General features: G+C 35.1%; 86 protein-coding genes, 3 tRNA genes, 10 pseudogenes and 1 riboswitch (2 of these 100 running past the window's edge). Of the genes and pseudogenes, 51 read left to right on the top strand and 48 right to left on the bottom strand.

What is annotated here, in order from left to right; all coding sequences use genetic code 11:
* The 3 genes and pseudogenes from ACWHVF_RS04505 to ACWHVF_RS04515 all read left to right on the top strand — a co-directional run.
* Nucleotides 1–746, top strand: partial view of a patatin-like phospholipase family protein gene (locus ACWHVF_RS04505; RefSeq protein ID WP_082861184.1) — the 3' portion only. It extends 37 nt beyond the left edge of the window; the window shows 746 of its 783 coding nt (coding positions 38–783); its start codon lies beyond the left edge, outside the window; it ends in the stop codon at nt 744–746.
* A 418-nt stretch (nt 747–1,164) separates the two neighbouring features.
* Complete coding sequence (ltrA, locus tag ACWHVF_RS04510) at nt 1,165–2,565, top strand: group II intron reverse transcriptase/maturase (RefSeq protein ID WP_447933206.1); 1,401 nt, start codon at nt 1,165–1,167, stop codon at nt 2,563–2,565.
* Nucleotides 2,566–2,700: 135 nt separating this feature from the next.
* Nucleotides 2,701–2,880 (top strand): annotated as a pseudogene (locus ACWHVF_RS04515) (patatin-like phospholipase family protein); the annotation flags it as partial.
* A 39-nt stretch (nt 2,881–2,919) separates the two neighbouring features.
* Here ACWHVF_RS04515 and wmk (ACWHVF_RS04520) read toward each other — a convergent pair.
* The 6 genes and pseudogenes from wmk (ACWHVF_RS04520) to mutL all read right to left on the bottom strand — a co-directional run bounded on the left by wmk (ACWHVF_RS04520) (nt 2,920) and on the right by mutL (nt 9,956).
* Complete coding sequence (wmk, locus tag ACWHVF_RS04520; protein WP_082861188.1) at nt 2,920–3,897, bottom strand: WO male-killing family protein Wmk; 978 nt, start codon at nt 3,895–3,897, stop codon at nt 2,920–2,922.
* A gap of 46 nt (nt 3,898–3,943) precedes the next feature.
* The gene (gene wmk / locus ACWHVF_RS04525; protein ID WP_064085541.1) at nt 3,944–4,852 is read right to left on the bottom strand and encodes a WO male-killing family protein Wmk; all 909 of its coding nucleotides are present in this window, start codon (nt 4,850–4,852) and stop codon (nt 3,944–3,946) included.
* 80 nt (nt 4,853–4,932) lie between these two features.
* The gene (locus tag ACWHVF_RS04530) at nt 4,933–6,126 is read right to left on the bottom strand and encodes a hypothetical protein (protein ID WP_447933207.1); all 1,194 of its coding nucleotides are present in this window, start codon (nt 6,124–6,126) and stop codon (nt 4,933–4,935) included.
* 169 nt (nt 6,127–6,295) lie between these two features.
* Nucleotides 6,296–6,969 (bottom strand): annotated as a pseudogene (locus ACWHVF_RS04535) (JAB domain-containing protein).
* 171 nt (nt 6,970–7,140) lie between these two features.
* Nucleotides 7,141–8,079, bottom strand: coding sequence for a WO male-killing family protein Wmk (gene wmk, locus ACWHVF_RS04540; protein WP_064085539.1), 939 nt, complete (start codon nt 8,077–8,079; stop codon nt 7,141–7,143).
* Nucleotides 8,080–8,147: 68 nt separating this feature from the next.
* A complete protein-coding gene (gene mutL / locus ACWHVF_RS04545; protein WP_447933208.1) occupies nt 8,148–9,956 on the bottom strand; it encodes a DNA mismatch repair endonuclease MutL in 1,809 nt (602 codons plus the stop codon).
* 206 nt (nt 9,957–10,162) lie between these two features.
* Between mutL and ACWHVF_RS04550 the strand changes: the two genes are divergently transcribed.
* A complete protein-coding gene (locus tag ACWHVF_RS04550; RefSeq protein WP_064085537.1) occupies nt 10,163–11,032 on the top strand; it encodes an Rpn family recombination-promoting nuclease/putative transposase in 870 nt (289 codons plus the stop codon).
* A 334-nt stretch (nt 11,033–11,366) separates the two neighbouring features.
* Here the strand turns inward: ACWHVF_RS04550 and ACWHVF_RS04555 are convergent, their stop codons facing one another.
* On the bottom strand, nt 11,367–22,490 hold the full coding sequence (locus ACWHVF_RS04555; RefSeq protein ID WP_447933209.1) for an ankyrin repeat domain-containing protein: 11,124 nt from the start codon (nt 22,488–22,490) through the stop codon (nt 11,367–11,369).
* Between the two features lie 101 nt (nt 22,491–22,591).
* Nucleotides 22,592–23,827, bottom strand: a complete 1,236-nt coding sequence (locus ACWHVF_RS04560; protein WP_064085535.1) for a hypothetical protein — start codon at nt 23,825–23,827, stop codon at nt 22,592–22,594.
* Nucleotides 23,828–24,422: 595 nt separating this feature from the next.
* Between ACWHVF_RS04560 and ACWHVF_RS04565 the strand changes: the two genes are divergently transcribed.
* On the top strand, nt 24,423–26,543 hold the full coding sequence (locus tag ACWHVF_RS04565; protein ID WP_128081719.1) for a host RNA manipulator TomO: 2,121 nt from the start codon (nt 24,423–24,425) through the stop codon (nt 26,541–26,543).
* 668 nt (nt 26,544–27,211) lie between these two features.
* On the opposite strand, the gene ACWHVF_RS04570 is transcribed toward ACWHVF_RS04565, so the two are convergent.
* A protein-coding gene (locus ACWHVF_RS04570; RefSeq protein WP_447933022.1) for an IS630 family transposase occupies nt 27,212–28,223 on the bottom strand; the annotation gives its coding sequence in 2 pieces (ribosomal slippage) (nt 27,212–27,772 and nt 27,774–28,223; 1,011 coding nt in all).
* 86 nt (nt 28,224–28,309) lie between these two features.
* Between ACWHVF_RS04570 and ACWHVF_RS04575 the strand changes: the two genes are divergently transcribed.
* The 6 genes and pseudogenes from ACWHVF_RS04575 (at nt 28,310) to ACWHVF_RS04600 (ending at nt 33,983) form a co-directional block, all read left to right on the top strand.
* Nucleotides 28,310–29,932, top strand: coding sequence for a TomO hydrophobic C-terminal domain-containing protein (locus ACWHVF_RS04575; RefSeq protein ID WP_064125484.1), 1,623 nt, complete (start codon nt 28,310–28,312; stop codon nt 29,930–29,932).
* A 221-nt stretch (nt 29,933–30,153) separates the two neighbouring features.
* Nucleotides 30,154–30,591, top strand: a complete 438-nt coding sequence (locus ACWHVF_RS04580; RefSeq protein WP_064125483.1) for an IS1096 element passenger TnpR family protein — start codon at nt 30,154–30,156, stop codon at nt 30,589–30,591.
* A gap of 644 nt (nt 30,592–31,235) precedes the next feature.
* Nucleotides 31,236–31,898 carry a TenA family protein gene (locus tag ACWHVF_RS04585; protein ID WP_064125481.1) on the top strand — a complete coding sequence of 221 codons (663 nt, stop codon included), beginning with the start codon at nt 31,236–31,238 and terminating at the stop codon, nt 31,896–31,898.
* A gap of 145 nt (nt 31,899–32,043) precedes the next feature.
* Nucleotides 32,044–33,418 (top strand): annotated as a pseudogene (gene tnpC / locus ACWHVF_RS04590) (IS66 family transposase).
* A gap of 82 nt (nt 33,419–33,500) precedes the next feature.
* Nucleotides 33,501–33,584, top strand: a pseudogene (locus tag ACWHVF_RS04595) (major capsid protein); the annotation flags it as partial.
* Nucleotides 33,585–33,686: 102 nt separating this feature from the next.
* On the top strand, nt 33,687–33,983 hold the full coding sequence (locus ACWHVF_RS04600; RefSeq protein WP_064124771.1) for a head-tail joining protein: 297 nt from the start codon (nt 33,687–33,689) through the stop codon (nt 33,981–33,983).
* On the opposite strand, the gene ACWHVF_RS04605 is transcribed toward ACWHVF_RS04600, so the two are convergent.
* Nucleotides 33,962–34,973 (bottom strand): IS630 family transposase gene (locus ACWHVF_RS04605; RefSeq protein WP_447933057.1). Its coding sequence is split into 2 segments (ribosomal slippage): nt 33,962–34,510 and nt 34,512–34,973, totalling 1,011 coding nucleotides; the frame shifts between segments, so codons are not numbered across the junction. The two genes, ACWHVF_RS04600 and ACWHVF_RS04605, sit on opposite strands and share 22 nt — an antisense overlap.
* Nucleotides 34,974–35,672: 699 nt before the next feature.
* Here ACWHVF_RS04605 and ACWHVF_RS04610 point away from each other — a divergent pair.
* The 3 genes from ACWHVF_RS04610 to ACWHVF_RS04620 are packed head-to-tail and all read left to right on the top strand — an operon-like array spanning nt 35,673 to nt 37,884.
* Nucleotides 35,673–36,599 carry a reverse transcriptase domain-containing protein gene (locus tag ACWHVF_RS04610; RefSeq protein ID WP_447933210.1) on the top strand — a complete coding sequence of 309 codons (927 nt, stop codon included), beginning with the start codon at nt 35,673–35,675 and terminating at the stop codon, nt 36,597–36,599.
* Between the two features lie 53 nt (nt 36,600–36,652).
* Nucleotides 36,653–37,132: a group II intron maturase-specific domain-containing protein gene (locus ACWHVF_RS04615; RefSeq protein ID WP_447933211.1), complete on the top strand. Its 480-nt coding sequence runs from the start codon at nt 36,653–36,655 to the stop codon at nt 37,130–37,132.
* On the top strand, nt 37,129–37,884 hold the full coding sequence (locus tag ACWHVF_RS04620) for an Rpn family recombination-promoting nuclease/putative transposase (RefSeq protein ID WP_064125550.1): 756 nt from the start codon (nt 37,129–37,131) through the stop codon (nt 37,882–37,884). Before ACWHVF_RS04615 ends, ACWHVF_RS04620 begins: the two co-directional genes overlap by 4 nt.
* Here the strand turns inward: ACWHVF_RS04620 and ACWHVF_RS04625 are convergent.
* Genes ACWHVF_RS04625 through ACWHVF_RS04635 form a run of 3 tightly spaced genes read right to left on the bottom strand, consistent with a single transcriptional unit; the run spans nt 37,877 to nt 39,649 of the window.
* Nucleotides 37,877–38,272 (bottom strand): cytochrome c-type biogenesis protein, encoded by a 396-nt coding sequence (locus ACWHVF_RS04625; RefSeq protein ID WP_064125549.1) that lies wholly within the window; start codon nt 38,270–38,272, stop codon nt 37,877–37,879. The two genes, ACWHVF_RS04620 and ACWHVF_RS04625, sit on opposite strands and share 8 nt — an antisense overlap.
* Nucleotides 38,256–39,287, bottom strand: a complete 1,032-nt coding sequence (locus ACWHVF_RS04630) for a hypothetical protein (protein ID WP_064125548.1) — start codon at nt 39,285–39,287, stop codon at nt 38,256–38,258. Before ACWHVF_RS04630 ends, ACWHVF_RS04625 begins: the two co-directional genes overlap by 17 nt.
* Nucleotides 39,288–39,289: 2 nt before the next feature.
* Nucleotides 39,290–39,649 carry a ferredoxin family 2Fe-2S iron-sulfur cluster binding protein gene (locus ACWHVF_RS04635; RefSeq protein WP_064125547.1) on the bottom strand — a complete coding sequence of 120 codons (360 nt, stop codon included), beginning with the start codon at nt 39,647–39,649 and terminating at the stop codon, nt 39,290–39,292.
* 284 nt (nt 39,650–39,933) lie between these two features.
* On the opposite strand from ACWHVF_RS04635, the pseudogene ACWHVF_RS04640 reads away from it, so the two are divergent.
* Nucleotides 39,934–40,916, top strand: a pseudogene (locus ACWHVF_RS04640) (IS630 family transposase).
* Nucleotides 40,917–40,958: 42 nt separating this feature from the next.
* On the opposite strand, the pseudogene ACWHVF_RS04645 reads toward ACWHVF_RS04640, so the two are convergent.
* Nucleotides 40,959–41,719, bottom strand: a pseudogene (locus ACWHVF_RS04645) (IS5 family transposase).
* A 243-nt stretch (nt 41,720–41,962) separates the two neighbouring features.
* Here ACWHVF_RS04645 and ACWHVF_RS04650 point away from each other — a divergent pair.
* From ACWHVF_RS04650 to ACWHVF_RS04675, 6 genes and pseudogenes are all read left to right on the top strand, one after another.
* Nucleotides 41,963–42,923 (top strand): annotated as a pseudogene (locus ACWHVF_RS04650) (IS110 family transposase).
* A 327-nt stretch (nt 42,924–43,250) separates the two neighbouring features.
* Nucleotides 43,251–43,784: pseudogene (locus tag ACWHVF_RS04655) on the top strand (terminase gpA endonuclease subunit); the annotation flags it as partial.
* Nucleotides 43,784–44,008: a gpW family head-tail joining protein gene (locus tag ACWHVF_RS04660; protein WP_064125532.1), complete on the top strand. Its 225-nt coding sequence runs from the start codon at nt 43,784–43,786 to the stop codon at nt 44,006–44,008. The pseudogene ACWHVF_RS04655 and the gene ACWHVF_RS04660, both read left to right, overlap by 1 nt.
* Nucleotides 44,008–45,066: a PDDEXK nuclease domain-containing protein gene (locus tag ACWHVF_RS04665; protein WP_082860948.1), complete on the top strand. Its 1,059-nt coding sequence runs from the start codon at nt 44,008–44,010 to the stop codon at nt 45,064–45,066. The genes ACWHVF_RS04660 and ACWHVF_RS04665 overlap by 1 nt, the downstream gene beginning before the upstream one ends.
* Nucleotides 45,066–46,451, top strand: coding sequence for a phage portal protein (locus ACWHVF_RS04670; protein WP_064125533.1), 1,386 nt, complete (start codon nt 45,066–45,068; stop codon nt 46,449–46,451). Before ACWHVF_RS04665 ends, ACWHVF_RS04670 begins: the two co-directional genes overlap by 1 nt.
* 59 nt (nt 46,452–46,510) lie before the next feature.
* Nucleotides 46,511–47,325, top strand: a pseudogene (locus ACWHVF_RS04675) (IS5 family transposase).
* Between the two features lie 100 nt (nt 47,326–47,425).
* Here ACWHVF_RS04675 and rsmD read toward each other — a convergent pair.
* The 8 genes from rsmD to ACWHVF_RS04715 all read right to left on the bottom strand — a co-directional run bounded on the left by rsmD (nt 47,426) and on the right by ACWHVF_RS04715 (nt 63,055).
* Nucleotides 47,426–47,974 (bottom strand): 16S rRNA (guanine(966)-N(2))-methyltransferase RsmD, encoded by a 549-nt coding sequence (gene rsmD / locus ACWHVF_RS04680; protein ID WP_064125164.1) that lies wholly within the window; start codon nt 47,972–47,974, stop codon nt 47,426–47,428.
* Nucleotides 47,975–48,090: 116 nt separating this feature from the next.
* Nucleotides 48,091–48,720 carry a WD_0853 family protein gene (locus ACWHVF_RS04685; RefSeq protein ID WP_064125163.1) on the bottom strand — a complete coding sequence of 210 codons (630 nt, stop codon included), beginning with the start codon at nt 48,718–48,720 and terminating at the stop codon, nt 48,091–48,093.
* Nucleotides 48,710–52,321, bottom strand: coding sequence for a type IV secretion system protein (locus ACWHVF_RS04690; RefSeq protein ID WP_064125162.1), 3,612 nt, complete (start codon nt 52,319–52,321; stop codon nt 48,710–48,712). The genes ACWHVF_RS04685 and ACWHVF_RS04690 overlap by 11 nt, the downstream gene beginning before the upstream one ends.
* 90 nt (nt 52,322–52,411) lie before the next feature.
* Nucleotides 52,412–55,423: a type IV secretion system protein gene (locus tag ACWHVF_RS04695; protein ID WP_064125161.1), complete on the bottom strand. Its 3,012-nt coding sequence runs from the start codon at nt 55,421–55,423 to the stop codon at nt 52,412–52,414.
* The gene (locus ACWHVF_RS04700) at nt 55,420–57,831 is read right to left on the bottom strand and encodes a type IV secretion system protein (protein WP_447933212.1); all 2,412 of its coding nucleotides are present in this window, start codon (nt 57,829–57,831) and stop codon (nt 55,420–55,422) included. The genes ACWHVF_RS04695 and ACWHVF_RS04700 overlap by 4 nt, the downstream gene beginning before the upstream one ends.
* A gap of 33 nt (nt 57,832–57,864) precedes the next feature.
* Nucleotides 57,865–60,351, bottom strand: coding sequence for a type IV secretion system protein (locus tag ACWHVF_RS04705; protein WP_064125159.1), 2,487 nt, complete (start codon nt 60,349–60,351; stop codon nt 57,865–57,867).
* Nucleotides 60,344–62,749 carry a VirB4 family type IV secretion/conjugal transfer ATPase gene (locus tag ACWHVF_RS04710; protein WP_064125158.1) on the bottom strand — a complete coding sequence of 802 codons (2,406 nt, stop codon included), beginning with the start codon at nt 62,747–62,749 and terminating at the stop codon, nt 60,344–60,346. Before ACWHVF_RS04710 ends, ACWHVF_RS04705 begins: the two co-directional genes overlap by 8 nt.
* 9 nt (nt 62,750–62,758) lie before the next feature.
* Nucleotides 62,759–63,055 carry a type IV secretion system protein VirB3 gene (locus tag ACWHVF_RS04715; protein WP_007548615.1) on the bottom strand — a complete coding sequence of 99 codons (297 nt, stop codon included), beginning with the start codon at nt 63,053–63,055 and terminating at the stop codon, nt 62,759–62,761.
* A gap of 108 nt (nt 63,056–63,163) precedes the next feature.
* On the opposite strand from ACWHVF_RS04715, the gene ACWHVF_RS04720 reads away from it, so the two are divergent.
* Nucleotides 63,164–64,699, top strand: a complete 1,536-nt coding sequence (locus tag ACWHVF_RS04720; protein ID WP_447933213.1) for a lysine--tRNA ligase — start codon at nt 63,164–63,166, stop codon at nt 64,697–64,699.
* A gap of 33 nt (nt 64,700–64,732) precedes the next feature.
* On the opposite strand, the gene ACWHVF_RS04725 is transcribed toward ACWHVF_RS04720, so the two are convergent.
* A complete protein-coding gene (locus ACWHVF_RS04725; protein ID WP_064124935.1) occupies nt 64,733–65,329 on the bottom strand; it encodes an RDD family protein in 597 nt (198 codons plus the stop codon).
* Nucleotides 65,330–65,353: 24 nt separating this feature from the next.
* A tRNA-Leu gene (locus ACWHVF_RS04730) sits at nt 65,354–65,436 on the bottom strand.
* Between the two features lie 114 nt (nt 65,437–65,550).
* On the opposite strand from ACWHVF_RS04730, the gene ACWHVF_RS04735 reads away from it, so the two are divergent.
* Both ACWHVF_RS04735 and ACWHVF_RS04740 read left to right on the top strand, forming a co-directional pair.
* Nucleotides 65,551–67,002, top strand: a complete 1,452-nt coding sequence (locus tag ACWHVF_RS04735; protein WP_064124936.1) for a replicative DNA helicase — start codon at nt 65,551–65,553, stop codon at nt 67,000–67,002.
* Between the two features lie 121 nt (nt 67,003–67,123).
* Nucleotides 67,124–68,185: a hypothetical protein gene (locus ACWHVF_RS04740; protein WP_064124937.1), complete on the top strand. Its 1,062-nt coding sequence runs from the start codon at nt 67,124–67,126 to the stop codon at nt 68,183–68,185.
* A gap of 46 nt (nt 68,186–68,231) precedes the next feature.
* On the opposite strand, the gene metG is transcribed toward ACWHVF_RS04740, so the two are convergent.
* Both metG and ubiG read right to left on the bottom strand, forming a co-directional pair.
* Nucleotides 68,232–69,869 (bottom strand): methionine--tRNA ligase, encoded by a 1,638-nt coding sequence (gene metG / locus ACWHVF_RS04745; RefSeq protein ID WP_064124938.1) that lies wholly within the window; start codon nt 69,867–69,869, stop codon nt 68,232–68,234.
* 45 nt (nt 69,870–69,914) lie between these two features.
* Entirely contained in the window at nt 69,915–71,084 is a 1,170-nt protein-coding gene (gene ubiG, locus ACWHVF_RS04750) for a bifunctional 2-polyprenyl-6-hydroxyphenol methylase/3-demethylubiquinol 3-O-methyltransferase UbiG (RefSeq protein WP_064124939.1), read from the bottom strand.
* A 74-nt stretch (nt 71,085–71,158) separates the two neighbouring features.
* Here ubiG and ACWHVF_RS04755 point away from each other — a divergent pair, with 74 nt between their 5' ends.
* From ACWHVF_RS04755 to ACWHVF_RS04765, 3 genes are all read left to right on the top strand, one after another.
* Nucleotides 71,159–71,350 (top strand): hypothetical protein, encoded by a 192-nt coding sequence (locus ACWHVF_RS04755; protein ID WP_179945563.1) that lies wholly within the window; start codon nt 71,159–71,161, stop codon nt 71,348–71,350.
* A 248-nt stretch (nt 71,351–71,598) separates the two neighbouring features.
* Nucleotides 71,599–73,341, top strand: a complete 1,743-nt coding sequence (gene dnaG / locus ACWHVF_RS04760) for a DNA primase (RefSeq protein ID WP_447933214.1) — start codon at nt 71,599–71,601, stop codon at nt 73,339–73,341.
* 300 nt (nt 73,342–73,641) lie between these two features.
* The gene (locus ACWHVF_RS04765; protein WP_447933215.1) at nt 73,642–74,607 is read left to right on the top strand and encodes a Fic family protein; all 966 of its coding nucleotides are present in this window, start codon (nt 73,642–73,644) and stop codon (nt 74,605–74,607) included.
* Here ACWHVF_RS04765 and ACWHVF_RS04770 read toward each other — a convergent pair.
* The gene (locus tag ACWHVF_RS04770) at nt 74,572–75,324 is read right to left on the bottom strand and encodes an IS5 family transposase (RefSeq protein WP_064124816.1); all 753 of its coding nucleotides are present in this window, start codon (nt 75,322–75,324) and stop codon (nt 74,572–74,574) included. The genes ACWHVF_RS04765 and ACWHVF_RS04770 overlap by 36 nt on opposite strands.
* Nucleotides 75,325–75,344: 20 nt before the next feature.
* On the opposite strand from ACWHVF_RS04770, the gene ACWHVF_RS04775 reads away from it, so the two are divergent.
* Both ACWHVF_RS04775 and ACWHVF_RS04780 read left to right on the top strand, forming a co-directional pair.
* Complete coding sequence (locus tag ACWHVF_RS04775; RefSeq protein ID WP_447933216.1) at nt 75,345–75,497, top strand: hypothetical protein; 153 nt, start codon at nt 75,345–75,347, stop codon at nt 75,495–75,497.
* Nucleotides 75,498–75,725: 228 nt separating this feature from the next.
* Nucleotides 75,726–76,808: an efflux RND transporter periplasmic adaptor subunit gene (locus tag ACWHVF_RS04780; protein ID WP_064124740.1), complete on the top strand. Its 1,083-nt coding sequence runs from the start codon at nt 75,726–75,728 to the stop codon at nt 76,806–76,808.
* A 20-nt stretch (nt 76,809–76,828) separates the two neighbouring features.
* Here ACWHVF_RS04780 and tnpC (ACWHVF_RS04785) read toward each other — a convergent pair.
* The 4 genes and pseudogenes from tnpC (ACWHVF_RS04785) to ACWHVF_RS04800 form a co-directional block, all read right to left on the bottom strand.
* Nucleotides 76,829–78,203 (bottom strand): annotated as a pseudogene (tnpC, locus tag ACWHVF_RS04785) (IS66 family transposase).
* Between the two features lie 151 nt (nt 78,204–78,354).
* A complete protein-coding gene (gene grxD / locus ACWHVF_RS04790; RefSeq protein ID WP_064125389.1) occupies nt 78,355–78,678 on the bottom strand; it encodes a Grx4 family monothiol glutaredoxin in 324 nt (107 codons plus the stop codon).
* A gap of 15 nt (nt 78,679–78,693) precedes the next feature.
* Complete coding sequence (locus ACWHVF_RS04795; RefSeq protein ID WP_006280012.1) at nt 78,694–78,912, bottom strand: BolA/IbaG family iron-sulfur metabolism protein; 219 nt, start codon at nt 78,910–78,912, stop codon at nt 78,694–78,696.
* 78 nt (nt 78,913–78,990) lie between these two features.
* Nucleotides 78,991–80,313 carry a malic enzyme-like NAD(P)-binding protein gene (locus tag ACWHVF_RS04800; protein ID WP_082860937.1) on the bottom strand — a complete coding sequence of 441 codons (1,323 nt, stop codon included), beginning with the start codon at nt 80,311–80,313 and terminating at the stop codon, nt 78,991–78,993.
* Between the two features lie 133 nt (nt 80,314–80,446).
* On the opposite strand from ACWHVF_RS04800, the gene pgsA reads away from it, so the two are divergent.
* The 8 genes from pgsA (at nt 80,447) to ACWHVF_RS04840 (ending at nt 86,713) form a co-directional block, all read left to right on the top strand.
* On the top strand, nt 80,447–80,989 hold the full coding sequence (pgsA, locus tag ACWHVF_RS04805) for a CDP-diacylglycerol--glycerol-3-phosphate 3-phosphatidyltransferase (RefSeq protein ID WP_064125388.1): 543 nt from the start codon (nt 80,447–80,449) through the stop codon (nt 80,987–80,989).
* Between the two features lie 111 nt (nt 80,990–81,100).
* Entirely contained in the window at nt 81,101–82,042 is a 942-nt protein-coding gene (locus ACWHVF_RS04810) for a hypothetical protein (protein ID WP_064125387.1), read from the top strand.
* A gap of 60 nt (nt 82,043–82,102) precedes the next feature.
* Nucleotides 82,103–82,810: an outer membrane protein assembly factor BamD gene (locus tag ACWHVF_RS04815; protein ID WP_064125386.1), complete on the top strand. Its 708-nt coding sequence runs from the start codon at nt 82,103–82,105 to the stop codon at nt 82,808–82,810.
* Between the two features lie 59 nt (nt 82,811–82,869).
* Nucleotides 82,870–83,610: a YebC/PmpR family DNA-binding transcriptional regulator gene (locus tag ACWHVF_RS04820; RefSeq protein ID WP_064125385.1), complete on the top strand. Its 741-nt coding sequence runs from the start codon at nt 82,870–82,872 to the stop codon at nt 83,608–83,610.
* 273 nt (nt 83,611–83,883) lie between these two features.
* Entirely contained in the window at nt 83,884–84,744 is an 861-nt protein-coding gene (locus ACWHVF_RS04825) for a peptidoglycan DD-metalloendopeptidase family protein (protein WP_447933302.1), read from the top strand.
* Nucleotides 84,745–84,751: 7 nt separating this feature from the next.
* Nucleotides 84,752–85,597 (top strand): SPFH domain-containing protein, encoded by an 846-nt coding sequence (locus tag ACWHVF_RS04830; protein WP_064125390.1) that lies wholly within the window; start codon nt 84,752–84,754, stop codon nt 85,595–85,597.
* A gap of 76 nt (nt 85,598–85,673) precedes the next feature.
* A riboswitch (TPP riboswitch) is annotated at nt 85,674–85,776 on the top strand.
* A complete protein-coding gene (locus ACWHVF_RS04835) occupies nt 85,765–86,040 on the top strand; it encodes a SemiSWEET family sugar transporter (protein WP_006280002.1) in 276 nt (91 codons plus the stop codon). Its footprint overlaps the riboswitch before it by 12 nt.
* Complete coding sequence (locus ACWHVF_RS04840; protein WP_064125384.1) at nt 86,021–86,713, top strand: thiamine diphosphokinase; 693 nt, start codon at nt 86,021–86,023, stop codon at nt 86,711–86,713. Before ACWHVF_RS04835 ends, ACWHVF_RS04840 begins: the two co-directional genes overlap by 20 nt.
* A 118-nt stretch (nt 86,714–86,831) precedes the next feature.
* Here the strand turns inward: ACWHVF_RS04840 and ACWHVF_RS04845 are convergent, their stop codons facing one another.
* Nucleotides 86,832–87,002, bottom strand: coding sequence for a hypothetical protein (locus ACWHVF_RS04845; protein ID WP_179945592.1), 171 nt, complete (start codon nt 87,000–87,002; stop codon nt 86,832–86,834).
* Between the two features lie 70 nt (nt 87,003–87,072).
* Here ACWHVF_RS04845 and ACWHVF_RS04850 point away from each other — a divergent pair, with 70 nt between their 5' ends.
* Complete coding sequence (locus ACWHVF_RS04850; RefSeq protein ID WP_447933308.1) at nt 87,073–87,195, top strand: hypothetical protein; 123 nt, start codon at nt 87,073–87,075, stop codon at nt 87,193–87,195.
* Here ACWHVF_RS04850 and ACWHVF_RS04855 read toward each other — a convergent pair.
* Nucleotides 87,152–88,163, bottom strand: a protein-coding gene (locus ACWHVF_RS04855; protein WP_447933057.1) for an IS630 family transposase whose coding sequence is annotated in 2 segments (ribosomal slippage) — nt 87,152–87,700 and nt 87,702–88,163 — 1,011 coding nt in all. Because the reading frame shifts where the segments join, the coding sequence is not laid out codon by codon here. The two genes, ACWHVF_RS04850 and ACWHVF_RS04855, sit on opposite strands and share 44 nt — an antisense overlap.
* A gap of 915 nt (nt 88,164–89,078) precedes the next feature.
* Between ACWHVF_RS04855 and ACWHVF_RS04860 the strand changes: the two genes are divergently transcribed.
* Together ACWHVF_RS04860 and lepA are read left to right on the top strand one after the other, a co-directional pair.
* A complete protein-coding gene (locus tag ACWHVF_RS04860; protein ID WP_064125507.1) occupies nt 89,079–90,482 on the top strand; it encodes a malonyl-CoA decarboxylase in 1,404 nt (467 codons plus the stop codon).
* Nucleotides 90,483–90,561: 79 nt separating this feature from the next.
* Nucleotides 90,562–92,358: a translation elongation factor 4 gene (gene lepA / locus ACWHVF_RS04865; RefSeq protein WP_064125508.1), complete on the top strand. Its 1,797-nt coding sequence runs from the start codon at nt 90,562–90,564 to the stop codon at nt 92,356–92,358.
* Between the two features lie 868 nt (nt 92,359–93,226).
* Here the strand turns inward: lepA and ACWHVF_RS04870 are convergent.
* Nucleotides 93,227–93,303 (bottom strand) — tRNA-Arg (locus ACWHVF_RS04870).
* Between the two features lie 148 nt (nt 93,304–93,451).
* Here ACWHVF_RS04870 and ACWHVF_RS04875 point away from each other — a divergent pair.
* The 6 genes from ACWHVF_RS04875 (at nt 93,452) to ACWHVF_RS04900 (ending at nt 97,890) form a co-directional block, all read left to right on the top strand.
* A complete protein-coding gene (locus tag ACWHVF_RS04875; RefSeq protein ID WP_006280146.1) occupies nt 93,452–94,225 on the top strand; it encodes an ABC transporter ATP-binding protein in 774 nt (257 codons plus the stop codon).
* A gap of 128 nt (nt 94,226–94,353) precedes the next feature.
* Nucleotides 94,354–94,521 (top strand): twin-arginine translocase TatA, encoded by a 168-nt coding sequence (gene tatA, locus ACWHVF_RS04880; RefSeq protein WP_006013840.1) that lies wholly within the window; start codon nt 94,354–94,356, stop codon nt 94,519–94,521.
* 166 nt (nt 94,522–94,687) lie between these two features.
* Nucleotides 94,688–95,344, top strand: coding sequence for an exopolysaccharide biosynthesis protein (locus ACWHVF_RS04885; protein WP_064125264.1), 657 nt, complete (start codon nt 94,688–94,690; stop codon nt 95,342–95,344).
* 97 nt (nt 95,345–95,441) lie between these two features.
* A complete protein-coding gene (locus ACWHVF_RS04890; protein WP_447933217.1) occupies nt 95,442–96,098 on the top strand; it encodes an exopolysaccharide biosynthesis protein in 657 nt (218 codons plus the stop codon).
* Nucleotides 96,091–97,464, top strand: a complete 1,374-nt coding sequence (cysS, locus tag ACWHVF_RS04895; protein WP_064125266.1) for a cysteine--tRNA ligase — start codon at nt 96,091–96,093, stop codon at nt 97,462–97,464. Before ACWHVF_RS04890 ends, cysS begins: the two co-directional genes overlap by 8 nt.
* 6 nt (nt 97,465–97,470) lie before the next feature.
* The gene (locus ACWHVF_RS04900; protein WP_064125267.1) at nt 97,471–97,890 is read left to right on the top strand and encodes a YqaA family protein; all 420 of its coding nucleotides are present in this window, start codon (nt 97,471–97,473) and stop codon (nt 97,888–97,890) included.
* A 32-nt stretch (nt 97,891–97,922) separates the two neighbouring features.
* On the opposite strand, the gene ACWHVF_RS04905 is transcribed toward ACWHVF_RS04900, so the two are convergent.
* The gene (locus ACWHVF_RS04905; protein ID WP_447933218.1) at nt 97,923–101,084 is read right to left on the bottom strand and encodes an ankyrin repeat domain-containing protein; all 3,162 of its coding nucleotides are present in this window, start codon (nt 101,082–101,084) and stop codon (nt 97,923–97,925) included.
* Nucleotides 101,085–101,215: 131 nt separating this feature from the next.
* The gene (gene gatB, locus ACWHVF_RS04910) at nt 101,216–102,640 is read right to left on the bottom strand and encodes an Asp-tRNA(Asn)/Glu-tRNA(Gln) amidotransferase subunit GatB (protein ID WP_064125269.1); all 1,425 of its coding nucleotides are present in this window, start codon (nt 102,638–102,640) and stop codon (nt 101,216–101,218) included.
* 619 nt (nt 102,641–103,259) lie between these two features.
* On the opposite strand from gatB, the gene ACWHVF_RS04915 reads away from it, so the two are divergent.
* The 4 genes from ACWHVF_RS04915 (at nt 103,260) to ruvX (ending at nt 105,477) form a co-directional block, all read left to right on the top strand.
* The gene (locus tag ACWHVF_RS04915; RefSeq protein ID WP_447933219.1) at nt 103,260–103,430 is read left to right on the top strand and encodes a hypothetical protein; all 171 of its coding nucleotides are present in this window, start codon (nt 103,260–103,262) and stop codon (nt 103,428–103,430) included.
* 19 nt (nt 103,431–103,449) lie between these two features.
* Nucleotides 103,450–103,599 carry a hypothetical protein gene (locus ACWHVF_RS04920; protein ID WP_162000089.1) on the top strand — a complete coding sequence of 50 codons (150 nt, stop codon included), beginning with the start codon at nt 103,450–103,452 and terminating at the stop codon, nt 103,597–103,599.
* A 143-nt stretch (nt 103,600–103,742) separates the two neighbouring features.
* Nucleotides 103,743–104,754, top strand: a protein-coding gene (locus ACWHVF_RS04925) for an IS630 family transposase (protein WP_447933063.1) whose coding sequence is annotated in 2 segments (ribosomal slippage) — nt 103,743–104,192 and nt 104,194–104,754 — 1,011 coding nt in all. Because the reading frame shifts where the segments join, the coding sequence is not laid out codon by codon here.
* 255 nt (nt 104,755–105,009) lie between these two features.
* Entirely contained in the window at nt 105,010–105,477 is a 468-nt protein-coding gene (ruvX, locus tag ACWHVF_RS04930; RefSeq protein ID WP_064125450.1) for a Holliday junction resolvase RuvX, read from the top strand.
* 44 nt (nt 105,478–105,521) lie between these two features.
* On the opposite strand, the gene ruvC is transcribed toward ruvX, so the two are convergent.
* The 12 genes from ruvC to pheS all read right to left on the bottom strand — a co-directional run bounded on the left by ruvC (nt 105,522) and on the right by pheS (nt 114,474).
* A complete protein-coding gene (ruvC, locus tag ACWHVF_RS04935; RefSeq protein WP_064125449.1) occupies nt 105,522–106,010 on the bottom strand; it encodes a crossover junction endodeoxyribonuclease RuvC in 489 nt (162 codons plus the stop codon).
* A complete protein-coding gene (locus ACWHVF_RS04940) occupies nt 106,011–106,838 on the bottom strand; it encodes a cytochrome c oxidase subunit 3 (protein ID WP_064125448.1) in 828 nt (275 codons plus the stop codon).
* A 47-nt stretch (nt 106,839–106,885) separates the two neighbouring features.
* Nucleotides 106,886–107,545 (bottom strand): TenA family protein, encoded by a 660-nt coding sequence (locus ACWHVF_RS04945; protein WP_064125447.1) that lies wholly within the window; start codon nt 107,543–107,545, stop codon nt 106,886–106,888.
* Nucleotides 107,546–107,589: 44 nt separating this feature from the next.
* Nucleotides 107,590–108,273 carry a TenA family protein gene (locus tag ACWHVF_RS04950; protein ID WP_064125446.1) on the bottom strand — a complete coding sequence of 228 codons (684 nt, stop codon included), beginning with the start codon at nt 108,271–108,273 and terminating at the stop codon, nt 107,590–107,592.
* Between the two features lie 116 nt (nt 108,274–108,389).
* On the bottom strand, nt 108,390–109,571 hold the full coding sequence (metK, locus tag ACWHVF_RS04955; protein ID WP_064125445.1) for a methionine adenosyltransferase: 1,182 nt from the start codon (nt 109,569–109,571) through the stop codon (nt 108,390–108,392).
* 64 nt (nt 109,572–109,635) lie between these two features.
* Nucleotides 109,636–109,712: transfer RNA gene (locus tag ACWHVF_RS04960), tRNA-Ile, on the bottom strand.
* 9 nt (nt 109,713–109,721) lie between these two features.
* Nucleotides 109,722–109,991, bottom strand: a complete 270-nt coding sequence (rpmA, locus tag ACWHVF_RS04965) for a 50S ribosomal protein L27 (protein WP_064125444.1) — start codon at nt 109,989–109,991, stop codon at nt 109,722–109,724.
* 10 nt (nt 109,992–110,001) lie between these two features.
* A complete protein-coding gene (gene rplU / locus ACWHVF_RS04970) occupies nt 110,002–110,304 on the bottom strand; it encodes a 50S ribosomal protein L21 (RefSeq protein WP_064125443.1) in 303 nt (100 codons plus the stop codon).
* Between the two features lie 190 nt (nt 110,305–110,494).
* Entirely contained in the window at nt 110,495–110,947 is a 453-nt protein-coding gene (locus ACWHVF_RS04975) for a P44/Msp2 family outer membrane protein (protein ID WP_064125442.1), read from the bottom strand.
* Nucleotides 110,948–110,950: 3 nt separating this feature from the next.
* Nucleotides 110,951–111,962, bottom strand: a protein-coding gene (locus tag ACWHVF_RS04980; RefSeq protein ID WP_447933057.1) for an IS630 family transposase whose coding sequence is annotated in 2 segments (ribosomal slippage) — nt 110,951–111,499 and nt 111,501–111,962 — 1,011 coding nt in all. Because the reading frame shifts where the segments join, the coding sequence is not laid out codon by codon here.
* A gap of 175 nt (nt 111,963–112,137) precedes the next feature.
* A complete protein-coding gene (glmU, locus tag ACWHVF_RS04985) occupies nt 112,138–113,430 on the bottom strand; it encodes a bifunctional UDP-N-acetylglucosamine diphosphorylase/glucosamine-1-phosphate N-acetyltransferase GlmU (RefSeq protein ID WP_064125176.1) in 1,293 nt (430 codons plus the stop codon).
* Complete coding sequence (gene pheS / locus ACWHVF_RS04990; protein ID WP_447933220.1) at nt 113,431–114,474, bottom strand: phenylalanine--tRNA ligase subunit alpha; 1,044 nt, start codon at nt 114,472–114,474, stop codon at nt 113,431–113,433.
* Nucleotides 114,475–114,619: 145 nt separating this feature from the next.
* Here pheS and ACWHVF_RS04995 point away from each other — a divergent pair, with 145 nt between their 5' ends.
* Nucleotides 114,620–115,343: the beginning of a hypothetical protein gene (locus ACWHVF_RS04995; protein WP_064125174.1), read on the top strand. Its footprint extends 1,040 nt past the window's final position; only the first 724 of its 1,764 coding nucleotides appear in the window; it begins with the start codon at nt 114,620–114,622; the stop codon falls past the right edge of the window.

Consider the following 115,343-nt stretch of genomic DNA (forward strand, 5'->3'; position numbering starts at 1 on the left):
TAAGGGGCATAATACCAGCCATTATTCTAGCAGAAATAGAAAAGAGAGCAAGAAAATCGATAGCTGAAATCTTTGATCTTATGGCAGGTACTTCAACTGGTGGAATTGTTGTAGCAGGGTTATGCAAGAAAGATAATCAAGGAAATCCCCAATATTCAGCCAATGATTTGGTTGAGCTCTACCAGAGATATGGATCATATATTTTCAAATCTTCATTCTTCAGGCGATCAATATTATCTTGGTTTAACTGCGCACAATACCCACATAAAAATATTAAATCTGTATTGGATAAATATTTTGGCGATGATATCCTTAAAAACACTTTAAGTAATGTGTTGATTACGAGTTACGATATTCAGAATAACTGCCCATTTTTCTTTAAAAGCTGGAAAGAAGGTAATATTAAGCTGAAAGATGCACTCAGAGCTGCAACGGCTGCACCTACTTACTTTACACCTAAATATCTTAAAATCAACCACAAGGAAATGGTATTAGTGGATGGAGGGGTTTTTGCAAATAATCCAGCGGCTTGCGCATATGCAAGTGGTAAGAGGTTATTTCCTAATGATGATATTATAATTCTATCAATTGGTACTGGCAGAACAGATAGAAGTATAAGGTATTCTAACTCGAGGAAATTTGGAAAGATAGGTTGGATAAAACCGCTGTTGAACGTAATGTTTGCCTCAAATTTAGATGCAGTAAACTATCAACGTGTGTCCAGAGAAGGTGAGTATGTTCAGTAGGAATTAAACCTACCGGGATAAAAGTCGGAGTCCCGTAGCTTGGGTAGCAGCATGTAGGGAAACCAAAATGTTGAAGCCTACCGACAACATTATCATAGGATAATGGCGAATTACCAGGCCGTAGCGAAAGCGAACACATAGGTGGCCTCGAAAGTTACAGGTCCTAAAGGCTGAGCCCACGTTGATAGGGTGAAGGCAATATGGATAGCTGAAAACCCGAATGATACGGCATATCTACTTTAGCGGGGTGATAGTGATGGCACGGTAATGAGGACATATGAAACAACTGGAGAAGCCCTACTCATCCCAGGGAGAAATACCTTGGAGTGGTAGGTTCTATAACTGGAAAACAGGAAATGAACCGAAGATGAAAGGGTGGCGGATGGGTGCGTAGTAGTGAAGAAGTGAGGTAACTCTCATGGAGCAAAGGCACCCTGCTAGTAGAAATCTTTTTAACAAAAGGAAGGTAAAGGTAAAAATGATAAAAATGCCAATAAAATTACAAGACCTGAGAAGGAAGATATATACCAAAGCAAAGGCAGAACCGGAATGGCGATTCTGGGGAATCTATGTTCACGTTTGCAAGATGGAGACACTAGAAGAAGCATATAAGCTAACAAAGAAAAGTAATGGGGCACCAGGAATTGATGGGGTGACATTCAAATCGATAGAGGCAGAAAGCTTAGAAAAGTATCTTCAGCAAATAAGACATGAACTAACAACCAAAACCTATAGCCCAAATAGGAACCGGAGAAAGGAAATACCAAAAGTTGGGGGAAAACTCAGAACGTTGAACATACCCTGCATCCGGGATAGAATAGTGCAAAGTGCACTAAAGCTAATAATTGAACCGATATTTGAATCTGACTTTCAGGACGGATCATATGGGTACAGACCCAAGAAAAAAGCGCATGAAGCAATAAACAGAGTAGAGAAAGCAGCAATCAAAGGCAACACAAAATGTATTGACGTAGATCTGAAATCCTACTTTGATAACGTGCGACATCATATTCTTATGGAGAAAATTGCCGGAAGGATAAATGATAAAGAAATCATGCACTTGATCAAGCTAATCCTTAAAGTAGGAGGAAAACGAGGAATAGCACAAGGGTCGCCGATCTCGCCTTTACTAAGCAATATATACCTGAATGAGGTAGATAAAATGCTAGAAAAGGCTAAAGAGGTGACTAAAGAGGGGAAATACCGACATATAGAATACGCCAGGTGGGCAGATGATTTAGTGATACTGATAGATGGACACCAGAAATGGGAATGGCTTGAGAAATCAGTGCACAAAAGGTTACAAGAAGAATTAGCAAAACTAGAAGTAGAAGTAAATAAAGAAAAGACAAAGGTAGTCAATCTAAAAGAGAAAGGGACATTCAGTTTTCTAGGATTTGATTTTCGAGAGAAAATTACAAAACAAGGAAAGTGGAGGGTACAAATAACACCAAAGATGAAAACACGGACGAGCTTACTTCAAAAACTGAAGGAAGTATTCCGTAGCTATAAATCACAACCAATAGGAAAGGTGATTCAAATCATTAATCCAATATTGAGAGGGTGGACAAACTACTTTAGGATAGGAAACTCAAGTCGAAGCTTCAATTATGTAAAACAATGGGTAGAGAAGAAAGCAAGACGCAATCTGATGCAAGCCAGAAAAGCAAAGGGATTTGGCTGGAAAAGGTGGAGTAGCAAATGGATATATGAGACTCTTGGTCTATATTCGGACTATAGAATAAGATATTACGTTCCGAAAGCCTTACCAGCACAATATGTTATAAACTTTGGTAAAGAATCTACTAGGAAAGCGTAGTGCGGGAAAACTGCATGCTGCGTTTGACGAGGCGGGAACTGGAAACGTAAATATGGGAATTTCGGATTGAGGCCCAGGATGAAAATAATGGATCAGCCACCAATCCCTAAAGAGGCGCGCCAGTTCTCGACCCTACTTAATCAAGTTATAGCTGATAAATATATACGTATACAATCGCAATTAAAAATAGCATCACCTGACATGGATAATATTACATCAAAAAATATCAGATCTCTTCAGCAAGAGGCAAATGCAATGGTAGAGGACAATCAGAAAGTGATAGAAAAATTCTGTATAGAAATATTAAATATATAACTATATTTACTTACATCTCAATATATTGTTTAACACAATTCAATTTTCACACTCATCAGCAGTTAGGCCACTTGCTCGCACAATAATATCAATAGCAACACCTTCCTTAACTAGATCTTTTGCAATCTTGATTTTCTCTGCTTTTTTAACCTTTTCTTTACCAGTTTGCATTCCTTCAGATAAAGATCTGGCTACCGTATCCAGTAATTCTTGATCCTCAATTTTTTCGCATTTACCTACAAACCTCAAAACTGGCTCATTTTCATATTCTGTTAGTCCAAGAGCTTTAATGTTAACTGATAATGTTTTTGCTATCTTATATAATATTTCAATTGGAATGTCTGTATATCCTCGTTCATAGTCGTGTATTTCTTTAGGTGTTGAACCGATTTTATTTGCCAAGTCCTCCTGAGTGTATTCCCGTATTAATCTCTGCTCTTTTATCCTTTTCCCCACTTTGTAGAGTATAGAATCAGTACAAATTTCTTTCTCTATATCATCATATTCATAAGTAGATAAGCGAGTCACTTGGGAAATAATATCAACTGAAACTCCTTCTTTCACTAGATTCTTTGCTACTTCTATTTTCGCTTCTTCTTGGCTAATTTTCTCGCTAATATATACAAACCTTACTAATGGATACAGCTTCTTGCGTAATTCCTGATCCTTAATTTCTCTATGTATTTTTGTTAGATAGACTATTTCTTTATCCTCATCTTCATACCAACTGTTTTCTCTTAGTACTGTTGGTTCTGGAAGTAGATCTATAACATTAACTGACAATGCTCCTGCTATTATATACGATTCTTTGATTGTAATAGCCTTGCACCCTAGTTCAAAGTTATGTATTTCCTTATGTGTTAAACCAATTTTGCTTGCTAATTTTGCCTGAGTATACCCTTGTACTATCCTACAACCTTCTATTTTTTTCCCTAGCTCGTAGCTTACTGAGCCAACATGCTCTGAATTATCATAGATAAATCCTCTAAAAGCTGTTTTTCCTACAGAAGCAAACATATATTCTATCACAAAAAAATCCACTATTGGCTAAGTTTTTATGAAATCACAAAAATTTCTCAATCATATAATTTGATAAGCCTGTCGTTTGCAAGATAATATCAACAGCAATTCCTTCTTTCACTAAATTCCTTGCAACTTCAATCTTCTTTTCCTCTCTGACCTTTTCTCTACAAACATGTATACCTTCAAATAAAGACTTGATTAGCATATCGCGTAATTCCCGACTCTCAATCTTTTTGTATTCTTCTATCAAGTTTGATAGCCTTTCTTCCGCTTCACTATCCTCATCTGATTCGGGAAGTAGATCTATGATACTGATTGATAATACCTTTGCTATTTCATCTAACATTTCAAGTGAGACAGCAGCTCTCCCTTGTTCATACTCGTATATTCCTTGATTTGTTATGCCAACTTTATTCGCTAAATCTTTTTGTGTATATCCTCGTATCAATCTCCACTCTCTTATCCTTTGCCCTACTTTGTATGGAACCGGAATTTTGTTCTCCTCATACTCACCAATAGATAGGTTAGTTGTTCGAGAGATAACATGAGCAGAAACTCCTACTTTCATCAAACCCCTTGCGACTTCTATTTTTACCGCTTTTCTGCTTCTTTCCTCACTCAAACGAATAAATTTGGTTAATAAATAAAATACCTCGCTTAATTCTTTATCCTTATACCCCTTTACTAAATTTAATATTTCTTCATCTTCAAAATATCTTTTTTCATTTGGTAGTGTCTCTCCACAAACTAGACCTTTAACATTTACTGATAATGCTTCTGCTATAGCATATAACTTCTTAATTGGAATTTTACGGTTACCTTTTTCATATTGCAGTATTGCCCAGTACTTTACACCAACCTTCTCTGCTAAATCCTTTTGAGTATACCCTCTCTCTAACCTCCAACTTTTCACTTTTTGCCCTACTTCATAGTCTAGACTTTTTTCCATGCAAAGAACCATATATAATATTTTCTACTATAGCTCAGATATAACAAAACTCTGGAACCTTAAAGTGGGCTGTAGACGCATTAAAGTTCTCTAAAGGTTTCTTTACTACCTTCACGTATTCTATTTACCCACGGAGACAATACTTCATTATTGCTAACCTCTTTTATAGCATACTTTTCATTCCATATGCCACATCTAGTGAAATTACCTCTCTCTACTGCTTCTTTAAGTTTTACTCCAGCAAAAAGGCAATTTTTTCCAATTTCTTCCCCTCTTTTTTGTAATTCAGCCCACAGTTCCTTATCCGCTACTTTTACTTGTACTTGATTGCAGTTTTTTACGTCCTGGTACAATATAACATTTAGCTTACCAATGCTTGTAGGAAATTCTAATATAATAGAGCTTTCATCTGACATATCGATATAGTTTCTTATACCTCCCTTCTCACTTTTAACCTCAACTGCATCATTGCCAATTTTTAAAATATTACTTCCTAACTCTCTGTTTGCTTCCAGTATTTTGGCTACCTCTACCTTGCTATCCCCAGAAAATTCTATATACGATGTTGTATTGTCTATCTCGATATCTATTAATTCTCCTTCTTGCACAGCACTTTCGCCAGCTTTTTCTAGTTCTTCTAGTCTTTCATCTATCTGTGGCTGAACTTCTGGTTGTAGCTCATTATAGATTTCACCTATCAGTTTATTCTCCAATAAAGTATCATGAAACTCTGCACCGTTTAGCATTAATTTACGTATTAGCTTTTTACGATCAGCCTTATCAAATTTATGAAAATGTGTGCCCAGTATCACATATTCCGCGAAGCTCCACTCTCCATCATTACACGCATTTAGCCTTGTTCCAGCAGCTAGTGCTTCGTCTACAACCTTGTGCAGTTCATTTGGACTTTTTGCTCTTACCACAGCACTCTTAAACCAGCTCAACTTTTCTGCACTTGGCTTTATTTTTTTCAAAGCTGAAGCAAATGGATTTTTATCTTCTTGATCACTTACAGGTTTTGTGCCATAAACATAGTCAAATCCTTTCCCATAGTTGATTTGGTTTTCGCGAACTTCTCTACCAGGGAAAGGGGCTATTTCTTCAGGCTTTTTAGCCTTATTAATTTTGCTTACAAAGGTGGATTGCTCCTTAGTACGACCAATTCCTACAATAGCATTTAACACCTCACCTTTTGATAATCTATCAAGATCAATGTTTAACTCGTAAGTACCTCCTTCTTGATCATCAAAAGGTACAATTATTTTATTACTCATATTAGCCTCCGCTATTAAATATATTTTACTAAGTCTACAACCGACTTTATTACTTTATTATTAATTCAATATATACTTTCTCATTAATTATAAACAAGAATTAATGTGCTTGCAAATACTTTTTCATTCAAGTAGTTAAACAACTCATGAAAATCTTCAAACATCTGCTTTATAACAGTCCTTGCTCTTTAAAGCTAAAATACCCAACACTTGTGATGATAATGTGATCCATTAACCTAATCCCTATAGTCTGACAAGCTTTAGCCAAGTCTTTAGTTACAGCTTCATCCTCATCAGATGGCTTTAACCTTCCTTCTGGGTGGTTATGCGATATTATTATTGACGTCGCTTTTCTTATTAATGCCTTTCTTGTTACTTCTCTTATGTAAAAAGTACCTTATCTACTGTACCAGTAAACACTTCTTCCCCCTTTAAACGGCACTTTTGATCAAAATATATTATTTTCATCTTTTCCTTCTCTGAGTAACCAATACTCACCCTTAAATATTTTACTATGGTTTCCAAGTTATCCATTACAGGTCCTTTCTTTAACTCTTCTCTTGGTACTCTCTTTGAAGCTTCCTTTAGGCATAAAATTACTGCTACTGTAGAGTCAGTTATCCCTTCTATAGTTTTCAAGTCATCTATTTCCTGGCCTAAAACTCCTCCTATTCCAAAATTATCTATTAGCTTTCTAGCAATAACTCGAGCTTCTTCCCTGTCATGCACTGCACTTAGAAACGTTTCTATTACTTCACGATCAAGTAGAGCTTTACCGTTGCTTTCTAATGCTCTGAACTCTATTTCTTCTCTACGATCTCTACTACTTTTCTTATTATTCATAAAAATTACCCTTCACTAATAACAAAATGTTTTTATATATTTACTGCTGTTTTTTTGTCAGCATTGGCATAAGGCCATAGCTTTTGAGTGAAGTCAAATCAATTTTTCAATCTTTTTTACTTATTTTTTCATCAAAAAGTAAAGATATTAATAGATACTGATTTTTTTATTTTAAATTTGTTGAATTTCGTCTAAAGAGATGCCTACTGTTTTTAAAATAATATTGATAGAAATTCCTTCCTTAACTAAATTCTTTGCAATTTTCATCTTTTCTACTTTCTTAACTTTCTTTTTGCAAATTTGTATGCTTTCAAACAGAGATTTTATTAGTACATGACGTAGTTCTTGGCTTTTAATCTTTTTATATTCTTCTATTAACCTTGATAGCTCTGCTTCACTATTCTCATTTTCTGTTGTTTCTGGAAGCAGATCTGTAATATTAATTAATAGTACCTTTGCTATTTCATCTAACATTTCAAGTGAAACAGCAGACCGTCCTTGTTCATATTCATATATTCTTTGATTTATTACGCCCACTTTGCTTGCTAAATCTTCTTGTGTGTATCCTCTTCTCAACCTCCATTCTTTTATTCTTTGACCTACTTTATACGGAATAGAAATTTTTTTCTCATCATTATCATATTCATCAATAGATAAACTGGTCGTTTGAGAGATAACATGAGCAGAAACTCCTTCCTTAACTAAACCCTTTGCCACCTCTATTTTTACTACCTTTCCACTTTCTTCCTCACCAATACGGATGAATTTAGTTAATAAATAAAACGTTTCACGTAATTCTTGATCCTTAATCTCTTTATGTCTTCTTACTAGATTTAATATCTCTTCTTCCTCATACCTTTCCTCATTTGATACTTCTTGTCCGCAAGCTAGATCTCTAGCAGTTGTTGATAATGCTTCTGCTAATTCATATAACTTCTTAATTGAAATTCTGCGTGTTCCTTTTTCATATTGCAGTATTACCTGATATGTTGTATCGATTTTTTTTGCTAAATCTTTTTGAGTATATCCCTTTGCTAACCTACGATTTCTTACTTCCTGTCCTATTACTTTGTAATCTAAAAAATTAGAGCATTTATTCTCTTTTTTCACATTTTATACTCCATAACCAGAAGAGCTGTTACGTATACTTAATTGGGAACCTTTTTGACAAACTGAACTCATCTCCTTTCAAACAATTTTTCTATATCACTTAGTTTCATTTCTATATACGTTGGTCTTCCGTGATTGCATTGCCCAGCATAAGGTGTTTCCTCCATTTGTCTCATCAACTCATTCATCTCCTCCAACTTCATTTCCCTTCCAGCTCTAATTGACCCGTGGCACGCAATGGTAGCTAGTATCTTGTTCACTTTTTCTTCTATAGGTAGCGTATCTCCTATCTCCATTAATCTATCAACTATATTCATCACCATCTCTTTCACATTTATTGTTCCTAAAATTGCAGGTATTTCTTTCACCCTTACTTTACCTTCTGATTCTATTTCAATACCAAAACCCATTTCGAAAAGCTTATCTTTATACATTTCAACCATCTCCATTCCTGCTTGGTTTTTAATCTCGACTATTTCAGGAAGAAGAAGCTTTTGCCTTTTTATGCTTGATTTTTGTTTTAAGCACTCATAGATCAACCTCTCATGAGCTGCGTGCTGGTCTACTATAATTAATTTGCCTTTAGCCTCAGCAATAATGTAAGTATTGTAGACCTGACAGCGTGCATATCCTAGAGGGTGATCTTCTATCAAATCAATTTGCTTCCTTTCTAGAACCATAGTTTCCTTTTTTAGTGGAGATTCTCCATATTTAAACGTTTCTGGTAAGCTTTGCCTTCTTTCATCTGGTGCATTGAATTCTTTCATTAGACGATTTTCTAAAAGACTTGGCCTCTTTTCATAAAACTCTTTTTGATTTTTTTTCTCTTTACTATTAACCGGCTCTTGGCTATCAAACTCCTCAATATTTTGAGACTCAACACCACTTGCTGCAAACCTAGTCGATAATGCTTTTATTATTCCTCTTCTCACTATTTCATATACTAGCCTCTTGTTCTGAAACCTTACCTCTGATTTATTTGGATGCACATTTACATCTACTTGATCGTATGGTATCTCTAAGTGCAGCACTGCAAAAGGATACCTCCCACTTGGAACAAAGTCCTGATACGCATATCTAATTGCACCAATAAGTAGATTGTCTTTTATTGGCCTTCCATTAACAAACGTATAGATCTGAGTTGAATTACCACGACTAATAGTTGGTTTACAGATGTGTCCCGTAAGTTTGATGCCGTCTTCTTCCTCTTTAACTTCCAGCGAATTGCTCTGAAATTCTTCTTCTGTTTCACATAATCTGTTAAAGAATGAAGTTTGTTTAGCATATTTTAAGAGCTTTTTATTACCGGAAGTGAGAGTAAACCCAATACTATAGTTAATCATTGCTAAGTTATTTACAATGTCAACAATGCTTTGTGTTTCTGCCCTCTCGGTTTTTAGAAATTTTAATCTATTTGGAGTGGCAAAAAATAAGTCACGAACTTCAATATATGTACCCTGTAGCAAAGAACAAGGTGTAATCTCTCTTATTTTTTCTCCTCCCTCATATCTTATAGACCACGCTTCCTTTGCTCCACTTGCCTTAGATGATAAATTCATTCTGCTTACTGCTGCAATTGAAGGCAAAGCTTCTCCTCTAAACCCAAGATGCTTGATTTCTATTAACTCACTATCGCTTAATTTTGAAGTAGCGTGGCGCATAAATGCAAGTTCCAAATCTTCCTTTTCTATTCCATTTCCATTATCTGTCACAGTTATAAGATTGCGCCCACCACTTTCTATTTTGATCTCTATTTCTGAACTTCCAGCATCTATTGCATTTTCTACTAATTCCTTTACTACACTTGCTGGCCTCTCTATTACCTCTCCTGCTGCTATACGGTTTATTGTTTTTGTATCTAAAAGAATTATTGCCATATTTCCAACTCTCAGTCTGATCAGGATATAGCTTGAATATCAATGCAAATCAAGTTCTCTATTAGGTGTCTCAACTAATTTAAAAACAGAAATAGTTGTAAAAACCCAGCCCGAAATGTTATCTCCTGTGGATCTATGGTTGAATTTTAGTTGAATATTTTTACAGAATTTTGTATAATTATTAATGCTTTTTAGGTTGATTTCTTATGGCCCTTTCTAAGTTTCTCAATGTGCGAAATGATTATGCATTTAAGAGAATATTTGGTACTGAAAAGAACAAAGACATTCTTATTCACTTTCTTAATGATATATTAGATCTTACTGATGACAACCAGATTAAAGATGTTTCCTTTCTCAGTCCCATTCAAGACCATGTCATTGCCTCTCAAAAGCAAAGTATTGTTGATGTTCTCTGTGTTGATTCTACAGGGGTCAAAACCATCATTGAGATGCAAGTCGCTAAAACAAGGGGCTTTGAAAAACGTGCACAATACTATGCTGCTAAAGCCTATTCAAATCAAGCTGATGTAGGTGACCAGTATCACGATCTTAAAGGGGTTATCTTTATTGCTATTGCTGATTTTATCCTATTTCCTAATAAGCTGGCTTATAAGTCGGATCACGTGACTTTTGATAAGATGACCTTTGAACATGATCTCAAAGACTTTAGTTTCACTTTTATAGAGCTACCAAAGTTTAATAAGACAAAAGAAGATCAATTAGAAAATATTGTTGAAAAATGGATCTATTTTTTTAAGCACGCAGATGAAACGAGCGAAGAGGATCTAAAAAAAATAATAGGAAGTGATGTAATTATTGGTAGGGCTTATGATGAGTTAAACCAATATAATTGGAGTAAAGAAGAACGTCTTGCGTATGATCAAGCTAAGAAACGTACCGATGATTATTTATCTACCCTTGAAGAAAAACTTAATGAAGGCATCCTCATCGGCCATCAAAAAGGCAAAATTGAAGTAGCTAAAAATTCACTCAAGGCCGGTGTCTCTATTGATGTTATAGCTCGAATTACCGGCCTCTCTCATTCTGAAGTTTTACAACTCAGGGAAAAAACATAATATTCCTACTTATTCACTTCACTTTTTAACATTTATGAAAATCCTTCCTAAGTTAGACATACCCCTTAATTAAGAGTCTAATGAACTGTCTAAAATAGCTATAAAAATTGCACATAGAATAATATAGATTACTACCATAACAAAACCCTCCTATTCAAGCCTTCCATTTATTTTCCGATTTCAGTCTTATAATTTCTACTCCATTCATGTTAGCATTAGGACCCTCAAACTTGCTAACGGCTCCCTAACTATTGTGGCTAATTCTATCACCTCCACTTTAAACTCTATTGTAAGCTTTCCACTATTTGGCATATTATATCTTCCATATTATCATTTACTTACTCAAATTATTTCCAAGCTTTGTTACTCCTACATCAGAAAGACAAGTTAATACTTTATCCTTTGGTAGGACATTTGTACAAAAGCACTTCTTGCACTTTTCTAAAACATTATCTAACCCAACATTACCACTAAATTCAACTCCTCTTTCAAGACTTGCTGTTATTTCTGGATATGCATCTTTAAGTTCAACACGTATTCTAGCTTGTTCTTTTGAGCCCAGATTTCTTATTTTACCTTCTACAAATGAATCAAATTTCCTAAGAGCAAACTCAACTGCAATTTTGTTGTTTGGTACAACTTCTACTCCTTTACTTATTAAATTTTGATAGCGTTTACTTGAAGTATCATCTAATGTGTCAACGACACAACTCGCAAGGGCAATATTTTCATTGTTTAGGAAATTATTCCAACCAACAGATGCTGTACTTTGTGGTATGTTTTTATTATCACTTCTTGCATTAATATCATCATTCTTATCTGCAATGTTGTACTGAGCAGGTAATCCAGGAATTATAGAAAAAGTGCTAGCTGTTAATTTTTTTACCCAAGAAATACAACTACTCATCCATAAAGATGGTCTTATGCCACTGCTTGCTGTTACCTCAGGTTGATTACTTAAATACATAGCATGACGTCGTCTGCGTTGTAAAGGTCTTTCTTCCTTGAGTTCTCCTTTCAAATATTCCACAATATCATTATTTCCTTTGTTTCTAGCAATATCTAATGGTGTTTTACGATACCAATCTTGAGCATTGATATTAGCTCCTAAGCTTACAAGATACTCTACTACATCGAGATGATCACCTTTGGAAGCCCAGTGTAATGGTGTTGAGTAGTTCCCATAAGAGTGCAACCCAGAAGTGTAACCATCCTGCCAATTAACATCCACTCCCTTCTCGACAACAAAAAACTTTACGATATTTTTATTACCATAGTAAGCAGCTATGTGTATAGGGGCCTGACCACCTGTAGTCTTATATTTATTAGCGTAGAAACCAGCACCCTTCTCTACAAGGAACTGAGTAGCCTCTAAACTTCCAGCTCTAGCAGCATAGTGTAGAGGTCTCCAATAATCATCACCACAATCATTAACATTTTTTCCTTTGTTAACAAGAGAACTTAGAGTCTCCACATCATTATTTTCAGCTGCAAAATGCATAGCTTTTTTACCATTTGTATAATCCCTACCTCTCTCTTCGAAGTATTGAACGATATCTGTATGTCCTGCACCTCTAGCAATATCTAATGCTGTTTTGCCATCGTTAGCTTTCGCATAAATATCAGCTCCCTTACTCACAAGGTACCCTACTACATCTAAATTACCAATCAAAGAAGCATTCATCAGAGGAGTATTACCATCTTTATCTTTAGCTTCTAAATCAGCACCTAGTTCGATAAGAACTTTAATCCTACCAAGACTTACATCTCGCACTGCAGAGGATAATCCTCTACCCAATTGTACTGACCTTAAAAGTTTTACCATATCCGTATAACCTCTTTCAACAGCTAAATCTAAAGACGTTTGGCCATATCTATCTTTGGTTTCAATACTAGCACCTTTATTAAGAAGAAATTTGACTGTATTTGGTTTATCCCCTTGTATAGCGAGACGTAACGGCGTCCAACCATTATTGGTTGTATCATTAATATCGCTAGCACTATTGTCTAAAAGAAACTCAACTATTTCAATTTTACTACTATATTGGGCAGCTATATGTAAAGGTGTATTACCATACACATCTTTAGCTTTAATATTAGCACTGCTATTATTTAAGAGAAACTTAACTACACTAAATCTATCACAATAAGCAGCAAAGTGCAAAGGTGTCCAACCGCTCTTGTCTCTAGTATTAACATCAGCATTCTGATCAATCAGACCTTTAACTTTACCAAGATCTCCATCTTCCGCTGCAGCCAACAATCTTTTGTCTAATTGTGCTTGTTTTAAAAATTCCATTATACCTATGTAATTTCCTCCGATGGCCAAGTCTAAAGGTGTTTTATCATCATTATCTTTAGCATTGACATCTGCACCTTTACCTATAAGAAACTTTACTATATCAAGATGATTATTTCCAGAAGCACAGTGTAGTGGCGTCCAACCATTTTTATCAGTATCATCAATATTTGCTCCCTTGCTGAGTAAAAACTTTAGAACGTTTTCATGATTTTTCTCAGCAGCACAATGTATAGGTTTCTTGCCATAAATATTTTCAGCATTAATATTAGCACCTCTATCAATAAGAAGTTCAACTATGTCCAATCTAACTGCTTCAACAGCACAGTGTAAAGGTGTTCTATTACTGTAGTCTTGAGATTCAATGTCAGCACCTCTATCAAGAAGAAACTTAACTATGTACAAATTACCTTCTTGAACAACAAGATGTAAAGCTGTTCCCAAATATGTCATTTTGCTATTAATGTTAGCCCCTTTCTCAATAAGATACTTAACCATATCTAAAAAACCGATTGAAGCAGCCCAATGAAGAGAAGTTGCCCCATCATCATCTTTTGCCTCAATATCAGCATTTTTATCCAGAAGAAATTTCATCACATCTAAATGACATTTTTGAGCGGAGATGACTAAAGGAGGACGACCAAATTTGTTTTTTGCTTTCATGCTAGCCCCTTGATTGATAGACTCTCTAACTTTAGATAGATCCCCTTCTCTTACTGCGGTTAACAATTCTTTATTCAACCTTGCTTGTTTTAAGGCTTCTGCTATATTTGTCCTACCTCTTTGAACAGCTAAATCTAAAGGTGTTTGACCTTCCATGTCTTGAGCTTCGATGTTAGCACCTCTATTGAGAAGAAGTTTAACCACATCTAATCTATCTGCTTCAACAGCACGGTGCAAAGGTGTTCTATTACTATAGTCTTGGGATTCAATGTCAGCACCTCTATTAAGAAGAAACTCTATTATATCTAAGTTACCTTCTTGAACGGCAAAATGTAAAGGTGTTTCTTGATACGTTGTTTCATTATCAATGTTGGCGCCCCTATCAATAAGAAGTTCAACTATACTCCATTTTCCTTCTTGAGCAGCATAAAGTATAGGAGTTCTGCCCAACTTATCTTGAATCTCAATTTCAGCCTTTCTATTAAGAAGAAGTTCAACTTCAGCACGATTTCCCCTTTGGATAGCATAAAATATAGGAGTCTTACCAAACTCATCTTGAACATTGATGTTAACATTATCGGAAATCTGTTTAACTTTTGAAGGATCGGAACTTTTGTATGAAATGATCATACTATCAGCATTGTATATTTTCTCTATTTCATCGTGTAATAACATTTCTCTATCAGTAAATCTTATAGATAATGTTTCCATTACAGTTTCCTTATAAAAATCTTTAAGATAAATGTATGATTCTGTATCAAAGCCATAGGTAAGTATCAAATCATATCCTGCATGGAAAAATTTATACTGCCCTGCCTTTTGTGATAAAATAAGCTTACTCATTTTTTCCACGTCTTGTGATCTGACTATAACATTTTTTTGATCAGAGATAAGAAGTGAAGGCTTTAAATTTAAATTATCATCTATCCTCATAGGTGCATTATTAAAAATGATTTCTAACTTCTTGTACCAATTATTGACCAGTGCATTTTTCAGTCTAACTGCTATTATATCTTGCTGTAAAACAACGGTTGATATAGATAGCTTTATCACTAAGTCACTTTTATCCTTGATAATTACTGGCATTAATTTTACGTTTAAATCCCTATCGATCTGTTTCACTAACTGACATAAGTCTAACCTACTCTTTAAGCTCTTTTTTCTATTAACATCATCATGAATGATTACCTCTTGAAGCGGAAGATTATCAACATCAAGCTCTTCATAACCTGAAGTAATTATGTTAGTAGTATTGTTTTTACATTCTATTTGACTGTTACTTTTTTTAACAATAACACTTTCTTTTCCACTTTCCAAAACATGCCTTTTCTTTCTATGGCTGTGTTCCGTTAAGTCTGAATTATCTGATATGTTTGAAAATTTCTCTAGGTTAACAGTGATTGCAGGAGGTAAATCACTAGGACTTCCAATATTTTTTACCATAGAAGATATCTTTTCTATTACCTGTTGGCCGCTCTTTTGAGCCAATACTGATTCAGAGCATTGATCAAGTACATTTTGACCATAACCATTTAATAAAAGATTGTTTTGTAATTTCCTTGACAGGGCTAAAATCTCAGTGCTATTCAACTTGTCTTTAAATTCAATAAGTTGCTCCAAATCACATAAATTTTCAGTGAAGTTAATTTGATCTCGTAGTGAAGAAAAACCTAAACATTGATATGCTGGCTTTTTGTTTTCTTTTTTAAAACCAGTCACTGATATTAAACATTTTAAGTCATTTTCTACTTTAGGAGTATACTCACTTCTGTTCTGGTAACTTTCTGAAGCTTTATCAATTAAATCTTGTATTTTTCTCACCTCAGATAAGCTAAACCTACCTAACTTGCGGATTGTTATTGGCTCCAAACCTAAATCAAATTCCAATGTAGAAATTCTATGAGATTTAGAACTATCCCAATTTCTTATATTGATTGTATGATTGGACCCCTTATCACGAAACACTAAATCTGTACCACTAACAAAAACTTCAACTTGATTAGGAGTAATATTCTTCAGTACCATTACTCCTATACGTTCCTCGTCTTGCCCTACAAAAGTCGAGATATTTCTTTCTAATTTTTGATTATGCTCAACACTAGTAGAGTTGCTAAAATCTATAACGTATTCTTTTACAATCTTTTCATAATCGTCCTTAAGCTTATCTTGATAATTTACTATTTCATCAATTTCTTGCGGTAGATCAAGATATGAAAAGTTACCATTATTCCACAGAAAAAAATTAATATTATTCCGTCTACTTTGATCATTGTAAAAACCCTCTATGTTCACAGTAAAAGGAATTTCTTTTTTTCTTATCAATAAGAGATCATCTTTGTCTTTATATTGCTCAATATCTTCATTACGAGAATCAATTACTATATAATCACCTTGAAAGTCTTTTGGTACTCGAAACATATTATGAGTTTGTGTAGCGTGGAAAAAAGGAACTAATTTACCCTCTCTCATGGAGGAACCAACACATGAAATTGATTGTACATAAGGAATAAAAGTCTCTCCTCTGCTATTCATAACCATAAGGTGCCTGTAGCTATCATCCTGGAAATAATTTTTCACTTGGATATCAGTACCATTATAATTCAAGTGCAGATCACACTTTCTCACCTCAAACTCTTCTGGTATTTCTTGCATAAGTATTGTATCTAACTTTTTATCGCCTGAATTATTGTCAATTATAACTTCCCTTTTTCCTACACCACTATCAATAATATATACATCACTTCCACTTTCACCTTTAGCCAACATAGTTCCTTGATCAAAGTTTATTACATCATCCCCCGAAGAACCAAATACCATATGTGGATTCGTATAATCTTTGTTCTGTATTTCACCTCTAATAAGACTTAGAACCTTGTAGCCTTTTTTATTGTTTAGAACCTTCTTATAATGATCTTCAGCACTATTCAAATTATCGAGGGAGCATTCTTGAGAGCAAACTGTGTGTAGTTCAAATAAATCAATCGTTACAATAGGTGAGTCTGACTTTTCAAATTTAGGAACAATATTGCTACCATTTTTATCTATTAGTACAAAGTGAGGTTTATTACTGCTTTGCTCAACGTAATTTTTTATATCTAGAGTAAATTGATTATTTTGACCAAAATTTATTTTCAAAGATAAAGTATTACTGTCTTTACAGTAAGTTATTTGATCACAATCACTTAACAAATCAAACTCAGGAAAAACTACAGTTCCTGTCCCATCTACATCAATTTCTGAATATAAATCACAACCTTTATAGTCTGCATTTTCTACGTAAAAAGTATAATCGCTTTTTCTACCCTTGACTGTAGTATAAGGCGAAACAATTACCTTCCTACAATTTTCAACTATATCCTCCTTCTCACTATTAAAACCACCGCCACTATCTATTATAACCTCACGATTATCAGTTTCTGTAAAGTGGTCAAAATGACCAGTGCACAAAACCTCATCCTCTTTGTTCCTTCTCCCAATATACTGATAATTAAAAACGCCATTACTACCAATTTGATCATTAATCAACCATTTGTTATTCACTTTAACCTTCAGTAGCCCAGAGTCATTAGGCTTGAAACGATAGTCAATCAACGTTTTCACTACATCTTTTTTCACTTGACTTAAATCAAGTACATTAGTGGAATTATTACCACCAATAACTTTACCTAAAAACCTAGAATCACTTAGAAGAACAAACCTATTTACTACATTATTACCACCAGTTATTTTTTCTGCACCTGAATAAATAAGAAAATTATTATTCCATTTATTACTGCCAACAATATCACCATCATTTACATTCTGTAGATCATAGACAATTGTTTTGTCCTTTTGTTTCATGTTTATTCTACTATTGTGTCCAATAACCATTGCATTTTCACAATAGTATACAGCCGATGGAACTGAGTTTTTAATACCTTTTTCGTAATCCTCATTAGTGATCTGCGGTAAACAAATACTGCTAGCACCTGCAATACGATCAGGTATAACACGTGAAAGGCTTTCGGTGTTGGTATTTTCTATATTCATAAGAATCTTTGCATAACCTGCGTGAAAAGTGGGTACTCCATCCATTTCTTGTTTTTTACGTTCTTCCTCCACACACCCAACAATCTGCGAAAGTATGTTTTTACTTCTAGTCGCCGGACAAGGTTTAATCCCATAGGAATATTCCTCGATTATTATTTTCCCTAAACCTAAACCATAAGCAACTACATTACTGGAACTATTACTTAGAACTTCCCAAGCTTTTTTAGCTAGATTATTAACCACATCTTTTCTAGCTTTAAGATGTTTAACATCAGATGCCATAGATTGAAAAAGAACTGTACGCCAAAAAATACTCCAATTCTCTCCAGAAGTTGTATCATATTTTTTTTCATACTCTATGATATTGCTAATACCACTATAAACTCCTTGACCTACCATGATCCCAAATCCAACTGCAATACCAGCCACCGGCATACTAGTTGCTGCAAGAGCAATACCAGAAACAAATGATACACCAGCAAATGATATAGATGCTATATTATCCCTTATCTCCTTCTCTTCACATGGATTATTGCCATTCTCTCTATTTTTACAATCAATAAGACTATTAACTGATCTGCCTATATCAATAATATCCAATACACCAGCTACAGTCCCTGCTACACCTTTTGCTACTGTACTTCCATATTTCACCCCTGCTATTCTAATAGCAAACTTTGTCTGCTTACCTAACATTCCTGGTATAACCTTTCCTACAACCCTCTCAGCTAATGTTACAACCTTTGGAGTAACTTTGACCATTATATTCTCAATTGGTTGAGACGCAAAAGACCACCCTATTCCACCTAAACTTAACCCACAATCTATTGCTGTTCCATCCTTGCAAGATACAATAGCACCATGAATTCCTCTTATTAACTGTATTGTACCTGCAGCATTCATCAGCCTGCCTTTTAACTTCGAATTTTTTTCAAAACCACTATCTTGCTGTAAAATGTCACCGTAAAAATCCTTAATACGTTCATTCTGAATATATCGTTCATATCCTTGATCTTTGATTACCTTATCAACTAAATATTTATAGTCACCTTCAATATTTTTGGTTCCAATAAACTCTATTAGCTGAGCATTTTTACCTTCATCTTGACTGTTTTTAACATAAGTTAGAAACTTCTCGCTATCAATTACAATCTTATCTGCATTATTTTCATCTACTTTTTCTCTACTAAATTTTTCTACATCACTCTTTGAAAACAAACAAGGATTAATACTTATTTTACTTCTACCACCCGGTTTTACACAACTGTTTAGGTTGAATTTGGTTTGTTGTGTTTCAGCAAGTACAGCCTCTAGGTTAGCTATACGTTGTGAATCCATACTTAATATGTTTGAAATATGTTCTCTTAAACTCACAAAATAATCTTCACTTCTTTCTCGAACTTGTAAATGGCTACGTATTTCATCAAGAACATTATTTCTACTTCCTTGCAATACAGTATTAATATCTCTAGCATTTTCTAATGCCCATAAGCCACAATTGTGACCATCTGTTTGTTGGGCAACAGAAACATCATTAACGGTAATTTGAGCACGTTGTAAAACTTGACGAATATTATCTGGGATATTATTACCCAACGAGTCCACATAATATCCATTATACTGACCGTTTTGATACGAGATGACTAACGTAACCCAGTGATTATTATCTAAATTAACAATTAAAGTTAATGGCCTTCTTTCATCTCCTGCTATTACGCTATTTTGAAACTGCTGCAATTGACTGGCTATATGCTCTGGTGATCCAACGACCTCAAACAGCGTATCAGTTCCATAACCATATTCTACCCTTGCAATATCAGCTATATCGTGTTGTTGAAGCCAGTAATGATAGTTCTTCTCTATTGTTGCAGATTCTAAAGTCTCTTTTATAGTTGTACTCTTTAGTCTCTGTATTAGTTGTTTTATATCCTTTAAATGTACGTCAACAGAGCTATGGCGCACTTTAGCAGAAATAAGTTTATCACTCGTCAATATTAGAGAATTTTTGTCTTGAGCTTTTACATTAACAACTACACCCATGAAAAACATTTTGTCACTATCTGTAATCGTTTTCAGTGCCGCACCTTTAGCATATCTAATATTTTGTTCTTTTGTTAATTTATCAACTTCCTGTTTTTGCTGATCTTGATTTAAGTTCTTATTTATAAGCTTAAATTCCAGCGCCATAGGAGTAAATTCCTTAGTACCCTGAGGCGAAGGACCAATAGCTTGAATTACCACATCTACACGACCACCTGCTCCTACTTGAAATTCAGATATAATTACAGTCTTCGCAGAAGTCTCCTGTAGCTTTAAATCACTGTAACTACTAAATAAACCATTAAGAACAGCTTGTAATCTTGCTTCATTAGTAATTAAATCTTTAATAGGGTAAATCTTATCTGCTACTTCAGTAAGCAACGCTTTATATGCTTGCAATGAACCCTCACCGTCAGAAGAAGTAGCATGTTGAGAAGTAATTGCTTGATCAAATTTTACCTTTAATTCATCAGAATTAGGTATCTTAAAAAAACTACCTGTAAATTGCTGATCGGTACCACTTGGATTATATTTACTTATCTGTTCTATTTCAAAAAGTTCTTCAAAAGATAACCCTGTTTCATGTTTTTTGAGACTCATTTTAATTTCTATAACATTTTTTACTCTTCCTATTTCGGGTATGTTCAGCACTGGAATTTTTTTATCAGCATAGAATTTCTTTGTATTGGACTCTCGTATATGAAAAATGAATGCTGTTTTTTCTTGCCCTTCATTACCTTGAATAAATATTAATGTCATAACCGGGCTTTTGGATAAAGTGTACTCCGTTCCCTGAGGCCAGTTCAGCGGGTACTCACCATATGAGTATATATATTTTTTAATGTTACTTTGATCTTGACCAATCTTATTGATTAAAATTGATTGACCTAATATGTCTCGACTGAAATAGTAATGATCTTTTGTTTCTTTATTTGCTGGAAAAGTATGGTACTCACTTGATAATAAATCTTTTACCTCTCGCTTAAAAACTTCTTCATAAGCTGATTTATTATCCCACTTGCCAACTAGTTCGATAAATTCTTCCATCAAAGGAGCCGGTGGTTGTTTAATAGGTTTTACTTCAGTTTTAAATGGTTCCGCATTATCTAAATTTAACCCAACAGCAATAACATTACCTGCATTGGTTAAAACCCTCATCTTATTTGGCCTAAAGCCTTTAACATAACCTTCAGCTTGCTTCAATGCATCACTTGGATCAACTTGTCCTTCAGTTCCAGCCTTGAGTTCAATAAGAATTGGAACTGAATCAATAGCACGATTAGGCCCACGAACAAGTAAAACAATATCAGCATAACCTCTACCAGCAAATTGCTCCAGGTAGATCTTGGCATTATGACGATATCGAAAGTTATCAAATACTCCTGCTAAAAAGCCATGTTGATCAGCTTCACGAGCTTTAGCGCCGTAAACGTTATCTGGTAAACTTAAACCAGCATAAACTTTTGTAATATAATTTAGAATGGATTTGAGATTGTTCTGAACTTGATCTGTGTCTGGACTGGCAAGCTTTTCTATATAATTATCTAAATAAACATCTTTACCTAGCTTTTTTTTCACTTCCTCAAATGGAAACCTTGTTAGAGGAGAGATAGGTATATCTTTGATCTTCTTTTTACTTTCTACCTTAATACTTATTTTTTCATTTTCTCTATCACTCTTTAAGGTATGTCCCTTTTCTGAAGTCATTCTAGACAACTCCTTTCTCACATCATCACTAAGATCTTTACCTTGCTTACCTAGAAACTGCTTGATTTTATCGAAAACCTCGCCTTTTAATTGATCATGACTAATCTTGATTGTTCTAACATCACCATATATATCCCTAGCTTTATACTCCAACACACCATCGCTTTTTAGGTATAAGTATAACTTCTTTGATTCAACATCTTTGTCTGATTTAGGTCTTCCTTTTACTAACTCATATTTGTCTTTTAGAATTTTTATCACATCAATTTGAAGCTTATCAGCATCCAATGCATTATAATCTCTACCTATTACGTCCTTGAACTCGCCCTTGGTGAATTCAAAGGCCATAGGTTTAGAGTTTTGAGCTTCTATATCTTCAGTGAAAATAAAAACACGTATTTTGGATTCTGTTTCTGCTACAACCTTTAAAGTTCTTGCCCCATCAAAACGAAAGTGCAATTTTTTTATGCCTAGCTTGTCATTAAGTTTAGTATCTAATACACTGGAAAAAGAACCTAAAAATCTATGAGGAAAAAAACCAGGCTTTTCACTAGAGTGCAAATAAGATTGTATTTGATTAACTAACGACTGAAATCTTGCTTCAAACGATTTATCCAGTAAATCCACTACATCAGAAGTTGAAGAATCTACCTTATCAAAAAGTAACTCCATTAGCTCGAAATCTTGTGGTCTTTCCTGTTGCTTATTGGTATTAACCATAACTGCCTCCTGATTTTAACCTTTTACAATTTTTACCCTCACTAAACTCTTTGTATGCTTCCATTTAAGTCTAAGTAAATGAATTTCCCAAAACAGAAACACTATACTTTGCTTCTAACATCAGTAACTTCCTGTTTTACAGATTCTACACCTAACGCTGAACTTGGTAACTGATCACCACCTCCACCAACTAATTGCTTGTTTCTCACTCTAACAAACACCTCATATTCTGACTTATCTTCTTCCATAATAGAGCACATTTGCTCTTGGCTAAGAGAATTAACAATTTTAGATAATATTCTAATAGCTTTATTCCCCTTAATAAGAGAAGTAACCAAATCTCTTGTTGATGAGAGCTGTTCGCTTAACTTATGTAAATAGTGTTGTCTATGAGTATCAAAACCAGAACTATTCCACATAGAGGTAAGCATATCACTGCCAGACTTGATAAAACTATCATCTGGCACAGAAGAAACCGAGTTTAACGTCGCAAACATTAACGTACAATACTGATCAGGAGATAAACGTTCTGCTTTCAGAGAGTCAAATAGCTTTTTAGCACTTCCAAAAGAATAGTTCCTATTCAATGTACTTAAAGTATAGTAATAGCCATTTTGTTTGAGGTCCCTTTTCAACAACTCAGGATACTTACCTTCATGAAGGTAGCGTAGACAGAAGTCAACCATTCCAACATCATCTGTAGAAAAATGTCCTTTATTATATGCTACTTCCATTAATAAATCTTCTTTTCTTTCTGAAGATACAGAATCAATTGACTGTAACTTATCCCAGAAAAATTCCAAAGCTTCAACATGCTTTTCTAGCATTGCACATCTAAAAGCATAAACATACGGATGCTCATTATTTAATTCTAACTGATGTTCTTGGTTATTCATAGCATGTGACCAGTAAATCATTAAAGCCCCTTTATCACATCCCTTAACCAAACTCTCTACTGATTTACTACCTAATGTTAATTTAAATTCTTCAAAAATAGCTCTTATATCGTCCTCAAAACAACACCAACATGCAATCTTGTAGCGATCAGAAGAATCAAGAAGAGATTTCTGTCCATCTTCAGTTTTTAAGGTTAATAATTTTTTCCCTAGTGCATACCTATCAAGCTCAACATGACCTAAGGTGTCATCGATTTTCCAACAAATTTCGCTTTCTAGAATTTCCTTTAAAAAAGGTGGTAGTATTATGCTATTCCATCTATTAAATAGTCCCTGATATGCAATACAATATCTCTTAATCTCTAACCCTTTAAACCCTTTATGAGAATCATCTTCTTTAATAGATGTTAGTAATATCTTTTGTACATTTTCGTAATCCATACTTACCCCCTAACAAGATTTAATACATTTTAGGTATATTGCTCTACCTTTAAAACTTTGTCAATTACTATTTTAGAAAATTTTTTAGTTTGAAGTCGTTTTTGACAAAAGCTTCCTCAATAGGCTCGTTTGATTACTTTCAAATTCTTTGCTTTTTATAAACTTATCTTAATTTTTACCCTTAAGTAAAATGCTATTAATTTAGCAATGTATTATATTGAAAACTTAGGTAATTTGGCCACTTTCAGCGCTTAAAATCAGAAGCCGTGAGAAGTATTTTTCTTGGGATGGCATGGACTACCGCTAGATCTGTGTGAACTTTTCTTTATAATAATTCTACTATACCTCAAAACCCGCTATATTAGCCTACTTTGGTCACATTTAGATATGAACTGATTTGCTTAGCTTTGTTGCAACAATTTTACGCTTTTATTTTCACAACCCTATTTTTACGCAACGTGTTCTCGCAAATATACGTACTATTTTTATGTTTTTAGAAAAGTAAACAATTGAATTGGCATTGCTACTAGTTAAGGCTTATTTGACAAAATTGTTTTTTAGTAATACAATAAACTAATTATAGTGAGTGAGAAATATGGTTCTTGATACTAATAGTAAAAATCAACAAGTTGGCACTAATTCGCCTGTGTATTATGAAGAATTGAAGGGTTCTGTTCATGAGGAATTAGAACAAAAAAGAAAGCTAAAATTTGAGACAAAAGTTCAAGTTCAAGACATTTCACTTACAGGTGAAAAAGGGAGGTGTGAAAAAGCCAAAGTAGATAGGCAGCGCAAGCGGGCTAATGAAGCTTTTAAAAATGGAGATTTAGAAAAGGCGAAATTGTTAATAGATCATATAGATCTTAACTCGTTGTACGAATGTAAAGTTCAGGGCCGGAATGAAGTACAACAAATACCAGTTTTGTTACGTTATTTCGTTAATAATGCCTGTGCATATACTAATTGGTTTAAATTTTATCAAGATGTTTTATCCGAAAAAGATGAGAAGATTAACATTGATGCTATTGTTACGTCTGATGGTGGCACAGCTTTAAGTTATGCATGCAGGGAAGGAAACAGAGATGTTACAGAATTACTATTGAATCATGGAGCTGATGTTAATAAAGTGAGTGCCTTTTCTGGTGAAACACCAATTCTTATTGCTCTAAAAAATAATGACCACAATCTAGCAAATTTGCTTTTTCAACATGGAGCAAAAATGGATGTAAGTCTTAAATTGGAAGAAGTAATTGCTGCTAATAGCTGTAATCAAAGCAGTAAGTATACAAAGGAGACGATGGAAATTCTGCTGCAATATACTTCTCATAGACAGAATACTTTAATGCTAGTGTATTTCTCAAATAATACGACTTCAACAGATGAAGATATTGAAATTGTGAAATTACTTTTAGAGAAAGGAGCTGATTTAACAGTTAAAAATACTGATGGAAAAACATCTAAGGATATTGCCACTGAGAAAGGTAATACTAAACTTATAGGCTTATTTAATCAAAAATTAGGGGTAGAGCCCAAAGATTTAGAGGATTCATATGTCAATATCCCTTACAATTTAACTTTGAGTGAAATACAGGACATTCTAAGTAAAGCAATAAATGAAAATGATGATGCAAAGTTAACCGAGGTTATAAATAATATTCAGGATTACAAAAGTCAATTCATTTGCAACTTTGACAGTCCAGAAGAAGCAGGGCTTTTCATGGAGTTTTCTAAGAGAGTTTTAAATTTACAATCGCAAATTAAAAATCAATATGTACTGAGCCGCATATTAATGCTGCTTCGACCTCAAGGAAATGGTAGCAGGTACTCAGTAAAAGAATTGTTACTGTTGACAATTGCTGCTAATGATGAGTTGACAGAGAAACACCAAGATGTGCTTTTTGCTGAAGGAAATTTAGGTCTTTTACCTCTGCTTGTTGGTAGTCAAAAGTATATTGAGATCTTTACAGAAAAATTTCACGATCTTTACCAAAGTTTAAGAAGCCAAACGATCCTACTTGAAGATAGTGAAATTGGTTTTTTCTCAGTTGTAGCATTAATGGAAGAACAAGAATTACTAGATAAAGTTTTTATTAATGAAGATGCTCTTCAAGATCTGAAAGAAATTTTACAAAACAACGCCTCTCATCCTGTATATGGTATACTTGAAACAGCGTCTCTGATCAAAAATGAAGAATTCATCACGATAGTGCTGGATGCATTTGAAAGATATATTAATGAGCCAACTAAAAAAGCCTCAACAGAAGAGTTATTAAAAAAGAGCTTTGCTACCTTGTTAGAAACTGCGATAAGTCAAGAACGCATATCTGTCATTGAATACTTGTGCAAACGATACACTAATAGTGCAGATCATGCCATTTACGATGTATATGAACAAGCATTTGCAGATGATAAAGTTATTACAATACTAAAGCAACAAATCCTGAAAAACATAGGAACTCGCGGTAGAAGGGAAATTTACGATTTAATGTTGAAAACTGCATCGAATGCTGATAACATTGTATTTTTAGAAAAAGTATTGAATTTAGTTAAAGGTAATACAAAGCTTTTTCGTGAAAGTTTTGCTACTATTTCAGAAAATGCTTCTTCTACAACTGTTGAGCAATTACAAAAGTGTATTGATGGTATAAAAGATATGACTAAGTTTACAGAAGTGCCACGTGGTGTTGAACCTAGAGAGGAAATCAAAAGGCCTTAGAAAAATGTTTAGAAAGCAGAATTCTTCACAAATATTCAGAGTTTAAACAATTCGAAAGCAGATATACTAGGGCTTCTTCCGGTGGGCGGTTTGCTATGCGCAAAGGAGTAGAGTTTTTTATTAAGCCATTGAATGTTAACAATAACTACTCTGTACGATCATTTATAACAGAAGTTATTGCTGGTCCGCTATATAGACTAGCACTGTTTGGCAAATCACCAAAAATTTGGCTAATTGAAGACGATCAGGATCAAGTCTTTTTGGGTTCGGAATTTCTGCCTAATTTTAATACTTTTGCCGATCTATTAAAGAAAGCAGTTACAAAGAGCGAGATCAATTTAAAGAACTGTTTAGAAGAACAAATTCAACATAAATTTAAAAGGGAGTTGCAAAAAAGCGTAGGAAATTCCAAATACTTCGCTAAGTTTTTAGCTGCATGCCTGATATTTAGGGAATTCGATTTTAACTTAGAGAATTTTGGAATAGTAGAAACAAATGATACAGGTGTAACAGAAAGAAAATGGGCAAAAATTGATCATGGCTTGTCATTTGAATATCAGCGCTTTGATCAGGAGTGTTTATCAAGTGATTGTCTAGAGATTTTAAATTTTTATTTGCAAGACAGGAAGAAGTGCAAAAATCAGATATTAGATAACTTATACCAATTCTCATTGTTGGTCATTCAAATAGGATACATAGCAGAGTTGTTTAATTGTGGAGTAGGTAAGAGAAGTAATAAATTTACACAAAGCACTCTCAAGCAAAGCAATAGTATCGTATATTTTATTGCGCAAAATGTTCTGTTTTACATACAACCAAAGCCTCTCAACTGGATTGAGTTCAGGTGAGTATGGTGGTAGGTATATAATCTCAATATTTTTAGGTACCTTTAAACTTTTCGACTTATGCCAACTAGCACAATCCATAACAAGAAAGGCTTCTCGTGGTCCCAAATATTGAGACATTTGCTCAAGAAATATATTCATACAATCAGTGTTGACATTCGGTGCAAACAAGCTAGAATTCTCCCCATTTCTAGGATTAACTGCACTGTAGAGATAAAAATTTTCCCTACCTAATTTTACCTTAACTTTTGTTCTGACGCCTTTTTTAAACCATCCATGCCCGGTCTTTGAATGTGTGCCAAACCGCGATTCATCGAAGAAAAACAGCTCTTTTTCAGGATACTTGCCAATAACTTCGTTGAGATTTTTTTTTGAATTCCTCTTATTTTCTTTTATCTTGTACATTGTGTACTGGTCTTGGTGTAATATAAGAGAATTTCATCTTTTGCATATAGCGGTGTACTGTAGATTTGCTAATATTTAAGCCGAACTTTTCCTGGATTCTTATTCTCATTTCTTTAATGGTAATATTAGGATTTTCTCCTACCCATGCTTCAACTTGCTGTAGTTGAGCCTGATTTAATTTAGTTTTTCTACGCCGTTGTGGAGGAGCAAACAATTTTTCTTCTCTGCCTAATTTCAAGAGTTTTATCCACGAAGTTAGTGCGCTTCTTGAAATGCAATATATTTTTGCTGCAGCCGTTATACTATGCTTTTTTGCTGCAATTACAGCATTTAGTTTTTTTGCAACATATGCATTGTTCCTTACTTTCTTCAGCATTTTTTTTGCTGATTTTACTACTTCTTCATCCAATAATTTTGATCTTAGTGCCATTTATACCTCGACTATTTCACTTATTTCATTATGGCTTGTCTTCTATTATTGTCTATCTGTTTGCCGTGTAATGGGAATTGGTATTAGTGAAAGAAATCTTAAAAAAATTAGTAAATTACAATGAATTGTCAGAAGAATTGGTTAATATGTGCAAATTCTTAGAAGAAAGTGAAGCACTGATTGAGCAATTAATAGACAAACAAGTAGGAGATTTAAACAAGGCTCTAAGTGCACATCACTGTATAAAATTTTCCATTCTCAATGAGAATTTTTCGTATAATGCTAAACGTCGTGTATTCGTTACTGATCAAGGTGATGAGCTTAGTAAGTATTTCAAGGAAATATTGTATGATCAAGTTAAAAAAGCAAAAGAGTTCTCAGAAGAGTTGAGCAAGAAGAATAAAGATCTTAAAATGGAAGATTTGAGTTTAGGTTGTAACTCTTTAGACAATACAACTGGGTCGAATGCCCAAGGTGATAGTAGTAAAGCACATTCTAAAGTTATAGTAACTGAAAGCAACGGTAGTGACGGTGAAAATAAAAAAACAATACAGAACCTTATAAGCCATAATTCCAGGGAGGGTAAAATGCCTACAAATACAAAACAGCGAGTCAAAAGCTCATCAGAACAAGAGAAATCTGAGAATACAAGAAATCAGCTTGAAAAGCTACAAAAAGAATTGAATGAAAAAACTCAGGCACTTGAAAGCATGAAAACTCAGCTTGCAGAGAAAGAGGAAGAGCTGAAGGGTGTACAAGTTCAATTAGAGCAAGAGAAAACAAAACTGCAAGATGAGCTCAAGAAGAAAGAGAAAGAGCTGAATAGCAAAACTAGGGAAGTAACTGAGCTTACTGAAGAAAAAAGTCAACTAGAGAAAAAGCGAAATAGTATACAGCAAGACTTGGTTGAAAAAACTAAGGCACTTAATAGCACACAAGCTCAGCTTGAAAAGCTACAGCAAGAATCAGTTGGAAAAGCTAATGAAGTAACTAACCTTACTGAACAACTTAAGAATACAAAAGCTCAAGCTGAAGAAGAGATTAACAAGCTAAATGGTCAAATAGATCAACTTACTCAAGAAAAAAATCAACTAGATGAGCAGTTGGATAGTGTACAGAAAGAATTGGGTATAAGAATTAGCGAAGTAACTCAACTTACTGCAGAAAATACTCAATTAAAGGACAATTTAAAAACTACAACTGAAAAAAATACTAAACTACAGAATGATCTAGAGGTTACACAAAAAATCGTGAATGAAAAAGACAGTCAAATTGGGAACCTAAACAGTAACATCATAGAACTAAATGAGCAACTAAGAAATAAAGACAGTCACATTGAAGGCCTAAATGATCAACTAAAAAGTAATGATGTTCGAGTCAAAGAGTTAAATAATACACATGGACAACTTGAAAACAAAAGCAAGCTGGAAAATCAGATTAAGGAGCTAAGTTGTAAAAATCAAAAGCTGTCGAAGGCAAGCACTCATAGTAAAAGGCAAAGTAATTATGCCTCTGTTTCTTTTGTGTTGTCAGGAGTATTTGCTGTTGGTGCAAGTTTAACAATGTTTCATTTAGTAATATGTATTTCACTCGCTGTAGCTGCATTAACTTTTCTTGCAGTAGGATTTTACTGTTCATATAAGGCAAATACAGCGCTTAGTAATGTTGAAGTTAAAAATGGTGTTGATCCTATAGCTGTGGAAGTTTAAAATAGCCCAAGTTGAGAAGGGATAGAGGTTAAGTTTTAGAGGTTTTTCTAAACTTATGGTTTTTTAAATAGCTTTTTAAGGTCATAAAGTTGAGTAAAGAGAGGCAACTTTCTCCACTTAGATAACGTTATTGCCGCTAGTTATTTGAGGTTTATGCATTAAGCTTGACTTGTGTTATTTTTTCGCTATTGGTTAATTTATATAAGTTAAAGGTAAATTAGGTGGATGATAAAGAAAAAGTATACTTATTTAAAGTCTCTCTGAACAAAAAAATCTATCGTGAAATAGCATTGAAAGGTAAAACTAGTCTCTATGCTTTTGCAAAAGAGATTGTCAGTGCTTTTGACTTTGAGTTTGATCATGCGTTTGGTTTTTATGATAACATTAAAGATATTCACGAAAGCTCAGAAGCGTATACGTTATTTTATGATTTTGGTGATCCAGTTAATGATAATGAAAAAAGTGTAAAAAAATCTTACATATATAAAGTTTTTCAACTTAACAAAAAAATGCTATTTCTTTTTGATTATGGTGACGATTGGATGTTTTTAGTGGAGTGTTTAGGTATAAGTGATCCTAAAGATAGTATAAAATACCCGGTTGTGGTTGAAAGAAAAGGCGCTGCACCTCCACAATATCCTGACTATGACGATGAGTAATAGAGTTTAGATGTTACTTCCTATCAAATTCTTCTTAAATCTTATTTTTTTAAACTTTGTAGTACGTTAAAGAAAAAAACAACCACCAGAGGTGACCTTAGAATCGCACTTTAGGCTTCGGATGTACTTTTAGATCATCTTTTACAACTACTGCTGTAAACCCCATAAAAACCGCAGCAAATGAATCTATGGATTTAACGGCATAAAAGACCACAAAAATGCCAATTATGCTGGATTCAAACAAGGCTGAGCGGTAAGTTGTTCCAAATCTTCTACTTTCTCGAGCTTGGTGTTGGGATTTAGAGTACTGTACAGCGTAAAACCTATACATGCTAATCCCGCCCCAACCACCACTATGATATGAATTTCAGGATATAGCGCTACTGCTTATTCTGTGGGAACTTTTCTTTACAATAATCTACTTGAGAAAAAGATCTTGACCTTAATTAAATAAACTTGTCTAATATGTAGCAGTGTAGGTATATTTATCTTCACATATGATTGTGGAAGTATATAGAGTTTTCATTACTGCAGAGGTTTTACGCTTGAGTGGTTGTGCGATATTAGTATAAGCGTGAGCATTCATATGGGCTTATTTTAGCTCTTTATATTGTCCATATTTAACGGAATTATGGAGAAGCACAATGACTAAGCTATTAGAAATAGTATCAAAAGCAACAGGGAGTATTTGTCAAGATATTGTCAATCATCCATTTAACCAAGAATTGATGAAAGGAACGTTATCAAGGGAAAGATTTTGCTACTACCTAGAACAGGATTCCATTTTTGTAAAAGACTGTTTGAATATTTTTGCCATGATTGCAGCACGTTCTCAAAGTGTTGAATATGCTCAACAACTTCTGAAGTTTTCATCTGATTGTATTACTGAACAACAAACTTTGCTTCCATTACTTAAAAGAGAGTTTAACTTCAAAGAAACAGGTAAACTTGCACCAGCAACTCTGGCTTATACAAGCTACTTACGCTATACATCTATTCTTGAGTCTTTTGAGGTTGCTATCTCTGCAGTTTTACCTTGCTTTTTAGTCTATCGGGAAGTTGGAAGTTATATTGCAAAAAACTCTGTAGAGAATAACCCTTTTGTACACTGGATACAAGCTTACTCTAGTGAAGAATTTTTAGTAAGTGTTGATAAAGCTATTATAATTTTTGACCGTCTTGCTGAGCAAACAACAGAAACTATAAAGCAGCAAATGTGTGATGCATTTTATAAAAGTACTGTTTTGCAATGGCACTTTCACCACGATGTCTATGGAATCCGTGTTTTTGATAATACAAAATGTTGATTTTTTTATCCAGATGGCTTTGCTGCATCCAATGCTCTATCACGCTAGTCGTATAAATGGGCCAATGGTATCCGTTCAGCGGAGTGGCAGAATAAGGTAGACAAGGTGATCTAAAAAGATAATCATAGAGCAAAAGTGAGGTAATGTGGTAAACCTTTTAGAACTTTGCAAAAATTTACAGCAAAAAATAGAAAAGTTAGAAGCAAAAATAGAAAGGCTGGAAAGAGAGAATGAAAGTTTAAAAGCAGAGAACAAGGCTTTAAAGATAGAGAACGCTGAATTAAAGGAGAGGCTTGGTTTAAACTCAAGAAATTTATCTCTACCAAGCTCTAGAGAGTTGTACAAAATAAAAAAGGACAAGCCAAAGAGCGACAGAAACGTCGGTGGTCAGGTTGGTCATAAAGGAAGTTTTCGCGCCAAAATGGATGCAGATGAGGTGATAAAAGTAAAGTTGTCATCTACTTGCGAATGTGGAGGAGAGATTGGAATATGTGGGAAACCTTACATTCATCAAAAAGTTGATCTTCCGGAAATCAAGCCTTATGTAGTAGAATATCAATTAGAGCATGGCCGTTGCCGGAGATGCGGGAAAAGAAGAAGCAGTAAGTTACCAGAAGGTGTTACGTCAGATACATTTGGACCAAGGGTTAAGTCAATAATTGCAGCGTTCAGCGGGTTTTACAAAAATTCAAAACGCGAAATAGCGAGTGTCGTAAATGATATCTTCAATTTGAACATAAGCGTCGGTAGCATATCAAATAGTGAACATAGAGTTGCTTCAAAATGCAAAAAAATGTATGAGCAGATCGAACAAGAGATAAGTAGGAGTAAAGTTCTACATATTGATGAAACGAGCCATTATAACAAAGGTAAACTCGCTTGGTGTTGGATGTTTGCAAGCAATACGGCAAGTTTTGTAAAATTTACAGAGTCAAGAGGAATGAAAGTTTTACAAAGTAGTAAATTCTGCAATCGCAATAGCTTAGTAGTAACCGACAGGTACGCAGCATACAACTACTTTGCCGATAAAAACAGGCAAATCTGCTGGGCACATTTATCAAGAGATTTTGAAAGGTTAGCGCATAGTTGGAATATTAAAGTCAAAGTTCTGGGCTGTTACTTGAGAAACGTAGCCACTGAATTATTTGCACTGAAAAAAGCTTTACTAAAAAGTGAAATAGATGTTTTAAGATTTGCCAGACGCGCAAGAAAATTGCGAAAGCGTACACGATGTTACTTGAAGCCGTTTACCTGAAGCAATTGGAGCTTCTCGAGTTGCGAAAAATATTTTGAAATCTGAAAGAATGATGTGGAATTTTTTAGATGACTCAGAAAATATTCCATTGACAAATAATCACGCTGAACAACAGATACGACACTATGTCGTTTACCGTAAAAACTCATATTTTACACAATCACAGCAAGGAAACACATTCCTCGAACGGATAATTTCATTATACTTAACATGGAAACAAAAGGGGCTAAACCCTTTCCAAAATCTCCTATCTATTGTTTCTTAAACCACTCTGCTGAACGGATACGAAAATTTTATATATCTGGCTATGAGTAGGGTTATGCTGAAGAGGGAATATGCTTGAATTTACTGATTTGTGGACAATCTCTCAGTCAAATCCTTTACCAATGTGCCATCGTCCAGGAATATTAGTCAAGGTCGTTGCAGCATAACAATACTGGTAGAGCAACTACAAAAGTGGTGAGGCATAGAAATGCTCTACCTGTATGCCCCTTCTTAGCGTGCATGTAGAGATTAGTGCATAAAGGTAAAATATGCAAGAAAAAATAAAAAGATTATTGAAAGATTGTTTTACACATTTAGGAGAGCAAGCATTGTATGAATCAAAGGATAAGTCATACAAGGTACAGATACTGAAACAACAACCGGATAAATTATACGAGATTGGTGAAGGACAATTTGTGGGGGAGATGGTGCGACCTGAAAGTCTTCGGTCATATTGTTTAAAAGGAGAGGAATTCATTCAGAAAGAAACTGAAAGAATCCTAAAACTTATTAAACCAGATGTTTTGCCATCTGATACCAATTCTCATTGTTGGTCATTCAAATAGGATACATAGCAGAGTTGTTTAATTGTGGAGTAGGTAAGAGAAGTAATAAATTTACACAAAGCACTCTCAAGCAAAGCAATAGTATCGTATATTTTATTGCGCAAAATGTTCTGTTTTACATACAACCAAAGCCTCTCAACTGGATTGAGTTCAGGTGAGTATGGTGGTAGGTATATAATCTCAATATTTTTAGGTACCTTTAAACTTTTCGACTTATGCCAACTAGCACAATCCATAACAAGAAAGGCTTCTCGTGGTCCCAAATATTGAGACATTTGCTCAAGAAATATATTCATACAATCAGTGTTGACATTCGGTGCAAACAAGCTAGAATTCTCCCCATTTCTAGGATTAACTGCACTGTAGAGATAAAAATTTTCCCTACCTAATTTTACCTTAACTTTTGTTCTGACGCCTTTTTTAAACCATCCATGCCCGGTCTTTGAATGTGTGCCAAACCGCGATTCATCGAAGAAAAACAGCTCTTTTTCAGAATACTTGCCAATAACTTCGTTGAGATTTTTTTTTGAATTCCTCTTGTTTTCTTTTATCTTGTACATTGTGTACTGGTCTTGGTGTAATATAAGAGAATTTCATCTTTTGCATATAGCGGTGTACTGTAGATTTGCTAATATTTAAGCCGAACTTTTCCTGGATTCTTATTCTCATTTCTTTAATGGTAATATTAGGATTTTCTCCTACCCATGCTTCAACTTGCTGTAGTTGAGCCTGATTTAATTTAGTTTTTCTACGCCGTTGTGGAGGAGCAAACAATTTTTCTTCTCTGCCTAATTTCAAGAGTTTTATCCACGAAGTTAGTGCGCTTCTTGAAATGCAATATATTTTTGCTACAGCCGTTATACTATGCTTTTTTGCTGCAATTACAGCATTTAGTTTTTTTGCAACATATGCATTGTTCCTTACTTTCTTCAGCATTTTTTTTGCTGATTTTACTACTTCTTCATCCAATAATTTTGATCTTAGTGCCATTTATACCTCGACTATTTCACTTATTTCATTATGGCTTGTCTTCTATTATTGTCTATCTGTTTGCCGTGTAATGGGAATTGGTATGAGTCTACGCATCAGTGCGAATCGGGTAACCAGTTGGTGCCGAGCGATGCGGACAATGAACCTCCTCTTGAAAAAGAAGATGTGTAATCGTAAGAGGAGCATAAACTACGAGCATCACGTGGTTGGGGGGCTAGGCTAGTGGTATGGTGAACGTAAGTGAAGCTTCATAAGTATCGTTAAAATGAAAGAGCTAAAGATGCTGATAAGCTCTGACCAAAAGGTAATGTGGATAAGTTACATTTTTCATCTCTGGGTGTACGCAAATAATAATTCCACCGGTATAGAGAAGCCACCTAACCCACTATTGTATGACAGAAGGAACAGGGTAAGCCTGTATTTCCGCCTATACGGCAAGCAAACTGCAAGGAATGCTGATGGAAGTGCAGGTAAAGGAAAATGGAGAAAGCGAATGCCAGTTTGTAATGAAATGGATAGAATTTGTAACATTAATTCGCGTGAAAACGAGCAGACTTCCATTTGGTCCCTCGTGACAAGAAACTTTGTTAACCACTTAAGGTAGGAAAGCAGATGATTACAAGTAAAACTGTAAGTGCACCCACCAACAATTCCGAAGCATGAAACCAGTTATCCTGGAAGAAATGCCAAAAAGTTGTTATGAGGCTACAAAGACGTATTGTTAAGGCTGTCCAACAAGGAAGATGGGGTAAGGTGAAAACTTTACAACATCTTCTCACACGCTCCTTTAGTAGCAAAGCTTTAGCTGTTAAAAGAGTAACTGAAAACCACGGAAAAAACACGGCAGGTGTAGATCGTCAACTGTGGTTAACTTGCAATGCTAAAATTCAAGGAATAAAGCAGTTAAAGCAAAGAGGATATAAACCTTCCCCGCTAAAACGAATTTATATCAATAAATCTAATGGCAAAAGAAGACCTCTTGGAATCCCTACGATAAAAGATAGAGCCATGCAAGCATTATACTTGTTTGCTTTGGAACCGATAGCTGAAACGATCAGTGATCGTCACTCTTATGGCTTTAGACCAAAAAGATCCTGCGCAGACGCTACTGTGGCTTGTCACTTGTTACTGGCAAGCCGTAACCAACTACAGTGGATACTCGAAGGTGATATTAAAGGGTGTTTTGATAACATTAACCATGAATGGCTCATGAAGCATATTCCTATGGAGAAGAAAATTCTTCATAGCTGGTTAAAAGCTGGCTTCCTAGAATCAAAAACTCTGTATTCCACAACTGCAGGTACCCCACAAGGTGGTATCATCTCTCCAATACTAGCTAATTTTACCTTAGATGGTCTTGAACGGTTATTAGAAAGTCGCTTTGGTAAATTAGGTAGCAAAAGAAGAGACAAAATCAGAAGTGGAGTAAATTTAATCAGGTACGCAGACGACTTTATTATTTCAGGTTTCACACATGAGTTACTGGAAAATGAAGTAAAACCTCTAGTATCGTCCTTTCTTCAGGAGAGAGGTCTTATCCTTTCCGAAGAGAAAACAAAAATTACATCTATTACAACAGGGTTTGACTTTCTTGGTTGTAATGTAGCAGGTATAATAAGAAGTTAATTATAAAACCTTCAAAAGAAAGTATTAAGAAACTTCTTAATAAAGCACGTACATTGATAAAGGCAAACATAGCGAACACTCAGGCAGTACTAATCAAGTTGCTCAATTCCCTATTAAGGGGATGGGGAAATTACTACAGCCATGTGTGTGCGAAAAGAGCTTTTAACAAAATAGACCATGAAATTATGTGTGCTCTATGGAAATGGGCAAAGAAAAGACATCCTCGTAAAGGATTACGTTGGACAAAGAATCGTTACTTCAAGGTAATGAAACAACGCCAATGGGTCTTTGCTGCACCCATATGCAAGAACAAACCGAAAGAGATAAGGTATTTAAGGCTGCTTAGGTTGATTGATATACCTATCAGACGACATGTTAAAATCAGGGCGGATGCAAATCCACTTGACTTAAAATGGAAAAAGTATTTTGATGAAAGAGTGAAACAAACAAAAATGTTAGCAAGCTCTTTCTCAAGAGAAGGTTCTCTACTGTTGGTGTCACCATTAAGAATGATGTTTTCTGAGGAATCATGAAGGACAAGCCGGTTCGAGAAAAGAAGGACTTAGATAAGGGGCTCAAGCGTAGTGTGGGGAAACCTGCATGCTGCGTTTCTAAGGGAGGAAGTAGTAGCAATACTACTTCCTTACCTAACCAGCTCACTCGTGATAAAGGCTTTGAAAAACGTGCACAACTTTACGCTGCTAAGGCTTACTCAAGACAAGCTGATAAATCTGGTAAATACGTTGATTTAAAGAAGATTTTCTTTATCGCGATTTCAAATTGTACCTTATTCCCTGATAAGCTTGACTATATATCTAGCCATACCATAAGAGATGAGAAAACCAATGAGCATGACTTAAAAGATTTTCAATTTATCTTCATAGAGCTGCCAAAATTTCCTAAGAGTAGAGAAGAACAACTAGAAAGTGTAGTAGACCGTTGGCTATTTTTTTTCAAATATGCAGATGAAACAACGGACGAAGATCTCAGAAAAATTGCGGAAAAATCACCAATAATAAAGCTAGCATATGATGAATTAGATAAGTTTCACTGGAATGAAAAAGATCTAGTAGCTTACGAAGAAAGAATAATGGATCTACGGAAAGAAGAAGCCATTCTTGAATACAGACTTGATCTTGCTGAAGAGAAAGGTATAGAGAAAGGAAAAATTGAAGTCGCAAAAGCAATGCTGGCTAATAATGTTGATGTCAACACTATTGTCAAGTATACTGGCCTTTCTATTAGTGAGATTGAAGAATTAAGTGTGAACGGTTACATTACATAAAAGGTTTAAATATACTGGACATACTGATATACTTTCGTATTAAAAAACACCCAATAAGCAGAGTTGTAAGTGGAATAAACCACAAAATGTAAGTGCTAGGTGGGGTAGTTATAATTGAATTGCCGTAAGAATTTTTTAACTCTGAGATTATCTCTTCATCTGTGTATCCATCATTGATTTTTTTACGAATTGCTTTTCGCATATCATACGCGATCTGAGATCCAGATTCAGACAATGATTCGCCAGAACATATTGGACACCTTATTATTTCAAATAAACTGGTTGCTCGTTTTTCCATGCTTTTATCTCTGAGTTTATTATCCAGAGTAAAAGCATTTACGCCTGAGTGAAATATCAATATGAAAAGTAAACTAACTACTGCTCTCATCCTTGGTTAATTGGGTTATTTTACTGAGCTGGTTCATAAAATCAGTGGTGGATAACTTTCCAATAAAGCTTGACCCTACATCATCATCGTACTTTATTGAAAATTGAATGCCATCATCAGTTGTTTTTTCTGATAAGGAAGACATTAATTTTCCAAACGCATCTGAAGTTTTTGAGTCACCAATCATAAACGAGATTAATTCTTTATAATTTGATATAGCCACGTTGATTTTGTCTTTAAATGAAGACGTAACCAAATTATAATTTTGCACTCCACCATCTGCAGCAAGAGAAAAATTATTACTTTGAATTAAAAATTTCTCTATGTTGAAATTAACTCTGGAAGCTGAGATGTGGTTTACAAATTCGTAATCAAATTTAGTGTCGATACTAAGGTAACTTTCAGGACTTGCAGTATTTTTATACCGATAAGTATAAAAATCAAATCCTAGTTTAGTATTTCCATTCAGTGCTTTATCGAGGTGAAATTGAATGTAATTGCTTTTATCATTCACTTCAGTTATAACACTTTGCTGATTTTCTGAAACATCACATTTTAATCCATAATCTTCGTAACGAAGTGTATCTATATAGTCTATCACGCTGTTGAATCGCAATGAAGATGGTAAATCATTTAGTCTAACAACAAAGTGGCTGCTATCGTTTGTGTGGCATTTTATATTCTTTTTCTCATCACCATGAACAACAATGTTGACTTCATTGCTTGGTATGTAGATATATACTGATTTATCAAACAATCTATTTTTTATCAATAAAGCATCAGATGAGATGGTTAATTGCTCATTGGAAAATTTTGGGTTTGTCACACGAAAAATTAGGTTAGAAGGAAATCCACTAAAATCATGTGAAATATCGAACTTTTCGTCGTTAATGTATAGTATTGCTTCAGCTAAAAGATTTTTTACCTTACATGCAGAAAAATACCAAAAACCACTATACGCTACAGGAATAAACAAAAGTAAAGAGATGATAATATAGATAAAAATCTTACGCATAGCTAATTATTCCCCTGTTTATCCAATGATATATTTCTTGTACCCCTTGGTATGGTTACACACAAACCGTCGATATCTTTTGTGATTTTTATTTGGCACCCAAGTCTTGATGTCTCTGTTAAGCCGAATGCTAGATCTAACATATCGTTTTCCTCATCAGATATGGGATTATGCGTTTCTACAGCATCATAAAATTCTGGATCAACAATCACGTGGCATGTAGAACAAGCAAGAGAGCCTTCACATGCACCTTCAAGCAGATCTGGATCACTTCTGTGGGCTAAATTAAGCAGAGTTTCTCCCTCTGCAGCTTCATAGCTTTTCTTACTCCCATCAGGTAAAACAAAAGTAACAGATGGCATATTATTCCTATTAAAATCCTTACTAATTTCTCTATATCCTACAGGTAATAACTAATATTTGCAAACTCTTTGCAATTCCAGTGCCTATTTCTTGTTATCCAAGTACCCCTTTCTTGTCATTCAAGTAGCCCCTTTCTTGTCATCCGAGTAGCCCTTTCTTGTCATCCGAGTAGCCCTTCTCTTGTCATCCGAGTGCTCCTAATACCAATTCCCGCTACATAAGTAACGGATAGACAATAATAGAAAAAAAGCCATACTGAAGTAAGTAAAATAGCGAGGTTTAAATGGCATTAAGATCAAAATTATTGGATGAAAAAGTGAGCAAAAGAAATGCTGAAGAAAGTAAGAAATAACGCATATGTTGCAAAAAAACTAAATGCTGTAATTGCAGCAAAAAAGCACAGTATAACAGCCGTAGCAAAGATATGCTGCATTTCAAGAAAGGCACTTACTGCATGACCTAAAATTTGGCAGAGAAGAAAAATTATTTGCTCCGCCTCAACGCCGTAGAAAAACTATATTGAATCAAAGTCAACGTGAACAAGTTGAGGTGTGGATAGAGGAAAACCCCAATATTACTATAAAAGAAATGAAAATAAGAATTCAAGAAAAGTTTGGTTTAGCAAATCTACAGTACACCGTAATATGCAAAGAATGAAATTCTCATATATCACACCAAGACCAGTGCATAACGGACAAGATAAAAGTAAACAAGAGGAATTTAAAAAAAAATCTTAATGAAACTATTGTCATGTATCCTGAAAAAGAGCTATTTTTCTTCGATGAATCGCGGTTTGGCACACATTCAAAGACCGGGCATGGATGGTTTAAAAAAGGCGTCAGAACAAAAGTTAAGGTAAAATTAGGTAGGGAAAATTTTTATCTCTACAGTGCAGTTAATCCCAGAAATGGAGAGAGTTCTAGCTTATTCGCACCAAACGTCAATACTGATTGTATGAATATATTCCTTGAGCAGATGTCACAATATTTAGGAACAAGGGAGGCATTTCTTATCATGGATTGTGCTAGTTGGCATAAGTCAAAAAATTTAAAAGTACCTAAAAATATCGACATTATATACCTACCACCATACTCACCTGACCTCAATCCTGTTGAGAGGTTTTGGTTATATATAAAACAGAACATTTTGCGTAACAAAATCTACGATACTATTGCTTTGCTTGAGAGCGCTTTATGCAAATTTATTACCTCTCTTTCTCACTCTACAATTAAAAAACTCTGCAATGCCGCTTATTTGATTCACTAGTAATGAGAATTGGTATAAGAGCTTGTCCGCAAACTACTAAATTTAGGCATATTCCCTCTTTAACATCAATCTATTCATAGCCAGATATATAAAATTTTCAGTAGATGTTGTCAGCAAATCATATTCTTTCGATAGCCTCCTATTCCTATTTATCCAAGCAAAAGTCCTTTCTACAACCCACCTTCTCGGCTGCACTTTAAATCCTGGCTCCACTTTTGGTAATAGCTCTGGTGGTGTATCTTTATGCACCCAAAATCTGCACGGAGGCCTTTTGACAATTTCAATTTCTATGTCATATTCTCTCTTTATGTGATCCTTTAAATCTTTTCCTTGGTATCCCATATCAGCCCACATCTTCCTAACATTAGTGTGTTTTTTCCTCATATTATCCAGCGCTATTTTCACACCATCTCTGTCATTTTCATTCGCAGCTCCGACATAGCAACCAAGCTTGAGTATCGGTGACTATATGCCTCTTTCTACCTTTTACTTTTTTACTCCCATCATAACCTTTAACCCCCCTTTTTCTGTCGTTTTTACCGATTACTATACACGCACTTGGCTCCTCATTCCTTCCCTTTTTTGACCTGCTATATTTAGTGATATCATAATTCACTTTCTCAAAAATTCCCTGCTTCTTCCATCTCCTAAATTGTTCATATACTGTCTTCCATGGCGTGCGGTAAATAGCGCCATTGACATCCTGTGCGTAGTACATAAAAAATTGCAGATAATACCTCTCTTTTGCTATGTTTCAGCGGCCTTCCTCCTTTCTTGTATGATACTCTAAAGTGTTTCTCTATTAGCTACCACTCTCTTTCACTTAGATCTGTTGGATACTTGTATCTTCAAGAAGTAAGATGTTAGAGCTAAAGTATCTTACAGGAAGGGTGAAGCTGTGTGGGTACTAATAGCCAGTAAGGCCGTAAAAAAGATTTGCTCCCCTTCCAGTAGAGTTAAAAGACCGAACAGTATCTTTGGAATTATATCCCGTATTACAAGGTTGGTCTAAACTCTCAATTCGTTATAGTCCTGGAGGAAATTTTATGCAAGTCAATGCTATTTTAGGTGTAGACATTTCTAAAAAGAAATTTGATGCTTGTTTATTGATAAACAACAAAGAACGACATAAAGTTTTTCACAATAATCAAGAGGGTTTTGAAAAGCTTGTAGCCTGATCATGGAGCAGACCTTATTCATCTTTGTCTCGAAGCAACTGGTTGTTATGGTGAAGATTTAGTTAACTTTATGTACGACCTGGGACATAATGTAAGTGTAATAAATCCAGCCCAAATCAAAGCTTTTGGCAAAAGTGAGCTACTTAGAAACAAAACAGATAAGTCAGATGCTGCTATGATTGCTAGATTTTGTATTGCTAACAAACCTAACCTTTGGAAACCTGCCCCTCCTGAAGTTAGGCGTTTAAGAGACTTTTATCGTTGTTTGCAAGCACTTAAAGATGACAAGTTGCAACAGATGAATCGTTTGGAAAATAAAAATATGTATTCCAGTTGCAAACAAGCCATACTTGAGGTAGTTACTACAATAGACACACAAACTGCTGCCATAGAGAAAGAAATTAACGAGCATATCAATAACTACCCACACCTAAAAAATATGATAGAAAATCTTAAGACCGTGAAAGGTGTAGGACATCTTACTGCTATTGCTGTTATTGCAGAAATGCCATTAGTTGATAATTTTGATCATGCTAGGAAATTCACAGCCTTTGCTGGCCTAAATCCAGAACATTATCAATCAGGATCTTCCGTAAGCAAAAAAAGTCGAATATGCAAAATAGGATCTGAGCGCATTCGCAAAGCTCTTTATATGCCAGCTATAGTAGTCAAAAATTTCAACCCTTACTTTCAAAAATTTTGCCAGCGTTTAACAAGCAAAGGAAAGTGTCCAATGGTTATAATTGTCGCATTAATGAGAAAACTAATGCACGTATTTTTTGGAATTCTTAAAAACAATCAACCATTTAATGGTGATTTAGTGAAATAACGTTAACGGTACGTGAGATTGTGTAACGGTTTTGAGTATTCAATATAAAGCACCGTGCTCGGAGTTTTGGTAATATAGTAGATTGTGTATTGTATCGTTTTATTTTGGTTTTAGCAGAGTGCTCGGTAGTGTAACTGTGCTTCTACACAAACTAAAAGCACAGTTATACTAATTTATAGAAGATGTAAGCCTAAATTAAATTTTCTTGTTATTTTTTATTCTTTTTTATCAAATAATTTGTTGACAGCAAGGACAGTATCTTTTTTCTCATTTCTAACCCCATTCTAAAACTCATATACTATCCCTTTTCTTGTTTGCGGACAAGCTCTTAGTATGATGGCGGTAGATGCTGGATATGCAACACAAGAAGTATACAACTGGGTAAGAGGTCACCAGGGGTCAGGGAGAGTAATGGCAGTAAAAGGAGCAAACAAAGCGCTAGTGCCACTTAGCAGCCCAAGTAGAGTAGATGTAACAGTTAGCGGACAAAAGCTAAAGAGAGGAATGAAGCTGTGGCCAGTTGGGGTATCGATATTGAAGTCCGAGCTTTTCCAACTACTTAATGTTTTAACAGAAGGGGCGCCGGGGTATTGTCATTTTCCAGAGTATCCACCTGAATATTTTAAGCAGCTAACCGCAGAGCAACTAATTACCAAGGTAGTAAAAGGATATACCAAGCAAGAATGGCAAAAGATAAGAGACCGAAATGAAGTACTAGATTGCCGAATTTACGCAAGAGCAGCGTCTATTGCCCTGGGAATAGATAGGTGGCCAGAGAGTAAGTGGGAAAGTTTAGTAGGAGAAAAAGCTAAAAAGTCAAAGAGAGTAAGAAGAAGTCAATGGTTGAGTGAGAAAAGTTGATGTACAACCAAGAATATTTAACACAAGTAGAAGAAGCGATAAAGAAGCTACAGAGCGGAGAGAGAGTAGTATCGATTGCATATGGTGATCATGTGGTTAGGTACGCAGAAATTCAGATAAAAGATCTATTGGCCCTAAGACAACGAATTAAATCTGAATTGAAAATCGCAGGTGTGAAGCCAAAGAGGAAAATTGTTTTTTCAACGAATAAAGGGATCATATAATGATAAAAATCGTTGAAAGGAACACTATGACAAAAATTATAGGAAAAGAATATACAGAATTTTTAGAGCAGTTGAAAGAACATATTGCTACTAGTCGTTACAAAGCAGCACTTGCGGTTAATAGTAAGCTTATTTTGCTTTATCATTATACTGGTACAGAAATCTTAAAACGGCAAAAAGAATATGGCTGGGGAGCGAAAGTTATTGAACAACTAAGTAAAGATTTGCGAGATGCTTTTCCTGATATGAAGGGGTTTAGTATTCAAAATCTAAAGTATATGAGAAGGTTTGCGGAAGAATATAGCGAAAACGAAATTCGTCAACAAGCTGTTGACCAATTACCTTGGGGTCACAATATCGTAATAATGTATGAAATTAAAAACAAAGAAGAAAGATTTTGGTATGCTAAAAAGTCGCGTGAACACGGCTGGTCTCGCAATATCTTGTCGATGCAAATTGAAACAAATTTGTATAAACGTGAAGGTAAATCAATAACAAACTTTAGGAATAAGCTTACATCGCCTCAATCAGATTTAGCACAGCAAACGCTTAAAAATCCTTACGTATTTGATTTTTTGAGTCTTGGTAAAAAAGCGCATGAAAGGGAAGTAGAAAAGGCTCTTGTAGCTCACATAGAACGTTTCCTTTTAGAACTTGGTGAAGGGTTTGCATTTTTAGGAAGGCAGTACCATTTACAGGTTGAAGATAGAGATTTCTATTTGGATTTGCTCTTTTACCACGTTAAGCTTCGTTGCTATATTGTAATTGAACTAAAAGCAGGGAAATTCAAGCCAGAATACACTGGAAAGATGAATTTTTACCTTTCAGCAGTTGATGATTTATTAAGACAGCCAGGTGATAATCCATCAATTGGTCTTATCCTCTATCGCTCTAAAGTCGGTGTTGTAGCCGAGTATGCATTACGTGACATGAACAAGCCAATAGGGTTAGCAGAGTATCAAATCACTGAAAATCTACCAGAAGAGGTAAAAACAGCTTTACCAACAATAGAAGAGTTAGAAGCTGAGTTATCAAAAGTTTCAGACAAGGAAAAGTAATGCTACTCAAATCATTCAAACAATTATTCCGCAAACCAAAAATCAAGAGCTCAGCGTGGGATGCATCAGGTTCAGGAAGGAGATTATTGCACTTTCAACCAGAGACAGGAAGTATAAATAGCTTACTCTCGCATAGTCTTGAAACTTTACGAAGTCGTTCACGTGACATGGTAAGAAAGAACTCCTATGCGGCAAACATCATCGATACGATAGTAAGTAACTCTGTTGGGACAGGAATAAAACCGCAGTCAAAAGCCAAAGATGCAGAGTTTCGCAAAAGAGTTCAAGAATTATGGCTGAGATGGACGGATGAAGCAGACAGTAGCGGAGTGAGTGATTTTTATGGATTACAAGCTTTGGTTTGTAGGAGCATGATAGAAGGAGGAGAATGTTTTGTAAGACTCCGAACAAGAAAACGAGAAGATGGACTTTGTGTGCCGTTGCAACTGCAAGTACTGGAATCAGAGCATTTAGACAATAAGAGCAATCAAACCCTTGCCAACGGTAATGTAATCAGAAATGGCATTGAGTTCAATAGACTTGGGCAAAGAGAAGCGTATTACCTTTTTCGAGAACATCCAGGTGAAGGCTCGTTTGGCGAATCAGTGAGAGTACCAGCAAATGATGTTTTACATATCTACAGACCACTAAGACCTGGGCAGATTCGAGGAGTACCATGGTTGTCCAGTGTACTGTTAAAGCTCTATGAACTTGATCAATATGACGATGCAGAATTAGTACGAAAAAAGACTGCTGCAATGTTTGCTGGATTTATTACGAGACTCGATCCAGAAGCAAATATTTTAGGAGAAGGTGAAGCAAATGAACAAGGGGTAGCGCTGTCAGGCTTAGAACCTGGGACTATGCAACTTTTAGATCCAGGAGAAGATATCAAATTTTCGGAACCATCTGATGTTGGAGGAAGTTATGAAGCATTTATGAAACAGCAGCTCAGGGCAATAGCAGTAGGCATGGGAATAACTTACGAGCAGCTAATAGGAGATCTTACCGGGGTTAATTATTCATCGATAAGAGCAGGGTTAATAGAGTTTCGGCGGAGGTGTGGAATGTTACAGCATAACATAATGGTATATCAATTTTGCCGTCCAGTATGGGATAGGTGGTTAGAGTTAGCAATACTATCTGGAGAACTAGACATAGGTGAAAAGTGGGCAAAAGAAGCGGCGAAAGAGGTAAAATGGATACCACAAGGATTTGATTGGGTGGATCCGCTAAAAGACCAGCAAGCACAGCAAATGGCGGTAAGGAATGGGTTTAAGAGCAGGTCAGAAGTAGTTTTAGAGCTAGGTTATGATATTGAAGAAATAGACCAAGAAATTGCTGAGGACCAAAGACGTGCTAGGCTCTGTGGACAAAAAATATGAAGAGGGAGAAAAAAAGTGGTAGTTTAACCAAATGAACATAAAAATGGAGAAACTACCGAATGGAATATTATATAAAAGAAAGAAATTGGAAACAAATTTTAGAATTCATAAAAGGCATAAAAGGAATGCATAGTAAAGACGAAAAACGTTTAAGAATATTCATAGAAGCAGTGTGGTATATGGCGCGAAGTGGTTGCCAATGGCGACTTTTGCCGAAAATCTATGGCAATTACAGAAGTATACACAAACGATTTAAGAGATGGTGCGAAAGGGGTATTTGGAAAAATTTATTGGAGTACACAAAACAAGAGCCAGATTTAGAAGCCGTCATAATCGACGGTACGATCATTAGAGCCCATCCATGTTCGGCTGGATATACAAAAGATTCGAAGGATCAAGAGGCTTTAGGGCGAAGTAAAGGTGGCTTTACGACTAAAATTCATGCACTTGTTGATGCATTGGGAAATCCTTTAAAATTTATACTTACTCCTGGCCAGAGGAATGAAATTACACAAGCTGAAGTATTAACAAAAAATGTCTATAACTCCATTGTAGTAGCTGATAAGGGTTATGACAGCAATGCTTTTGTGGTCAGCCTTGAAAACAGGAAATGTGAAATCGTAATTCCATCAAAAAGGAATCGAAAAGTGCAAAGATACTATGATGAGCATATTTATAAAGAACGTCAATAGACTTTTCAGCGGTGAAAATAAAATAGAGATCAGGAACAGTGGCATGATAGCTATAAGATTTGATTGAGTGCTTTTTCGGTAAAATTAAAAATTTTAGGCGCATTTTTTCCAGATTTGACAAGACCGCAGAGGTTTACATGGGATTTCTAAATTTTGTTGGAGCTCTCATATGGCTTCTCTAAAATTTTGTCCACAGAGCCTAGGGCAGTACAGAATAAGTAATTTCTCCGGAAACTTGACGAAAATAGAACTGGAACTCATCAATGAAAAGCATATGCAAGTTTAAGTTAATAGAGAAAGAAAAATTATTCTTGCTATACCATAGGTACGTTCCAAGATTATACTAAAGTTTTTATTGCACTCAAAACCTTCGTTTTTCCTAATCTCTAGAATTATCAATGCATCATCACTTAACCAGCCTGAGTGAGCTAGTCCATTCAACGTTGATTCAACTAGATTACTATTATAAGGCGGGTCTATAAAAACTATGTCGCATTTTGAAATAGGTTGTGGCAATTTGTTAGCACTGCAACAAATTAGCGTGACATTGTTTGTAATTCCAAAATCTTCTGCTGTTTTTTTAGGCAATTGCAAATTGTAATAATCTGAATCCACCATGAATGCATGTTTAGCGCCGCGAGAAAGCGCTTCAAATGAAAAAGAGCCACTTCCGCAAAATAAATCAAGTACATTCAAGTTATAAATAGGTTTCCTTGAGGAAAGCATATTAAATATTGCTTCTCGGACAATACTCATAGTTGGCCGTGCAGCTAAATGCTTACCTGTAGTTATTTTTCTTCCGCGATATTTGCCTGCAATGATGCGTAGCATATTAAATAAGCTCCAAAATAATTAATTATTTATACTATATGATTAATGTCAATATGGCTTTAGCAGTTTAATAGAGAGAAGCTATCGAGTTGCCTGTAAGAAAAACACAAGACTCATCAGTTATTTTTTTTTGATTTGCCTGTTGCATTTATTGCTTGACCAATCTCATCTTGTAAATCATCATGATCATTTTTTTCATCATGATTTAGCCCTTCAATTCTGCTTTCTAACTCTAACTTAATTATAGTATTGATTTTATCTATATTATCAAGAAAGCCTCTACATTCTTCTTCACTATACTCTTTACCAGATGCTTTTTTTTCAATAAATAGGTTTTTAAATCCTGCTAGATCAGAATTCTGATCGGTATTTAGTACAACATTTCTCTCTATGAAGCTAAGATCTGACAGCAGTAAGCTAACCTCTAACAGATCTTCACTTTTCACGCTTTTAAGGTCTTCAAGAATTTCTAAAATACTAAACACCTTAATCCTTTCTTGTACAATCTCTTTGTCTTCCTTATCAAATTCAGACAATAAACTATGATTATCTACAAATTTCTCACTCAAAGCTTTATTTAATTTAGTGAGGTTGATATTGTTGTCTGGTGTGTTGTCTAATAGTAGATCTACTCTTGCCCTACGCACATTTAAAACGTCATCATAATTATTTAATTTTATATTGCCATCATCATCTTGCTGCAATTTATAATAATCAAGGCCTTTGAAATTTTTATTAGTCTTCATCTTCAATCCTCTTCTCATCTTCTTTTGCATCTGGTTTCCTCATTGGTTCCGGTAATTTCCTTTTACTGTCTTCTCGATTTCTTTTTTCCTCTCTTTCAGCACGTTTTTTTATAGCTTCCTGGGTATTCATTTCAAAAAGTGCCTTAACGTACTCTTCTGGATTTTTTGGTTCTTTAAATAAAGGCTTAAGATTATAAACTTCGTCTTTTCGATCTCTTTCTCCTTTTCTTCTAGCTCTTTCAGCACGTTTTTCTACAGCTTCTGGAGTGTTCATTTCAAAAAGTGGTGAGAGGTTGTAAACTTTATCTTGATTTCTTCTGCCTTCTCTTTCAGCACGTTTTTCCATACCTTCAAAAGCAGATCCAAAATCATCAATTTCATCTGAACCTTTTGGTCCTGTGTCTAATACTCGTGCTAGTTCATTTGGCTGATTAGACTTACCTCCCCCTCGTAGTAGATTAGGCTCGTCTTCTTGTTCTGTGCCTAGTTTTCGTACTACCTGATCAGACTTATCTTCTCCTGGTGGTTGATCAAGCTTGTCTTTTTCTGGTTCTCTCTTACGTCCGATAGTGTAATCATGAAGTTTTTCTAAGAAATCTCGCCTATGCGATTTTGCTCTATAGAGTAGGTTATGATCATAGCCATGCTTTCCTATAGAGTCAAGGCCATGCTCCCAAGTAAATTTCATAGCATCTTCTATTGTATAGCCCAAATGTGATCCTACATACCCTTTGTAATATTCTAAATATCTATCAATTCTTCTATGCACAATATCTTCTTTATCAACTCCAAATGCCCTGTAGATCTTTTCCTCAAGTTTATCAACGTCATTTTTAGGTGATGTTGCAAATTTTGTTGCTTCAATAGTAGCATCTACAAATTTACGTGGCACATCAATAGCGTATTTCAGCACTCCTCCAACTCTTGGTACTCTCCCCAGCAGATTAGCTGCACCTCCGGCTAATCTATCCGGTAAATGAGTAGCCCAACTGCCTAAAGACTCTAGTTTTCCACCAGCAAAATTTTGCCACTGCTGTTTGAATCCTTCCATTATGAGAACCAAAGGCGATGCTTCATACATTCTAGATATATTGTAAACGCTGAATCCACCACCAGCTATACTTGAGCCCATCTGTTGTACGAACTCGCGTAAGGAGAACATTAAAAATGAAAGCAAGAATAGTACAAAGATCTCTCCTGCATTGATTAAATAACCTCTCTGTATGTCTTGCACCCTTTGGTAATCGCTATTATTTTGATAATCTTTATTTAAGTCAGAGAAATTTTCCAATTTACAGCTTTTATCACTTTTAATCACCTTTTCCACTAAAGACTTTATCTCTCTTTTAAGATCTGGTCTTATGGTACCTTTTCTGTAGTCATCCACTATTTCCCTACAATTTTTACATTTTTCTTCATCTTGCTGAGATTGACAGTAAAGCTCTGTTATTTTACTATTCATACCACCTATCTTTTTGTCTATATTGTTGATCAACAGTAGAATATCAGCTTTTTCTGATGCATGTGATAAACTATTTGTTAAGCGTACTAGATCCTTTGCACTACAGTTATTATCCACTACTATATCACTTTCCGCAATATAGTGGTCTGCTGGATTATCTTTAGTTCCAGGAATTGGGTTAAAGAAAGGATAATCTATATAACGAAACCCTTTTTCAATGTAATCAGGTGGAAGAGGGATATATCCAGCGCCGCCAGTAAATTTTATTGTACCACCTTCTCTGCTTATCTTTTCTATGCCTTCTATGCTTTTGTCTATGTTAAGTGAAGAAGCTTCTCCAAGAGTGTAAGGTACGAAAATTTGCCCTGGGGTCCAACCAAAATACTGTTTATCAATGATACAAAAACCGCCAAACACCCATTTTGGAGCACATAACCTTACCTCAAACCATTTATTGTAGCATACAGTAAAACCTAACTGCCTATAAAAGGTATTCATTATAATGGAAGCCAGTAATGACAAGAGAGCAAATATCATAATCGATTGTAAACAAAAACTGATGCAGAATTTTATCCAACCTTCAAATAGACTTTTCAGCGGTGAAAATAAAATAGAGATCAGGAACAGTGGCATGATAGCTATAAGAAAAGCTATACCCATAAAGCCAGAGAGAAATATTATGTAAGCATACAAGCACAACAAGAAGTATAGCACAATCCCTATGAAAATTGCCGGTATCATAAGAAGGCTTGCCCACATTTGGTAATGTAAAAACGCTGCAAACTTTTTCCAAACAGAATAAGCAAAAAATTTATTGAACATGTCCTCCATGAAGCTAAACAACTTAGCTTCATCTCCTTGAGCAATACTTCCGGTGTTCATGTTGGGAGCAAAGTTAGTAATTACACTTATCAATTGTTCAAGACCTTTAACGAATAAAACAAGAAAATGATCATAGAAAAATCTAAAACTTCCAGGAGATATAAGCACTATTACTAGAGTGATTTTCATCATTCTGATGAGCATATCATGCTTAGTTTCTCGTATCATGCCAAAAAGATAAAGAAGCGATGAAATCATTACAAATAGAACAAGCAAGGAAAGAACAAAATTGTGAAAGCTCGTACTTTTTTCAGCTATATTTTCGAACATAGCTTGTGCAACTGCAGGATCATTGCTATTAAAATGTTCTTTGCAATTTTCGTTAATCAATAATACACATTTTAGATAGTTATAAATGTAATCAAAAAACCCAAAACTACTTGGCTGCTGCACTCCACTTAAGAACTCAAAAGAGTAGCCACCTACATTATCTAAGTAATATCTATCTAATATTTTTACATATATTTTCCATCCCTTTTTTAACTTCAACTCCTTACAATTTCTGTCCTTTAATGTAGTGTTATCTCTGTCTAAAGTAAAAAGACCGCTCCCATTTTCTGCCACGGAGTTATAACCTAGATGTACAGTAGGATATTGAGGATCGCGCATTAACTTTAGATTTTCGTTAGGATCATCTTTCCCCGTTTGAAACAAAAGATAAGCACCATGACCATTGGTAAACCAACATGGAGCACCACGTGATACTGTATTTGCGCTATCATCTTCATTAATGCACTTGCAATTTACAGTGCAACTTGTACCAGACTTACTTGAAAATTTTTGTATGCTAGGTTTATAATCATTACAAACTAAGTGAAAATTAGGTAAACTATTATCACTTTGTTTACCTTCAAATTTAGTTGCATATTTTAACTGCTCCAAGCTTTGTAAGGTATAACTGCCTTTTTTAGATTCCTTCTTGTTATTATTACTCCAAGATGTCCATGCACCATTAACTCGCACTTTTAAACTATCTCCATTGGTTTCGAGTCCGGTATCCTCCCACTTCACCACTTGGTTATGGTGAAAACCATAATTAATTTCGCCAGTTTCAGGATCAATAACTTCTCCATCTCCTGGAATAAACGCATCGTGGTCGCTTGAAAAATGAGCGCTTACTGCAATAGGTTTAGGACCAAAATAGTCAGCAGATATGCACCTTGGAAAAGGCATATCATTCTTACTACAACCTGTAATCAGCATATAAGCTGCAAGAAGTAATACCCTAAACCAACATTTGCCTAAGCGTGATTGCATATCTAAACTTTTTCCAAATATAGAAATAAATTTCTAAAACTTTACTTAAAATATCTTTTTAATTAGTTACTCCATAACATCATTCATATCTTACTTCTCTCCATTTCCTTCCTTGTTTTTAGCTTTATCACTAGGATCACTTCTTATTGTTTCATCAGGATTTTTTTGCTGACCTGATTGTTTTGGTGCTTCAGGTTTAGAGCTCCCCCTCTCCTTTTTATCAGGACCTTCTTGCTTACCTGATTGTTCTGGTATTTCAGATTTAGGGCTCATGGAATTATCCTTCACGTCAACTTCCGTCCGATCTTTACCCACTTGTTGCCTAATGTTCTGTATAATACCTTGGGTCTTATCATCAAGGCCAACGGTGGACAGCATAGCTTGCGATGCGCTCTTAGCAACTTGACCAACACTGCCAGCAACCCCAAAACCAGAGCTGAATAGTGCTTGTGCCATAGCTTCCGATATAGAAACAAAAGCTTCCATTGCACCGGCAATAATGAGGTATATAAACGCCTGGATTAGGTCTATAGGTAATGCTGCAAAGTGCCCACCAGCTCTTTCTCCGGTACTGAGTGCAATATCAACATTAGTGCCAGGACTGTATCCAAGAGGCAGTATTGATTTCATCAGGCATAGATCATACGATAAGAAATTTACGCTAATTAAACATTGATAGCATGCAGAAAAATTTGTGAGATTGTATAGAACTGAATACATCAACTGATTTAAAAGAGATAAAGATGAAAATAAAATAACTGGTTGTACTGCAACGTGAGCCAGCGTTTTTATCCAGTTATCAAACAAGGATTTAGTCTGTTGGAATAGAATAAATACAATAAACAAAGGTGTTAACGACAATAAAAACGCTACTAAAACAGTAGATATTACATATTTCAATGTAGCGCTAATAATGCATTTTAAGAACATAAAAGTAGCGTAGAGTATTGCCAAAAATGCAATAAAGCCAAAAGGACCAGAGAGCATTAACGATAAAAACTTCAGCCATGTTTCTGCTGTGAATAATACTCCTACTGTTAAGTCTAAGAATGCAAATTTTCTCCCCCCTTCTCCTAAATAGCCAGAAAAACTATCAACTAAATAAGTGCTACCATCCACAAAAAGTCTGGACAAAGTTGTACCAAAGAGTTCCCAACTTCTATCACTAAAGGCAAAAGCTATAAATGCTATCTTGAACATCCTTACAATGAAATCAAATTTACTTAGCTGTATTGTTCCAAGCATATAGCCAATGACAGTAAATATAACGTATAGAGTAAGCAAAGCTCTTACTCCCTGAAGAAGACCTTCTATATATCCTTTGTATGAATCTTTAACGCTGTCACCAATTACTTCTTCTTTCATAAAATTAAATATATTGTTTATATTTGATGAAATAAAATCGTTAATTTTCTTTTCGACAAACAAGTTTACACTATACTTATTATTTTCATAATATTTGCCATTCTTGTCTGTAATGTCATCTTTCTCCACGTTGCTTACATCAATACCAAAATATATCTTCTTAGATTCTCCGTTCTGAAAGTGTTCTCCGCTTATTACATCTAATATGGTGTGCTTATCTTTTCCGTCTACTCTTTCTCCTACCACTTTAAAATCATTAGTTCCTACACCATGCAAATCTTTAGGTGGGTTATCACCCAAATACACATACAGTTTTTCGCCATTAATATATTCACATGATCTAGTCACTTTAACATGGTACCCACCCCTATTAGCTTTATAGTGACCATAATCTGCGATAGCAAGCATCACCCTACTACCAGGTGTTACACTCTCTATTGGATAGTCATGATTTAACCTCAGAGAAAAATTTCCAAATTCATCTTTAATTTGTGAACACACATTATCCTCTTTTGCACCCTGTTTCTTTGGAAGACATTGAATACCTTTAGCGGTATTTTTATCATCAGGATCACCAATTTTTGCAACAAGAGCCTCAGCCCAAGATTTATCATCTTCAGTAAAACTACCTGCTTTAACATTCCCTTCCATTTTTTCTAGATAAGAATACATATCACATTTATTTCCCTTATCGTACTCCTTATACCTTATAGAGGAGACACAGTTCCGTTCTCCTGCTTGACCTAAACCATAATTCCATATACCCTTTTCGGTATAGCACACATTCTGATAGTAACAGTTAAGCTCATAAGAGCTGTATTTTTTTATCTCGTTAGGATCGCATTTTTTTTCTTTGCATAGTTGATCTAACCCTATTTTAGTAGAGCTGTACTTTTTCACCTCGTTAAAATCGCAGCTTTTTCCATCACATAATTCATTCAATCCTATTTTAGCGCGGCGTAAATCAAGTAGTGAACCATATCTCCATGGTTCGTTGTCTTGAATATAACCTTTATTAAAATGCACCTTATTATCATATGGAGTGTACCCATTGCCAACCAGAACCTTATACTCTTGGTCACGCCCCCCCCTTTTATCTAGTGGCTTAAGCTCAATTTCATGTTGACCACCTTGAGCATCTCTATAAGAAAATTTACCCCCTTTACATATCTCTTTTGCAGTAGCTTTACTGCCATCACTGTCGTAATAATTGCTATCAAAAATAACTTCTCCTTTAAGAAGGTCTAATTTATCACAATCGATTGTTACCTTTCTGGGAACTAAGCTGAAGCTTAACTTATCACCAGGATTTACTTTAATTCCAGTATCCACATAACGTCTATTGCTGCCAAATCCTTTACCACCGCACAATTCGTTTTCATTTACGCCTTTTTCCTCAACGCCATAATTATTAGGCACATCGTTAATATTTGCAGCTTTACTATAATTTGGTTCTGAGCCATCAGTACAAAATACAGCAGGCACAAGTACTTCCCTTGGATTTTTGTCTTCTTTAAGAGGGCAAAAATTTACTGATCCATCGAGGGTGAATTTGATTTTCTCACCCTGACTAATTACCTGACCAGAATCAACCCAATGAATTTTATCGGCTTTATGAACTGGAACATCCACATTAACGCTGGTGTTTCTGCTCTGCAACCCAGGTTCGACACAATCCATGTTACAACCAGTGATTGCGAAACATAGTATAAATAATAATGATCTTTTACTTATCATTGCTGTTTTCCTGGTTGTGGTATCTGAGGCGTTGACCTTTGAGTCCCTTGTGGTATTTGAGGTCTTGACGTACCTGACTGTTGAGAAGCACCTCCTCTTTCTCTGTTTTGAACGCTTTCCTTATCTAATCCTACTGTTCCCATTAAGCTTTGTTGATATTGTCTCCCAGGTTCGTTTTGCACATAAACACCAAACAACGAGTCAGATATTGTCGAAGAAGCTTCAACTAAAGCTTTCATAGCATGACCTAAGATAACAAAAGCCATCATAGCGGTAATATTAGGTGTATATTTGGAAGCATAACCATAGAAGATACAAGGGTTAAAAATCTTTAGGTTAATACTAAGTATACACGTAGAGCAGACTTCAAAATCAAATACTGAATATATGATATAATCCATAACCTGACTTATCAGTGATATAAAAATTAAAAGCACTACTGGATGAATCGCAAATCTTGCTAAATTTTTAACCCAGTTGTGAAACATCTGCCTAGTATACGCAAATAAAAGACAAATAATAAAAATAGGTGTTAAAGAAAGCAATAACGCAACTATTGCTATAGATGTAATAAAAGAAAATAAGGCATTAAAAATAGATAAGCTCACTGTGATTAAACCCCAAATCACCAAGCAAAAAGATACAATGCCCAAAGGGCCAGAAAATATAAGAGATACTATTAACAATACTGAATGCGATGACAAGAACCTATTGAGCGGCAAATCAAGGAATTCAAAAACATTTGATGTCGTACCTCTAAAGTTTGCTATTTCTATTAGTTGTTTTGGAGTGTTAATAAGCATAGAGAATGCATTGTTATAAAAAAAGTTCCAGCTATTATCCTGCAATAGCTGGACGATGATTCCTATCTTTACGCATACAATTAAAAACTCATATATAGAAATATGAGTTAAACCAAAAAAGTAGTAAAGGGTATATAAGGTTATGTATAATACTAACAGCGATATTATCGTGGATCTAATGGTATTTGTTCTGCTTGATTTTATAAAACTTTCGTAAAGAGACTTTACAGGACTAGTATCAGAGTGAATTGCGTTAGGGTCTTTATAATTAGAGCCGAAAAATGCAGTTTTCACTTTCTCATCAAAAAAATTATATATTGCACTAAAAGTTCTTGTAGGTGGCTCTTTAGTTGTTAGGTTAATGCTAAACTGACCTTCATTTTTGTAATCGCAGCCATGGTCTCTTATTCCATAATATATGGTGCCGCTTTTGTTCTTTAATTTTCCTTTCGAGTTTTCCATATATTCGATGTCATGAACTTTGCTAATATCTACGGGTATATCTCTCTGATCTTCACCAGGCTTATGCTCAGGGAATTTATCGGAAACACTTATATACAAGCTATTTTCCAGACTATGGTTCTTCGTTACTCTTATGTTGAACCCGCCTTTGTCATTTGTATTGTAGCAGCTCTTGTCATTTCTGCTACATAGACTAAAAGTTAAACTTGGTATTTGATGGTCATTCTCCATCTTATGATCACAACTAGTACATAAACCACCACCTGGAATGTGTTCAAGAGTTTCATTATCCATACCAACTTTTAGAAATGTAATGTCAGTTTTTACCTGTTTTTCTTTTAGTATTTTACTAATAGCTTCAACATCAGACCGGGATATCTCACCTTCTATACTATTGTATTCAATATACACACAACCTTTGTTTTCGCTGCCAGAAGGAAATTTACATATACGTCCACAGAGTAAATTCAAAATGCGCGTATCTATTTTGCTTGCACTGCTATCTGAAAGGCTCCTGCAGTCTATATTCTCTCCTTGTTTTATAGAGTTGATAATACTTTTAATTTCCCTTTCATCTTGATCTGATTTTGAAAACCAGTACTCTTTCCCATTCAACCACTGTGGATTACCTATGACATACTTATTAGGGCATATTGTGTATTTATATTTTCCATCCTTGCCACCTTGGCATTTCTCTTGATTTAAAACATGTGCAAAATGTTCCGTTTCTTGCTCGCTACACTTTTCGTCGATTTTCAAATACCTGATTTTTGTCTCACTCTCTTTATCTTTACACACTTTACTTCCAATCACACTAAAGCTTATCGTATCGCCTTTTTTAAGTGCAAATGGTAATGCAACGTCATTTCTCCCAGGCCCAATTGCAAAATCTGCATACTGCTTAGGACAAAAATTAACCTTACTAGGCACTATATCAATCTCTGTTACTCTTATTCTATCTGAGATATTAACACCGGAATCAACCCACCTCTGCTCTGTTGACACTATATCTAGTTTTTCACGCAAACCTGATAAATTTTCTGGCTTAATACAGTGATGTTCCCCGCACCCAGACAATAAAAAGAGCACCACAAAACTCATGCATAGCTTACCCAAGTTTTGGTTACTTAAACGTTTAAGCATCTGTTACTTACCTTAACTAGCATCACCGCCACCTTATTTAACAGTTTCGCTGGAACCTTTACCACTATCTCCATCACCACCACCTCCTCCACCAATACCTCTTGCCTTCTTGACAGCCGCAGCAGCAGCTTGACCAACACCTCCAGCAGCAGCTTTAGCAGCAGATAAAGCTTTGCCCACCATTTGTCCAGGTGTCTGACCTGAGCCAAGTGCTGCTCTATGGTTACCAGCAAGTTCAGCAGCCATGTTAGGAAGAATGTTTAAAAAGTGGTAAAAGAGGAATAACACTAGACACAATTTTAATAATTCTCCGATGAGAGAGCTGCCAAATTCCATGTATGTAAAATCAAATAGACCAAGTATAGTGCTCTTTTTAAAGCTGTAGTTTTGCATCATACACGCTAGAGTAGTTTCATTGTTATCACATTCCCCATCTTTCAATTTAAACCACTGTTTTTTCTTACTAGCTGAGGGTTTTGCTTGCTTATCTTCATATGACTTGTCCGGTTCAAAATTTAAATTGTTATAATAGATTTTATCACATGCTATGAACATAAAAGACAAAAACGCAAAAAGGATAACCGGGTATAAGCTATAGGTGATCAATTCTCTTACCCAGCCGTCAAAATATCCTTTGGTGTGTTGGAATAAAACCATAGGGATGAACAAAGGTGATAAAATGATGATTACACTCAAAGCAACTAGAGATAAAATAAATACATAGCACAGCCACAAAATAACCATCATCAGCAAAATGGCCATAAATATAGCAACAAGAGCTATTAAAATCTGTCCACCAGCAAAAATAATACCGATTACTGAACCTGCAACTAATAAGACAGGAGCAGTACCAAGCAAGATTGCTAACGTTACAACACCTCCAGTACCAATTTTGCCACCAATTCCATCTAAAGGGGCGCCTAAATAAAATAAAATTCTACAATCAAGCCTATCCCAAGGTGCAAGGTAGCTGTAAGATATTTTCTTCCCATGACGCATGTATTCATAATCCCTACCTGCCTCATAATTACATATATTTTTACTTTCAGATGAAGCTTTCAGCACTATTTCTGACAAACCATTTGAGAGACGAGTTAATTCTCCATAGTAATGAGACATGGTACTGCCTGTTGTGAAGTAAATCACCAAAGCGAATTTAATAATCAACATGTACATCTCTTGTGGACTGCGAACTCCACCAGACATAGCTTTTATAGAGAACAGTATTAAAGCTAAAACTAAAACAGCAGTTACAGTGTTTTTCAGCCTTTTCTGTGCTACAAATATAAAACTCTCACCATTTGGTGCACCTTTACCTGCAACTAAATTATCTAACGATTCCTTAATGCATTGCACTATCATAGAAGTTACGGGAATAGGAGCTAATGATTTACTCCCTGCCTGGTTATAACAAGCTTCAGAGACATACGAGCTAAAACAGCCTTTATTGTCGTAGCCTACAAAAATTTTTCCTTCTTCTTCCTTTTCCCTTATAATAGTTTTGTAATCTTTCTTGGGATCAATTTCTATTGGCTTATCAGTATTACCACTGGCCTTATCCTTGAAAATCATCATAGATTTTTCACACATAGGAGCAATCGGGTCAGGTGGCAATTCCGTGCACCCCATATCAACCCCTTGCGGCCAAGGAGTCATCTTGATACCAAGTGTGCTAATCTCAGCTAATTCCACACATAACCTGCCCATTTTTTTCACTGCTTTGAACTTTGATCCATGTATGATTTCGCTCTGTCCAGCTTTAAGAACTTTACATTCCAGATCACCATCAACTTTCGGATTCCATGACCCACCTTCATATCCAGTGTCCTTCTCTCTAACATCAAAGTCTATATCACTAAAAAGATTACCAAACGTTAAGGGGTTTCGATGACACACTTCTATGTATTCACTGTATTGCACACCATTTTTTGGCCAGTAATAACTCTCTGTACTCTCCTGAACATTAGAATTTAAGGCTTCTTTTTCTGCTCTTTTCCCGTCATAGTCTTTTTTGTTCACGTCTTCCCGAGCTTTATCTTGCAAACAAGAAAAATATTCATCTTCTGTTTGGTAATTTTTATTGGTGCAGCCACTATAATCTGTATCTTTTAATTCAAAGTTTTTATATTTTCCATCATGGTCACGTGCAACTGGGTGTTTAACAAAACTGTGTTCACAAACAACAAGCCCCCCTATGGCTTTCCAGACTCCAACGATTGCAGCTATCATTCCAACGACAACAAGAGCAGTAAATAAACCAGCAGAAGAGACGATCAAAATAACGCCAGTCCATACTGCACCAATAGCAATTGCTATCCCAGCGATTGCTGCACCTGTCTTAAACGCTCCACAATCAGGGTTAGAAGCTCGGCTAAAGCTGCCAGTAGAATTAAATCTACTAACAAATTCCGTCTTGTCAGTACCACTTACTCCATCTGCAAGCACTGGATATGAGAGTAAGAAATCTATATTTAGTAAAAATATCGCAATTAATAGCAATGACAGCTTAGTCTTAAACATTTTTTACCTTCTGATAAAATATAGGCAACCATACTTTTGGGTTGTCCCCAACTTCTTTTAATATATCATGTAACAGTATGACACTTTCTGCACGTCCAGATAATACGTTGATTATATCATCTAAGTCTTTTAAGTCTATTCTAGCTACTACAGCATTAACTCCCTGTTTCACCAAAAAGAATCTAGTACTTGGATCTGTGTGCTTAATTAATATATATTCACGTTCAGTTAACATAAAAACATCCCGATAGACACTAGTAGCTTTCAGATTTGGTAAAAAAATCTGTGTCGCTGTTTGTTGTACAAGCGTATCGCTAATAGTACTTTTACTTGCATCCTCAACACTCTGAGTAGCAAAAATCACAAAAGCATTTAGTTTTCTCAGTACCTTCAACCAGTCTTTTATCTTGGGTGCAAAAACTGGATTATCTATTAACGCCCATGCCTCATCAAGAACGATAATAGATGGAGTGCCATCAAGAGATATACTAATCCTATGAAATAAATAAATCAAGACCGGTCCAAGAGCAACAGGATCTTTGAGCAAGCTAGCCATCTCAAAACCAAATACTCTTGCTCGTGAAAAATCTAGCAAATCTTCTTTATTGTCAAATATTGCAGCATGAGAACCATTATCATGCCACATAGATATTGCCCCAGCTAGAGTATCAGGACCTGCAAGCCCTAAAAACGGTACGAGGTTTCTCAAGAATCTGTCTTCTTTTCTTAATTTAAAATTTCCTTCAATTGCATCATTAATTCGTGCAATATCTTCTGAAGTAAATTTATCATTATATACCGAAATTAAAGACTTTATCCACTCCATTAAAAATGTTCTATTATCAGAGGTATCATCAAGTTGTAAAGGATTAAAATTTGTTTTAGTTCTTGGTTCTATTACAGTATAGATACCACCAAGTGCTCTTAAGAAAATCTCTGCACCGCGATCTTTATCAAAAAAGAATATCCTTGGAGAAAACTTCATCGCTTGGGCACACAGGAAATTCATTAAAACAGTTTTACCAGCACCAGTTGGGCCAATTATCATAGTGTGTCCAACATCCCTTATATGAAAGTTGAAAAAAAATGGAGTACCAGATGTCGTGTCAAAAACTGTAACGGCATCTCCCCAGTGGTTATTGAATTTATTACCAGTAGGATAATTATGTTGAGATGCAAATCCAGCCAAATTAAGACTACTTATTGTAGCTTTTCTCACTATATAATCGAAATTACCAGGAATTTGCGCCCAAAATGCTGGTTCAAGGTTAACTCTCTCACGTATAGGGTAAACACCGCAATTAGAAAGCTCTGATTCTACCAACGACAGAGCGTTATCCAATGATTTAGGACTTTTTTCTATACATAAAATAGTCAGGTGATGTTGACCAAACGCAATCTTACCACTCATTGCGTCATCAAGCGCTTGAGAAATTTCTGCTATTTGAGAAATAGCTTTATCTGCAGACTGTATCATTCGATTTTGCTGTATCTGCATTTTTCCAATCGCCATTTGCCTGTTTATAAATTGAAAAGATTGCGTAATTATAAACTCGTAAGGAAGTTGTAAAAACGAATCAAGCATTCCTGCAGAAGTATGATTTCCATATTCTTTGATACTAATTATTCCAGCATATTTACTCTCATTATGAGTCACAACCTGTATCATCTTACGGCCAAAGAATAACCTATGTACTGGTAAGTACCTTGATATTTCAGTTCTTAGCGGAAAAAGCGTATTTGTAACGAAGCCACAATTTACGATTCTAGATAGAAACTCCATTATTTCGCAGAACAAACCATCTGGAGTTTCTTTTACTCCAAGAATTTTAGGCGAATAATTTCTAAGGCTTGTCACTACACGATTTGTCGTTTCCTCTAAATCTTCATACGTGGCACGCATATCACTTTCCCAAGCATGTTTTGAAGTTACATGTCCGAATTTTTTTAGTAGATATGACAAAAATTCTACTCCTTTTGTGTCTGCTCTACGGATAATCGTAATGTATAGGTCATTAATAAATGATTGCCTTGTTGCGTGTTTTTCTCTCCATTTTAGATTTACGTGATTAGCGAAAAAATTCGGCAAACCTTGACTTGCAAATTCATCAGAAAAAATATTTTTCTTACGTCTGATAGTATGAAAATATAAACTAAATGCCGGAGATGAAATGCTTCTTAGCATCTGATTCCTGATGTTGTTCTGTATGACTAAATCCTCGTCATCGGCGGTTTCAAATGCAAAGCCACTTAATTTTATAACCTTAACCAACCAATTTTCTTTTGTTATCAAGGTTGTGCTATTCCAATAGCAAGAATAAGGAATAAATTCAGCAGCGTGAACTTCCCTGCTCAGAGTAGATTTATTCTTTGATTGAACAGCCCTAAACCTCAGCATCACACAACGTTAAGCAATATCATAAGAATTGGCTCCATGATAAAAACGATTTAAACATTTCGAGCACTTTCCTAATTTTACCATAAATAATTCAATAAACAACGGTTCTTTTGCAGAAGCTATGTAACCAAGGCCATGTATCCCTGGTAACATCAATAGAATCACTCTCAAATCATTTGAATTAATGAAAATTAGCATGCAAATCAGGACGTTTAATATTGCAAACATATAACTCACACCAAAGAGCATTGCAGGTCTTGTAAGACCTTTAAATAATTGATCTGTTTGTATACTCCCTGTGGACATATCTTTAACCTTCTAATAATAGCTCTAACACTAATACTATATCATTATATTAAAAATCCATTGAAACTAGTAGCACTTTAAGTTAAGATACATTATTTAACCCAGATAATGACAAGTTGGCCATTTCAAGAAGCAGAAAAAATATTGCAAGAGTTTCCTAATAAAAAAGAAATAATATTTGAAACTGGTTATGGACCCTCTGGTTTACCCCACATGGGAACCTTTGGAGAGGTTTTCCGCACTACAGTTGTTGTAAATGCATTAAAAAAAATAGCTCCTGGTATAAAAACCAAAATCACTGCAGTTTCAGATGATATGGATGGTCTGCGAAAAATACCAGATAATGTGCCAAATCAAGAGATGCTAAGGGAGCACTTAAATAAACCATTGACTATGATACCCGATCCATTTGGCACTCATGAGAGTTATGGTCATCACATGAATTCGTTGTTGTGTAAATTTCTTGATTTGTTTGAATTTGAATACGAATTTAGGAGTGCAACAGAGTGTTATAAATCTGGCGTTTACGATGAAAAACTTTTACTCCTGCTGAAAAATTATGATAAAGTGATGGACGTAATGCTTCCATCATTTCGGGAAGAAAGGCAGCAGACTTACAGTCCATTCTTGCCGATATGCCCAAAAACTTCCCAAGTTTTACAAGTTCCAGTAATTGAAACAAATACAGATAAAGGAACAATCACGTATGAAGACCCAAACGGGGAAAAAATAGAAGTTCCAGTGACAAAAGGAAAATGTAAACTGCAATGGAAACCTGATTGGGGGATGAGGTGGGCCGCATTTGGAGTAAATTATGAAGCTCACGGAAAAGATTTAACGCCATCTGCTATGCTTTCAAGTCAAATATGTGAAATACTTGGAGAAAAGCCACCACTTCTGTTTTGCTACGAGCTTTTCCTTGATAAAGAAGGAAAGAAAATATCAAAATCAAGAGGAAATGGCATTTCAATTGAAAAGTGGTTAACTTACGCACCAACAGAGAGCTTAGCATTGTACATTTTTCAGAGTCCTAAAAAAGCTAAACGTTTATATTTTGATGTGATACCAAAATCAACTGATGAGTATCTAGAGTTTGTTAAGCGTTATAATGAGAACAAAGAAAAGGATATAAATAATCCTGCTTGGCATATCCACCAGGGCAATGTTCCCAATATAGAAACTTCAGGCATAAATTTCTCACTACTTTTAAACCTAGCAGCGGCTTGTAATGCTGAAAACAAAGAGATCCTATGGGGTTTTATATCCTCTTATGCACCGAACGTCACACCAGAAAATAATAAAATGCTTGATAGACTTTCAGACTTTGCAGTAAAGTATTACCACGATTTTATCAAACCAACAAAATCATATAAAGCTCCAAATGCAAAAGAGAAAGAAGCGTTACTAGATTTGAAGGACACTTTACATTCTCTATCTACAACTGTTACTGCTGAAGAAATTCAATCTCAGGTATTTTCTATTGGAAAAAAATATGATTATACCAACTTACGTGACTGGTTTCAGCTATTATATGAAACGTTACTTGGCCAAAAAACCGGTCCAAGAATGGGATCTTTCATAAAGCTTTATGGAATAGATAATACGATTTCTCTCATAGAAAGCGCTACTAAATGTATACTTTAGAGTTTACCTTCTTTCGTTTGAGCTCTTTAGTTTTTAGCTCTGCCTTCTAAGGCTTTTACTCGTGACAACCACTGTGCCTGCGATCTTATCGTGCCAAGTTTGACAGCGTTTGTTGAAATTTGACCATAAAAAGCCCAAGAATAATGGTGCAACTGACAATATAAAGGAAAAAAATCTCTTTGTTGCTTGTCTTAAAGTTATCTTTTCGAAAGTTTGTGCATCCACAACTCTAAGCCCAAGTAATAGTTTTCCAGGTGTAGCAGCAAACCTTACCCACATATATATTACATAGCAAAAGAGCATAATAAACTGGACTATTTGATTTAGGATTAGTAATTTTATAAGTCTACTCTGCGTTGTCTTTTCTTCCGCAGACAGTGGTGCTTGCATTGGGGATTTTGCAGCAATTTGACTTAATATTTTGCTATCCTCTGAGTTCATAAAGAGCTGATTTAAGGCTTGGCTGCAAAACTGCAAGAACAAAACGATAATAATTAAATCAAGCAATACTGATATATAGCGCCTGAGGCCCGTTACATAACATATCCCATTTTCATCTTTCTTTACCTTTTGAATAACATTTATAGAAGAAAAAATAGAAAATAAACGATCAAAAAATTTATGTAACATATATACACTTTCCAATATTTAACGTGCCCCTGGCCGGACTTGAACCAGCATGCTTTTGCAAGCAACAGATTTTGAGTCTGCCGTGTCTACCATTCCACCACAGGGGCATTAAGTTTTAATGCTATAGGCAACACGGAATTAGTCAAATTTTTTTGCCTTTACATCTTTCAAATGAGGACTAAATATTCTACAATAATCAACAGTTACTCTCAAAACTTAAAATGAATGAATTAGCTAGTCTCTTGGGTTCAAGAAGTGTAGACAAGGAAATATGTAAATTACCGCATAATCTAGAAGCTGAACAGATGCTTATTGGTGCAATGATTCGTGATAATAGAATCTGTGATGCGGTTGAAGACACAATCACAGCGGAGAATTTCTATGATCCATTACATCAAAGTATTTTTACGCAAATATCCAAAACCAGGAAACATGGCATAATTGCCAATGAACTGAGCCTCAAGATGTTTTTTGAGCACGACAAAGCATTTACCGAATGTGGTGGGGTAGAGTACTTAGCAAAGCTTGCAGCGAAGGCAAGTATTGCGCTTGATATCTATAGTTTGACTAGAATAATCCGTGATACTTACTTAAGGAGATGTTTAATTAAGCTCGGGCAAGAAATAGTTGGTGATAGCTACAACTACGATATTGAAAATCCTGCACAGGCGCAAATTGAACAAGCAATGACAAAATTGTTCAATTTGGCAGTAAAAAAACAAGGTGAGAAAACATATATAAAACTTGCAAGTTCAATTAAAGATGTAGTTGAGAAGATCAGCACACTGAAAAATAATCCAGAAGCGCTAGGCGTTACAACCGGACTTCAAGATCTAAATCAGCTTCTTGGTGGTCTACAAAAATCTGATTTATTAATTTTAGCTGCAAGGCCTTCTATGGGTAAAACAGCATTGGCGCTAAACATCGCACTTAATGCTTGTAAGATGTTGCAAAAAAGAGCAGATAAGCAACACTATGTAGCGTTTTTCTCGCTTGAAATGTCAGCAGAGCAATTAACTGCAAGGCTGATCACTATAGATTCAGGGATTAGTTATTATAAGGCATTAACCGGGAGAATTAGTGATTTTGAATTGCATGAATTTATCAATACTAGTACAGAATTATCTGAACTGCCTTTCATCATAGATGACACCCCTGCGCTATCAATTAGTGCCCTTCGCACCAGAATACGCTTACTGTATCAATTATATAATGTAGAAGTGGTATTCATTGATTATTTGCAGCTAATCAGAGGAACAACAAAAAGGAGTAATGAAAATAGAGTGCAAGAAATCTCGGAAGTGACGCAGGGTTTGAAAGCAATTGCAAAGGAGCTAAATATTCCCATTGTTGCACTATCTCAGCTCTCTCGTTCTGTTGAGCAGAGGGATGATAAAAAACCACAACTTTCTGATTTACGCGATTCAGGGAGCATAGAGCAAGACGCAGATATAGTAATGTTTCTCTATAGAGAAGAGTATTATGAACTAAGAAAACAGCCAAATGAAGGAAACAATAAACATCGGGAATGGCAAGAGAAAATGGAAAAAATTAGAAACATTGCAGAGCTCATTATTGCAAAGCAGAGAAATGGACCAATTGGCAGTGTGAAGCTATATTTTGACTCTAACAGAGGTGCATTCAAAGATTACACGGAAAGGCATAGTTCATAGCTTGGCAGCAATCTTCTTGTTCCCAAGTTCATTGATTATTTTTTTATGTAAAGATAGCTTGACAGTTTCTTAAAAATCCTTTTATAATGGTATTATATTTTATAATACGTGAGGAATAATCATGATGAATAAAAACAATGTACCCTATTATATAGCTGGAACTCTGGCTACTTTCACTTTATTAGCATCTGGAGTGTTTGCTGCAGCTCCTTATATTGGTTTCTTAGCTCCAGTTGCAGCATTAAGTGTTGGCCTGCCATTTATTATTGGTTATGCTGTGTTTTCTGTTGTAACTATTGCACTTTCGTATAAAGCAATTAGTAAGAACAAAACAATTTCTGAGAAAGATGCTCAACTAGCTAAAAAAGAAGATAAAGTACAGGCTCAAGAGCGGGAAAATTCTGAGTTAGAAAAGAAAGTAAAAGCTCAAGAGGAAGAAAATTCTGAGCAAAAAACTCAACTAGCTGAAAAAAATAAAAAAATAGAAGAAGACAAATTAAAAGTGGCAATTGCTGATAGCACTGTTCAGCCTGCAAAAGAAACAGTTAATGGTGCTGTTTCACTTACAAAAGGAGCAGCTAACGGTACTCGGGACCTTGTCCAATATGTTTATGATAATTATGTGCCATCAACTGAGTCTACAAAAGGAACACTTAGTGGTATTGGAGGTGGCTTGAAAAACACTTATGATGCATCAATTGCATCTGTAAGAGGAGCACTTAACAGCGTTGGGAGTGGCTTGAAAAACACTTGTGATACATCAATTGAGTCAGCAAAAGGGACAATTAGTAGTGTTGGAAGCAGCGTGAAAAACACTTTTGGTGCATCAATTGCATCTGTAAGAGGAGCACTTAACAGCGTTGGAAGCAGCTTGTACAGTAGACTTTATGGTACTAAGGTTTCTAGCCCAGAAAAATTATCTGAGGGAGTGGATGATTTAGATCTTGCAACTTCTAAGAATTTGAATCATTTAAATGCTGAGATTTCTAGTCCAGAAAATGAGCCAGCTAATGAAGAAAATGGTCAAGGCTGGGGTACATGGGGTAAGGCTAAGTTAGTAGCTGGAGTAGGACTCTGTGGTTTTGCTTTATATTGTACAGCACAATATATTCCTACAGTACTTAATGGAGTTGTAGCATCATCTGCAGACAGTAAGCTTGGTTATACCAACGGTACTATGTAGCTATTCTTACAATATGTAATCTCATTCAGGAGAAATAGCTTAAAAACTATTTCTCCTCTTTAACATCAACCCTCAAAAAAACCGGCGTAGGTTTAGGCAATGTTATGCCTGAACTTACGCATGCGTTGCACAAAGATTTTAAATCACGTTGCTCTTTTGGAATTTGCAATTGATCGAGTATCATTTCCGCTGACCTCGGAACAATTGGCTGCAATAAAATGCCAATTATTCTGATATATTCGAGTAATTTATAGATTACTAAATTCATGCGCTCTCTATCGGTTTTACTTAACGTCCAGGGTGCACTTTTGTCTATATAAGCATTGGCTTCAGAGGAGATGTTGATAATTAGAAGTATAATCTGGTTAAATTCATACTTTGATAAATGGTCCATCACTTGACCTAGTATAGCTTTGCAATTTGGCAAATTTTCATCTCCCTGAAACAAATTTTTATCAACTGTTGGTACAACTCCAGAGCATTGCTTGTGTAAAAATGAAATTGTTCTTTGCACTAAATTGCCTACATTGTTTGCAAGTTCTGAGTTTATGCGGCTGATCATATTCTTCTTGCTAAAGTTGCCATCCTGGCCAAAACTTGCTTCCCGAAGGAGAAAATAGCGTAATTGATCAACACCAAACTCTTGAGCGAGGCCAATTGGATCTATGACATTACCAAGGGACTTGGATATTTTCTCTCCCTCGTTCAACCACCAACCATGAACTGCAATTTGTTTTGGCAGTGGCAAATCTGCTGCAAGGAGAATCGCTGGCCAATATACAGCATGAAAGCGCAATATGTCTTTACCGATTACATGAACGTTGAAAGAGTTGTCAGCTAGGTTTGCAGCGCTTGACACTGGAATCTGCGTTTTCCCTTGGTTTGGTGTCATTCCAGTGCTTGACACTGGAATCTGTGTTTCTGGTTCTGCCCAAAACCTCTTATATTCCTCACCTTCAGTACTAGGGAAACCTATTGATGTAAGATAATTGGTTAATGCATCTATCCAGACGTAGATTACGTGTTTGTCGTTGCCTGGCACTTTTATTCCCCAGTTAAAACTAGTGCGAGAGATTGAAAGGTCAGTGAGCCCTGATTTTACAAACAATACCACTTCATTTTTTCGGCTCTCAGGAAAGATAAAATTTGGTTGACCTTTATATAGCTCAAGCAATTTGTCTTGCCAGTTTGATAAGCGAAAAAAGTAACTCTCTTCTTTTATCCACTGGACCTCAGCACCTGTTGGTGCTTTGCCATCTATCAGCTCTGACTCCTGATAAAATGCTTCATCACGAACTGAATACCAACCCGAATAGGAATCCAAATATATTTGTCCTCTCTCTTCAAGTCTATTCCATAAAGCTATCACTGCTTTTTTGTGACGTTCCTCCGTAGTGCGAATAAAATCGTCATACTCAAAATTCATGAACTTAGCCAATTCTTTAAATGAAACGCTCACTTCATCTGTAAATTCTTTTGGCTGCATTTCCTTTGCTTTAGCTGCTTTTTCTATTTTTTGTCCATGTTCATCTGTACCGGTGGTAAATTTGACATTTTTCCCAGCTAGTTTCATGAACCTTGCCACAACATCACACAAAAGAGAAGTATATGCATGCCCGATATGCGGCTTGTCATTTACATAATATATTGGCGTGGTGATGTAAAAATTCTCGAATTGTTCCATTATGCAGTGCTTAAAGTTTTATCGTATATGCACTAGTGGTAAAAATCAATAGGCTATCACGCCACAAAGTATATAATTAACATCCACGTCTTTAGTTAGATTCCACTCACGCTTTATTACGTTGTATTCCATGCCAGCCATGTTTTGTAATGTTACATTATTTTCTCTTAAGTGATTTGCAATTTCTGACGGCTTGAGAAATTTATTCCAATTGTGTGTGCCTTTTGGCAGCCAGTTTAATATGTACTCCGCACCAATTATTGCAAGACAGAAGGATTTGATAGTTCTATTTATTGTGGATATAAAGATTAACCCCTCCGGTTTTAGCAGTTCTATCGCTTTTTTCATGAAAAGCTCTAAATTATCCACATGCTCGACTACTTCCATTAGTAAAATAACATCATATTTTTTGTTATTATTCAGCTCTTCGATGCTGGTGTGCATGTATTCTATATTTAACCCTACTTTTTTCGCATGTGATTGTGCCACTTTTATATTTTCCTCACACACATCTATTCCCACAACGTTAATGCCAACACGTGCCATTGACTCTGACAAAATACCACCACCACAACCAACATCAAGCAATGATAATTCCTTTAAATCGCATTTTTTTAACTCTTTTATTTTCTCAATAATGTAAGATACTCTAATAGGATTCATCATGTGCAATGGTTTGAATTTGCCGTTCTCATCCCACCATTCACCTGCCATTTTAGCGAATTTTGATATTTCATCTTCGTTATAAGTTTTTGTTTTTTTTTTCTTAGAGGTTATATTGCTGAGTTTATCAAGGCGTTTTTTATGTCTGCTTTCTTTTGAAAATTCTGTTTCGAGGAATTGTTTGACTATGTCTTTTGCTAATCCACTCGCAGTAAACCCTGCACCAAGACACAGTACATTTGCGTTGCCATGCTCGCGAGCTAATTTTGCGATCTCAACACTATTGCATAAAGCAGCGTAGATTCCTTCAAAACGATTTGCCACAGTACTCATGCCCAAACCTGTACCACAAATTAATATCCCATAATTTGCTTTTTTGCTCGTTATATCTTCTACAACTTTAGCAGCATAGTCTGGATAATCCACGCACTTTTGCTGAGCAGTGCAGCCTTGATCTACCGCTGTGTAACCCAGGGTTTCCAGGTAGGATTTTATTTCTGATTTTAATTCATAACCAGCATGATCTGAGGCAATTGATACTATATCTGACATATAAATAATTAATTTTATACTAATTAAATGATATAATTAAAGCAGATAAGATTTAATAAATTGAATAGATTACAGTGTCAAGTACACAACTGTACGAACGTTGCGATTTGAGTCCACCAAGGAAGGGTGTCATCCCAGTGCCCAGACACTGGGATCCATGCAATCTCGTCAAAGACGTTCATTTTAGCATAAAAGAGCTACTTTTATGCTCACCAGCTCAGTGTCCAATCAAAATTCCTGGATGCCAGTGTCAAGCACTGGCATGACACCTTATGGAGCTATAGTTCCTCTCCATTCTCAAATGCCCTTCTTTTGTCATCTAAGTAGCTATCCAAGAAAACTATTTACTGTACCTACTTTAAATCAACCTTCTTTAATTATATTCATGATTCTTGAGTAATTTATTTTGGGTTCTTTGTCAAGCTGTCCTGATTTTTTGCGAGCCTTGAAATAAATTTCGAGTCAGATGTGTATAAATTCTATATAATTTTTATCCTACTACTAATTCAATAAGATGGATCACATAGATATTATAAAATCAAAATTATTATTATCCGACATAGTAGGTAAAAAAGTCAGATTAATAAAAAGAGGAGATAGTTTTGTTGGGCTCTGTCCATTTCATAACGAAAAAACCCCATCTTTTTCGGTGAGCAATACTAAGGGGTTATATTACTGTTTTGGTTGCTTAGCTAGCGGTGATGCATTTGAATTTATTTCACAAACTGAAGGATTAAGCTTTAAAGAAGCATTGGAAAGATTAGCATCAGTTACAGGTGTTGAACTGCCCAAAAGTCTTAGTATTACAAAAGAGGACAATAAACTATTTTTAGCGCTTGATTTAGCTGCAAATTGGTTTGCACAAAAAAATCAGGGCGTTGTAGATTATTTAAAGCAGCGCAAGATTTTACCTGAAATCATAGATAAATTTAAGATAGGTTATGCACCAAGCTCTGGTTTGAAAGAGTATTTAAACTCTTCAGGTATTGAAGACAAAATTTTAATTGATATTGGATTAGTAAACAAAAATTTTCATGATTATTTTTATGACCGGCTGATATTTCCTATATACAACATTGCAGGAAGAGTTATTGGTTTTGGTGGACGTGCGCTGAGCTTTGAGCAACAGCCGAAATATTTAAACAGTCCAGAGAGTCAGCTCTTCAAGAAGAGGGAGAATTTATACGGATTAAACTTTGCTTTAAGCGAAATACGTAAAAAACAGCACATACTCGTTGTTGAAGGATATATGGACGCTATAGCGCTACATCAAGCAGGAATTAGTAATGCAGTTGCTCCGCTTGGTACCGCAATTTCTGCAGAACAGATAAAAAATCTATGGAGATTTGCTAAAGAAATCTCCATCTGTATGGATGGCGATAGTGCTGGACGTCATGCTGCTACTCGAGTTGCAGAACTTGCTCTGCCAATATTAGAGCCTGGATACACGTTAAAGTTTGTGACTTTGCCGAGTAATAAAGATCCATACGATATATGTAACGAACTGGAATACAAGAAAGAAGACGTATTGACTGCTCTTGACCATTCAACAAAACTGCATTCTGAATATTTATGGCATCACATAATCGATAGCAATTTGCAAAATTATGAAAAACTTGCTCCGGAAAAATATTCAATTCTTGAGCACAAGTTCATGGAATATGTAAATACTATTAGCAACAGCAGTATTAGAAGGTATTACAGAGATTATTTTTACAATAAGGCTAGTGAACTAAGAAGTAGCTTCAAAAAACAGATTTTTAATAGCAAAGCAACAAAAGGTGAGTATCTTCATAACAAATCTCCAGAGCTAATTGAAGCAGAGCAAAATCAGGCTATAATTCTACGTATAGTAATAGAATTTCCAGAGATCTTACACCATCCTATATTTTTTGAGCAATTTTCTCATTTTGAATTTACTAATGAGATGAAAAGATTACAACAGCGTATAATTGATGTAATAAGTAACAAAAGCAAACTTGGTAAAGAGGCTTTGTTACAAGAGTTGAAACAGTTTGACGTTATAAAGTATGTATTTGAAAAAACTAGCGTACTAAACAGTCAATTAAGCGAGAGAAAGTCTGCAGAAATTGTGTGGAATAATATAGTGTTACTAAAAGAATTAAATGCATTACGAAAAGAAAGAACCGAAGCGAGGCTGAGCGGTAATCTTGACTTAGAAGAAAGGTTGATAGAACAAATAGAGCAAATAGAAAGTAATATACAAGAAATGCAAATGGAATTTATTGAAAAGTAGATATCGTCTCGTTAGTCAACAAGAAAATTACAAAATAAGACAATATTTTACATAAGATTGAAATTTTTAACTAATTAAGCCTTCCTCCAACAGCTTTGCCCTGTAGTTTTTGATATGGTTAGGATCACTTGAAAATGTATAATTTTTGTAGTTAGCTCTGCTATGCATATAAAGCTTACTATTGACTTTTATCACATTATCTCACATTATCTCACATAATATGCATGTGAGAAGAATATGAACTGGAAGAATTTTCGTCTTAGTACACGTCTCAACCTAGAAGGGCCTGTAATTGAGCAAGTGTACGAGTTAATTACTGCAGTTGATAGTGTTAAAAATAGCTGGCAGATAACGAAAAAACTACTACCACAAACAATTGAAAGATTAACTCATTCAGTTATTGTTACATCTTCTGGCGCTTCTAACCGTATTGAAGGAAATCGTCTAACCGATAAAGAAGTTGAGGATCTATATAAAAACCTACGTGTCAAAAAATTTAAAAATAGAGATGAGCAAGAAATTGCTGGCTACTTAGAAATGCTTAAACTAATATTTCATGATTATACGGATATTCCAATTAGTGAGTCATCAATATTGCACATTAACAACCAGATGCTACTTTATAGTGAAAAAGATTTGTATCATAGAGGAAAATACAAAGCAAGTTCTAATAGAGTTGAGGCAAAAGATCAGAATGGAAAAGTTGTTGGTATAATTTTTGATCCCACACCACCTTACCTTGTTAGAAAGGAAGTACAAGAGCTTATTGATTGGTATCACTGGTCCTTAAATAATAAATTTAAGCATCCTCTTATTATTGTTGCTAACTTTGTTTTTGAGTATCTGGCAATACACCCTTTTCAAGATGGGAATGGCAGAACTAGTAGATTGATGACTAATTTAATGCTGTTGCAGCGGGGTTATGATTTTGTATCTATTGTATCACATGAAAAGATAATTGAAACTAACAAACTTGATTACTATTTAGCGCTTAATAAAACACAAAGTAGCTGGAAAAGTGGCAAAGAAGATATTTCCCCATGGTTAATATTTTTTCTTAATGTGCTCAAAACGCAAGCAAATGAGGCGCATTATATTCTTGAGAGGGAGAATACTGAATATTTATTATCAAGAAAACAATTATTCTTCTGGGAGTGGGCACTTAGCCTTGCAGATAAAGAATTTAGTAGAAAAGATGCTATAGAAGCTCTAGGCTCTGTGGACAAAATTTTAGAGAAGCCATATGAGAGCTCCAACAAAATTTAGAAATCCCATGTAAACCTCTGCGGTCTTGTCAAATCTGGAAAAAATGCGCCTAAAATTTTTAATTTTACCGAAAAAGCACTCAATCAAATGACGTTCTTTATAAATATGCTCATCATAGTATCTTTGCACTTTTCGATTCCTTTTTGATGGAATTACGATTTCACATTTCCTGTTTTCAAGGCTGACCACAAAAGCATTGCTGTCATAACCCTTATCAGCTACTACAATGGAGTTATAGACATTTTTTGTTAATACTTCAGCTTGTGTAATTTCATTCCTCTGGCCAGGAGTAAGTATAAATTTTAAAGGATTTCCCAATGCATCAACAAGTGCATGAATTTTAGTCGTAAAGCCACCTTTACTTCGCCCTAAAGCCTCTTGATCCTTCGAATCTTTTGTATATCCAGCCGAACATGGATGGGCTCTAATGATCGTACCGTCGATTATGACGGCTTCTAAATCTGGCTCTTGTTTTGTGTACTCCAATAAATTTTTCCAAATACCCCTTTCGCACCATCTCTTAAATCGTTTGTGTATACTTCTGTAATTGCCATAGATTTTCGGCAAAAGTCGCCATTGGCAACCACTTCGCGCCATATACCACACTGCTTCTATGAATATTCTTAAACGTTTTTCGTCTTTACTATGCATTCCTTTTATGCCTTTTATGAATTCTAAAATTTGTTTCCAATTTCTTTCTTTTATATAATATTCCATTCGGTAGTTTCTCCATTTTTATGTTCATTTGGTTAAACTACCACTTTTTTTCTCCCTCTTCATATTTTTTGTCCACAGAGCCTAGGATTTCCTCCAAGAACAGTAGAGGCAATTACAAAGAAACTGCTAGGGATGAAATACTTACAGCGTCTTGGAGAAGGCAAAGCCACTAGATATAAAGTTATTATTTAAAAGTTTTAGTATGTTTTTCGAGATTTTTTTAAATCCAGTCTTATACACAACTTTATTTGCAATTTTACATTTTTATTCGATTAAAAATTGCATTTTTGCAATAAAAAACTTACTTATTGTAGGAAAATCTTGTGTTTGTTCTCATATAAAATTATTTATGGAGTGACAATGGGGCATGTATTATACTTATATTTCTGATTCGAAAATTTATGCAGTTGTTTCTAACAAAATTAGTTAACAAATTCTATTATTTAAAGATGAGAAATAAAGCAATCATCATTTCCAGTATTGCTTTTATTCTACTGTTTTTTAGCAGTAATGCATTTTTAAAAAAAGATCAGGCGGTTCATAGTGATAATGCAACTAGTAGCTTTTCAGTAAAAACTCAAGAATGTGCGCCGCAAAACCGCACTATATATTTAAATTTTTCTGGTACAGTAAATCCCTTACATAGAGCTAGCCTTGTCTCAAAAATAAGTGGTAAAATTATTGCTATTTATTTACCTGATGGTGAAAAGGTAAAAAGAGATGATGTAGTGTTAAAGATAGAAGATTATGACAGGATTGAGCAAGCTCAGAAAGCCAAAGCTTTATTAAAGCAGCGTGAAATTGAGTATGATTCCTCTCACAAACTGAATAAAAAAGGCTATGGAGCACAAATACAAGTAGAAGCAGCTTTTACTGCGTTACAAAGTGCAAAAGCTGACCTAAAAAGGCTAGAATTGGATTTAGAAAATACTGCAGTCACATCTCCTATAGATGGTTATATTGATAAAATCAATGCAAACGAAGGGGATTTTGTTAATGCTGGGCAAAAAATAGCTGACGTGGTTAATTTCGATCAAATTCTTGTAGTATTATACATTTCGGAAAATGAAGTAAATAAAATAGAGCTAGGCAGCACAGCTCAAATTAATTTGCTGGATGGAAAAGAATTGGCAGGTGAAGTAAGTTTTATTAGTAAAATTGCTGAGCCTAAAACTGGGTCTTATAGGGTAGAAGTGAAGGTAACTAATAATAAAATGATATCCTTGCAGGGACTAACTGCCAACGTAAGGCTACCTTCAGGCGAAAGATTTGCATATAAAGTTCCTTCTTCAGCCCTGAGCTTAAGTGACGAAGGTGCTCTTGGAATAAAGATTGTTGATGATAATAATTATGTAGTATTTGCACCAATAGAAATTGTTGATCATGAGAGCGATGGGGTTTGGATAGTAGCAAATAACGAAGGTAAACCCATAAAGTTAATAGTATTGGGCCACCTATTTGTTAAGCCTGGTGATAAGGTTTAGTATCCGTTCAGCAGAGTGGTTTAAGAAACAATAGATAGGAGATTTTGGAAAGGGTTTAGCCCCTTTTGTTTCCATGTTAAGTATAATGAAATTATCCGTTCGAGGAATGTGTTTCCTTGCTGTGATTGTGTAAAATATGAGTTTTTACGGTAAACGACATAGTGTCGTATCTGTTGTTCAGCGTGATTATTTGTCAATGGAATATTTTCTGAGTCATCTAAAAAATTCCACATCATTCTTTCAGATTTCAAAATATTTTTCGCAACTCGAGAAGCTCCAATTGCTTCAGGTAAACGGCTTCAAGTAACATCGTGTACGCTTTCGCAATTTTCTTGCGCGTCTGGCAAATCTTAAAACATCTATTTCACTTTTTAGTAAAGCTTTTTTCAGTGCAAATAATTCAGTGGCTACGTTTCTCAAGTAACAGCCCAGAACTTTGACTTTAATATTCCAACTATGCGCTAACCTTTCAAAATCTCTTGATAAATGTGCCCAGCAGATTTGCCTGTTTTTATCGGCAAAGTAGTTGTATGCTGCGTACCTGTCGGTTACTACTAAGCTATTGCGATTGCAGAATTTACTACTTTGTAAAACTTTCATTCCTCTTGACTCTGTAAATTTTACAAAACTTGCCGTATTGCTTGCAAACATCCAACACCAAGCGAGTTTACCTTTGTTATAATGGCTCGTTTCATCAATATGTAGAACTTTACTCCTACTTATCTCTTGTTCGATCTGCTCATACATTTTTTTGCATTTTGAAGCAACTCTATGTTCACTATTTGATATGCTACCGACGCTTATGTTCAAATTGAAGATATCATTTACGACACTCGCTATTTCGCGTTTTGAATTTTTGTAAAACCCGCTGAACGCTGCAATTATTGACTTAACCCTTGGTCCAAATGTATCTGACGTAACACCTTCTGGTAACTTACTGCTTCTTCTTTTCCCGCATCTCCGGCAACGGCCATGCTCTAATTGATATTCTACTACATAAGGCTTGATTTCCGGAAGATCAACTTTTTGATGAATGTAAGGTTTCCCACATATTCCAATCTCTCCTCCACATTCGCAAGTAGATGACAACTTTACTTTTATCACCTCATCTGCATCCATTTTGGCGCGAAAACTTCCTTTATGACCAACCTGACCACCGACGTTTCTGTCGCTCTTTGGCTTGTCCTTTTTTATTTTGTACAACTCTCTAGAGCTTGGTAGAGATAAATTTCTTGAGTTTAAACCAAGCCTCTCCTTTAATTCAGCGTTCTCTATCTTTAAAGCCTTGTTCTCTGCTTTTAAACTTTCATTCTCTCTTTCCAGCCTTTCTATTTTTGCTTCTAACTTTTCTATTTTTTGCTGTAAATTTTTGCAAAGTTCTAAAAGGTTTACCACATTACCTCACTTTTGCTCTATGATTATCTTTTTAGATCACCTTGTCTACCTTATTCTGCCACTCCGCTGAACGGATACAAGGTTTAAGACATAAGATCCCTTTTCATAGTATACTACGTTATCCAGCGTCTGGGCACTGGTTTCTTGGTACTTATTCCGCAGTAATTTTTTTTTCCTTCAATAAATTTTGCAGTTCGCCTTTTTCATACATCTCGCGAGTGATGTCGCAACCACCGATAAACTCTTCCTTTATATATAATTGTGGAATTGTTGGCCAATCAGAAAACTTTTTTATAGATTCACGTATTTCATCATTCTCCAACACGTTAATATACTTAAACTTCACGTTCAATTTTTTTAGGATTGACACGACGAGTCCAGAGAATCCGCATTGAGGAAAATCAGAAGTGCCTTTCATGTACAACACCACATCATTTTCCGCTATATCTTTTTTTATTTGTTCAAAACTGCTCATAAATTTACCTTATTTTTAAGTATTAGTTTCTAGTTGCAAGGCGTGTATAGACTGACCTTCCAGAGCTTTATACACCATTTTATGCTGTTCTATTTTTGTCTTTCCAAGAAAACACTTGGAGTTTATTTTTAAATGATAATGGTCATCATCTCCAGCAAGATCATGAATCTTTATATCAGCGTCGGGGAACGATTGTTTGATGATCCTCTCTAATTCGTGAATTGCAATAGTCATTGATTTGCTTTAAATTACAATACTTTCATTATAAATCTAAAACGACTGGGTGCAATTGAATTATTGATTATATGGTTACTAATATTGTGAAGACAGTAGATTCAGCGTGTTAAGTGCACTAGCAAGGCGAGATTTCAATTGATTTTCATATTTACTCCAATCTTGTATTGCCTTTCTTGCAATACCTGAATCAACTGCGGCTTTTGCAACAGCAGGAGCTACTATAGAAATTAATCTTGGGTCAAATGGAGTAGGTATTATATATTCACGTCCATAGCCCATTTTACGACCGCCATAGACTGCAGATATCTCACCTGGTACTGGCTCACGGGCAAGCTTTGCTATTGCATCTGCAGCTGCAATTTTCATTTCATCATTTATTGTTGTTGCATGTACATCAAGTGCCCCTCTAAATATATAAGGAAAACCCATTACGTTGTTGACTTGGTTGTTGTAATCTGACCTACCAGTTGCAATTATTGCATCTGGCCTCACAGATTTTGCAAACTCAGGCCTTACTTCTGGATCGGGATTGGCAAGAGCAAAAATAATCGGGTCTTTGCCCATACTCTTTAACATCTCTTCATTTAACACATCTTTTGCAGATAGTCCGATGAATACATCAGCGCCTTTTATTGTATCAAGTAGAGAACGTTCGGAAGTATCAATTGCATACTTTTCCTTCCACTCATTCATATCCTCGTTTCTACCTTTGTATATTACTCCTTGCTTATCACACAGCACTATATTTTTAGCGCCCATGGACTTTAGTATTTCTAAACATGCAATACCGGCTGCTCCAGCACCATTCATAATGATCTTAACGTCCTCTAATTTCTTTTCAACGATATCAAGAGCATTTTCTATACCAGCTGCAACAACCACCGCAGTTCCATGCTGGTCATCATGGAACACTGGAATATCCATCAGTTCATTCAGGCGTTTCTCTATTATAAAACAATCGGGAGATCTTATATCTTCTAAATTTATCCCCCCCCAACTTGGTCCAAGATATCTTACTGCATTGATGAAATCTTCTATATTTTCTGTACCAACTTCTATATCAACTGCATCAATATCAGCAAAACGCTTAAATAAAACAGCTTTGCCTTCCATGACAGGTTTTGCAGCAAGAGGACCGATATTACCAAGTCCAAGCACTGCAGTGCCATTTGAAATGACAGCAACACAGTTGCTTTTTGCCGTATAATCATAAACAACCTCAGGATTTTTAGCTATTTCAAGACACGGAGCTGCAACGCCAGGGGAATAAGCAAGTGACAAATCATACTGGGTAGATAAAGGTTTTGTTGGCATAATTGAAATTTTACCAGGGTTACCACCTCTACTGTGATACTTAAGTGCTTCTTGTTTTGTGGTACTATCTAAATCATCGTTCATCATTACATCCTTATATTTTAAGCTTGTATTTTTTAAGTATATGGAGTTTTTATAAATGTTCAATTTAAACTATTAGCTTGTGAACTCTGTTGTACTTCTGTATAAGTTTACCTATTACGTAAGATGATATTACATGCTTAAGAAAAACGTGCCTAATTTGCTTACAATTTCTCGTGCACTTGCAATACCAGCCATAATATTAAGTTTTTATATAGAAAATAAATATGCAGGCCTGATAATAATATCAATCTTTGTGTTTGCGTGCATTACGGATTTTTTTGATGGTTACCTGGCGCGTGCGTGGAAAGTCCAATCAAAGTTTGGCAAGCTATTTGATCCAATTGCTGATAAATTAATAGTGGTTTCAACAATAATTATGCTAATTTATAAGCAAAAGATAAATGATTTTACAATAGTACCGTCGATTATCATCATCTGTCGGGAGATATTAGTTTCGGGTTTACGGGAGTTTTTGATAGCTACAAATGTTAGTCTACCTGTAAGCAAAGCTGGAAAAATTAAAACATTTCTACAGATGGTTGCTGTAGTAGCGCTAATAATGAACGATTATTATATGATTCAATATACAGGTGCGATTTGTTTATGGGTTGCAGCTATTATAACTGTGTGGTCGGGCTATAATTATATCCTAGCCGGCATCAAACAGATTGATTAAATCTCCTAGGAAATAGTTAATAGACAAGAGTAGTTAATATCTTAGTGATATTGACTCAGAAAGCAAAAAGGTGTATAATTGTATTAACTTACAACTAATTAGGTTAATATTATGAAAATACCTAGTGGCAAATTTTCTTCTACCAAAAAGGTTCCAGGAAAGAATAAGAAAAAAAGAGATTTTGAACCATTAGAAGAGTTTTTTTGGGATTTTTGGCCGACAGTTGATAAAGAAGTCAAAAGAGAAAGGCTAGAACAAGAGCTATTAACGTTAAAAAAAAGAGAGCTATATAGACAATGTGCATCATTGGTAACAATGGTTCCATTTGCATTATTTATGGCTATTGAACTGGAAAAAATATGTAGCGATCAGGTATTACTTGGCGTGATAAGTGGCGCGCTAAGCCACACTATATTACCTTTTATGGTCCTATCTCTTATTTGTACGCTATATTTAATTTACAATAATAGGAAAATAGCACAAAAAGAACGAGAGTTGAAGAATATTGAAAATGGAGAGGAAGTAAAGGAAAAAGAGCACAATATTTCTGATATAGGTCAGTGTTTGATCTATATTGAGGCTATAACAACTGCACTGGTTATTGTAGGTATGATAATGGATGAAACATCTTCACTTGAAGCAGCAGAGGATGCAATTTTATTTCTTGCCAATGCAATTGCTTTTCTTGCAACTCTTGCTTCTTATATTGGTGAGCATGAAAAAAATAAGAAAAAGGAAACAGAAAAATCTAATCTTGATGAGAAATCTAGCAAGAAAACTAGCAATATGTCTATAGCAGGATTGGCGCTTGCTGGTTCTTCTATATTTTTAATAAGAAGAATAATGTTAATGGCATTAGCATCATCCTTAAATCCTGCTGTTGGGCCTACTTTAGGCTTGATAGGTATTGCACTTTTTATGGTTGTACAGATATTAACTATACGTTCCTACAGCAAAACGCTGAAAGATCCAAAAGTGGAAGGACGAGGTGAATCAAGAAATGCAGGTAGTTCTGACCGTAGTTATAAAGAAGAAGGGCCGGCTATTGCCTAAGAAATTTATTTATTTAAGTAATATTTAGGTCTATACTTTATTTTGATCGAAAAAAATCTTATGTATAAGACTTTAATCACGTGCTTTATTTTCCTAATTTGCTCCTTTACACAATCGTATGCGAATGATCTTGAAAAAACTGAAACTGAACTATATGAAGAAGCAGTTGAACTTTTTGACCAGAAAAAATATAAACAAGCTATTAGGGCATTTCATAAGATAGAGGATTTGTATCCTTTGTCTTATTGGGCAATGAAAGCGAAATTATTATCTGGGGTTTCTCACTATAATATGGGTAACTACAGCAGTGCTACAAGTGATATGGATGATTATATATATGTTTATTCAAATGGTGAAGATTTACCATATGTATACTACTTAAGAGTATTATCTTATTACATGCAAATTAATAAAGTGCAACTTGGACAGCAAACTGCATATAAAACTTTAGAGCTGGCTACAGAGTACATTAACCTTTTCCCAGACAGCGAATATATAGATGAAATCAAGGAAAAAGCAAAATTAATCACAGAGCATATATCAACAAAAGAGTATTCTATCGGTAAATTTTACCTGAGGCGTGGTGAATATTTAGCAGCAATTAAGCGTTTCCAGAATATGGCAAGCTATAAGGATTCTAAATATTTTTCTAAGTCTATTAACCATTTAATAGCAGCCCATTCAGCTCTTGGCCTTGACTTAGAAGCTGAGCAATATGAAAGTATGTTATTAGCAGAAAACCTGCAAGATGCCAAGCCAGAGGCTTGAAAATTTGCTTTAGCTTTTTCTATGCTTTGATATATAATTAGGTTTTTAACTATTTGAATATGGCTGGTCATTCACAATTTTCAAATATAAAACATCGGAAAGGCGCTCAGGATGCAAAGCGCTCTCAAAAATTTACGAAGCTGATCAGAGAAATAGCAGTTGCTGCAAAGCAAGGGCTACCAGATCCCGAACTCAACCCGCGCCTTCGCTCTGCTATATTTGCTGCACGCAAGGAAAATCTACCAAAAGATAAAATAGAAACAGCAATAAAAAATGCAACTGGTAACGTTGCTGGAGAAAATTACGAGGAAATACAATATGAAGGTCATGGGCCTTTTGGCACTGCACTCATTGTCCATGCCTTGACTAATAACCGCAACCGTACTGCTTCTGAGGTACGTTATATCTTTTCTCGTAAAGGTGGAAATTTAGGAGAAACAGGAAGTGTTAGTTACCTTTTCGATCATGTAGGCTTAATCATCTATAAAGCAGAAGGTATGAATTTTGACGATTTATTCAGTCATGGAATCGAATTAGAAGTATTGAATGTTGAGGAAAATGACAAAGAAGGATTACACGTTATAACTTGTGAAATAAAAGATTTTGGTAAAGTACGCGATGCCTTTTATGCAAAATTCGGAGAACCAGAACTTGCTCGTCTTTCACGGCAGCCAAAAGATCTGATTGAAATTAGCGATAAAGAGTTGATTGATAAATTATCTGCATTGGTTGAAGAGCTGGAAGATAATGATGATGTACAGTATGTGGAAGGTAATTTTACTTTTGTTGATGCTGTTTAAATGATGAAGCTGATTATATTTATACTGCTCTTTATCTTACCGTTATATACCGCTGAAACATCAACAGATTTTGCAGTGCTGTTCCAGCATGGGATCAGGAAAAAAGAGCCAGTGTCAAACAAACAACTGTACGAACATTGTGATATAAGGGTAATTTCCACCAAGAAAGATGTCATCCCAGTGCTTGACTACTTGGATCCAGAAAATTCAATTACAAATGAACACATCAAGCGATTGTATAATAAAAACTGGATTCCAGCGTCAAGCGCTGGAATGACAGGAGAGGATTTTGAGGTGACAGAAAACAACCATGATAGAAGATTATTATTCATATCCAGTACCATAAAATCTTCCTTTTTTGCCACGGGAATTGAGCAAGGGTTGGCGCCAAATACAGTGGTAAAATTGATCAACATATATAAAGATTTTGGTGTTGATTTTAAAAAAGACATTGTGCCGAAGAGTAAATTGGAGGTTCTTTTTGAGAGATCGCTCGGTAATCAGAAGACTGAAGAAAAGATTTTATATGCTTCACTGACAATAAACAAGAAAGCTATTAGTTTATATCATTATAAATCGCAAGACGGCAAAGAAAGGTATTTTAATAAAGAAGGAATAAGCTTAAAAAATGGCGAAATTTTTGCAAATCCTTTAAATGGAGATTATCGCATATCCTCAAAATTTGGCAATAGAAAGCATCCTGTTCGCGGTAAAATTGCTTTTCACAAAGGAGTGGATTATGCAGCTAAGCTTGGCACTCCCATATACGCTGCTGCAGAGGGTGTGGTAGAATATATAGGAAAGAATGGTGGCTATGGAAATTATATCAAAATAAAACACAAAAATGAATATTCAACCTGTTATGCGCATATAAGTAGATTTAGTGGCGATATAAAGTTAGGCTCTAAAGTAAAGCAGGGGCAGGTCATCGCCTATGTTGGTAGCACTGGTGTTGCAACAGGACCCCATTTACATTACGAAGTTATATATAACGGCAAACACATCGATCCGCTTACGATAGCACATAAAACTGAAGTAAAATTGCCTGATCATGAATTAAGAGAGTTTAAACTATTTGTAAATAAGATAAATAAAGCGATCAACAGAGAGGGTTCAAGTGAAAAAGAAGTTTAAAGACAGTATGGATAAGAATACGATAAACGATAGAAATTTGAGTCAAATTCGGGCTTTTCCTGTACTAGTAGCGCTAGGATTAATTTTATCGCTGCTTTTTTTGGTATATGACAGCACAATTGCGCTTGGAGTTGCTGCCGTTTCAATTTTGACTTTTCTTCAAGGATTTTTTATTAATGACCCTAATGAAGCAAGAGTGATAGAATTTTTTGGTCATTATATTGGAACTTATTTTAAGTCTGGAATATGTGTAACGCTTCCCTTTTCAAGCAAATATATAGTTTCCCTAAAATTTCAGAATATTAACACAGAAAAAATAAAAGTTAATGATGCAAATGGAAGTCCAATAGAGATTTCTGCAGTAATTGTTTGGAGAGTGAGCAGTCCTGCAAAGGCGTATTATAATGTTAACAACTATCACGAATTTGTTTTTGTACAAAGTGACTCAGTAATAAGAGAATTAGCAAGCAATTATCCGTATGATAGCGAAAGCGATGAGGAATCTTTACGTAAAAATTCTGATAAAATTTCGAATGAATTGCGGTCAATGTTACAACAAAGATTAGATATTGCAGGAATTGAGATTACAGAAGCAAGAATATCGCATTTGGCGTATTCGTCCGAGATTGCACAAGCAATGTTAAGGCGTCAACAAGCACATGCTATCACTTCGGCAAGAAGGCATATAGTGCAAAATGCAATAGGAATTGTCGAGGAAGTAATAGCTCATTTTGAAAAAAACAAAAGCTTACAATTAGATGGCAAGCAAAAGGTTCAATTGATAAATAATTTGTTGGTTGCCCTAATCTCTGAGCAAGATGCACAACCGACGATTAGTTTGGATAATAATTAGCATAGAAGCCGATTGGGTTTCATAAATGCAAGTCACTATTAATTTCTTGATTAATAGACTAAATGATGTTATAAATTACACGCATTAGGGGTGCTCTAGAAAAGCTGAGAGTACATAAAGTACAACCCTTTGAACCTGATATTGTTAAAGCAAGCGTAGGAAAATGTATGTATATAAATATTGAAGAATGCTTCGGCTTCATTGCGTTAATTGCATCTCTAATTGGATTATCACCTCAAGTATATAAAGCATATATCACTAAAGTTACTCGTGATGTATCGATGCTAATGTTAGTAAACTATCTTATTTGTTCATTGTCTTGGATTGGCTATGGTCTTTACCAGAGCTCAATTTTTGTGGTGCTTAGCAATATTGCTGGATTAGTGATTAGCATAATATCAATTATTCAAAAATGTTACTACGATGCAAAACCTGCACCATGATCATGTGCTGCACTGCAGTACACAACAACAATATCGTTCTATTGTAGTGCTAAATGGAGAAATACCGAGCTCATCGTTTTTTAAACGAGATATACCTATTATTGCTGTAGATGGAGGAGCAAACAAACTTCTATCAATTGGCGTGAAACCTGATCTTGTAGTAGGAGATTTGGATAGCGTAAATCCGGATTTACGTGCTAATTTGAATACGATATATCTACCTGATCAAGATTATTGCGACTTTTCTAAAGCAATGGCTCACTTAAAAACAGTAAAGTTATTGCCATCAATAGTAACGGGTATTACTGGAGGAGCAATTGATCACATACTACAGAATATTAACATTTTTCTAAGTACGGGCAGTATCTTTTACACACCTTCACCTCCCATGGTAGGTTATACCTTACAAAAAGGTACTACCCATTTTTTTTCTTTATCAAAAAATACTAAAATATCTTTACTTGGTATGCCCACAGCACAAATATCAACTAAAGGGTTAAAGTGGGAACTGTACCTTAGTAACCTTGCTTTTCCAGGGAAAAATTCTTGTTTTAACCGAAGTCTAAGGGATAAAGTATCCATAGAAGTACACAGTGGTATATGTCTAGTAATGGTATATTTAGAAGCAGTAGATGATGCTGCAAGACATCATGTGCGTCAAGTTAAGAAGTAAATAGACTTCTTGCATAACCCAAACTAAGTAGAAAAAAGGTATCATCCAAGTAGCTGACACTGGTTCCTTTATGACGGCAGTGCCTTCTCCTTTCATCCGAGTAGCCTTCTTATTTTTGTCATCCCAGTCTGGGATCCAGGAATTTTATTAAGTTGGTAAGCATAAAAGTGTTATGTAAAATACAACGTTCTTGATGGAATTGCGTGAAATGCTGGATCCCAGACTGGGATGACAAAAAAAGGAGCACTGGCATGACACCTCTCTTGGACTCTTTTATACCAATTCCCATTACACGGCAAACAGATGGACAACAATGGAAGAAAAGCCATAATGAAGTAAGTAAAATAGTTGAGGTATAAATGGCATTAAGATCAAAATTATTGGATGAAAAAGTAGTAGAATCAGCAAAAGAAATGCTGAAGAAAGTAATACCAATTCTCATTGTTGGTCATTCAAATAGGATACATAGCAGAGTTGTTTAATTGTGGAGTAGGTAAGAGAAGTAATAAATTTACACAAAGCACTCTCAAGCAAAGCAATAGTATCGTATATTTTATTGCGCAAAATGTTCTGTTTTACATACAACCAAAGCCTCTCAACTGGATTGAGTTCAGGTGAGTATGGTGGTAGGTATATAATCTCAATATTTTTAGGTACCTTTAAACTTTTCGACTTATGCCAACTAGCACAATCCATAACAAGAAAGGCTTCTCGTGGTCCCAAATATTGAGACATTTGCTCAAGAAATATATTCATACAATCAGTGTTGACATTCGGTGCAAACAAGCTAGAATTCTCCCCATTTCTAGGATTAACTGCACTGTAGAGATAAAAATTTTCCCTACCTAATTTTACCTTAACTTTTGTTCTGACGCCTTTTTTAAACCATCCATGCCCGGTCTTTGAATGTGTGCCAAACCGCGATTCATCGAAGAAAAACAGCTCTTTTTCAGAATACTTGCCAATAACTTCGTTGAGATTTTTTTTTGAATTCCTCTTGTTTTCTTTTATCTTGTACATTGTGTACTGGTCTTGGTGTAATATAAGAGAATTTCATCTTTTGCATATAGCGGTGTACTGTAGATTTGCTAATATTTAAGCCGAACTTTTCCTGGATTCTTATTCTCATTTCTTTAATGGTAATATTAGGATTTTCTCCTACCCATGCTTCAACTTGCTGTAGTTGAGCCTGATTTAATTTAGTTTTTCTACGCCGTTGTGGAGGAGCAAACAATTTTTCTTCTCTGCCTAATTTCAAGAGTTTTATCCACGAAGTTAGTGCGCTTCTTGAAATGCAATATATTTTTGCTACAGCCGTTATACTATGCTTTTTTGCTGCAATTACAGCATTTAGTTTTTTTGCAACATATGCATTGTTCCTTACTTTCTTCAGCATTTTTTTTGCTGATTTTACTACTTCTTCATCCAATAATTTTGATCTTAGTGCCATTTATACCTCGACTATTTCACTTATTTCATTATGGCTTGTCTTCTATTATTGTCTATCTGTTTGCCGTGTAATGGGAATTGGTATTAGCCACAAACATTAAGAAATCTACTAAATGAAAAAAAAGGCAAAAGAAGCCCCGTGGTGCGAGTTTTGACTCTATATTACTGTAAGTGGCGCTGTAATAATGTGCTGACGCTTAGTTTAAGCGCGATTTGGCTGAATGTAGAAAAAATAAAAAAGACATGCAGCCGCTATAATTTTATGGTATCCGTTCAGGATAGCGGCAAGACCATAGGGTAAAAGTGAGTTCACAACAAATGGTGTCATCCCAGTGCTTGACACTGGGATCCAGTCCTTTCGCACAGTTCCATCAAAAACGTTTAAAGGATTAACCGCTTTCGTGTTTATCAACTTAGTGCCCAATCTGGATCCCAGTGTCAAGCACTGGGATGACAAGAAAGGGAGCACTGGAATTTTTGTTCAGTATTTGTACATTAGCCATGCATCTGAACAGATACATTTTATGTAATCCGCCAATAAATACCCTGAGTTTTTTACTGAATTTTGTCATTGAGCCTGCAGGTCAAAAACAAGTTTTGAGTCATAAATACCCTTATTATCATAATAAGGGGGCTGGTGGAGTTTGTCAAGGAAGTTTTTCGTTTCTACTGAATGACAGTTGTGGCTTGGGAGGTAGTGCAAGAAGTCTATTGTATTACTGAATTATTAATAATTCAGTAATAGTGCCTGCTATGTAGCTAAAATTTTCCTTTAACTTAAGCTATATGTAGCTAAAATAACTTGGGTTTACCGACGATTTGACAAACGACAAATTCGTCATCACGCTGCTTGTTAGCGGGATACCGCGGCGGTATGACCCTGACTTGCATTAGCCATGTATAATAAAGGGAATCTATGACAAAAGAATCATTGGTAAAAACTGATATAGTGAAAGTTGAAGACAAAAAAGCGGTAAGAAGCTTTTTTAAAATACTAGGTGAAGTGGCAGATGCTGTAAGATCGTGGATTGGTAACATCGGTCCTGATTTAAGCAACAGTCGCGATATCGATAGTTTAGTCTTGAAGATGAACGAGTGCTTAAACCCAAAGGGAGGGGAGGTTTCAGCACGTAAGAACGCTGTATCTCTTGGTAATTTGTACTTGAGCTTATCAGAGAAAGGTAAAATAAAATTTCTACAAACCCTGGCAGAAAAATTTAATCCGAATAAAGCGGAAATAGATGAGAAAATTAAAGAGTATAAGAAAAACCAAGATCCCGAGTTAAACTATAAATTTGAGCAGGATTTAATAAAAATTCTTGAATCACCACGTTCTAAAATATTAAAGCAATTTATTTCTTTACCAGAAGGCCTCAAGTTTATTGTTGATATGCGTTCTGATGTGCTTAAGCTAAAGAACCAATATAGAAGCTTGAATCCACTAGAGAATGAATTAAAAAATATACTCTATACTTGGGTTGATGTTGATCTACTCGATCTTCGTCAAATCACCTGGGATTCACCTGCATCATTGCTAGAAAAACTTATAAAATATGAAGCTGTGCATAAAATTTCCTCTTGGGATGACTTAAAAAACAGACTAGATTCTGATCGTCTCTGTTTTGCTTTTTTTCATTACAAGATACCGAACGAACCTCTAATTTTTGTAGAGGTTGCATTGGTGAATAAGATTGCAGATAGCATCCAACACCTTTTAGATGAATCAGTGCCTTCAAGTGATCCAAGTAGTGCAAGCACTGCTATATTCTACTCAATATCAAATACTCAAGCAGGGTTATCTGGAATCAGCCTTGGTAATTTTTTGATCAAAAGGGTTGTAGAAAAGCTATCACAAGAGTTTAAAAGTATAAAAACATACGCAACTCTTTCTCCAATACCTGGCTTTACGAAATGGCTAAAAAACAATCTAAACCAAGATATCACTTTATTGGGCAAACTAAATATAAAACAATCTAGTGCAGAAATTTTAGAAAGTGCAGAGCAATTAAAAACTAACATTGAATGTGAAAGTGCAGTAAAACAATGCTTGCTTAAACTATGTGTATATTATTTACTAAAAGTGAACAATAGTAATCGAAATGCTTATGACCCGGTGGCGCATTTTCATTTAAGCAATGGTGCATCGATAAGACAACTAAACTGGATGGCGGATACTTCTGAAAAGGGTATTAGTCAGTCGGCTGGAATGATGGTAAATTATCTGTATGAGTTGCCTAAAATAGATAATAATCATGAAAACTATATGGTTAATAAGGTTATTTCCTGCTCGAAAAAAGTGTCGTCTATGTTGAAGGAGTAAATAGTCTCTTAATAAAGGATTGCCCTCACAACACTTAAAATGTAAAATAGTTTCACTAATTAAGTATAGTGGGCCATAAATGAATAACATAAGAAATTTTGCAATAATAGCGCATATAGACCACGGTAAGTCAACGCTTGCTGACCGTTTAATAGAGAAATGTAACGGCCTTGAAGCAAGAGAAATGACCAATCAAGTGCTTGATTCGATGGATATAGAACGCGAACGTGGGATTACAATTAAAGCACAGACGGTAAGGCTCAACTATACTGCAAATGATGGTAATCAATATTGCTTAAATCTCATGGACACTCCAGGTCATGTTGACTTTTCGTATGAAGTAAGTCGAAGTTTAGCAGCGTGTGAAGGCTCACTTTTAGTGGTAGATAGCAGTCAAGGTGTTGAAGCTCAGACTCTTGCAAATGTATACAAGGCAATTGACAACAATCATGAAATAATAGTTGTACTCAATAAAGTTGATCTCCCTGCTGCAGATCCAGAAAAGGTAAAACTCCAGGTTGAGGAAGTAATTGGCATTGATGCAAGTGAGTCAGTTTTAATATCAGCCAAGACTGGTCTTGGAATAAGGGATGTATTAGAAGCTATAGTAGCAAAACTTCCAGCTCCTCAAGGTGATGTAAATGCTCCATTGCAAGCAATTTTAGTTGATAGTTGGTATGACACTTATTTGGGAGTAGTAATTTTAGTACGAATTAAAAATGGAGTGCTAAAAAAGGGCATGAAGATTGTTATGATGTCTAATAACTCTACATACCAAGTGGACAATATCGGTATTTTTACTCCTAAAAAAGTAATGACAGGTGAACTCTCAGCAGGTGAAGTTGGTTTTATCACTGCTTCAATGAAGGAAGTTGCAGACTGTAGAGTGGGAGACACTATTACTGAAGAGAAAAGACCGTGCAGCGAGGCATTGCCTGGTTTTAAAGAAGTGCACCCTGTGGTATTTTGTAGTATTTTTCCTAATAAAACGGACGACTTTAAATATTTAAGAGAAGCACTGGAAAAATTACATTTGAATGATGCAAGTTTCACTTTTGAAGCAGAAACTTCAAATGCGCTAGGCTATGGATTTCGTTGTGGTTTTTTGGGAATGTTGCATCTTGAAGTTATTCAAGAAAGGCTCGAGAGAGAATTTGATTTAGATCTAACAGCAACTGCACCGAGTGTTATATATAGGGTTACAACACGAAGTGGTGAAGTTTTGAATATTCATAACCCAAGTGATATGCCAGATCCAACGAAAATTGAAATGGTAAAAGAGCCGTGGATTACTGCAACCATAATGGTCCCTGACCAATATTTAGGTGAGATTCTATCATTATGTGAAGAGAGAAGGGGAGAACAGGAAGATTTATCTTACATTGGTAACACAACAACAGCATTGTTAAGATATAAGTTACCACTGTCTGAAGTTGTTTTTGACTTTTATGATCGATTAAAATCAATTTCCAAGGGGTATGCAAGTTTGGATTGGGAAATTTCCAGCTATCTGGTAAGCCAAATAGATAAATTAAGCTTTTTAATTAATGGAGAACCCGTAGATGCACTGGCTTGTATCGCTCACAAAAGCAGAGCAGAAAAAAGGGGGCGTGAAATATGCGCACGCTTGAAGGATCTAATACCACGTCAGCAATATAAAATCGCGATTCAAGCGGCAGTGGGCGGGAAAATTATTGCCAGAGAAACGATTAATCCATATAGAAAAGATGTAACAGCTAAACTCTATGGTGGAGATGTAACGCGAAGAATGAAACTACTTGAAAAGCAAAAGAAGGGTAAAAAAAGGTTGCATTCTATAGGGAACGTAAATATTCCACAGAATGCTTTTATTCAAGCTTTGAAGATAAGTGATTGATCTTAAAAGACTTCTTGTATAGTTTTTGGCAACAACCGTTAGGAACGAAAAACTACTTGACAAACTCCGCCAGCCCCCTTATCATGAAACTGAAGGTATTCAGTTATCTTCATCTGTGCAGATTAAACAGCAAGAAAACAACGTAGTTGGCGTCTTATTTTTAATTTTTTGCACTACGTGCACCTCATGTCTTTATAAAACCTTCTAGGTTTCTACCTATATAAGCTGAAACGCGCTTATAAAGCGTTTAAGACAGTAAAAGACGTCAAATAGACAAGGGAGAATTTGAATACTAGCTACCCTGGGGTTTCTTTGCCTTTTTTTCCGCTCAGTAAATTTCTTAACGTTTATAATTTAGGTTAGTCGCATTTAAAAGCAGCTAAATTGCAGCGTTTAGAATAAAAAACGCCAATATTTTGAAGTACATATAAATAACTAGTCACCAACGGGGCTTCTTTTGCCTTTTTTTTCATTTGGTAAATTTCTTAATGTTTGTAGCTAACATGAACAAACATTTGAGAGTAACTTCTGCTAGTAGGGTGTCATCCGAGTAGCTGACACTGGGATCCAGCTTTCTTTATAAATTCACCAAAAGTGCTTCATTCTATAACGCAAAACCCATACTCACCAAACCCAATGCATTACTTGCAACTAAGTTTCCTGGATCCAAGTAGTCAGGGCACTGGGATGACATCATAGGGGCGCTGGCCTGACAATCGTAATTCCGCTACGTGTTAGCGGGATCTCTTGTTAGCGGATGAGATACCGCGGCGGTATGACGTAGGGGCTGCCGAGATTCCAGCGCTTGACACTGGAATAGGTGTGTGTATTTGTGAAAAAAAATCTTCATGAAATTTGTGAAGCAATGTGGTGGGACTAGTGCGATTCGAACGCACGACCTTCGGATTAGGAGTCCAACGCTCTATCCTGCTGAGCTATAGTCCCGTGTTTCCTACCATTTATGTAAAGTTATAGCAAAAAATCCTTCTCTTTTCTAGACTTCTTGCATAACCAATTTATGACGACAAGAAACATTTCTGTACTTCTTGAGTATAATGCTATTATATTTAATAACATGGTTTAAGTAAGATTAATGCTAGTTAACAACATTGGTTATTTCTATAACAATCAAAACGACTTTGCTTTAAGCAATATAAACATTAAAGTAAAGAAAGGAAATGTTGCATGTTTATTGGGGCATTCTGGCTGTGGCAAGTCAACAATTTTGAAATTAATTGCAGGGATAGAAAATCCAAAATCTGGAACTATTTTTATAAATGATAGGTTAGTTGCAAGCAATAAGGCATCAGTCGCTATAGAACATAGAAATATCGGATTGATTTTTCAGCATTCTGCATTATTTCCTCATAAAACAGTAGTAGAAAATATAACCTTTGCTATCCGCAGCTCTTCCAAGAGAGAAAAGCACCTAATTGCATTGGAAATCTTGAAGTTACTCAATATAGAAAAATACGAAAATATGTACCCTAACGCCTTATCTGGAGGACAGCAACAATTAGTTGCAATAGCAAGAGTGATGGCACAAAACCCTGATGTTGTGTTGTTAGATGAACCATTTTCTAATTTAGATATACTGCTCAAGTGCCGAATAAGACAACATATATTGTCCCTTTTCAGAAGTAAAAATATCCCTGTGCTAATGGTAACTCATGACCCGCAAGAAGCATTGAAAGTTGCAGATTTTATCTACGTAATGAAAAATGGTAAAATTATTCAATCAGGAGTTTCTAGCGATATATACCATAAGCCTAAAGACGATACGCTAGCAAAGTTTTTTAGTGAGCTCTCTTCTACTCTACAGTTAAGCGAAAAGTTTCCACTTATTCGCTGCAAGAAAATAATCTAGTTTGGGATTGTTATAAAATAATTAAAAAACCTTGATTTATAATTAAATAAAGGTGATATAATCTATGTGTTACTTGACTTCAGTCAAGTTTTAATATTTAAAGGTCAATATTTTAAATGGAGGTGAAAATGAGTTTAGGACCATGGCAATTGTTTCTAGTCTTAATAATAATTTTAGTTCTGTTTGGTGCAGGCAGATTACCGCAAGTTATGGGTGATTTAGGAAAAGGCATCAAAAACCTTAAACAGGAGCTTAAGGACTCAGAAAAATTATCGTCTAACGAACCAGATCGTTAGCGTCCTCATACTTCGTGACATGCACCTTAGTGCATGTCATCTGTTTAAAAACTTAGTCAGGTTAAAGAATGAAAGAGATGAAGTGTTGGTATGAAATAAATAACAAATATTGAAATACAGCAACAACTATGTTAGCTTAGGAGGAATATTTTATTAAAGGATAATTGTGCAAAAAAGTGAGAAACTAACTAAAGATAAAAAACTAGCTTCTGATATTCTAAAAGAGGTTGCAGATACCAATAACAATGATAGCAATAAAGTAACTTTGTTTGACATTAAAACAGCTTTGCATGAGCGCGGTTTTGGTATTTTAATAATCATCTTCTCCTTGCCGCTATCGGTGCCTATACCGGTTCCACCTGGTTATACAACTATTCTTTCTATACCTTTAATCTTATTCTCACTGCAGCTTCTATTTGGATTTGATTCTCCTTGGATGCCCAGTTGGCTAGAAAGAAGATCTTTTCAGCGTTCAACACTAGCTCTTGTGGTAGAGAAAACTTCCCCTGTATTAGAAAAAATAGAAAAATTCATGAAGCCAAGACTGTCTTTCATTTTCTATGGGCCTGGTGAGAAGATTCTGGCTTTTATGATGTTGCTTTGTGCAATAATAATAGCTCTTCCATTACCTTTTACTCACTTCCTTCCTGCAATTGGCACAACTCTTATTTCACTTAGCATTATGAGTAAAGACGGGTTTCTATCCATATTGGGAGTTTTAGTGTCATTGTGTGCGTTGTTGCTTACTCTTGTTGTAATAGTCAAAGGACCACAACTTATAACTGGAGCACTTTCTCTTCTTAAAAGCTTTGCAACACTTTAACAAAAGAACGAATTACTAGCGCAAAATGAATAATGCATATTGAAATATGGCAATAATTATGTTAGTTAGAAAGAATAGTTGTATTAAAGAGTAACTTGTGCAAAAAAGTAAGAAACTGACCGAAAACAAAAAATTAGCTTCTGATATTCTAAAAGAGGTTGCAGATACCAATAACAATGATAGCGATAAAGTAACTTTGTTTGACATTAAAGCAGCTTTGCATGAGCGCGGTTTTGGTATTTTAATAATCATCTTCTCCTTACCGCTATCGGTGCCTATACCGGTTCCACCTGGTTATACAACTATTCTTTCTATACCTTTAATCTTATTCTCACTGCAGCTTCTATTTGGATTTGATTCTCCTTGGATGCCCAGTTGGCTAGAAAGAAGATCTTTTCAGCGTTCAACACTAGCTCTCGTGGTGGAAAAAACTTCTCCAGTATTAAAAAAAATAGAAAAGTTCATGAAACCAAGAATGTCTTTTATTTTCTATGGGCCCGGTGAAAAGATTTTAGCTTTTATAATGCTGCTTTCTGCATTATCGATAGCTCTTCCATTGCCTCTTACCAACTTTATTCCTGCAATTGGTACGACTCTTATTTCGCTTGGCATTATGAGTAAAGATGGGTTTCTATCCATATTAGGAGTTTTAATATCATTGTGTGGGCTATTGCTTACTCTTGTTGTAGTAGTCAAAGGGCCACAACTTATCATTGGGGCATTTTCTTTTCTCAAAAGCTTCGTATATGGTTAGGCTTTACAATACCTTAACAAAAAAAAAGGAACTTTTTACACCAATCGCTAAAGATCATGTGAAAATGTATGTTTGCGGACCAACAGTATATGATACAGCACATATAGGCAATGCACGGTCTGTTGTTGTGTATGATGTGTTATTTCAGCTACTTAAGTTTTGTTATGGCAAAGTTACCTACGTGCGTAACATAACCGACATTGATGATAAGATAATTAATGCAGCAAGTGAGAAAAATAGCAACATAGAAAGTATAACCACATATTACATTAAAGCTTTTCATGATGATATGGAAAGCATAAATTGTAAAAAACCAACATACGAACCAAAAGCAACGGAAAACGTAGATTATATTATAAAATTAATTGAACATTTACTGCAATCAGGCCACGCTTACGAATCTGACAAACACGTGTATTTTAATATAGAATCTTACCATGGATATGGTGCTTTATCAGGAAAAAAAACTGATGAATTGGTTCCAGGTAGCAGAGTTGAAGTTAATGAAAATAAAAAGCACCCGGGAGATTTTGTGCTGTGGAAGCCTGCAAGTGATATTGACTACAAACTTTCAAGTTATTGGAATAGCCCATGGGGAGAGGGCAGGCCTGGATGGCATATAGAATGCTCAGCAATGTCATATGCTTATCTTGGCAAAGATTTTGATATTCATGGTGGCGGCATAGATTTACAATTTCCTCACCATGAAAATGAAATTGCACAGAGTAAGTCTGCATTTGCTGGATCAATGTTTGCAAAATACTGGATACATAACGGTTTTCTTACAGTAAATGAAGAGAAAATGAGCAAGTCCTTATTTAATATAGTCAAAGTAAGGGATTTGCTAGATAGTGGAATAAAGGGTGAAGTAATACGCTATGCACTGCTCAAAACTCACTACAGAAAACCACTTGATTGGACAGCAAACGTTATTTCTGATGCACAGGAAACCTTAAACAAATTTTATCGGTTATTACGTGGTTTAGATACAACAAATATTGATGAAAGTAACGCAGAGATTTCTAAAGATTTTATAGACGCTTTAAAAAACGACTTAAACATTCCTGAAGCTCTAGCTATATTACATGAAATGGCTGCAAAAATCAACAAAATGAGTAATGAAAGTGAAAAGCTTAAATTAACTGAAAGTCTTATTAAGAGTGCCAGATTTATTGGTCTTCTTGAGTCAAGTTATCAAGAGTGGTTTGCTGTGGATGTAAATCATCAAGAAATAGAAAGGTTGATAGATTTAAGAAGAGCAGCAAAACAAAATAAAGATTATAATACTGCAGACAAAATAAGGGACCAGTTGAAACAAATGGGGATTACAATTTCTGACAATGAAGATGGTACAACAACCTGGTAAACTCATATGGAAAATTACTTTCTGTTATTCACAGATAGTCTAGTATCATCATTAGTCTTACCCATACATCAAGGTTTTGTGTTCAATACGATGCTTTATTTTAGGTCGTATTACACTCCACTACTTATGTTATTTTTTGGAGTACTAGGATCAAGCCTTGGTGGAATAGTTAACTGGTATTTAGGTAAAATAACAATCTCTATACGAAAATCATACCACAAACTAGAGAACGAGCATAAAACACCAAAAATCGTAAGAAATCTACTGATTTGTGCAGTTGCATTACTTTCATGGGTGCCAGCACTTGGAAGTGTGATTCAAATTTTATCAGGTTATTTTAAGTTAAACCTTTATATCCTTGTCCCTTTAATCATTCTATCTAATTTCCTCTATTTGTTATATCTAATACTTACTTTTGGAGTATAACAGCCATAGTACTGCAGCTATTAAAGCCCAAGTCATAGGATGGATGCACCATGAGCTAAAAGCAATTCCACAAGGTCCCTATGATTGAAATCAGTGGCATAATGTAATGCTGTTCTTCCTTCATTATTTTTAGCGTTAACATCGGCGTTGTGTTTTAGTAGTACTTTTGCTACATCAATCTTTCCATTCATAGCAGCGAGGTGTAGTGGAGTATCACTATTTCTATTTCTGGCATTAACATCTGCACCCTTTTCAATAAGATATTCTGTTATTTCTAAGTTTCCATGAAAAACAGCATAGTGTAGTGGAGTTTCATAATATCCACCCTCAGCACTAGCAACCTTCTTAACAAAATATCCTACTATATCCAGCCCACGTAAACTAGATAGATGTAATGGAAGGAACTTGCTCTTAGCATTAATGTCAACCCCTCTACTCACGAGATACTTTGCTACATCCAGTTCTCCACTACAAACAGCCAAATGCAATAGAGTATCATTATATTTATTATTAATATCAGTTTTATCAACTAGATATTTTACTATTTCCAATTTTCTATTCCGAATAGCAAAGTATAGAGGGATGTTAGCATATTCATCTTCAGCGTTAATATCAGCTCCTTTCCTTATAAGATATTTTATTACACTCAAGTTTCCATTATCAGCAGCAAAGTGCAATGGAGTTCTACAATCTATGTTCTTAGCGTTAACGTTAGCACCTTTAAAGACCAGGCACTTTACTATGTCCAATTCTCCACTATCAGCAGCAAAGTGCAATGAAGTACTGCAAAGTCTGCTCTTGGCATTAATGTCAGCACCTACATCAATTAGGTACCTTACTGTATTCAATTCTCCACCATAAACAGCTGACATCAAAGGAGTCCAGTCAGCTTCATCTCTGGAGTTAATATCAATACCTTTACTAATTAGGTATTTTACTACATACAATTTCCCATTTTTAGCAGCAACGTGTAGTGCTGTCCTACCATAATTTTTCCTAGCATTAATAACGTTATTAAAACTACTTGAATGTTCTTTTTCTATATGTGTTAATAGAGCCTTAATTGCTTTATAGTTACCATTCTCAGCAAGTAAATGCAAAGGGGTACTTATCTCCGTATAAGAAATTTCCTGGTAGGTATAAACCGAGTCAAAATAAAAATCATCAATTAACCCACTGTGTTTACTTGCATATCCCCAAACAGATGCAACATGAATTGTACTATCTTTTACTATATTACCACTATTTATTAATTCTAGGGCTTTTCTGAGAACTTCTTCTTCTCGGCCTTCCTTTTGTAAATTCAATTCAGTTACTTTCTGCACTAGTCTGTGAATGTTTGCCACTCCCTCTTTTAAGTCAATCATTGAATATCTATCGAGTAACTTAACAGCATTCCACAGCTTTTCTTCATCATCTGCTATTAATTTTGAAAAGATTTCTTCTATACGAATCTTGTCAGGAGCAAGGTAGGCCATTATTTCCAGAATACTCAAAGCTTCAAAACCACATTCTTTTTGTGCTATAGCGTCAATTGTAATTTTCCAAGTTATGAATGTTGTTTTAGTATAACGGTCACTTTTATTTTTGAGTTCAAAATCAAGCAGCTTTTTTGCCTCTTCTTCATATCTTTTCAGATAGTCACTAACACCAATTTTTTCTTTACCCCTATAACTTAGTACAACATTTTTTTCATTAATATATGCAGCTGCTTGTTTTAAAGCTAACGGGAAATATTGTAATTCCTCTGTTAGGTTTTTTATTTCTTCATCTTGTAAATTATTTCTTATATTTAAAGCCCTCTTAACAAACTTCAAAGCCTCCGTTTCTTTGAATACACCTAACTGTATTGTTTTTATCTCTCCTTCATCTTCTGATATTCCCCAATCCTTATTACGAGAGGTAATTAGAATATAGGGCTTATTATCCAAGGAGAGCGGTAAAAACTTACTAATATCTTTATACCCTTCAGCATTATCAAAAATGAATAGGCTTTTCCTTCCCCTTCTTGCAAAGAAAGCATATGTTTCTTTAACAATAGTTTCTATCATCTTGTCATTTCCGTACTTATCCTGGGGAGAAATGCCTAGTTTATCATCTTTAGCTAAGTCCAAAAAAGAACTTTCCATAGTCTTAGAGTTTTCAGCACTTATCCATATAACATTACCGTAATAATCCTTTCCATATTTGTAAGCATATTTCCTAGCTAACTCACTCTTACCTACCCCTCCAAGACCACTAATAGAGGCAACCTGCGATATCACCGCTTGTTTTTTTGCACTTCTTTGTAGCACATTATGCAGAGCTGTTAATACTCTGCCTCTACCAGTAAAAGATGCCACTGGCTCTATTATGCCAAACCAAATCGCTCCTAAAATTTCCTCTCTTATTTTTTCAAAAAACTCATTTATTTCTTCATGTGATAGAAACTTTCCCTCTCTTGCCTTCATCCAATCCAGAACTTCTACCAGAAAGCGACCATAAACGTTCTTTTTATCGATATTATTAAATTCTTTGCCTAGCTCATTTTTAATGATTTCACCAAGCTCAACTTCATTAGGCAAATTCACTGCAAACACTAGCTTATTCAGAAAGTCTTTTATTCCTTTATCTATTTCTTCATCGCTTATCTTCTTACCATTGCTTATTTTCTTACTTAATTTATCTTTCATAGAAGCCATGCTTTGCTTCAAGTATTGAGCAATATTACCTTTTAAATCTTTAAGCTTATATCTTGCACTGTTACCTATACTAAGAAACTCATCCTGTGTTTCTATTTTTTCAACTGTAATTCCCTTGCTTGCTAGACTTTCATAGTCAAAATCAACATTTATAACAATAAAAAAATCCTTTATTTTATCCTTGAATTCTTCATTACCTTGAATTTCTAAAAAGGCAGCAAAATGTTTTACTAAGTTAAGTTCACCACTTTTTGTCAATAAGTCGCCTACACAGATCTTCTTGCTGCCATCTTGTTTATGTTTAACTTGTATAAGCATACATACTGTTGTCCCATTTTGCTCATACCGGAAAACAATATCGTCAAAACCTGCAGCCGAACTCATTTCAGTGGCTAAGCGGAAAAAGTACTTTCTATTCACTGCACGTCTAAAAAACAGCATTAGCCACAATTTTTGATAGTCAATACCATGAATAAAGTTTTTCGCCCCTCCAGCAGGATAAGTTTCAAGCATCCTCAACCTCACATAATTTTAAAGATGGTGCCGACAAATGGTAAAAAAGTTATATATCATGAGATATAGATATCGTAACAAAGACCTTGGAATATCTACGAGATGTGCTGTTATGTAAATAAAAAATGTGACTAATTACTTAATCTCTCACTCAAAATTGAATTCACGACATCGGGGCTGGCTTTTCCTTTAGTGGATTTCATAACTTCACCAACAAAGAATCCGTATAACTTTGTTTTACCACTTTTATATTCTTGAACCCTATCTTGGTTGTTATTGACGATTGTGTCGATAACTTCCGCTATTTGACCTTTATCGGTTATTTGTTTTAGGTCCTGCTCTTCTATAATTAAGGATGCAGGTTTGCCAGTTTCAAACATAATATCAAAAACTTGTTTACCAAGTTTAGCAGAGATCGTTCCATCAACGATAAAATCTAAGAGTTCGGACAAAGCATTTGCTTTGATTGGGGAGCTCACAATATCAATATTTGCTTTATTTAAACGACCGAAAAGCTCTACAGTTAACCAGGTAACCGCGAGCTTTGAATCATGTTTTTTTATCAATTCCTCAAAGTAATCAGCAATCGCCTTATCGGAAGTAATGACGTTTGCATCGTATTCATTGATACCTAATTCCTCAATGTATCGCAGCTTTTTTTGATCTGGTAACTCAGGCAAAGATGATTTAATAGAATCAATTTTCTCCTGGCTTACCTCAACAGGTAATAAATCAGGCTCAGGGAAATACCTATAGTCGCTTGCATCCTCTTTGCTTCTCATCACTTTTGTTTTTCCCAAAGCGACATCAAACAATAAGGTATCTTGACTTATTTCTTCCCCACTTTCTAAAATTTCAATTTGTCTTTGTATTTCATAGTCTATAGCTTGCACGATATAACGTATCGAGTTTAGATTTTTTATTTCACAGCGGGTGCCAAGTGTGCTACTGCCTTTTAGGCGGACAGAAACATTTGCATCACAACGAAGTGATCCCTTTTCCATATCACCATCACATGAACCAATGTAACGCAAAATCTGCCTCAATTTTTTCATGCATTCTTCAGCTTCCGCAGATGAACGGAGATCTGGCTCTGAAACAATTTCCATTAAAGCAACCCCTGCACGATTTAAATCCACATAAGTTTTGCTTTCCTCATGAACGCTCTTCCCTGCATCTTGCTCTAAATGAATTCTCGCGATTCTTATTTCCTTTTCATTGTCATTGATAAATACTCTACCATTTTTAACTATTGGCTCAAAAAACTGGGTTATCTGGTAACCTTGCGGTAAATCGGGATAAAAATAATTTTTCCGATCAAAGTAAGAACACTTATTAATTTCTGCAGAAAGTGCAAGACCGGTGCGTATTGCTTGCTCTATGCAGTAATAATTTAATATTGGCAGCGTACCTGGCATTGCCGCATCAACTAGAGAAACTTGAGTGTTATGCTCAGCACCAAACTCCGTTGATGAGCTAGAAAATAGCTTCGTATTAGAAGAAACTTGAGCGTGCACCTCAAGCCCAATTACCGCTTCCCAATCCTCTTTCGTCATGTATTTTATTTAAATGATAATCTTAATATTCTGCAAAATTAACACAAAAAGTCAAAACAAAACTCATGTTAGCTAAGTGGTATGCAACCCATAGAAACAGATTAAATGCAAAAACTTCCTTGACAAACTCCGCCAACTTCCTTATCATGAAACTGAAGCTATTTTATTTAACTTCCCAATCTCTGCAGCAGATTAAAATGACAAAAAAACTTAGTATATCTGGCGTGTCATGTTTAATTTTTTGCACTATGTGCACCTTATGTCTTTATAAAACTTCTAGGTTTTTACCTAATATAAGCTAAAATGCGCTTAAAAGCGTTACAAGACACTAAAAAACGCCAACTTATAAAATAGATAGTGAATAACTAGCTACTCAGGGTTTTATTTGCCTTTTTTTCTGCTTAGTAAATTTCTTAAACATTCAAACTAAGGTGAGTTGCATTTAAAAGCAGCTAAATTGCAGTGTTTAAGACTTAAAAAACGCCAATATTGAAAATAGACAGTGACTGGGGCTTCTTTTGCCTTTTTTTTGTTTGGTAAATTTCTTAAATATTTATAGTTGCAATTTAAGAGCCCGTAAAGGGTGTCATTCCAGTGCCCCTGTGATGTATTCCAGTGCTTGACACTGCTCTCCTTTGTCATCCCAGTGCCCAGACACTGGGATCCAGTTTTCCACATGATTCCATCAAGAACGTTGTGTTTTAACATAACACTTTTATGCTTACCAACTCAGTGTCCAATCAAAATTCCTGGATCCCAGTGTCTGGGCACTGGGATGACACCATCATAAAGGAACCAGTGTCAGCTACTTGGATGACACCATTCTTTTTCCTGGATTCCAGTGTCTGGGCACTGGAATGACATCCTCCCTTGTGGAGATTGCTCTCAAATCACAATGTTCGTACAGCTATGCAAACACAAAGGTGTCATTCCAGCGCGTGACGCTGGAATCCAGTTGAGCTATTTCAACAAAAATACTGCATTTTGAGATGAACGTTTATTCTCACCAGACTTATTTATACCAATTCCCATTACACGGCAAACAGATAGACAATAATAGAAGACAAGCCATAATGAAATAAGTGAAATAGTCGAGGTATAAATGGCACTAAGATCAAAATTATTGGATGAAGAAGTAGTAAAATCAGCAAAAAAAATGCTGAAGAAAGTAAGGAACAATGCATATGTTGCAAAAAAACTAAATGCTGTAATTGCAGCAAAAAAGCATAGTATAACGGCTGTAGCAAAAATATATTGCATTTCAAGAAGCGCACTAACTTCGTGGATAAAACTCTTGAAATTAGGCAGAGAAGAAAAATTGTTTGCTCCTCCACAACGGCGTAGAAAAACTAAATTAAATCAGGCTCAACTACAGCAAGTTGAAGCATGGGTAGGAGAAAATCCTAATATTACCATTAAAGAAATGAGAATAAGAATCCAGGAAAAGTTCGGCTTAAATATTAGCAAATCTACAGTACACCGCTATATGCAAAAGATGAAATTCTCTTATATTACACCAAGACCAGTACACAATGTACAAGATAAAAGAAAATAAGAGGAATTCAAAAAAAAATCTCAACGAAGTTATTGGCAAGTATCCTGAAAAAGAGCTGTTTTTCTTCGATGAATCGCGGTTTGGCACACATTCAAAGACCGGGCATGGATGGTTTAAAAAAGGCGTCAGAACAAAAGTTAAGGTAAAATTAGGTAGGGAAAATTTTTATCTCTACAGTGCAGTTAATCCTAGAAATGGGGAGAATTCTAGCTTGTTTGCACCGAATGTCAACACTGATTGTATGAATATATTTCTTGAGCAAATGTCTCAATATTTGGGACCACGAGAAGCCTTTCTTGTTATGGATTGTGCTAGTTGGCATAAGTCGAAAAGTTTAAAGGTACCTAAAAATATTGAGATTATATACCTACCACCATACTCACCTGAACTCAATCCAGTTGAGAGGCTTTGGTTGTATGTAAAACAGAACATTTTGCGCAATAAAATATACGATACTATTGCTTTGCTTGAGAGTGCTTTGTGTAAATTTATTACTTCTCTTACCTACTCCACAATTAAACAACTCTGCTATGTATCCTATTTGAATGACCAACAATGAGAATTGGTATTACAAGTATAACAATTAAAGTCTGGATTCCAGTGTCAAGCACTGGAATGACATCATAGGGGCACTGCCCTTTTGGATGGAAACCAGTGTCAGCTACTTAGATGATACCTTTTTTCTACTTAGTTTGGGTTATGCAAGAAGTCTATTGCATTCCTGAGCAATTTGATTCATTATTCTTTTTGTAAAAAATTTTCTTAACTTTTTCTCCACTTTTTTGGTAAGGTCACTTTAAAGGAAGTCTAATAGATGCTACATAGAAATCCAGATGAGTTTCTAAAGTCTATTCCAAAAGATAAGCGCATAATGTGCCTTGACATGGGAGAAAAGCAAATAGGCATAGCATTTAGCGATAAAACACAGCTCATAGCCACAGCTCATAGCATATATCACAGAAAAAATATGAGCAAAGATTTAGGTTATCTGCATAGAATATTCAAAGAAAATGAAGCTGGATCAATGGTAATAGGACTACCATTAAAAATGGACGAGCAAGAAACTAAATGGTGTAAAACCATAATCCAATTCGCAAATAAAATAATAAAAAAATATAAAGTACATATATACTTACAAGACGAAAGCTTCTCAACATCTATCGCAACTCATACACTAAAAATCACTGGAATATCAATCACAAAATCGAAAAAAATAGATGATAAAATCTCTGCATGTATTATTTTGCAACGAACGTTAGACAAGATAAATACAATCAAATAGTTTTTTCAGATCTGGAAATCTTCAAACTGAATCTCATATAAAAGTTACTCAACAAAACAAGAACCTTTCGTATAAGCATGACAAATTGCTACAGCAAGAGCATCAGCAGCATGGTGACATTTTATATTCAAATTTTTAACTATTTGCTTCACCATAAATATAATCTGATCCTTATCAGCATGGCCATTTCCGGTAATGCTTTTTTTTACATAGTTTGCATCATATTCATTCATAGTTAGCTTTGTTATTTTTAACGTTAAAATTACAATCCCTCTTGCATATCCTAAAGTTAGTGAAGATTTAGGATTTTTATTAACAAAAATTTTTTCTACCGCAGCTTCATTCGGAGAGTATAGGGAAATTACTTTCTTTAATTGTTCAAAAATTATATGTAAGCGTTCACCTGTACCCAATTTACCATCAGTTGATATGGTACCGCCGCCCAAAAATTCAATATTATTTTTTTCGTTCAGGCTGATAATGGCCCACCCAGTCTTGCTTATTCCTGGATCTAGACCTATTATTTTAACCACTTAATAAACGCTTAACCAATAGACAAATAAAAATAAAAATATCCAGACTATATCTACAAAGTGCCAATACCAGGAGGCAAACTCAAAGCACAAATGGTCCTGAAGTGTAAATTGGCCTTTCCGTGCTCTAAATAAACACACTGATAAAAATATTATTCCTATTATAACGTGTGCGCAGTGAAAACCGGTAATCATATAAAAATTGGATGTATAAATAAGCTTTTCTTCTGTTTCTTGTAGAGAAAAACTCGCTTCATGATACTCTATTGCTTGCACTATTATAAAAAAAACCCCAAGCAATATAGTTATGGACAGCATTTTAATCATGCTCTTTTTATCATTTTCAAGTAAAGAGTGATTTGCCCAAGTAATTGTTGTACCAGAAAGCAATAATATTAACGTATTCATGAACGGTAGTGACCACGGATCAGGTGGCAAAATTCCCTCAGGGGGCCATTCAACTTTTTTTGCAGGAGAAAACGCCTCAAATAAAAAAACTGGATCAAGCCAGGCTTTAAAGAATGAACAAAAGAACACTATAAAAAACACGACCTCCGAGAGAATAAATAAGTACATTGCAAATTTGAGTCCATGTTTTACAATGGCAGTGTGACATTTGTCATAAATGGCCTCCCTTATTACATCTCTCCACCAATAAAACAGCACCCCTGATACTGCAAAGATTCCCAAAACTAAACAAAACACTCCGAAAATTTGTTTATGAAGCGCGCCAACTAATCCAAGTGCAAGAATAAGAATTGCTGCTGATATAGCAATTGGCCAAGGGCTTGGATCCACTAAATGAAAATCATGTTCTTTACTTTTCATAGCATTTTAAAAAATACTTATTAAGGATACAAATTAGCTTAAAATTGTCAATATTCCTTAAAATCTTGATTGAATCTTGAAAAATTATATGCACCGTTCAAAAAATCTAACACAAATTGTGCAGTTATTCTAAACAACTCAAGCATTCTGCTCTTTTCGTTTTCTCTTGCTCTGCTGCAATATCCATCAACAATATTTTCCAAAATAATGCATCCAGACTTTACTGAATCACTGTAACAAAAATTAAACCAATCCCTATATCTATTATTTTTCTTGAATCTATTTTTCATGCTATCAACGATAGTCTTGTATATAAACATGCAAGAATACAAAACCGTCATAGCCTCATAGGTATTACTATACGAGATGGATAAAAGAAAATTAGAGAAATTAAAACACTCAAGAGATTTCTTTCCACGACTTATACCGTACATAGTAAAGTAGTAGTCATATAGCACTCTATTAACAGTCACTACTCTTTGGGCTACTTCAGCAAGCAAGATAATACTACTATAATCTTCCATTCTGGATGCAGTAATTAAGGTGGTACGAATATAATCACCTAAGAACAACGTCTTTTGTTGAGCATAGAACTTGAAGTTCTCTATATTTAGGGTGTTATTCGCTAACTCAACATCAAAAGGATGCTCAATTATATCCTTTAAAAGATTTGACCCGTAACAGCTCCTAATTATGCCACTGAACATTGTAGTTACCGATAAAAGATCAAGTTAACGTAAATAATCCGCTGCTAATATTCTTTGCTAGATATATTAGAGTAATATGCCTCATCCCAAAACATTATTTCTAATTCCAGCCCTTTCTTAAAAAACTCATACATCCTCTTTTTTTCACAGTCACTAGCTTTTTTATATAGCTTATTTGTAATATCAGTAACCTCATCAATTATAGCATTTACTGTTTCGCTACTATAAATGTTGATCCACTCTTTGTATTTGTTATTTTTAATCCCTTTAGTTGTTATCTCATATACCATATGGCGTACAACGATTTGGTATATGTTAAAGCAAGAATAAGATGCTACTAAAGCTTCATTAACAGAATTGTGATATGCAACACTCATGAAAAAGTCAGTAAAGGCAGAACAAGCTCTTGACTTTTTGTGATCACCAGATAGATCACAATCTTCAAAATATTTTTTATACTGTTCTCGAACATAAAATGCTCCTTGTGCCAAATTGATTAAACTACTCATCATTTCAATATCATCAACTCTAGCTGCAATAATTAAAAAAGCACGAGCGCAATCTATACAATACAGAAAATCCTGCTGAAGGTAGAATTTGAATTTTTCATAATCTAATGTATTATTCATCAATTCAACATTAAAAGGGTGTTCTTTTATTTTATCAATAAGATCAGACGATTCTTTTATAGCTATGCTACAGAATTCTTCTTCTATTCTGTTATACATTTTATGAGCCTCACAATAAAAACTGAATATAATAATTATCACTAATATAGTATAATTATTATGAAAAAGCAATTATACTTCAACAATAAGCTAGTATATAAATATGAGGCTGTAAATCAAAAATTTTGGCAATCTAAAGAAATTTTACTATTACCTTCTATATTGAATTCTCTACAAAGATCAGCAGACAAGTTCATGCTTTCCCAAGAAAATCCACCGTCATTTTCTGACTCTTTACCAAAATGTCCATAACAGGCTGTACGTTTATATATAGGGCGATTAAGCGATAAATGCTTGATTATGCCTTTTGTTGATAAATCTATACTATTCTCAATAAACTCTTTAATTACTCTTTCCTCCACCGCATTCGTACCAAATGTATCAATATAGAATGAAGTAGGTTTTGATACACCAATTGCATAAGAAAGCTGCACAAGACAACGTTCAGCTAAACCTGCAAAGACAATATTTTTAGCAAGGTATCTTGCCATATAAGCTGCAGATCTATCAACTTTGGTTGCATCTTTTCCGGAAAATGCTCCTCCACCGTGTGGAATATAACCTCCATAAGTATCAACCATAATTTTTCGTCCGGTTAATCCACAATCACTAACTGGCCCACCAATAACAAATCTACCAGTTGGATTGACCAAGAGATTTTCCTCAGAACACATCCATCCTTTAGGTAAAGATGAAACTATGTAAGGATAAATTATTTCTTTTACTTTTGATTGATCCAAATCCTCAGGGTGCTGTATTGAGACAATAATACTTTCAGCACGTACCGGGAGGTTATTCTCATATGCCAAAGTGATTTGTGATTTTGCATCCGGACCAAGCTTTGCTTCTTTAACTGCACTCATAATATTTTTCAGAATCGAGTGTGCATAAAAAATGGGTGCTGGCATAAGGTTTTCTGTCTCTGTTGTTGCATAGCCATACATTATGCCCTGATCTCCAGCACCTTGATCCACCCCTATTGCAATGTCATTTGATTGCTCATGCAGCAATATATTTACTTTCACTTTTCTCCAGTGGAAACCATCATGCTCATAACCAATATCTTTTATTGTATTCCGTACAATACTTTCAATCCTGCTATTTTTGATGTTAGGTCCGAATACTTCCCCAGCTATAATAACGTTATCTTTGGTGACTAAAGTCTCTATTGCAGCTCGCGCAAAAGGATCAGTGAAAAGGTATTCATCAAGTATTGCATCTGAAATTTGATCTGCTACTTTATCTGGATGACCAGCCGCCACTGACTCACTGGTTACTAAATTTTTATATAAACTCATGCTTTAGGTTTCTGCTTATACAATACCAAAACCGCTATAAAAAACACAGTTAGTAATTACTAAATGGTGGGCCTGGGAAGAGTTGAACCTCCGACCTCACGCTTATCAGGCGTGCGCTCTAACCACCTGAGCTACAGACCCTTGATCTATTCAAGCTAAAGCTTGCATATTATCTGTAGGCACAACATCAATAAAAGTCTTTTTATTTGCTGACCTCCTAAAACTAACCCAGCCTTCTATTTTAGCAAAAATCGTATGATCTTTACCTATACCAACATTCTTCCCAGGATGGAATTTTGTGCCTCTTTGGCGCACAATTATGTTACCAGAAATAACTTTTCCATTCTTCTTTATCCCTAACCTACGACCTGCCGAATCTCTACCATTACAGGAACTACCACCTGATTTTTTAGTTGCCATATCTTACCTCTTACTTTTGAAGACTAATTTCATTGATACGAAGAACAGTGATATACTGCCTATGACCAGTTTTCCTACGGTAATTTTTTCTTCTCTTTTTCTTAAAGATTATAATTTTTTTATCTCTACACTGCTCCAGTACTTCAGCTTTAACAATAGCATTAGATGGACAAGATAAGCCATTATTTGAAACACAAATCACTTTACTGATCTCCACTTCCTCTTTTTCTTCAGCTTGTAATCTTTCTACTTTGATTATGCTGCCTTCTTTTACTAAATACTGCTTTCCGCCAGTTTCAATTACTGCAAACATGATAAATATCAATTATCGTTATTAATACTAATCGTAAATGATGTTACACATACTGTCAATATAAATAAAAACATGAAATACTTCATCCTCTTTCCTTTGGCAAGTAGTAAAGTTTTAAAACTTTACTACTCTTAAATTCTCTGAGTCTCATGGAAACTTTACTATGCTAATAAAAGTTTTCAATCGGAGCTTACAAATTAAAACTTATTCCAAGTTCAAACCCATGGTTATGACCTTCGAATTCTTTCAATAGACGATAACCAGCAAAAACACTTGTCCTTGAAGAAAGCGGAAGGTCAAGACCAGAGCTTATTTTATATGAGAAACCAAATTCTAACTCACTCCAATCGATAGCAGCACCTATACCAACATTGACATACGGAGTGATATCCGTGTTTGTAAACTCGTAATGATAACGTAAATTTGCCAACATTCCTCCTTGCAGTCTATGTTCAAAAATATTTGCAACTGAAATCATAGGCTCAACTGAAATTTTTACGCTGTTTGTGTAGTGATAACCGATACTATAACTAAAATCGCCAGAACTGTATGATAAAGAAGTATAGATTCTATCTTTAATCCAATCAACTCCAAAAGACGGTGCTGACAAAGAAATAGCAGGCAATATAGCTACTAATACCAATTCTCATTGTTGGTCATTCAAATAGGATACATAGCAGAGTTGTTTAATTGTGGAGTAGGTAAGAGAAGTAATAAATTTACACAAAGCACTCTCAAGCAAAGCAATAGTATCGTATATTTTATTGCGCAAAATGTTCTGTTTTACATACAACCAAAGCCTCTCAACTGGATTGAGTTCAGGTGAGTATGGTGGTAGGTATATAATCTCAATATTTTTAGGTACCTTTAAACTTTTCGACTTATGCCAACTAGCACAATCCATAACAAGAAAGGCTTCTCGTGGTCCCAAATATTGAGACATTTGCTCAAGAAATATATTCATACAATCAGTGTTGACATTCGGTGCAAACAAGCTAGAATTCTCCCCATTTCTAGGATTAACTGCACTGTAGAGATAAAAATTTTCCCTACCTAATTTTACCTTAACTTTTGTTCTGACGCCTTTTTTAAACCATCCATGCCCGGTCTTTGAATGTGTGCCAAACCGCGATTCATCGAAGAAAAACAGCTCTTTTTCAGAATACTTGCCAATAACTTCGTTGAGATTTTTTTTTGAATTCCTCTTGTTTTCTTTTATCTTGTACATTGTGTACTGGTCTTGGTGTAATATAAGAGAATTTCATCTTTTGCATATAGCGGTGTACTGTAGATTTGCTAATATTTAAGCCGAACTTTTCCTGGATTCTTATTCTCATTTCTTTAATGGTAATATTAGGATTTTCTCCTACCCATGCTTCAACTTGCTGTAGTTGAGCCTGATTTAATTTAGTTTTTCTACGCCGTTGTGGAGGAGCAAACAATTTTTCTTCTCTGCCTAATTTCAAGAGTTTTATCCACGAAGTTAGTGCGCTTCTTGAAATGCAATATATTTTTGCTACAGCCGTTATACTATGCTTTTTTGCTGCAATTACAGCATTTAGTTTTTTTGCAACATATGCATTGTTCCTTACTTTCTTCAGCATTTTTTTTGCTGATTTTACTACTTCTTCATCCAATAATTTTGATCTTAGTGCCATTTATACCTCGACTATTTCACTTATTTCATTATGGCTTGTCTTCTATTATTGTCTATCTGTTTGCCGTGTAATGGGAATTGGTATAAAGTAAGTAGTTTTTTCATTTTTACCCTCCAAATATTGATATACGCATGTATACAAATATAAGCATTAAAAATAATATAATTACAGCAAATTACTTTATTTTCTTAATCACTTGTTTTTCTCTTGCTATTGCAAGGCTTTTTTCTGGTACATCTTCAACTATAACACTACCTGCTGCAATTACAGATTCATCATGAATATTAAGTGGCGCAATCAGCGAGCTATTGGCGCCAACAAAGCAATTGCTCCCTATATTTGTTTCATGTTTATTTTTCCCATCATAATTACAAACAATAGTGCCTGCTCCTATATTACTCCCCTGCCCTACTTTAGTATTTCCTATATAACTTAAGTGTTTTATTCTCGTGTTTTGACCAACTTCACTTGTTTTCACTTCCACAAAATTTCCTATTTTTGCCTTATTATCAATTATTGTATTTCCACGTATTCTGGTAAATGGACCGATCTCAGCATTACTTTTAATTAAGCAGTTTTCTAAATGCGAAAATGGCAGTATTTTTGCACCAGACTCTATTTTCACTCCAGGACCGAAAAACACATATGGGTAAATCACTGAATCTCTGACAATTTGCGTATCAAGAGAAAAGAAAACAGTCTCTGGTGCAACAAGCGTTACCCCGAAGTCGGTAAAAACTTTTCTTTTATTTTCTTGAAAGTAAAATTCAGCTTTTATAAGGTCATTTCTGTTATTTATTCCAGTTGCCTCTTCTCCACCGGTAATAACGTAACCGACGTTCAAACCATGTTCCACCGCAATGGAGACTATATCAGTTAAGTAATACTCTTGAGTTGAGCTATTGCACTCTATTTTCTCCACCAATTCACGTAAATTCTTTGCACATGCCACCATTATTCCAGCATTGGCAAGAAATTCTTCATGATTATTTTTATCACTCTTTGCTTCTACGATTTCTCTTAAGGAACCATTCTCAATAATTAACCTACCGTATTCTTTATTGCTTGTCCTAAAACCTAGGCAAACTAGAGCCTTGCCTTCTAAATAACTAATCATTTTAGTTATTGTGCTGCTTTTTATGAGCGGAGTATCTCCATACTGCACAACAACTATGCTTGAATCTGGCAATTTTTTCAGGTTTCTCATCGCAGTTTTGACTGCATCTCCCGTGCCAAGTGTTAATTCTTGTGTAATTAACTGTATATCCTCAAAGCACTTTAGTTTTTCAATTAAAGGCTGATCAACTACAACAGCAATATTTTCAGGATTTAACTGTTTTGCATTGTAAATGACATGCTGGAGCATGGAAAAATTGCCTATTTCGTGCAGGACTTTAGGTAAGCCTGAATTCATCCGCCTGCCATGCCCTGCAGCAAGTATGATGAAAGTATGAGCTTTATTTATCACTTATCTTAAAGATGAAAAATGAAAACCATAATGATCAAGCCAACTGATTTTGTTATCGTAAAAGCTTCTTAGGTCGCTGATTTGATATTTTAGCATCGCAAGCCTTTCTATACCAATGCCAAACGCAAAACCGTTGTATTTAGTATGGTCTATTCCAACATTTTGAAAGACATTTGGATGCACCATACCACATCCGAGCACCTCTATCCATTTACTACCTTTATAACTTATATCCACTTCCGCAGAGGGTTCAGTAAAAGGGAAAAAACTATTACGAAAACGTATCTTCAGCCCTTTATCGCCAAAGAACTTATTAAGGAAGTGATGAATAGTAAATTTTAACTGGCCCATATTGACACTTTCATCGACATATAACCCTTCTATCTGATGAAACATAGGAGTGTGAGTTGCATCAAAGTCGTTTCTGTATACTCTACCTGCGGCTACTATTTTAATTGGGAAATTTTTTGTTTTTTCCATGGTTCTAATCTGCACAGATGAGGTGTGAGTGCGCAGTACCATTCTTTTATCATCTATTTTATTCTTTAAGTAGAAGGTATCTTGCTCCTCTCGCGCAGGATGATGACTTGGAGTATTCAGTGCATCAAATACATGAAACTCATCTTCAATGTCAGGGCCATCAACTGCTTTAAAACCCATATGTGCAAAAATAAGCTTTACTTCATTTATAACCTTACTGAGTGGATGGACCTTGCCCATTTTTTCTGGTCTAACGGGCAACGTGATATCAACCGCCTCGTTCTGCAATTTAAAGTTAACTTCTTCGGCTTTTAGTATATTTTCCTTATTCGTTATAAGCTGATCTAGCTTATTACGTAAAACATTGATAACTTCGCCTAAATTGCGCTTTCTTCCTGCATCTTCTATCTCTTTTAAGTTGTCAAAATAAGCTTTAATTACACCCTTTTTTCCCAAATATGATAGCCTGACTTTTTCTAAATCTTGTAAAGAAGAAGCATTCTCAATTTCAGAGACCGCTTTATCTTCAAGTGAAGGTATTTCATTCAGTAGCTCTTTATTCATCTTAGAAACGCTGGCTTAAATTTTAATTATAGTAAAATCTTGAATAGCATCAACAATCTAAAAACTGTCCCATTTTAATTATTAATTTATTGACCAATTAATTTTTTTTATTTACCTTTGCGTTGATGAATTTGCTGTATCAACCATGCACAACAGTGACACTGAAACTTATAATAAGTACAAAATAGAGGATTTACCTAAGTTCTTTAAGGAAAGATCCAAAAACATAAGTAAAGCATTTTCTAGCAAAATAATTAAGATCAGTACCATTCGCTCGAGAAGTATTGAAAGTAATATACAAGAATTTTCATTTGAGCTAACAGCAACAGATAAAGACACTTTTAATACAAGACCATTTCAAATAAAATCTTTAATTGATTTTTTTAAAATCTGCCTTTCTCGGGAAAAAAATTTTACAGTCAATATAAAAGTACCAAAAGAAAGCAGTGAATTATATAATAACTACTGTAAAACTAATAGTGATAAAACTGTAGAAGAATTCATAAGTAATGCTCCGCCTCAAATCCTTCTGCAAGGAATAACAATAATACTACAAACAGACGTTAAAAACATTAACCTGGATAACTCGCACAGAATTGAGTCGTTCTTGAATAAGAAGCTAAAACATGCAGAAAAAACTGAAAATGAGGAACAGAGTCAAGTTACACTACAACTAAAAGAAACAGAAAATAAAGACAGACAAGAACAGAGTGAAACTAAGCAAAAAAACGCACAAAATAGACAAATTGTACCATTTACAGGCTCGTTTGGCTTTAACATAGCAAGCAAAGTAAATTGTAAAGCTTCAGTGGTTACTGCTGCAATAAAAGTTAATATACCAAAATATAGAATTTTCCTTCCCTTATCTA

The organism is Wolbachia endosymbiont of Dactylopius coccus (assembly GCF_977011065.1).

Coding starts and splice junctions, on each gene's coding strand:
- ltrA (WP_447933206.1), top strand. CDS start 1,165: ATGGAGCAAAGGCACCCTGCTAGTAGAAATCTTTTTAACAAAAGGAAG.
- wmk (WP_082861188.1), bottom strand. CDS start 3,897: ATGTTTGCTTCTGTAGGAAAAACAGCTTTTAGAGGATTTATCTATGAT.
- wmk (WP_064085541.1), bottom strand. CDS start 4,852: ATGGAAAAAAGTCTAGACTATGAAGTAGGGCAAAAAGTGAAAAGTTGG.
- ACWHVF_RS04530 (WP_447933207.1), bottom strand. CDS start 6,126: ATGAGTAATAAAATAATTGTACCTTTTGATGATCAAGAAGGAGGTACT.
- mutL (WP_447933208.1), bottom strand. CDS start 9,956: ATGGCAATAATTCTTTTAGATACAAAAACAATAAACCGTATAGCAGCA.
- ACWHVF_RS04550 (WP_064085537.1), top strand. CDS start 10,163: ATGGCCCTTTCTAAGTTTCTCAATGTGCGAAATGATTATGCATTTAAG.
- ACWHVF_RS04555 (WP_447933209.1), bottom strand. CDS start 22,490: ATGGTTAATACCAATAAGCAACAGGAAAGACCACAAGATTTCGAGCTA.
- ACWHVF_RS04560 (WP_064085535.1), bottom strand. CDS start 23,827: ATGGATTACGAAAATGTACAAAAGATATTACTAACATCTATTAAAGAA.
- ACWHVF_RS04565 (WP_128081719.1), top strand. CDS start 24,423: ATGGTTCTTGATACTAATAGTAAAAATCAACAAGTTGGCACTAATTCG.
- ACWHVF_RS04585 (WP_064125481.1), top strand. CDS start 31,236: ATGACTAAGCTATTAGAAATAGTATCAAAAGCAACAGGGAGTATTTGT.
- ACWHVF_RS04600 (WP_064124771.1), top strand. CDS start 33,687: ATGCAAGAAAAAATAAAAAGATTATTGAAAGATTGTTTTACACATTTA.
- ACWHVF_RS04610 (WP_447933210.1), top strand. CDS start 35,673: ATGAGGCTACAAAGACGTATTGTTAAGGCTGTCCAACAAGGAAGATGG.
- ACWHVF_RS04620 (WP_064125550.1), top strand. CDS start 37,129: ATGAAGGACAAGCCGGTTCGAGAAAAGAAGGACTTAGATAAGGGGCTC.
- ACWHVF_RS04625 (WP_064125549.1), bottom strand. CDS start 38,272: ATGAGAGCAGTAGTTAGTTTACTTTTCATATTGATATTTCACTCAGGC.
- ACWHVF_RS04630 (WP_064125548.1), bottom strand. CDS start 39,287: ATGCGTAAGATTTTTATCTATATTATCATCTCTTTACTTTTGTTTATT.
- ACWHVF_RS04635 (WP_064125547.1), bottom strand. CDS start 39,649: ATGCCATCTGTTACTTTTGTTTTACCTGATGGGAGTAAGAAAAGCTAT.
- ACWHVF_RS04660 (WP_064125532.1), top strand. CDS start 43,784: ATGTACAACCAAGAATATTTAACACAAGTAGAAGAAGCGATAAAGAAG.
- ACWHVF_RS04665 (WP_082860948.1), top strand. CDS start 44,008: ATGATAAAAATCGTTGAAAGGAACACTATGACAAAAATTATAGGAAAA.
- ACWHVF_RS04670 (WP_064125533.1), top strand. CDS start 45,066: ATGCTACTCAAATCATTCAAACAATTATTCCGCAAACCAAAAATCAAG.
- rsmD (WP_064125164.1), bottom strand. CDS start 47,974: ATGCTACGCATCATTGCAGGCAAATATCGCGGAAGAAAAATAACTACA.
- ACWHVF_RS04685 (WP_064125163.1), bottom strand. CDS start 48,720: ATGAAGACTAATAAAAATTTCAAAGGCCTTGATTATTATAAATTGCAG.
- ACWHVF_RS04690 (WP_064125162.1), bottom strand. CDS start 52,321: ATGCAATCACGCTTAGGCAAATGTTGGTTTAGGGTATTACTTCTTGCA.
- ACWHVF_RS04695 (WP_064125161.1), bottom strand. CDS start 55,423: ATGATAAGTAAAAGATCATTATTATTTATACTATGTTTCGCAATCACT.
- ACWHVF_RS04700 (WP_447933212.1), bottom strand. CDS start 57,831: ATGCTTAAACGTTTAAGTAACCAAAACTTGGGTAAGCTATGCATGAGT.
- ACWHVF_RS04705 (WP_064125159.1), bottom strand. CDS start 60,351: ATGTTTAAGACTAAGCTGTCATTGCTATTAATTGCGATATTTTTACTA.
- ACWHVF_RS04710 (WP_064125158.1), bottom strand. CDS start 62,749: ATGCTGAGGTTTAGGGCTGTTCAATCAAAGAATAAATCTACTCTGAGC.
- ACWHVF_RS04715 (WP_007548615.1), bottom strand. CDS start 63,055: ATGTCCACAGGGAGTATACAAACAGATCAATTATTTAAAGGTCTTACA.
- ACWHVF_RS04720 (WP_447933213.1), top strand. CDS start 63,164: ATGACAAGTTGGCCATTTCAAGAAGCAGAAAAAATATTGCAAGAGTTT.
- ACWHVF_RS04725 (WP_064124935.1), bottom strand. CDS start 65,329: ATGTTACATAAATTTTTTGATCGTTTATTTTCTATTTTTTCTTCTATA.
- ACWHVF_RS04735 (WP_064124936.1), top strand. CDS start 65,551: ATGAATGAATTAGCTAGTCTCTTGGGTTCAAGAAGTGTAGACAAGGAA.
- ACWHVF_RS04740 (WP_064124937.1), top strand. CDS start 67,124: ATGATGAATAAAAACAATGTACCCTATTATATAGCTGGAACTCTGGCT.
- metG (WP_064124938.1), bottom strand. CDS start 69,869: ATGGAACAATTCGAGAATTTTTACATCACCACGCCAATATATTATGTA.
- ubiG (WP_064124939.1), bottom strand. CDS start 71,084: ATGTCAGATATAGTATCAATTGCCTCAGATCATGCTGGTTATGAATTA.
- dnaG (WP_447933214.1), top strand. CDS start 71,599: ATGGATCACATAGATATTATAAAATCAAAATTATTATTATCCGACATA.
- ACWHVF_RS04770 (WP_064124816.1), bottom strand. CDS start 75,324: ATGGAATATTATATAAAAGAAAGAAATTGGAAACAAATTTTAGAATTC.
- ACWHVF_RS04775 (WP_447933216.1), top strand. CDS start 75,345: ATGTTCATTTGGTTAAACTACCACTTTTTTTCTCCCTCTTCATATTTT.
- ACWHVF_RS04780 (WP_064124740.1), top strand. CDS start 75,726: ATGCAGTTGTTTCTAACAAAATTAGTTAACAAATTCTATTATTTAAAG.
- grxD (WP_064125389.1), bottom strand. CDS start 78,678: ATGAGCAGTTTTGAACAAATAAAAAAAGATATAGCGGAAAATGATGTG.
- ACWHVF_RS04795 (WP_006280012.1), bottom strand. CDS start 78,912: ATGACTATTGCAATTCACGAATTAGAGAGGATCATCAAACAATCGTTC.
- ACWHVF_RS04800 (WP_082860937.1), bottom strand. CDS start 80,313: ATGAACGATGATTTAGATAGTACCACAAAACAAGAAGCACTTAAGTAT.
- pgsA (WP_064125388.1), top strand. CDS start 80,447: ATGCTTAAGAAAAACGTGCCTAATTTGCTTACAATTTCTCGTGCACTT.
- ACWHVF_RS04810 (WP_064125387.1), top strand. CDS start 81,101: ATGAAAATACCTAGTGGCAAATTTTCTTCTACCAAAAAGGTTCCAGGA.
- ACWHVF_RS04815 (WP_064125386.1), top strand. CDS start 82,103: ATGTATAAGACTTTAATCACGTGCTTTATTTTCCTAATTTGCTCCTTT.
- ACWHVF_RS04820 (WP_064125385.1), top strand. CDS start 82,870: ATGGCTGGTCATTCACAATTTTCAAATATAAAACATCGGAAAGGCGCT.
- ACWHVF_RS04825 (WP_447933302.1), top strand. CDS start 83,884: ATGACAGGAGAGGATTTTGAGGTGACAGAAAACAACCATGATAGAAGA.
- ACWHVF_RS04830 (WP_064125390.1), top strand. CDS start 84,752: ATGGATAAGAATACGATAAACGATAGAAATTTGAGTCAAATTCGGGCT.
- ACWHVF_RS04835 (WP_006280002.1), top strand. CDS start 85,765: ATGTATATAAATATTGAAGAATGCTTCGGCTTCATTGCGTTAATTGCA.
- ACWHVF_RS04840 (WP_064125384.1), top strand. CDS start 86,021: ATGCAAAACCTGCACCATGATCATGTGCTGCACTGCAGTACACAACAA.
- ACWHVF_RS04845 (WP_179945592.1), bottom strand. CDS start 87,002: ATGGGAATTGGTATAAAAGAGTCCAAGAGAGGTGTCATGCCAGTGCTC.
- ACWHVF_RS04850 (WP_447933308.1), top strand. CDS start 87,073: ATGGCATTAAGATCAAAATTATTGGATGAAAAAGTAGTAGAATCAGCA.
- ACWHVF_RS04860 (WP_064125507.1), top strand. CDS start 89,079: ATGACAAAAGAATCATTGGTAAAAACTGATATAGTGAAAGTTGAAGAC.
- lepA (WP_064125508.1), top strand. CDS start 90,562: ATGAATAACATAAGAAATTTTGCAATAATAGCGCATATAGACCACGGT.
- ACWHVF_RS04875 (WP_006280146.1), top strand. CDS start 93,452: ATGCTAGTTAACAACATTGGTTATTTCTATAACAATCAAAACGACTTT.
- tatA (WP_006013840.1), top strand. CDS start 94,354: ATGAGTTTAGGACCATGGCAATTGTTTCTAGTCTTAATAATAATTTTA.
- cysS (WP_064125266.1), top strand. CDS start 96,091: ATGGTTAGGCTTTACAATACCTTAACAAAAAAAAAGGAACTTTTTACA.
- ACWHVF_RS04900 (WP_064125267.1), top strand. CDS start 97,471: ATGGAAAATTACTTTCTGTTATTCACAGATAGTCTAGTATCATCATTA.
- ACWHVF_RS04905 (WP_447933218.1), bottom strand. CDS start 101,084: ATGCTTGAAACTTATCCTGCTGGAGGGGCGAAAAACTTTATTCATGGT.
- gatB (WP_064125269.1), bottom strand. CDS start 102,640: ATGACGAAAGAGGATTGGGAAGCGGTAATTGGGCTTGAGGTGCACGCT.
- ruvX (WP_064125450.1), top strand. CDS start 105,010: ATGCTACATAGAAATCCAGATGAGTTTCTAAAGTCTATTCCAAAAGAT.
- ACWHVF_RS04940 (WP_064125448.1), bottom strand. CDS start 106,838: ATGAAAAGTAAAGAACATGATTTTCATTTAGTGGATCCAAGCCCTTGG.
- ACWHVF_RS04945 (WP_064125447.1), bottom strand. CDS start 107,545: ATGTTCAGTGGCATAATTAGGAGCTGTTACGGGTCAAATCTTTTAAAG.
- ACWHVF_RS04950 (WP_064125446.1), bottom strand. CDS start 108,273: ATGTATAACAGAATAGAAGAAGAATTCTGTAGCATAGCTATAAAAGAA.
- metK (WP_064125445.1), bottom strand. CDS start 109,571: ATGAGTTTATATAAAAATTTAGTAACCAGTGAGTCAGTGGCGGCTGGT.
- rpmA (WP_064125444.1), bottom strand. CDS start 109,991: ATGGCAACTAAAAAATCAGGTGGTAGTTCCTGTAATGGTAGAGATTCG.
- rplU (WP_064125443.1), bottom strand. CDS start 110,304: ATGTTTGCAGTAATTGAAACTGGCGGAAAGCAGTATTTAGTAAAAGAA.
- pheS (WP_447933220.1), bottom strand. CDS start 114,474: ATGAATAAAGAGCTACTGAATGAAATACCTTCACTTGAAGATAAAGCG.